Here is a 115343-nt window from a genome sequence, read left to right as displayed (position 1 = left end):
AAAAACCCTGCCGAAATGAAAGCTCGGCGGGGTTTTTTTATTCACGTTGAGAAAGGGATAAGGTTGCCAAAAAATCAGCAATCGCTGGCGTATTATGCCGACCAATGACAATGGTCAGTGAGCGAAGCTTTGGCAGATCTTCATCGGTTAAAATCAAATTAATGAGCTGTTCCTGGGTTAATTCATTGCCCCAATCAATATTAAATCGCTTATTCATTTGCTTCCCTTCTCTATAAGCATGAATACGGTAAAACGCTTTGTGAATATTATCATGGCGCTTAGGGGCAGGATATCGGGAGTCTGATTCAGGATGAATGAGCGGGCAGAACAACTACCCGCTGTGATGCAGATTCGGAAAATAGAGGCAATAATATCAGAAGAAATACTTCGCCCCGATACGAATCTGGTTTTGCTCTCTATGGTAGGGGCCCACGTTACGATCTAACCAGCGTAATTCAAAGTAGGGCAACCAGTGTTCATTGATACGATAACGGAAGGTATTAGTGATTTCCCAATGATGCTTCGTACCATTACTACTATTAAAATCATTAACGTTATAAAAATAGTGTGGTTCAAAGGTATAAGAAAATTTATCGGTAATGGTAAAATTCCAATAGTTACCGATTTCATAGCTGTCATTATTATCCAGTTCGCCATTCAAATCGGTTGAACTATAATTATTGTGATTATATCGGTTACGTACCGTAAGATTAAACCACGGGGTAAATTTATAGTTAACATCCAGATAGACGGCGCCGCCGGAACCAATGCTTTTGTCGTTTATTAACCCCCCTGGCTGAATGGTTAATTTATCTGTAGGTTTAAATAACGGATACCAGCCCTCAATCTCATTATAACCGTGCTTTAATTCATTATCACGCTGTAGCGTATAGGTATTGGTCAACATAATTCCGGCCCCCATATCGGAGTTATAGCCGACGCGCAGCATAAACTCCATTTGGTCAGACGCCAGGTTATAGGCCTCACGGTTTTCTACATAAGCGCCAGCAAAAACAGAGGTGGATATTACTGAAGTTAATATCACTAGAGTATTCAGAGATTTCATAATAAATCCATTTTTCAAATATAGGGAAGCCGCCATCCATCGGGATGGATAAAGCGGCAAGCGTCGTTTAATTATTTACAGTAGAAATACTTTGTTTATTATTAGTCGCGACAATTTGATTACCTGTTTTCTTTCGTTGGGCAATTTCCTCGATAATAAAAGCGAAACGTTGTTCATTGAGCTTATAAAAAAAGCCCATCGTTAGTGCTGCGATAATGGCAAGACCGCAAGGCCATAAAAAAATGAGCTGACGCAAACCAAGCAACGTGGTGTCACTTTGAGCTATGTTGGGGATATAACCGATTTGCGTCAGCATAATACCTGGCAAAAAGCCAGCAAGCGCAGCGGAAATTTTGCGGGAAAAGGTATAACCCGTATACACCGAGCCTTCAGCGCGAATACCCGTTTTCCATTCACCGTAGTCAACCGTATCCGGAACCAGCGCCCAGTTCAGGCTGTTGACGAAAGCGGTACCGAAGAAGGCGATACAAGAGAAAATAACAAACAGGAATGACGTTCCACCCCAGATAAAATTCAGGATATCGCCAACGGCCCACAATATCAGACCACCAAGATAAACCTGTTTTTTCCCGAAGCGTTTTACCGCAGCAGGTACTAATAAAACACCAATCAGGATACAGCCCATGCTGAAAAAACCCATCCATGACAACAAATGAATATCGTTCAGCACGTACTGAGTGTAATAAACCTGAATGGCCAGCTTGATATTAAAGGCGGCCAGCGTGCACAAATTGGCGACGCAGAGCACCAGCAGCGGCGGATTACGAAAAATCGCGCAGAAGGATTTCAATATGCTGGGTTTATGCGTGTCAGGCACGGTTTCGATATACCGTTCTTTCACCCCGCTAAAGCACCACCACATGCTGAACAGCCCGCAGACCGAAAAAATGACTGCTGCAATCAGATAACCCAGCGAAGGGGAACGGGTAAACAGCGCCTGAATGGGCATAAAACCTACGGTACAAAGAAGAAGGCCAATGGTAGCACCGCCTTGTCGCCATGCGGCGAGCTGGGCGCGCTCATGCGGATTTTTGGTAATAGCGGGTACCATCGCGCCGTATGAGCAGTTCATCAGGCTGTAGAACAGACCGAACAACATAAACAGCACCGTCGCGAAGGCTGTTTTAACGGGTAAAGTAAAGTGAGTGGCAAAGAATTGCGCAGTAGCAACCAGAGCGACCGGAAATGACGCATACAGAATAAAAGGCCGAAACTTTCCTTTTGCGCCAATATTACGGCGTGAGTCCAGCAATACGCCGGTGAGCATATCGGTAAAAGCGGTGAAGAATTTCGCCACCAGAAAGATAATTCCACCGTAATATGCAGGCATCCCGAGTTCATCGGTATAAAACTTCAGTAGATACAGCGTACCGATACACAGCATCAGATTTGAGCCGAAATCGCCCACGCCATAGGCGCATTTTTCCCGCAGGCTCAACTTTAGCGTTAGCGGATCATGATTAGACATAATCGCCTCTCAAAACGCCCCGCAGGGCGTTATATTTTATTGTTGTTAAACCGTATGTTTCCGGGCCTCAATCTCTTCCACAATTCGCACGTACATCTTTTCGTTGAGGTTGTAGAAACAGCCCATCGCAATAATGGTGATGACCGCCAGCACGCAAGGATAAATAAAGATCAACTGGCGTAGGCCTTCGACGGTGCCTGCCGATTGCACCACATTCGGGATATAACCGATTTGCGTCAGCATCCAGCCGGGGAAGAACCCTGCCAGCGCCTGGGAGACCTTACGGAAGAAGGTGAAGCCGGTGTAAACCGTCCCTTCCGAGCGGACGCCGGTGCGCCATTCACCGTACTCCACCGTGTCGGAAACCAGCGCCCAGTTCAGGCTGTTGACGAAGGCGGAACCGAAGAACGCCAGGCAGGAGAAGGCGACAAAACTGACCGAGCCGCCGCCAAAGAAGTAGTTGAGCAGATCGCCCGCCACCCATATTAACAGCCCGCCGATATAGACTTTCTTCTTGCCAAAACGCCTTACTGCGCCGGGCATCAAAAAGACGCCGATAAAAATACAGCCCATGCTAAAGAAGCCCATCCAGGAGAGGAGGATCGGGTCGTTAAGAACGTACTGTGTGTAATAAACCTGAATCGCCAGTTTGACGTTGAAGGCGCCGAGAGTACAAAGGTTGGCGATACACAGAATAAACAGCGGACGGTTACCGGCGATGGCGCGGAACGACTGCAATAATCCGGGCTTTTGCGCTTTATCGACAGGTTTCACTTCGACGTAGCGCTCTTTAACGCCGGCGTAGCACAGCCACATAAATAGCAGGCCAAACAATGAAAATAGCGTGGCGGCGAAAATATAGCTGAGTTGGGCATTGCCTTCGATCAGGTTCATGACCGGCACAAAGCCAACGGTACACAGCAGCAGGCCGAGAGTGGCGCCTCCCTGGCGCCAGGCAGCAAGCGAGGCGCGTTCATCCGGGTTCTTGGTAATCGCCGGCACCATCGCGCCATACGAGCAGTTCATCATGCTGAAAACCAGCCCGTACAGCATAAACAGTATCGTTGCGACGACGGTTTTTCCCGTCACCTCAAACGGTGTGCCGACAAAGTTAGCAATCGCCAGTAGCGTTACCGGAAATGCCGCGTAAAGCACGAACGGGCGGAATTTGCCCTTCGGACCAATTTTACGCCGCGAGTCGAGCATAATGCCGGTACCCATGTCGGTAAATGCGGTGAAAAATTTGGCGATCAGGAAAATGATCCCGCCGTAAGTCCCTGGTAAACCCAGCACATCGGTATAAAATTTGAGTAAATAGAGGGTCCCGATATCTAACAGGATATTGGAACCTAAATCCCCCAGTCCATAGGCAAGTTTTTCTTTAAACGGCAAGCGTAGGGTTGCCGGATTTGATGATGTTTGACTCATTATTCTTCTCCATCTGCCCGCAGGTTTCCCTGCGGGCGAGCCGTATTAGATATTCCGTAAAGAAGCAAAAAGTGAAGCCCACTCGCTCTTCGCGCGATAGAAGACCGGCGGCTTGCCAATGGGCGCATCCACGGTAATTTCACCGCCGTGGTGAGCTTCGCCGGTCCAGATATTCACCCAGTGATCTTCCGGCAGGTACAGCGTCCAGTCGCAACGCCCCTGCTCATGAACCGGCGCGACCAGCAGATCCTGACCGAGCAGATATTGATATTTCAGGGTGTAGGTTGCGGCATCGTTCTCGTAGTGCAGGAATAGCGGACGCATGACCGGCAGACCGGTAGCCGCGTTTTGCGCCACCGCCTGCTTGAGATACGGTTTCAGCGTGGTAAAGACGGTGGTCATGCGGGCAAAGTGGGCAATAGTTTCCGCGTCGCCGTCGAACTGCCAGTTATCGCCGGGGCGGTTGCCTTCATGGGTGCGCATCATCGGCGTAAAGGCGCTGAAATCGCACCAGCGCAGCAGCAACTCTTTGCTGCGTTTCATGTCAAACAGGGTGGTGTAGCCGCCGATATCGCTGTGATGCAGACCATGGCCGGTCATCGCCAGCGACAATGCCGCAGGCACGACAGAGGCCAGACCATCATCAAGGCTCCAGTCAACGTTCTGGTCGCCAGCCCACATCATGGTGGAATATTTCTGACTGCCGGTGTAACCCGCACGCATAAAGAACAGGATCTCGCCGAGCTTGCCGGTCTCCTGTAGCGCTTCGTAGTTACATTTCGCCCACAGCGCAGGCCAGGCGTTATGCATGATCTCGGCGCTGACGCCGTTGTGCAGATACGTGTCGGTCGGCAGATATTCGCCGAAATCCGCCATCCAGCCGCTGCAGCCGAGCGCGATCATGTTCTTTTTGATGACGTCTTTGAACCAGTCGTAAGCTTCAGGATTGGTCAGATCGACCACGCCGCCATAGAATTCGCCAAACTCGACCAGATAGTCGCCGCCCGTGGCGTCTTTCGCCAGATAGCCGTGTTTCGCTGCCTCGGCGCAGAGGTCTTTATCACTGGCGACGTATGGGTTGATATAAGAGAGGAACTGGACGCCTTCTTCTTTCCACTGTTTGATACGGCTATCCAGCTGTGGATAGTTGCCGCTATTCCACTTCCAGTTCCACATCACGCGCTTGCCAAAGGAGGTCATGCGGATACCAGACCAGTCCTGCGCCCAAATACCGTTCACTTTTACGCCTGCGTTGCGCATGGTATCCAGTTTTTGCTGGCAAACTTCCGTACCGCCCTGAATGCCTAGCGTGACGCCGTCGTAAACCCAGTCCGGCAGCTCCGGCTGGCGGCCTAACAGCGCAGTCAGTTTTTCCAGCAGGGCGATGTAGGTGTCGGCACACTCAAAACGTAGCGTAGTTTTATCTTCCCACAGCGCCAGTTCGTGATACTCGGGCGCGCTGAAGTCGAAATTCATATAACAGCTATTTTCAACGTGGCAGTAGTATTTTTGCGTGCTGACAAAGGTCGGTTGCGGGAAGAAGGTCCAGTAATAGTCGCCGCCGGCGTTCTCTTTACAGTCTGCCTGCCAGGTGACATAGCTGGTTTTATTACGGCCAACGCCCTGTTCGCTGGTCCACAGCGGGAACGGCTTGCCGCGCAAATCGAAATAAGAGAACTGTTCGCCGCAGCCGTAGATATGGTCGTCTGGATTAGCCGCGAGGCGTAACCAGATACGGTTATGGTGCAGGTCGTCGTTTTGCAGATCCAGCTTCAGGCGTCCCGCCTCATCGGCGGAGATGCGAAGGGTGGCGCTAATTGTTGCGCCACGGCTGAATTGTACCAGCCAGCCGTCGGGTAGCTCGCTGACCGTGGCCTCCGTTAATGCAATCTTCTCGTTAAGTTTGTCTTTGATGCTGAAGTTGCCGCGAAACATGTCAATGTCGGCAACGCCCGCGCCAATCCACAGACAGGGGGTTTCGGCGCTGTGGCGTAAAATCAGGCGCTGCTGCCAGCTAAGTGCAAAACCATCCTGTGATGTTGTCAGTTCAAAATCGGTTGACCGTTGTGGTAGAGAATTCATTGTAATCTCCGTGAATGTAGGGTAATTCGGTAATCCATTTGGGCTAGTCGCAGCCGATGGAAAAATGCAGTTGATGGATCGCTTTTGGGGCAAGATGAATCAGCGCGATCCCGGAATTAAATGCATCGGGCGGGCAGCTCATAGGCTCTACCGCGAGACCTTTTCGGCTGAGTTTTTCGCCGGTATAGATCTGTAGCCAGGGTTGATTGCTGCGTAAAAATGTAGACATGTTCTGCGTTGGGCTGGTAAGTCTGACCTCCCACTCAGCCGGGGTCGTCGCGGTCTTAACCGCATGATCAAGGCGCGTTTCGCCGAGCAGGCATGATGCGGAAAAATCCCTGCCTGCGGGCAATTCTTCGCTTGCAGGCAGTGTTAATACACAGCTATCGATGCTTTGCAAATTACAAGTCAAATAAGGATGTGCGCCCGCGCCATAAGGGGCTGATTCATCGCCAATGTTTTGCGTACGAATCAATACGCGCAGCCCACTGGCGGCATCTAACCGATAAATTACTTCCGATATCAACGCAAAGGGATAGCCGTAAGAGGGCGGCAGAAAAATCGTTAGCGACGCTTCCGTCGCCGACTGATAATTAATCTGCCAGTCTCGCCAGGCTAACAGACCGTGAATGGCGGTCTGCGAAACCGGGTCGTTAACGGCAAGCTGGAAAACCTTGCCGTTATAGGAGTAGCAGCCATTTGTCACGCGATTGGGCCAGGGAATCAATACTTTCCCCAGATGCGCCATGGGTATTTCTTCCGGTTTATGCGGGATGACCACATGGCGTCCATGATGGGTCAGTTCCGCCAGACCTGCGCCAACCGTGACGATTTTCGCCTGGTAATGGCCCGCATTAAGCTGAATAGTTTTTCCACCGCTGTGCATGGCTGCCATCCTCATGACCTATTTCGCGTTGATATCCAGGAGACCCGCCGCGACCGCTGGAGCCAGGCCTGGCGCCAGTGGCAGACGAGGAATGACCAGGCAGTGCAGCAGATGGTAAATATCTTGCTTGCCGTCCCACACTTTGGTGGTCACTTTGTTATCGGCGTCCAGCTCTTGCCACCAGGAACCATTTTCATAGTCCATCAGGTACTTAATGCAGTAGTCCCACCATTTCTGATACCACTCTTCATACTGGCTATCGCCCGTCAGGGTGTAGAGGGCGTAGGCCGTACCCATCGCTTCCACAATCGGCCAGCGCACGCGTTCACGTACGATAGGTTTACCGTCCCAGTCGACTGAGTAGACAAAGCCGTCTGCGCCATCTGGCGCCCAGGCGTCGCGGATAGTGGCATGGAACAGACCTTTCGCGTCTTCCAGCAGCCAGGCGGGTGGCGTTTCGAAGCGGGCCTCCAGCGCAGCATGGAGATGGAGCATCAGACGGCCCCACTCAATCCAGTGACCTGGCGTACCGCCGTAGGCGCGGAAACGGTGGGCAGGATTATCTTTGTTGTAGTCGCGGATAGGGTTCCACTGTGAATCGAAGTGTTCATTGACGCGGTAATCACCGTTGCGCGCCACATCATGAATAATTACCGACGCGATACGTAGCGCGCGATCCAGCCATTTTTTGTCATGGGTAACGTCATAAACAATCAGGAACGCTTCGACGGCGTGCATATTGGCGTTGCCGCCACGGTAGTCTTCGGTTTTGCTAAAGGCTTCATCCCAGGACTCCAGGCACATCTGCTCTTCTTCACTCCAGAAGTATTTCTCAATCACTTCTATGGTGTAATCCAGCAATTTCCTGGCTTCAGGATGCCCGGTCGTGACGGCGCTGGCCGCGCCCAGCAGGGCGAAGAAGTGTTGATAACCCTGCTTAGAGGCATCCACCACGCCCTGATCGTTAACGCAGGCATACCAGCCGCCGTATTTTTTATCGCGCAGCGCGCCGTTCATGGCTTTGATACCGTGATCGACCAGATCATAAGCGCCCGGTCGGCCCATCGACGCCGCCACGGAATAAACGTGCAACATACGCGCCGTGATCCAAAGATGGGTGCCCATCTCTTCTTTGATTTGCCCTTTATTTCCCAGCCAGCCGAAGCCTGTCGGCACCACGGCGTTTTTACCGAAATTAAAGATGCGGTCGGTTTCCTGCTCCAGCCAGCGGTTGTGGCTCAACGTGTTAAACCATTTCATTCTTTCATCCTCGTATTAACGACGTTTTGCCATCATTTCATCGACGATCTCGCCCAGACGTTGCAATTTAGGCGCGGAAACATCACGTAGCATCAGCTCGGTATCCGGTAAACCAATCACTGATGACCAGACCGCGCGTCCCGCCAGGAACCCGGATGCGCCAGCTTCCATGGCGACCCTGACCGCGCGAGGGAACAGTTTTTCGTCCACACCGGAAGAGAGGATGACCCACGGCATATTGATATGCCCATTCAGGCGTTGTGAGGCGGTAAGAAGATCGGAACGCGCGCCTTTGCCGTAGAGCGGCATTTCAACTTTGTAAAGATCGGCGCCGCTGTCGCCCAGCTCTTTGGCCGCATCGATAATCGCCTGCTCGCGATCGAACTTGTCGCCGCAGCGCGGCGGGCGTACAACCGGTTCGATAATGCTCAGCAAACCATTGGAGTGACATAATTCATTGAATTCTTTGACCATATCCAGACGCTGCTGCGCGTCTTCGTCGCTGCGCCACAGCACCAACAGTTTTAAGGCTTTCGCGCCATCCCGTTTTACCGCCTGCGCATTAATTTTTTTATCAATGACAACGTTATCAACGGGAATACCGTTGCCCGGGATGAAATCATCCGCCGCGACGATCATGGCGCAGCTTTTAGCGACCGCGTTTTGTTCTACGGCCTGGCGATAACAGAACTGCTGATCCAGCAGAACGGCAGAGGCATACGGGGAAAGAATTTTCGCCGCATTCACTTTGAAATCCGTCAGCACGCTATCGGCAACGGGTGTTTTCGCACCAGCAGCAGCAAACATTAAACGCATCGCCTCGCGCTGATCGACAGCCAGCATGGCAAACCCGCCGGACGCTCGCGTAATGTCTTTGATGGTGTAGTTGTTCATTCAATTTTCCTTTATACAGTCGTTACTTTTTTACGTTGGCGGTCAGCCCGGCGCTGATGCGCACCTGTTCCAGGATGGCGCTCCAGTCTTCCCGACCGCGGCCTGCGGCCCGCGCCAGGTTATAAACTTCCCGGGAGGCGGCACCGAGCGGCATCGGTACGTGCAGTTGATTGGCGACATCCAACGCGATGCCAAGATCTTTGTGCGCCAGATCGATCATGAAGGCGGGAGACAGATCCCCTTTCATCACTTTATTCGGCCAGGTGGTGGTGAAATGCCCTTTGCCTGCGGCAGTGCCGCTCATCACTTTTAAAGCCACGTCGAAGGAAAGCCCCAGCGCTTCACACAGCACGGCGGCTTCGGCGGAGAGCGCATTTAGCGCAATACTCATGTAGTTGTTGATCAGTTTTACGCGAATACCCATTCCCGGGCCGCCGGTGTTGACCAGCTCATTACCCATCGCCATCAGAACAGGGGTAGCGCGCTCTACTTGCTCCGCCGTACCGCCTGCCAGCAGCAACAATGTGCCGGTAATCGCGTTGTCGGATGTCCGGCCTACCGGCACGTCCATCATGCTGAACCCTTTGCTCTGCATGTCGGCAATCAGCTTATCGGTTTGCAACGGATGAATAGTGGACATATCAATGACCAGCGCTTCACGGGAAAGGGTTTCACAAACGCCTTGCTCGCCAAACAAAACGGAACGAACCAGATCGCCGTTCGGGAGCATGGTGATAACAAATTCAGCGCCGATGGTTGCCTGAGCCGGGCTGCTTGCAGGTTGCGCGCCTTTGTCTACCAGACGCTGTACGGCGTCGGGATTAACATCGAAGACGCTGAGTTGATGGCCCTGCTTTAGCAGATTGCTCGCCATAGGAGAGCCCATCTGTCCCAACCCGATAAATGCTATAACTGCCATATCGTTCTCCTGAACACGGTGGTGTCATTTTTTGTCATTAATGAGCCTTTTTCTGTCTGTTTGTGATCGTATTTGTAATTTATAGTCAAAAAATTGACAGCCGTCACTTTTTAAACATTTCGTGAAATTAAAATGAGCACATCGAAAATGCTTGAGGAATGACCATGGTTCGTATTGCTTGTGTAGGTATTACCGTGATGGATCGCATCTATTACGTGGAAGGATTACCGACAGAAGGGGGTAAATATGTGGCGAAGCGCTATACGGAAGTGGGCGGCGGGCCTGCGGCGACCGCTGCCGTGGCTGCGGCGAAATTGGGCGCGCAGGTGGACTTTATTGGCCGTGTGGGCGATGACGACACCGGAAACAGCCTGCTGGCGGAACTGGAATCCCTGGGGGTAAATACCCGCTATACCCGCCGCTACACGCAGGCCAGGTCGTCGCAGTCAGCGATTATGGTGGATGCCAAAGGAGAGCGGATTATCGTTAATTATCCCAGCCCGGATTTATTGCCTGACGCCGGCTGGCTTAACGACATCGATTTTTCGCAGTGGGATGTGGTGTTGGCGGATGTGCGCTGGCATGACGGCGCAAAACAGGCGTTTACGCTGGCGCGTCAGGCTGGCGTCATGACTGTTCTTGATGGCGATATTACGCCGCAGGATATTAGCGAGCTGGTGGCGTTAAGCGACCACGCCGCCTTCTCCGAGCCAGGGCTGGCACGCCTGACGGGGATGAGCGAAGCCATTGATGCGCTAAAAAAAGCACAAATGCTCACAAATGGACATGTCTATGTCACGCGAGGCAGTGAAGGCTGCAACTGGTTGGAAAAAGCGGCGGTACGCCACCAACCGGGTTTTACCGTGGAGGTGGTGGATACTACCGGCGCGGGCGATGTTTTTCATGGCGCACTGGCATTTGGCCTGGCAAGCGGATACGCCATCGAAGAGGCTGTCAGATTCGCCAGCGGCGTTGCCGCGCTGAAGTGTACGCGCCCAGGTGGCCGGGCGGGTATCCCTGATTGTGAGCAAACCCGATCTTTCTTGTCACTTTTTGTATAATATGAGCAGTAGGAAGCTTTTAGAGGAATGCTCATGAGTCTTACCGAACTGACCGGTAATCCGCGACACGATCGGCTGTTAATGCTAATTGATGAGCGCGGCTATATGAATATCGATGAGTTAGCCAGTTTGTTGGAGGTCTCTACCCAGACGGTTCGCCGCGATATTCGTAAATTAAGCGAGCAGGGGCTGATTACGCGTCATCACGGCGGCGCCGGCAGAGCGTCCAGTGTGGTCAATACCGCCTTTGAGCAGCGAGAGGTCTCCTGGACGCAAGAGAAAAAAGCCATTGCGGAAGCCGTGGCTGACTATATTCCGGATGGCTCCACGATATTTATCACGATTGGAACGACGGTTGAGCAGGTGGCGCGCGCGCTGCTCAACCATAATCATCTGCGCATTATCACCAATAGCCTGCGCGTCGCGCACATTCTTTATAATAACCCTCGCTTTGAAGTGATGGTGCCTGGCGGCACGCTGCGCCCGCATAATAGCGGCATTATCGGGCCATCCGCGGCGGCGTTTGTGGCGGGGTTCCGGGCTGACTATCTCGTCACCAGCGTAGGCGCGATAGAGAGCGATGGCGCGTTACTGGAGTTTGATGTCAACGAAGCCAGCGTAGTGAAAACCATGATGGCCCACTCGCGACATATTCTGCTGGCCGCCGATCATACGAAATACCATGCTTCTGCGGCGGTTGAGATCGGCAATGTGTCACAGATTACCGCTCTGTTTACGGACGAGTATCCCGGTCCGGCATTACAGAATTTACTTCAATCCCAGCAAATCGAAGTGGTTCAGGTGAGTCCTTCGCTGGACGACGCCGTTTCAGCGTGACAAGCGCCCTTGCGCCGGAGGGTCGCGTCAGCGCTTTATCCGGCCAATAAAACGGCGCTGTGATGCAGGCGATATTGGGCATCGTCTGCGTTTCTATTGTCTTTTTGTTAATTGATTTATAAAGGGATACATAGTCAAACTTCTCCTTTCCCGCTACAGTTATTCATCCCCGGTTAGCAAGGAGAATGACATGCTCTACATCTTTGATTTAGGTAATGTGATTGTCGACATCGACTTTAACCGCGTATTAGGTGTGTGGAGCGATCTGAGTCGAGTACCGCTGGCTTCGCTGAAGCAAAAATTTACGATGGGCGAGACTTTTCACCAACATGAACGCGGTGAGATAACGGACGAAGCGTTTGCTGAAGCTTTCTGTCATGAAATGGCGTTATCGCTCAGTTATGAACAATTTGCGCACGGCTGGCAGGCGGTATTTGTCGGATTACGGCCCGAAGTGATTGCTATCATGCATAAACTGCGCGAGCAGGGGCATCGCGTGGTGGTGCTATCCAATACTAACCGACTGCATACCCACTTCTGGCCGGAGGAATACCCGGAGGTGCGCGCTGCCGCCGACCATATCTATTTATCGCAGGATTTGGGAATGCGTAAGCCGGAAGCGCGTATTTATCAGCACGTCCTGCAGAAAGAAGGTTTTTCCGCTGCCGATGCGGTCTTTTTCGACGACAATGCCGATAATATAGAAGGGGCCAACCAGTTGGGGATCACCAGCATTCTGGTGAAGGATAAAGCCACCATCCCTGACTACTTCGCGAAGCTGTTATGCTAAAAACCGTTCACCAAAAAGCTGGACGCCATACGCGCCCTGTTCGGGCCTGGCTCAAGCTATTATGGCAGCGTATCGATGAGGATAATATGACGACTCTGGCGGGAAATCTCGCCTATGTCTCATTACTCTCCTTAGTACCGCTTATTGCCGTCGTTTTTGCCCTTTTCGCTGCTTTTCCGATGTTTTCTGATGTCAGCATTCAGTTACGCCATTTTATTTTTGCTAACTTTATGCCAGCCACCGGAGACGTGATTCAGCGCTATATTGAGCAGTTTGTCGCTAACTCCAACAAAATGACGGCGGTGGGCGCCTGTGGACTGATTGTGACGGCATTGCTGTTGATGTACGCCATTGATAGCGCCTTAAACACTATCTGGCGCAGCAAACGCACACGGCCAAAAGTGTACTCTTTTGCGGTGTACTGGATGATCCTCACGCTCGGCCCGCTTCTCGCTGGCGCCAGCCTGGCGATCAGCTCCTACCTGCTTTCTTTACGCTGGGCCAGCGATCTGAATACGGTCATCGACAATGTATTGCGCATCCTTCCGCTGCTGCTCTCGTGGATCTCATTCTGGTTACTTTACAGTATTGTCCCAACAACTCGCGTACCGAACCGTGACGCCCTTGTCGGCGCGTTTGTCGCAGCGTTGCTGTTCGAGGCCGGGAAGAAAGGTTTCGCGCTTTATATCACCATGTTCCCGTCATATCAGCTCATTTATGGCGTACTGGCAGTGATCCCTATCCTGTTTGTCTGGGTATACTGGACCTGGTGTATAGTCTTGCTTGGCGCAGAAATAACTGTCACTCTCGGGGAATACCGAAAACTCAAACAAGCCGCAGAACAAGAAGAAGCTGACCAACCATGATTGCATTAATTCAACGCGTAACCCGTGCCAGCGTCACCGTGGAGGACGAGGTGACGGGTGAAATCGGCCCAGGACTTTTGGTGTTATTGGGTGTCGAAAAAGAAGATGACGAACAAAAAGCGAATCGTCTGTGCGAGCGCGTGCTGGGATACCGTATCTTCAGCGATGCTGACGGCAAGATGAATCTGAATGTACAACAGGCTGGCGGCAGCGTGCTGGTGGTGTCGCAGTTTACGCTGGCGGCAGATACCGAGCGCGGTATGCGACCAAGCTTTTCCGGCGGGGCTGCGCCGGATCGCGCGCAGGCGCTTTATGAATATTTTGTCGAACGCTGCCGCCAGCAGGCGATAAACACGCAAACCGGACGCTTCGCTGCCGATATGCAGGTTGAGCTGGTTAATGACGGTCCCGTGACATTCTGGCTCCAGGTATGAGTCAGCTTCCGGCGTGGCCGCGGATAACAAGAGAGAGTACGGCTATGTATCACCTTCGAGTTCCGCAAACAGAAGAAGAATTAGAACGTTACTACCAGTTTCGCTGGGAGATGCTGCGTAAACCGCTGCACCAGCCGAAAGGGTCGGAACGGGATGGCTGGGATGCGTTGGCGCACCATCAAATGGTGGTGGACGAAGAAGGAAACTTAGTTGCAGTGGGCCGCCTGTATATCAATGCAGATAACGAGGCGTCTATTCGTTTTATGGCTGTACATCCCTCGGTACAGGATAAAGGGCTGGGGACATTAATGGCGATGACCCTGGAGTCTGTTGCCCGCCAGGAAGGCGTTAAGCGCGTCACCTGCAGCGCGCGCGAAGATGCGGTTGAGTTCTTTGCCAAACTCGGATTTGTCAATCAGGGGGAGATTACTACGCCCACAACCACGCCAATCCGCCATTTTCTGATGATTAAACCGGTAGCATCGCTGGATGATATCCTGCATCGCGGTGACTGGTGCGGGCAGCTTCAGCAGGCCTGGTATGAGCACATTCCATTGAGCGAAAAGATGGGGGTGCGCATTCAGCAGTACACCGGGCAAAAATTTATTACCACGATGCCGGAAACCGGTAATCAAAATCCGCATCACACGGTGTTTGCCGGCAGCCTGTTCTCCCTGGCGACGCTGACCGGATGGGGACTTATCTGGCTGATGCTCCGTGAACGCCACCTGGGCGGGACGATTATTCTTGCTGACGCCCATATTCGCTACAGTAAACCGATTAGCGGAAAGCCAAACGCCGTGGCTGATTTGGGCTCGCTAAGCGGTGATTTGGACAGGCTGGCGCGGGGTAAAAAAGCGCGAGTCCAGTTGCAGGTTGAACTGTTGGGCGGCGAGACCGCTGGGGCAATTTTCGAAGGCATTTATATCGTACTACCCGCGAAACCGTTCGGCCCGTATGAAGAGGGCGGCAACGAGGAGGAGTAGCTGGACATATCCAACTACTCGATGAAGGCATCCGCTGGTAGTTTAAAGCGTTGTGTAAGCGCTTTAATATGATTAACCGTTAGTGCTCTGCGGCCATTTAAGATGTTGCTGACGTTCGATTTAGAACCAAGTTCGTTGGCAAGATCTGCTGCTTTGAGACCGTATTGATCCATGAGCGTTCGCAATACTGAAACGCCAGGGGGCGTTTTCTCCAGGTGTTGGTTGAGTGCTTTGAATTCCGGCGCATGTTTTTCGTATTCACTGATTCGGGCACAGAGCAATTCAAATAGTGGGTTTTCAAGATCGTCGTGGTCGACCAGAAACTCCACTAGCGCTAGTGCCCTGCGATACTCATTGTCATTTCGGTCTTCCCCCATCAGTGGGACGGTTTTTACCGCATCGCTGAAGGTATCAACGATCTTTTTTGCGCTGGTTGCATCCATCTGACGATGAGTTCTCATTCTTTATTACCCCGATAATATGCGGTCAGTTTGTCATATTCGGCATGGGAAACGATATGTTTCACAAATATCTTATGTAACCTGAAATCTATGTAGGAAATGAGTCTCAGGCTGTTACCAGAAACATCAATCACCCACCATTTATCTCTGTACTTAAAATTATCCAGTGAAGGAATATACCGCTTCATCTCTTCAGGCTGAGTGAATGTTTTTTTCTCCAGAACATTCAGCAACTCAGTGAGAGCAAGCTCATGGTTTGGATACATGAGCATCGCTTCATTGAACGGTTTTCGGCTGATAACATGCACAATGTAGTTCCATTACAAAGTTTTCAACCTGAAAACAATTTAGCGCAACGTTATCCAGTTTTCAAGTTGAAAACAAAATTGAATTTTAGGTCATTTTGCCTGTTGATGGACTTACAACACGCCAGGCCACATCTCGCATGGCGCTTCGTGCCGCTTGGCTCACGCCTCCGAGCTGGAAAAACCCGTGGATAACGCCGAGATAGCGCTGGCAAGTACATTCCACACCCTGGTCGTTCAGACGGTGATATAGCGCTTCGCCTTCATCACGCAGTGGGTCGAACTCTGCGGTGAGGATATGCACCGGCGGTAAACCGGCAAAATCTTCACGCCATATCGGACTGGCTTCCGGGTGGCGGAGGTCGGTATCCTGGAGATACATTTCGAAACCCGATAACAGCGTATCGCGGGTGATGATGTAGTCTTGCCCGTTGCTGGCATAGCTGGGGAAACTGGCAGTAGCGTCAAGCATCGGGTAGATCAACAGCAGCTTCGCCGGAGACCAGTGGGCGGTGGATTTCAGGCGTAGCGCGCTGACCAATGCCAAGTGCCCGCCTGCGCTGTCGCTAGCAAGCGTGATACGTTCACGATCGATGCCTAACTGCTCCGCGTATTGATGGACGATATTGGCCCCGCGTTCAGCGTCGTCATGAGCCGCAGGGAAGGTGTGTTCTGGCGCAAGACGATACTGAATGGCAATCACCTTACAGCCGCTTTTCCAGGCCAGTTGCCGTAGCTGGGGGTCATGAGTCAGAAAGCCGCCGCTAACAAAACAGCCGCCGTGATAGTAGAGGATACAGGGTAGAGAACCGGATGCGTTTGGCGGCGAAACGACGCGAAATGTCATCCCTTCCAGCACGATATCTTCCGAACTCACCCGAATTTCTTTCTCACCCGCCAGCGACGTGCTGGCAATATAACCCGCTCTCCGGTCATCAATATTCTGCTCTCGTGAAGAGGGGCGGCCCGCAGCGATAAACCCGGCGACCAGTTCGGCAATTCCTTTTTCCAGTGGCATATAAGGCTCCTTAAGCTGTATGTATGTACAGTTTATAACCTGATTTGTTGGGGATGGAAAGTGGTGAAATGAGGGGATAATGATTCTGGATAGAGGTTCGCAAAAAATGGAATGCGGTTGGCGCTGGGTTTTTAATTTTTGTACTGTGAAACGATGATGCTATACGCCATTGACGTATAGATTATTTTCACTACTATAAGCCAATGGCGTATGGAATATGCAATTTATAGAAACGGAACTCTTTACTGAAGATGTTAAAAAACTGCTCGATGATGATGAATACCATAAGCTTCAGGTTTTTATGGCTCAGCATCCAGATTGTGGTGATGTCATTCAGGAAACGGGCGGCCTGAGAAAAATGCGCTGGGGATCGCGAGGCAAAGGAAAGCGTAGTGGCGTGCGAATTATCTATTTTCATCGTAGTCAACGGTATGAGGTTCGCTTGCTTCTGATTTATCAAAAAGGCATTAAAGATGATCTCACGCCGCAGGAAAAAGCGGTGCTTCGTATGCTGAATGAGAGGTGGTAGATGGATAAAGTGTTATTTGAGCGATTAACTCAAAGTATGTCTCAAATGAATGAAATCATTGAAGGGACCCGTGAGCCTTCTCGTACTTTTCATATTGATGCAATGAAGATTAAAGAAATACGGCAGGCATCTGGGTTGTCGCAATCTAAGTTTGCAGAACTGATTTCGGTCAACGTGGATACGCTGCGCAACTGGGAGCAAGGAAGACGTTCACCGACAGGGCCAGCCAAAGCGTTACTTCGCGCCATTGCCAACGACCCGAGAAACGTTATACAAGCATTGCGTTATTGAGCAATGATCCGGCTAACGTAGATTGCTAGCCGGTATACCAGAGAACTTATTCCCCTTCGCCAGGGAACAGGAACGGGTTGATGGAACTGCGGGCGAAGCCCTCCTGTTCCATGCGCGCGTCCAGCACCAGCGAGGCGAGGTCGTCGGCCACTGCTTCTACTTTCGGGTCTTTTTCCTGATACAGAATCTTCAGGTAAGTCCCGCAATCGCCGCAGCTTTCGGCTTTCACCGCAGCCTGCTCATTTTCCAGCGACCAGTAGTGTAAGTCGCGGCTCTGTTCGCAGTTACTGCATTTTACGCGCACGACATGCCATTCGGTTTCGCACAGGTTACAGTGCAGATAACGCAGCCCCTGCGTGGTGCCGATCTGCACCATGCTGGAGACCGGCATCGAACCGCACACCGGGCAATACTGGCGCGCTTCACCGTATTCCGCGCGGGCTTTGCCTGGAATCAAGCTGGCCATTTGCGCCCAGTAAAGGGAGAGCGCGGCCCAGATAAACGGGGCTTTATCGCTGCTGACGGAGGCAAAATCCGAGGCAAACAGCGCGCTGGCCATCTGCTCCAGCTCCTGCTCTGAGGCTTTCTCCAGGTTCTCGATCACTGCCAGCGCCGGGCCGCTCATCTCGGGTTTTAGCTCGGCAATTAACGAATGCAGCAGTTTTTGCCAGTGCTTATCACGCGGCAGCACGTGGATATCCAGCGGCGGCTTGCCCTGGTCGTTCGCTTCTTTAATACGTGCGGTCAGATCCATCTCCAGCGGATGGTCGTACAGCACCACTTCCTGCGCGTGCGCGATAAGCGCGGCAAAGCGCAGGTAATCGCCCAGCGGGTTATTTTCAGCCAGCTCGCGCAGACGTTCGGCGCGGCGGTTGTAGACGTTTTTGAGTCGGGGGAACAATAACGGCGGAATCATATCCGCCGTACGTTTCTCGCTCGACCCCAGCTCATCTTGCGGGATTATGCGAATACTCATTCAGTTTCTTTTTCCGTTGTCTTGCGGACTTCTCGGTACCAGCGCGGGTGATGTTTCTTCGCCCACGACCGGGTTACCCAGCCTTCCACCATCGCGGTAATGGTGCCTTTCACCCAAAGGGCGGCGTAGATATGCACCATGATAACCACAATTAACGCTACTGCGGCAAAAGAATGCAACATTAACGCGAATCGGATCACCGGGATTGAGAAAGCAGGCGCAAAGTACGGACGCCAGATAATTACCCCGCTCACCAGCAGCAGCACCAGGAAGATAATCGCCGCCCAGAATACGCATTTCTGACCGAAGTTATAACGCCCGGTGTCACCCACTTCCTCGTTGACGACGATCTTACGAATATTCTTCGCCCAAAAGATATCATCCCGATTGATTAGATTGTGGTGCCAATAACGGAAAAACATGATGATGAACGAGGCAAACATAACCACGCCCACAAACGGGTGCAGAATTCGCGCCAGTTGTGGGGTGCCCAGGATATGCATCAACCAGTTGAAGGATGGGAATAAAAAGCCCAGCCCACTCACCGCCGCCAGCACGAAGCAGAAGGCGACGATCCAGTGGTTGATGCGTTCCGGCGCCGTATAGCGCACGATGGTGTCACGTCGTTTCATTTGCGCACCTCGTCTTTCTCTTCATGCAGGTTGTCATCTTCCTCTTCCGCGCGGTTCGGACCGACGCCGACATAGTGGAAGACGCTGGCGGCAAAGGTCGCGGCAAAACCGAACGCGGCGAGCGGTTTCCAGACGCCTTTCCAGAACTTAACGGTTTCGCTGATTTCCGGGTTTTCCGGCAGACCGTGATACAGATTCGGCTTGTCGGCATGATGCAGCACGTACATGACATGCGTACCGCCTACGCCCGCCGGATCGTACAGACCCGCATTGTCATAACCACGGGTTTTTAGTTCCGCCACCCGCTCGCCCGCCAGCGTTTTCATATCCTCTTTCGAGCCAAAATGAATGGCGCCGGTTGGACAGGTCTTCACGCAGGCCGGCTCCTGGCCGACCACCACACGGTCAACGCACAGCGTACATTTATAGACGCGGTTGTCTTCCGGGTTGAGGCGCGGCACGTTGAACGGGCAGCCAGCGATACAGTAGCCGCAGCCGATACACTGCTCGGACTGGAAGTCGACAATACCGTTAGCGTACTGAATGATCGCCCCTTCCGCCGGACAGGCTTTCAGGCAGCCTGGATCGGCGCAGTGCATACAGCCATCCTTACGGATCAGCCACTCCAGTTTGTCGTTCTGTTCCACTTCCGAGAAGCGCATCACCGTCCAGGATTTCGCGGTTAAGTCCGCCGGGTTGTCATACACCCCGACGTTATTGCCCACTTCATCACGGATGTCGTTCCACTCGGAGCACGCCACCTGACACGCTTTACAGCCGATACAGGTGGTGACGTCGATGAGTTTCGCCACCTCTTCCTGGTGGTCCCGCGCCTGGGGCGCGTGGGTGAAACCGTTAGTGGCGGAACGACGAATGATGTCTTGCGATTGATAAGCCATAGGTCGTCTCCGTTACACCTTTTCCACGTTCACAAGGAAGGATTTAAACTCCGGCGTTTGCGTGTTCGCATCGCCGACGAAAGGCGTTAACGTATTGGCTATAAAACCTTTTTTCGCCACGCCTTCGTAGCCCCAGTGAATAGGAATACCGATGGTATCGATATCCTTGCCGTCCGCTTTCAGCGTGCGAATACGCTTGGTCACCACCGCTTTGGCTTTGATATAGCCGCGGTTCGAGGAGACCTTCACGGTATCGCCATGCGCGATGCCGAGCTTATTCGCCAGCTTCTCGCCAATTTCCACAAACTGTTCCGGCTGGGCGATAGCGTTAAGCAACGCGTGCTTGGTCCAGTAGTGGAAGTGCTCGGTCAGACGGTAAGTGGTTCCGACATACGGGAACTTATCCGCTTTACCCAGCGCGTCGGCATCGTCTTTAAAGATACGGGCGGCAGGGTTAGAGATAACGTTCGGGTGCAGCGGGTTAGTGCCCAGCGGCGTTTCAAACGGTTCGTAGTGTTCCGGGAACGGCCCTTCCGCCATCTTATCGATGGCAAACAGGCGACCCATCCCTTCCGGCTGCATGATAAACGGTCCGACGTCGCTGCCGGGCGCGGCGGCGCTGTAGTCCGGAATATCCCATCCGGCCCATTTTCCGCCTTCCCATTTCAGTAGCTGACGTTTCGGGTCCCAGGGGTTACCCTGCGGATCGGCGGAAGCGCGGTTATACAGAATACGGCGGTTAAGCGGCCATGCCCATGCCCAGCCCAGCGTGTTGCCGAGACCAGACGGGTCGGCGTTATCACGACGCGCCATCATGTTGCCTTCCGGCGTCCAGCTACCGGCGAAAATCCAGCAGCCGCTGGACGTCGTACCGTCATCGCGCAGTTGCGCGAACGAACTGAGCTGTTGACCTTTTTTCACCACCACCGCGCCGGTTGCCGGGTCGATAAGATCGGCCAGCGCTTTACCATTACTTTCCATCGCCACTTCTTCAGAGGCGGGTTCGTATGGTTTGGTGTAGTTCCAGGTCATATTCAGCACCTGTTCCGGGTTGGCGCCGCCCTGTTCAGAGTACATCTTACGCAGGCGTAAGAAGATACCGGCGAGGATTTCGCCGTCGGTCATGGCAATTCCCGGGGCGTCTGCGCCCTTCCAGTGCCACTGTAACCAACGACCGGAGTTAACGATGGAACCATTTTCCTCGGCAAAACAGGTGGAAGGCAGACGGAACACTTCGGTCTGGATTTTTGCGGGATCAACGTCGTTCGACTCACCGTGGTTTTGCCAGAAGGTGGACGTTTCGGTGTTGAGCGGATCGATAGTCACCAGGTACTTCAGTTTGGAAAGCGACGCGACCACTTTGTTTTTGTTAGGGAATGAGGCCACCGGGTTAAAGCCCTGGCAGATATAGCCGTTGACCTTGCCCTGTTTCATCATCTCGAAGTACTGCAGTACATCGTACCCTTTGTCCCACTTCGGTAGCCAGTCAAAGCCCCAGCTATTTTCCGCTGTCGCTTTATCACCAAAGAAGGCCTTCATCATCGAGACGAAGAATTTCGGATAGTTGCCCCAGTAGTTGACCTGATCCTTCAACAATGGCTTCGGCGTATTGGCAGCCAGATAGGTTTGCAGGTCGGTCTGTTTTTCGCTCGGCAGCGTCAGGTAGCCCGGCAGACTTTGCGACAGCAGTCCTAAGTCGGTCAGTCCCTGAATATTGGAGTGACCGCGCAGGGCGTTAACGCCGCCGCCCGCCATCCCCATGTTACCGAGCAGAAGCTGGATCATCGCCATAGTACGGATGTTCTGCGCGCCGATGGAATGCTGCGTCCAGCCCAGCGCGTACAGGAACGACGCGGTTTTATCTTTTGCGCTGGTTTCTGCAATGTACTCGCACACTTTCAGGAAGTCCGCTTTCGGCGTACCGCAGATATTTTCTACCACGTCCGGCGTATAGCGTGAGACATGCTGTTTCAACAGATTCCAGACACAGCGCGGGTGTTGCAGTGTCGTATCGCGTTTGGCAAAACCGTTTTCGTCCAGCTCATAGTGCCAACTGGTTTTATCGTACTGCCGCTTGTCTGCGTCGTAGCCGGTGAACAGACCATCATCGAAGCCAAAATCTTCACGCACGATCAGGCTGGCATTGGTATAGGCCTCGGTGTATTCACGGTTGTATTTTTCGTTGGTCAGCAGATACAGCATCACGCCTGACAAGAAGGCAATGTCAGTACCAGAGCGTATTGGCGCATAGAAATCGGCCACCGACGCGGTACGCGTGAAGCGCGGATCGATCACAATCAGCTTCGCGCCGTTGTGAATTTTGGCTTCCATCGCCCAGCGGAACCCGACCGGGTGAGCTTCTGCGGCGTTACCGCCCATCACCACGACGAGGTTGGCGTTCTTGATGTCGACCCAGTGGTTGGTCATCGCACCGCGACCAAATGTTGGAGCAAGACTTGCTACCGTTGGTCCGTGTCAGACACGCGCCTGGTTGTCGACCGCGAGCATACCCAGCGCGCGGGAGAATTTTTGCGTTAAATAACCCGTCTCGTTACTGGATGCGGAAGCGCACAGCATCCCGGTGGTGAGCCAGCGGTTAACGGTAACGCCTTCGGCGTTCTGCGCCTGATAGTTGGCGTCGCGATCTTCCTTCATCAGTTTAGCGATGCGGTCAAACGCTTCTTCCCAACTGATCTGTTGCCACTTATCTGAACCCGGCGCGCGGTATTGCGGGAATTTCAGGCGGCTTTCAGAGTGGATAAAGTCCACCAGACCGGCCCCTTTCGGGCACAGCGCGCCACGGCTTACCGGATGATCCGGGTCCCCTTCGATATGGAAAATAGATGCTTTGGCGTTTTTCGCACCGTCGCCGAGGCTGTACATCAACAGCCCGCAGCCAACGGAACAGTAGGTGCAGGTGTTACGGGTTTCGCGGGTGCGCAGCAGTTTATATTGCCGTGTTTCCGCTAGCGCTACGCCGGGCGCGAAGCCCAGTGCCGCCGCCGTGGTGCCTGCCATACCGCCAGCGCAGATCTTAAAGAACTGCCTTCTGCTGACCTGCATGGTTTGCTCCTTGTTTCGACATTGTCACTTCTCTTTCACATTTCTCTATCCGAAACGCTCAGGGAGTGGTTGTTATTTTTCTTTGCGGACGGGCCCGCAAAGGTTCAGAATTGGATAAATTTTCCTCCATCCGGGAGGAGTTGTAACAGAATACCATAATGTTGGTGTGTGTGTTCTTATATGGTTAAAAGAAAGTGAACAATATACTGTCTGAAGAAGTCCTAAATGTGACTGATTTCACAACCTCACGCCAGTTGACTCTCTGGAAACGCGAGGATTTGCAGTCCCCCCAACTTGATGATGTTGCCGAGGAAGTGCCTGTGGCACTGGTGTATAACGGTATTTCGCATGTCGTTATGATGGCCTCTCCAAAAGATCTGACGCATTTTGCAATGGGGTTTTCTCTGTCGGAAGGGATCATTGACAGCCCGCGTGAAATCTATGGCATGGACGTTGTACCGTCCTGTAACGGACTTGAAGTGCAGATTGATCTTTCCAGCCGTCGATTTATGGGGCTGAAAGCGCGTCGTCGCGCGCTGGCCGGACGCACCGGTTGCGGCGTGTGTGGCGTGGAACAGCTCAATGACATCGGTAAGCCGGTGCAACCCCTGCCGTTTAGCCAAACGTTTAATCTCGGTAACCTTGATCGCGCGTTAAAACATCTGAATGATTTTCAACCGACGGGTAAGCTGACGGGTTGTACGCACGCTGCGGCGTGGGTCTTGCCGTCGGGTGAACTGGCGGGGGGCCATGAAGATGTCGGACGCCACGTTGCGCTGGATAAACTGCTCGGCCGCCGCGCCACGGAGGGTGAGGAATGGCGGCAAGGCGCGGCGCTGGTTTCCAGTCGCGCGAGTTACGAAATGGTGCAGAAGTCGGCGATGTGCGGTGTGGAAATTTTGTTTGCGGTTTCTGCTGCCACCACGCTCGCGGTTGACGTCGCTGAACGGTGTAATCTTACGCTGGTGGGGTTCTGTAAGCCGGGTCGGGCGACGATTTATACCCATCCGCAGCGGTTAATCGCAGACTAAAATAGTACCCTCTACATTTGCGTAAAATATATATTATTAATTTAATATATATTTTATGTAGAATGATGGTGTATGAAATATATATTTTCTGGATTTTACAGCCTCTCTTAATAACGGAATGACGTATAGTGGCGAGGCCATATTTTCGTTAAAATAAGAGAACCCCAATGTAAATATACAAAAGGCAATTAAATGAAAAGGAATTTATTATCCTCAGCGATAATCATTGCGCTAATGACCCTGGGCGCAACAGGATGTGATGACAATAATGTTAAAACCGAGGCGACGCCGGCCGCCAGCAGTCAGCCTGCGACGCCAGCGCCTTCTCAGACGCCGGAAACGCAATCTGACGAAAGTCCAGCGCAGCCCTCAGCAGCGAAGCCAGAAACGGCAACTCAGCCCCCGGCGGCGAAGCCAGAAACGCCAGCTCAGCCGGAGGTTGACGCTGAAGAAGTTTATAGTGAAAAAATGGATGTCTATATCGATTGTTTTAATAAACTTCAATTGCCCGTTCAGCACAGTCTGGCGCGTTACGCGGATTGGGTGAAAGACTTTAAAAAAGGTCCGACAGGGAAAGAGAGCCTGGTTTATGGCATTTATGGTATTACGGAGTCTTACATAACGAATTGCCAGAAAGAGATGAAACAGGTGGCCGCCTTAACGCCATTGCTTGAGCCTATTGATGGCGTTGCCGTTAGCTATATTGATAGCGCCGCCGCGCTGGGTAATACCATTAACGAAATGGAAAAATATTATACCCAGGAAAACTATAAAGATGATGCCTTTGCTAAAGGTAAGGCGCTGCATCAGACATTACTGAAGAATATTGAGGATTTTAAACCCGTCTCGGAAAAATATCATGAGGCTATTCAGGAAATAAATGACAAACGGCAATTGACACAGTTGAAGAAAATAGAAGAATCGGAAGGTAAAACATTTAACTATTATTCTCTGGCTGTCATGATTTCGGCAAAGCAGATCAACAAGGTTATTTCTGCCGATACCTTTGATGCCGAAGCGATGATGAAAAAAGTCGCGGAACTGGAAACAATGATTGCGCAATTGAAACAGTCGGATACTGATGGACGGAATTTTCCTTTCGTTAATTCTGCGGCGGATTATCAGCTAAAAGCTAAAAAATATATTCGTCGCATCAGGGACAATGTTCAGTATTCTGATTTTGAAAAGAAACGGGTGCAGGACCCTGCAACAGGATGGATGGTTGCGGATTCTTATCCGGCGTCGTTGAGAAGTTATAACGAGATGGTGGATGATTATAATCGCCTGCGTTGAGTGACGGCACATTAACTGTGTGCAGGCTGGCGCAAGCGCCTATAAAATTACGCTATAACGCCAATAAAAAGCGCCGATCAGGCGCTTTTTTCGTTCATGTGTTCTTCGTCAGGCAATATCCGTAAAAATAGCTGACGTAACATTAACTAAGGAGAGTTATTAGGAAAACCAGTAATCTGAAGCTATCACAAGATGTTGACGTCACGCTGGAAGACACTGGTAGTGTAATTGAGGATCGGCATTTATATGGAAAGCATTTATCCCGCCTGATGCGAAAATTCTGGGCCTCTTCAGCATAGGGCGGCCCAGCCTTCATCACTTATAGGGTGTCACGCCCAACTGTTCTGTAAGACGTTAATTAATACCCGCCAGCCGCAGCAGTGCGGTCACCAGCGCGGCGGCGATAATCACCACAATAAGCGGCATTTTACGCCAGGCTAAAAATACGGCGAAGCCAACCCCAAGAACGCGCGCCATTCCGGCAAAATGTTCGCCTTCGTAAAAGGTGGTCGCCAGCGCGACGGAGAATAGCAGCACCGTTGCCGCATCCGAGAGCAGAGCCTGTGAGCGCTCAGACAGCGCCAGACGGCTGCCAAGTTTCGCGCCGCCGAGGCGCATCAAATAGGTTCCCGCAGATAAAAGAGCAATACCGATAATAAATAGCGTCATATTGCCCATTATTTTTTCCTCGCCAGTAGGCCAAGCAGCGAAAGCAACACCGGCAATCCGGCAGCCACAAAGGGAACGGCGGCAAGCGACAGCGCGGCGCCGCTGCAACCACGAATCAATGTGGTGCGGTTTTTAAACGCCGGGATCACCAGCGCCAGTAAGATTGCCGGGAATACGGCATCCAGACCAATGGTTTCTGGGGCCGGGAGCAGTTTGCCGACACCTGCGCCAATCAGTGTGCCAATCGGCCAGAATAGGGCGACGCCCAGACCGCATAGCCAGTAGGCGGCTTTACGTTGTTCGGGTGTTTTTTGCGACAGGCCGAACACCACGCTCTCATCATTCATGATATGGCAGCCGAAAAAGCTGGCGGCGCGGGTGCCAACCAAATCGCGCACCGTTACGCCAAACGGCACGTGGCGCGCATTCACCAGTAGTCCTGCCGCCGCCGCCGCTAACGGATTGCCGCCGCTGGCAACAATGCCGATAAACATAAATTCGGACGCGCCCGCCAGCACAAAAATAGAGAGGACAAACGGCACCCACAGTGGGAAACCGTAGGCCATCGCCAGTGAGCCATAGGACATGCCGACGACGCCCACGGCCAGGCACACTAAAAATATCGCTTTTATCGTGTCTCCCTTGAGACAGGAAAAATAGTGTTTCATCTTCTTTAGTCATATCGAACGAATTTTCATTATAATGAACGGAACAGATTTGCTTTACAAGACGAACATTTCGTTCGTTATAGTGAACGTTGGATGCTTTATGACACAACCTATTAGCGTCATTGCCAGAAGCCTGGTACGCGAACGCCAGCGAACCGGACTGTCGCTGGCGGAGATTGCGCGGCGCGCAGGCATCGCTAAATCTACGCTTTCACAACTGGAAGCAGGGAACGGCAACCCCAGCCTGGAGACGTTATGGTCGCTATGCGTCGCGCTCGACATTCCCTTTGCCAGGCTGCTGGAGCCGCAGGTACAAAAAACGCAGGTGATTCGCCGCGGAGAAGGAACCAAAGTCGTGGCGGAGCAGGCGCATTATCAGGCGATATTGCTGGCGGCGTGTCCGCCCGGCGCGCGGCGTGATATCTATCTGCTGTTGACGCAGCCGGGGGCCGACCGGATCTCTCACCCGCATCCGCCGGGGTCGGTGGAACATATTATTGTTACGCAGGGAAAAGCCCTCGTCGGCTTAACCGAGGCGCCGGAAGAGCTGGCGGAGGGCGATTACATTTGTTATCCCGGCGACCAGGCGCATATCTTTAAAGCGCTGGAACCGGATACTCAGGCTATCCTGGTAGCGGAGCAGAATTGAAATTGCCGGATGGCGGCGTAACCGCCTTATCCGGCCGACAAAAAATAAAACCGTAGGCCCGGTAAGCTTGCGCCACCGGGCACACGACTTACTGCAGATAGAACACCTCTTTTAGCTCTGCGCTGACCGGGCTGTTATCCGGATTCGCGGGCATAACGTCACGCATATGTTTCCACCAACGCTGGCAAACGTCGGTGCTGGCAACGGCGTTCCAGCGTTCCTCGGATTCAATCTCAACGGTGGCGAACAGCAGATTGCGCTCCTGATCGAGATAAATCGCGTAGTGATGCGCGCCGTGAGATTTTAATACGGCTTCCAGCTCCGGCCAGATTGGGTTATGACGACGCTGATACTCCTCGTGCGCGTCGGCATTTACCTGCATCACAAAGGCTTTGCGGATCATAACGCCTCCAGGTACAGCTCGCGAACTTCATCGCGGCTGGCGGTGCGCGGGTTACACGGCGCGCACGGGTCGGCGAGGGCTTTATCCAGCCAGCCTTCGATATCTTCTTTTGTGACGCCCAACGTGCTGAAACCGTCTGGAATGCCGACGCGTTTGCTCAGCGTACGGATAGCGTTAATCGCTTCCTGACTTGCGGCTTCGTCAGACATACCGCGCGTCTCCACGCCCATCGCCTGTGCGATGCGGGCAAAACGCGCGACGGCGTTCGGACGGTTAAAGTTCTCGACAATTGGCAGCAGGATAGCGTTGCAGACGCCGTGCGGCAGATTGTGGGTTGCGCCCGGCTGGTGCGCCAGCGCGTGAACCAGCCCCAAACCGGCGCTGTTGAACGCCATACCTGCCAGGTACTGGCCGAATGCCATTTGCTCACGGGCTTCGAGGTTATGGCCATCGTCAACCGCTTTCGGTAGCCACAAATTGATTAAGCGAATCGCTTCCAGCGCGTTAGCGTCGGTGAGCGGATGCGCGCCAACGGAGACATAGGCTTCCACCGCATGGGTCAGGGCATCCATGCCGGTTGCGGCGGTCACAGACGCCGGGATTTCCAGCATGACGCTGGCGTCATCCACGGCAATATCCGGGATGATATTCGGGTCGATGATCACCTCTTTGACCTTACGGGCAGAGTCGATAATCACCGCGTTGCTGGTCATCTCTGCCGCGGTACCTGCCGTAGTATTAATCGCTACCAGCGGTACGCCGGCGTTTTTCACTTTGCCGACGCCGGAGTAGGCGGTAGATGGACCTGGGTTGGCGGTCAGAATTTTCACCGCTTTAGCGGTATCGATCGGGCTGCCGCCGCCGAAGGCGATAATGTAGTCACATTCTGCGCTCTGATACGCCGCAAAACCTTTCTGCACCAGCTCTTCTGTCGGGTTTGGGAACACCTCATCAAACAGGTGGTAAGACATTTGATGTTCATCCAGTGCGCTAAACAGGCTATCCAGCAGGCCCAGCTTTACCAGTTGACCATCGGTAACGATCAGCGCTTTGCCCCATTGCTTATTCGCCACGAGGTTCACCATATCGGCAATCGCTCCAGCGCCATGCAGGCTAATTTTTGGCAGTGCCAACATAAAGCTCATCACTATTCTCCTTAAAAAGATTCCCTGTTGCCCGATGGCGCTACGCTTATCGGGCCTACGGTAAAATGCGCACCGACCTGTAGGCCGGATAAGGCAAGCTGCATCCGGCGTTGAGTTGGGAGGTATCAGTACAGCGCTACGGCGCTGGCCAGCGGTGTCACGCCAAAACGTTTGCCGAGTGCGACCAGTTCTTCGCGCGTGATGGTCTGCTTCATACCGCCCATCGAATAGATTTTGACTAATACCTCAGCGGATTTCTCTGCGGTATCTATCAAACCGAAGGTTTCATCCAGCGTAGGTCCGCTTCCGAACACGCCGTGGAACGGCCACAGTACCAGCGAATGTTTCTGCATTTCTTGCGCGGTGGCCTGGCCGATTTCATCGGTGCCTGGCACCATCCACGGCAGAATGCCGACACCGTCCGGGAATACCACCAGGCATTCGGTGCTGCCTTCCCACAGTTTGCGGGTGATCAGCGCAGTGTTGTTTTCCAGTACGTAGGTGAGGGCGATCAGGTTAGTCGCATGGCAATGCATAATGACGCGGTCTTTGCCGTGGGTGGCTTTGATGCGTTCGCAGTGGGAGAGGAAATGCGCCGGGAGTTCAGAGGTGGGGACCGCGTCGTGGGTTAAGCCCCACAGAATGTGGTAGCCTGCGCCGTCGCTGTCGATTTTGACCACGCCTAAATTAGCTGCCGGATCGAGCTGCACGTTGCGGAAGAATTTGCCGGAACCGGTAACGATAAACGGCGTATTCGCCAGCAGCGGCATGGGTTGACTTAGCGCGATATAGCGTGGTTTTTCGTGGAAATTAGCCGCAAAAGGCGCGATGTCTGCTTCATCCAGACGCAGCGTCAGGTTACCGCCATTACGTTCGTCCCACCCTTTCAGCCACGCATCAGAAGTGGCTTTAATCATGCCCTGGACAAACCAGGAATCGGTAATATTTTGCATGTTCGTGTTCCCATTCATTGCCCGAAGGTTATTCGGGTCTTACGTAGGCCGGATAAGCGCAGTGCCATCCGGCAATCGTGTTTCATTTATTGCCGGATGGTGACGCGGGCGTCTTATCCGGCCTACAGATCAGGTGTCGCTGTCAGCTACGTTTGCTCAGGATCTCTTTTTCATAGACGCGAACGCTGTCCAGCCACTGGCTGCCAGCCGGCGTGCCGTGACGCTGGCAATACATTTCCCAGACGGCCTGCCACGGCAGAGATTTCTGCTCTTCCAGCAGCGCCAGACGCGCGGTGTAATCGCCGCTGGCTTCAAGCTGACGCAGTTGATCTGTGGGTTCCAGCAGAGCGCGCAGCAGCGCTTTTTTCATGTTGCGGGTACCGATAACCCACGCGGCGACACGGTTGATAGAGGCGTCGAAGAAATCCAGGCCGATATGCACACGGTCGAACAGGTTATGACGGACGATCTCGCTGGCAATTGCCTGGGTTTCATCGTCCAGGAGCACCACGTGGTCGCTATCCCAGCGTACCGGGCGGCTGACGTGCAGCAGCAGCCGTGGCACGTAGAGCATGGCGGCGGAAATTTTGTCGGAAATCACTTCAGTGGGATGGAAGTGGCCCGCATCCAGGCACAGCGCGGTCTGACGGCTGGTGGCGTAGCCCATGTAGAACTCATTGGAGCCGACGGTGTAGCTTTCCGCGCCGATGCCAAACAGTTTGCTTTCGACGGCGTCGATGTGGTGCGCCGGGTCGAATTTCTCGCTAATGACCTCATCCAGCGCTTCCAGCAGGCGCTGGCGCGGGGCTAAACGGTCGACGGTAATGTCTTTCATGCCGTCCGGGATCCAGATGTTCATCACCGACGGCGTACCGAGCTGCTCACCAAAGTATGCCGAGACGCGGCGGCTGGCCTTGCAGTGATCGATCCAGAACTGGCGAATTTTCGCGTCTGGATGAGAGAGGGTAAAACCGTCAGCGCTCAGTGGATGAGAAAAACAGGTGGGGTTGAAATCCAGCCCCAGCCGGTTCGCTTTCGCCCACTCCACCCAGTTTTTAAAATGCTCCGGTTTGATCTGGTCGCGGGCAACCGGCGTATCCGACTCAAGGTAGATAGCGTGCAGGTTCAGCCGTTTTGGGCCTGGGATCAGGCGCAGCGCCTGTTCCAGATCGGCGCGCAGTTCGGTGGCGTTACGCGCTTTGCCCGGATAGTTGCCGGTTGACTGAATTCCGCCCGTCAGCGAACCTTCCGGGTTCTCGAATCCGGCAACATCGTCGCCCTGCCAGCAGTGCATGGAAACCGGCAGGCGATCGAGCTGGCGCAGCGCCTCCTCGACATCAATACCTACTGCGGCGAAACGTTGTTTTGCCAGTTCCCAGGCTTGTTCCAGTTGAGTGGTCATGCGCAAAGCTCCTTTGTCTGTCGTTTGGGTTGAAACTGCGCAACGTGGCGGGCAATTTCACTATCAGGATTAGGGATATAGGTTGTCAGGTCGTAGTTAGCGCTGACGACCTGACGGAAGTCATCGACGTTGTTTAATTCGTCGAGGGTCATAAGCTGAATACCAATATTGCCAAGGGTGGAGGCTTCAACCGGCCCGGCCATCACGCGAATACCACATGCATCGGCGCACAACTGGTTGAGTAGCGCGTTTTGGCATCCGCCGCCGACAATATGCAGTTGGGTAAATTTTTCGCCGCGCAGATTTGCCAGTTCGTGCAGAATGTCGGCATACAACAGCGCCAGACTGTCGAAAATGCAGCGCGCCAGTTCGGCATCGCTGACGGGAACGGGCTGGTCGGTCTCGCGACAGGCGGCCTGGATTTCAGCGCGCATATCGTCAGGATTGATAAAGCGATCGTCATTCGGGTTAATCAGGAAACGGCAGGCCGGCAGCGCTTCTGTTTGGGCGATAAGCGCAGGCAGATCGGTAATGCGCCGTTCTTTCAGCACACGCTGGAGCAGCCACAAACCCATAATGTTTTTCAGTACCCGATAACGCCCTTCCGCGCCGCCTTCGTTGGTGATATTGGCAGCCAGCGCGTTGTCGGTGGTGTAGGGCATTTTGCTTTCAAAACCCATCAACGACCAGGTGCCTGAAGACAGGTAAGCGCTATGTTTATTTGCCAGCGGAGAGGCAATAACGGCGCTGGCGGTATCGTGGCTGGCGACGGCTACCACCGGAATACGGTTGCCCTGCGGGCAAATCCAGTCGCCGATAACATTGCCAGGGTGCGAGGGGCGACCGAACCAGCCCTTTTTCGCGCCAGTCCACGCCAGCAGGGTATCGTCCCAGTCATCGGTATTGATATTGACCAATTGGGTGGTCGTGGCGTTGGTGTATTCCCAGTTCATTTCACCGGTCAGGCGGTAGCTGAAATAATCGGGCATCAGCAGCGCATGAGCGACCTGCGCCGTTAACTCAGGCTGTTGTTTCGTCAGCGCGCGTAGCTGATAGATGGTGTTAAACGGCAGAAACTGAATCCCGCTGCGGCGATAGATTTCGCTTTTGCCGATCTGGACCAGCGCTTGCGACATGATGCCCGTGGTACGGTTATCGCGGTAGGAGACCGGCAGGCCGACACGCTGACCTTGTTTATCCAGCAGGACATAATCGACGCCCCAGGTGTCGATGCCGATGCTGTCGATAAGAATGCCTTCATTGCAGACTTTCTTCAGACCAAGACGGATATCCTTTTCCAGACTGTCGATGTCCCAGGTGTCAAACCCGTCTGTTTTTTGTAGGCAGTTCACAAAACGGTGAATTTCACGTAGCGTCAGGGTACGGTGTTTGCTGTCGTAACGCGCCAGCATCACGCGCCCGCTGGATGCGCCGAGATCAACCGCGACACAATGGCGAAAAGTCATAATCAGGTCCTTCTTAGAGTCATTGCGCACAGTCTAAAAAAGCCCTCAAAGACCTACCTTCTCGTTACTGACAGGAAAATGAGCCGCTGGCAACAAGGCAAAGATGAACGTGATAGCGTTCACAGTTTCTACTAATAGGCCGGTGTGATGTCGTCCGCATTTCCCGCTTTTTCCCGCCTTTTCTTGAAAAAAAGACCATGTTTGCGCGCTTTAGCGTCAAAAATTTAAGGTGAGGCCGATAGCCCTTAATTACTATTCGGACATGTTGAATTCAGGAGGAAGCAACCATGACCGTACTGCATAGCGTGGATTTTTTTCCATCAGGTAAAGCGCCCGTGGCGATTGAACCCCGTCTGCCGCAAGCCGCTTTCCCTGAACATCATCATGATTTTCATGAAATCGTGATTGTGGAACACGGTACGGGCATTCATGTATTCAACGGGCAGCCGTATACCATCAGCGGCGGTACCGTGTGTTTTGTTCGCGATCACGACCGGCATTTATATGAACATACCGACAACCTATGCCTGACGAATGTACTGTGGCGTTCACCGGACGCCTTCCAGTTCCTAGCGGGGTTGGATCAATTGCTGCCGCAGGAGCAGGATGGTTACTATCCTTCGCACTGGCGGGTGAATCAGAGCGCGTTGCAGCAGGTGCGCCAGTTGGTCGGTCTGATGGAGCGCGCCGGAGACGGCATGGATGCGCCTGCCGTGGCGAATCGCGAAATTTTGTTTATGCAACTACTGGTGTTGTTACGCCGCAGTAGCCTGATGGAAGGCGCGACCAATAACGACGCCAAACTCAACCAACTGATGGCATGGCTGGAAGACCATTTTGCGGAGGAGGTCTGCTGGGAGGCGGTAGCTGAACAGTTTTCGCTGTCGCTACGCACGCTGCATCGTCAGCTTAAACAGCATACCGGGCTGACGCCGCAACGTTACCTTAATCGCCTGCGTTTGATCAAAGCCCGGCATTTATTACGCCATAGCGATCATAGCGTGACAGAAATCGCGTACCGCTGCGGTTTTGGCGACAGTAACCACTTTTCGACTCTGTTTCGCCGAGAATTTAACTGGTCGCCGCGGGATATCCGTCAGGGACGCGATGCGATAATCCAGTAACGCGAACGCTATCAACGTTTTCGTCGCCAATATGCTGATAATTATACCCTTTAATACCGGATGGCGTCTGCGCCTTACCTGGCCTACGGCGGCGAGCGGTAGACAGAATAAGCGTAGCGCCATCCGGCAAGCATTCAACATGAGGTGCTGCGGTGGCAAATCAGTTAATCCTTTTGAAAAAAGATTTTTTTACTGATGAGCAGCAGGCCGTTACGGTTGCCGATCGCTATCCACAGGATGTTTTTGCGGAACATACGCATGAGTTTTGTGAACTGGTGATGGTCTGGCGGGGCAATGGCCTACACGTTCTTAATGAGCGCCCATACAGAATTACCCGCGGCGATCTGTTTTACATTCGTGCTGAAGACAAACACTCCTATACCTCCGTTAACGATCTGGTGCTGCAAAATATCATTTACTGCCCGGAGCGTTTGAAACTCAATGTAAACTGGCAGGCGATGATTCCCGGCTTTCAGGGAGCGCAGTGGCATCCTCACTGGCGGCTGGGCAGTATGGGAATGAATCAGGCGCGGCAGGTCATTAACCAGCTTGAACATGAGAGTAATGGGCGCGATCCGCTGGCGAATGAGATGGCGGAATTGCTGTTTGGTCAACTGGTGATGACGTTAAAACGGCATCGCTACGCGACCGACGATCTTCCGGCAACCTCCAGAGAAACCCTGTTGGATAAATTAATTACCGCTTTGGCTAATAGCCTTGAGCGTCCCTTTGCGCTGGATGCGTTTTGCCAGCAGGAACAATGCAGCGAACGGGTGCTGCGGCAGCAGTTTCGCGCCCAAACCGGGATGACGATTAATCAATATTTACGCCAGGTCCGTATTTGCCACGCGCAGTATCTGCTTCAGCATAGCCCGCTGATGATTAGTGAGATTTCGATGCAGTGCGGTTTTGAAGATAGTAATTATTTTTCAGTGGTGTTCACGCGGGAAACCGGGATGACGCCGAGCCAATGGCGCCATCTCAGTAATCAAAGCGATTAACTGGCCATGCCTAAACCGACAATATTCGCCGCGATAATAATTACCACGCAGCCGAGGCTTAATACGGCAACGGGACGGCGGCCAGCATTTTTCCACTCTTTTAGCACCAGACCGACAAGCCCCCCGCACAGCACATAGAAGCTCATGTGCAGCATCCAGCTCATGTAGTCATATTGCGCTGGAATGCGCGCGTGACCCCAGGCATAGAAAAAGAACTGTAAATACCACATCAGACCGCCAAGCGCGGACAGCAGAATATTGCTGATAATCAACGGTCTTGCCAGCGAGAAGTCGGCTTTTATCGACAGATTTTGCACTTTTGCCAGGCGGATAAAACAGAAACCGAGGTTCACCAGCGCGCCGCCGCCCATAATCACCACGTAACTCGGCAGCGCGACATAGAGCGGGTCAACGCCAAGCGCGGCAGCAGCTTCATGCATCGGTTTCGCGGCGTTCATGGCAAAAGACATCCCTGCCGAGAAAATACCGCACATCACTGCCAGCAGAAGCCCTTTCTTCAGATTGAACTCCTCCGCTTTAATGCCCATTTTGCGTTCTTTTAACTGTCCGGCGCGCGTCACAATCCCGACGCCGATCAGCGCGACAAAAACGCCAAGTAGCGTCATGCGTCCCCCTTCGGTATGGATTAACACATCGAAGTTACCGTTGATGATAGGCGTCATCAGCGTGCCGACGATAAGCGTAATGCCGATAGCGATGCCGATACCCATCGACATCCCGAGATAACGCATGGTCAGACCGTAGTTAATATTGCCGATGCCCCACATGGCGCCGAACAGAAAAACCGGTAAAAGGGTGGAGAGGTTAAACTGTCCATAATAGGCCCAGAAATCAGGCAGTAACAGAGCGCTAATTGTCCACGGCAGAATAAGCCAGGAGACGATGCCGCCCACTGACCACATGGTTTCCCATGACCACTGTTTCACTTGCTTGAACGGAGCATAGAAGCAGGCTGCACTGGCCGCCCCTATCAAATGCCAGAAAATACCCATCGTAATCGCGTTACTCATGACATGTTCCTCATTATTTTTTATGGACGGGATACCCCTTCCGTTTGCATGAGTTTAAAAATTACGTAGCCTGGTAACCTTATAACGATTGCCGCCGTTGGGTGTATTCTGGCAATCAGCACGTTAATGAAGTGATTAACTTCACGTTTTAAAAAAGTCGGAGCGCATCATGACCGTCTGGATGTTATTTAAATCAGTGGGTAATATTGGTTTTCTAAAATACCTTCATCATAACGACACGAAACGACTTAGCTGGCAGCAATGCAAAGAAAACGCTGCGTGAGATCACATAATGGGAATAGTCTGACTTACCGTTTGATAAAAGGGTAGTTATACAGTAATTATTTAGTTGTTTTATTTGTATTTACAATTTAAATATATTGAAATTAACGTTAGGAATCAATGAAATATAAATATAGGGAAATCCCTATATTGGCTTTGTTGATGGTGTTTTGATTTTTATGTTATATGGCGAATATAAATTTCATTTATTTTATTTTGCTTTTTGAACATTATCCCAATTTTAAATTAAAGATCTTTGCCTATATTGTCGCCATTCACATTGCGTATTATGGTTGTAACGGCCTGACATAAAACAACGTTTTAATTTTAAATTAAATGGATTCTGTTATGAGAAAATCTCTTTTCTTACTATTACCTCTTGTTGTAACAAATGCGCATGCAGTATATGTCGATGTTCGTCATGAATATCTTGACGACAGTAAAGCTAACTATGACCGTGCGTATATTTCTCATCGGTTTGCGAATGGTTTTGGTTTTGCGATAGAAGCTATCTCAAAATCAGGCGGGGATGACACCAATAAAGCGTTTAATGACCTGGAAACACAGGGCAACGAATATACGATAAGCTACCAATTTAAAACCGGTGATGTCGCCTGGCAACCGGGTTTTGTGCTGGAAACCGGCAATGGTTACTCTACCTATAAGCCTTACTTCCGCGCGACGTGGACATTAAATGAAAGCTGGTGGGTTGGCGCGCGCTATCGTTTTGAATATGTACGCCGTTCTTCTGATATCCGTGATGATGATACCATCAATCGTATGGATGTCTGGGCGGGTTATAAATGGAACAATTTTGACTGGACAATCGAAGGAATTTATAAGAAAGCCGATAAATATGATCTTTACGATGGCGGCAAAGATAATTATGAATATAACTTCAGAACTGCCTATATTATTGACCAATGGTCGCCATTCGTTGAGGTAGGTAATGTTTCCGTCAATAGCAACAGCGATGAAAGACAAACCCGTTTCCGCGTGGGTATAGGCTACACATTCTAATCATTATCCCTGTTTATTATTTATTCCCTTTTCCGGCTACTTTATAGGTAGCCGGTTTTTTTTACCTGGTGATGACCTGCGGATAATTATTATCGTGCGTTGGCCGGATAAGACGCGAATCGCCATCCGGCAACGAGATGTGCAGGAAACTATGCGCTTACATGATGCCCAGTAGACGGGGTAAGAACAGTGTGATTTCCGGAATGTAGGTAATTAATAACAGAACGCCGATAATCGCGCCGTAAAAAGGCAGCAACGGTTTAATCACTTCCTCAACTTTGACCTTACCGACGCTCGCCCCGACATATAAACCACTGCCAACTGGCGGCGTAATAGTGCCAATCGCCAGGTTATAGATCATGATAATGCCGAAATGCACCGGATCGACGCCCAGTTTAGCCATGATCGGCAGCAGAATCGGGGTAAAAATCAGAATGGCCGGACCGATATCCATAAATGCGCCGATAATCAACAAAAAGACGGTAATGACTAACAGGATAACCAGTTTATTGGCGGAAATACCGAGGATCATATCGCTCAGCGCCGCAGGAATATTGGTGATCGACATCGAGAAGGACATCGCCGAAGAGGTTGCCAGCAGGAACATGATGACCCCGGTCATTACCACTGTCTGGAGCAAAATCGAAGGCAAATCCTTAATTTTCAGCGTGCGGTAAAACACCATCGTCAGCAATAACGTATACACCACAGCAATCGCGGAGGCTTCAATGGCGGTGAAAATCCCCTGCACAATGCCGCCGACAATAATCACGATCAGCAGCAGGCTGGGAATGGCCTCAACGGCAACTTTTAGCGCCATGCCTTTTTGGACGGTGAAGAAAACCCGATAATTTCGACGCTTAGCGACCACCAGCGTGACCAGCATACAGCCAACGCCCCACAGCACTCCCGCGACCAGACCGCCAGCGAACAGAGCGGCAATCGATGTTCCCCCGCTTGCCAGCGCATAAAGGATAAAAGCCGTGGTGGGTGGAATTAACATTCCCGTCGGCGCGGAGGCGATATTCACCGCGGCCGCAAAGCCGCGATCGTAACCTTCGCGCGCGCTCATCGGCACCATCACGCCGCCGATAGAGGTTGAGGCGGCAATTGCCGATCCAGAAATTGCACCGAACATCATATTGCCGACGATGTTGGTGTAAGAGAGCGAGCCGGGCAGTTTGCCAGTAAACAGTTTGGCAAAATTGACCAGTCGGGCGGCAATTCCCCCGCTATTCATGATCACCCCGGACAAAACGAAGAACGGCACGGCCAGCAAGGCAAAACTGTCCAGGCTGGAGAACATTTTTTGCGCGGTGGCGAACATCGAAATATCGAAAGGCAGTACCAGCATCATGGTGCTGAAAGAGGCGATAACGATGCAGATCCCGATAGGCGCGCCCATGGCCAGTAAAACAACAAAGACGGCAATTAGCGTACAGGACGCAAAAATAGGGTCAATCATGTGATTTCTCCAGAGTGTGCTCAGTGGTATCCGTGGCGGAATGGATAGCTTTCAGGGCGTCAACGATATTTAGCAGCCCATAGAGGATGATCAGTACGCCCGCGCAGGGGAGCGCGTAATAAATTTTCCCCATCGGAATGCCCAGCGCAGGGGAGATTTGCAGCATAGAAATCGCAGAAATCTTTAAGCCGCCGATAATCAATACCCAAATGGAAAATGCGATAAAAATGACCTGCAGGATAATATCCCACCAGCCGCGAATCGTCGGCGACACCTTATCCAGTAAGAGAGTCAGGCTAATATGCTGTTTCTGACCGGCGACAAAAGCCATGCCCAGCATTGATACCCACACCAGGAGAAATCGCAGCATCTCTTCGGTAAGGGTGCTGGGAACGCCCAGAATGTAGCGGCTCACCACCTGCCAGCAGGCGATGCCAACCATTATCGCCAGCACCAGGCAACAGATAGCGCCCAGCAATAAATCAAGTCCTTTTCTGAATGTGTTCATCTTAATTTCCTGATTAGATTAATTTTTTGCTGTCTGGATACGTTGATACAGCCCGTAAAGCCGCGGTTTGTTTTTCAGACCGTCGTAAATAGGCTGTACTGCCTTCTGGAAGGGTTTTTTGTCGATCTCGTAGAATTCAACGTTGAAATCTTTTACCGCCGCCAGCCTGGTTTTCTCTATTTCCTTGTCCCATGCGGCTTTCTCAAATTCGATCGACGCCTTGATGGCGGCTTCGACGATGCGCTGCTGTTCCGGCGTCAGCTTTTCCAGCGTGAGGGTACTCATTAGCAGGATATCGGGAATGCGGGTGTGCATATCGTAGGTGTAATAACGGGCGACTTCGCCGTGGCGGGCGATGGTGAGAGCGAACTCATTGTTTTCCGCGCCGTCGAGAATGCCTTGTTGTAACGAGGTATAGACCTCCGCCTGGCTCATGGCGATGGGCGAAGCGCCCAGCAGTTTGAGAGTTTGGATCGCCGTCTCACTCTGCATGACGCGGATCTTCTTCCCGCGTAAATCCTCAATGCGTTTAACCGGCGCTTTGCTCATATAAAAATTACGCGCGCCGGAATCATACCAGCCTACGCCGACAAACCCCTGTGCGGCGGTGGACTGATAAACAGGCTCCATCACCTGTGGGTTATCCATTACGCGGTAGTATTCATCGACGGTGGCAAACAGGTAGGGAAGTGAGAACACGCCGTACTCAGGCGAAAAACTCTCCATCAGCCCGGACGACACTTTAGTGATGTCGACGACGCCGACCTGCGTCAACTCCACCAGTTCGCGTTCGCCGCCAAGCTGTCCGTCCGGGAAGTACTGTACTTTGATATCGCCGCCCGTTTTCTCTTCAACTTGCTGCCCCAGGAAGTGCAACGCATCTTTTACCGGCTGGCTATTTTCAGCGTAGGCCAGGCGCAAAATGGTTTCGCCGTGGGAGAAGAAAGAGAGTGTGGAGAGTAAGGCCAACGTAGCCAGACGTATAAAACCAGGTTGCTTCATAATTCCCTCGCAATTGTAATAATTTACCGGGAATGTAATTGCATGGTGAAATTATAACCTTCTTGATTTTGCCACCGATGACAAAATTTGGCACCAAAAGAAAGATTTTGAAACCCTGTTTCACATTTCATGATTTCCAGGAATTCATCAACAGGCGGTTTCGGTTGGAGGCGTAAAAAACGGTTTTTTTCAGCGGATGCCGTAACGTTTATAACCCTGGAAAAAGTACGGCATTGATAATCATTTTCAATATCATTTAATTAACTATAATGAACCAACTGCTTACGCGGCGTTAACACTGTGCCGCTCGACAATAATGGAGATGATTATGAGTTATACACTGCCATCCCTGCCGTACGCTTATGATGCACTGGAACCGCACTTCGATAAGCAGACGATGGAGATTCACCACACCAAACACCATCAAACCTATGTCAACAACGCTAACGCGGCGCTGGAAAACCTGCCTGAGTTTGCTGACCTGCCGGTTGAAGAACTGATTACTAAACTGGACCAGGTGCCAGCGGACAAAAAAACCGTGCTGCGTAACAACGCCGGCGGCCACGCTAACCACAGCCTGTTCTGGAAAGGGCTGAAAAAAGGCACCACTCTGCAGGGCGACCTGAAAGCGGCTATCGAGCGTGACTTCGGTTCCGTTGACAACTTCAAAGCTGAATTCGAAAAAGCAGCAGCAACCCGTTTCGGCTCCGGCTGGGCGTGGCTGGTGCTGAAAGGCGACAAACTGGCTGTGGTTTCTACCGCAAACCAGGATTCCCCGCTGATGGGTGAAGCCATTTCCGGCGCTTCCGGCTTCCCGATCCTGGGTCTGGACGTGTGGGAACACGCTTACTATCTGAAATTCCAAAACCGCCGCCCGGACTACATCAAAGAGTTCTGGAACGTGGTGAACTGGGACGAAGCAGCAGCGCGTTTCGCCGCTAAAAAATAATTTGCATTGCTCGTCTGTAGAAGCGAGTCTGATGACTCGCTTTTTTTGTATCCGCGTAAGGAGCAGCAGATGCATTATCCGGTTGACGTGTTTATTGGCAAAATTCGTGACTATGACGGCAGCCGCCCGAGCGCTATCGCCAAGGTGCAAATCGACGGCGAACTTATGCTGACCGAGCTGGGTCTGGCAGGCGATCAGCAGGCCGAAAAGAAAATCCACGGCGGCCCCGACCGCGCGCTATGCCATTACCCCCGTGAACACTATGCTGATTGGATTCGCCAGTTCCCCGAGCAGGCGACGCTGTTTTGCGCCCCGGCGTTTGGCGAGAATCTGTCGACGGACGGAATGACCGAACACAACGTGTTTATTGGCGATATCTACCGCTGGGGCGAGGCGTTGATCCAGGTCACTCAGCCGCGCTCTCCATGCTTTAAACTTAATTTCCACTTTGCCATCAGCGACATGGCCCTCCTTATGCAGAGCAGCGGAAAAACCGGCTGGCTGTATCGGGTCATTGCGCCAGGTAAGGTCTCCAGCGATGCGCCGCTGGAACTGGCGTCGCGTCTGAGCGATGTCTCGGTTCATGAAGCGGGTGTTATCGCCTGGTCTATGCCGTTTGATGACGAACAATATCATCGGCTGCTGAGCGCCGCCGGGCTGTCGGCGAGCTGGAGCCGCACCATGCAGAAGCGTCGTTTGAGCGGCAAAATTGAAGATAGCGCCAGACGACTGTGGGGTGATAAAACTCCGCCAAAATGAAAGGAAGGGTTATGACTGAAGCTGAAAATGCGGTGGCGATCGTAAAAGAATTTTTGGTGGCCTCGATGATTCCCGATGCTGAACGCGCCGCAACGTATATGCACCCGGAGGTGAAAATTACCTTCACCGGAGGCCGGGTGATGGCGGGCGCGGCAGATATCGCGCAGTTTAACGGCGCTCGCTACAAGTGGGTGAAGAAGGCGCTGGGCGAGTTTGATGCGGTGCAGCATGATGATTACGTTGTGATTTATTCCAACGGTACGTTGTATGGCGAATGGCCCGACGGTCGCCCGTTTGCCGATAACCGCTTTATCGACCGCTTCGAAGTGCGCGATGGCAAAATTACCCGGATGGACGTGTGGAACGACAGCGCCGAGTGGATTTTAGCGCCGGAAATCTCCCGGTAAATCTTGACGGCGAGATAAAAAATCGGCCTGCATTCGCAGGCCGATGGTTTTTAGGTTCGCTTGTACAGCGGTAGCCACAGCGTGAGCCGCAACCCACCCAGCGGGCTATCGTCAGCCTTAACCCAGCCGCGGTGCTGCTGCATGGCGCTTTCGACAATCGCCAGACCCAGGCCAGTACCACCGGATTCACGGTCGCGCGCCTCATCAGTGCGATAGAACGGACGGAAGATCTGCTCGCGGTCTTCAGGGCTGACGCCCGGCCCGTCGTCATCGACCGTGATCGTAATACCGTCTTTATCCACCGAGAAGCCGACTTCAATCTTCGTATGTGAATAGCGCAGCGCATTACGAACAATATTTTCCAGCGCGCTTTCCAGCGCGTTTGGGTTGCCATAGAGCGGCCACGGCCCCGGCGGATAATTTACCGTTAGCGACTTGCCCATCTGTTCGGCTTCAAAGGCGGCGTTATCCAGCACTTCGCCCCATAGCTGATTGGCTTTCATCGTTTCGCTGACCAGCGCGTTTTTCTGTTGGTTACGCGACATCACCAGCAGGTCATTGATCATGCTGTCCAGACGCTGCGCTTCGGTTTCAATACGCTCCAGCTCTTTGCTTTCGCCGCCACGACGACGCAGCAGCGCGGTACCCAGTTGCAGGCGCGTAAGGGGCGTTCGCAGCTCATGGGAGATATCTGACAGCAAACGCTGCTGCGAGGTCATCATCCGTTCCAGCGCCGTCACCATCTGGTTAAAACTGGCGCCAGCGGCGAGGAACTCCTGCGGACCCGCCTCCAGCTCCGGATGCTGACGCAGGTTGCCTTGCGCCACTTCATCAGCCGCGTTTTTCAACTTACGCGCCGGTTTCGCCAGACTCCATGCCAGCCATAGCAAGAGCGGCGAACTGACCAGCATCGTGACAATGAGCAACAGGAGCGGGCGGTCAAACAGCAGATTAATAAAATCGGATTGCGAACTGCTGGCCGGTCGAATCAGGTAAAGCTGGTAATTATCCTCTCCGTCGCGAACGGAGAACGGCCCCACCATCTCTACGCGGCCATATTTTTTCTTCTGCGGATGATCGGCGTTATCCGCCTGACCAATGAAGTTACGAATGATCTGCATTTCGCTGCGTTCAGCGCCGATCACGCGTCCTTCAGAGGTCACCAGTAATAACCGCTGTCCAGGCGGCGCCCACTTATCGATCGCGCGGAACAGGCGACGCCACCACATCAGGTCGTTGGGTGGATCGTTCGCAAGTTCAGCTTCTACATGTTGCTCTATCATCAATCCCTGGCGCTGCTCGCTGTCCAGCAGCTCGGTCATCTGGCGTGAATCGAGCTTGGGCAACATCAGGACCAGCATTAGCACCAGCGCCAGCGTCAACCAGAAGATGGCGAAGATGCGCGCGGTTAAACTTCCTATCATGAAGCGGAAACCATCAGATAGCCGCGACCACGCAATGTTTTAAACCACGGGTGACCGTCTTTGCGTTCCGGCAGTTTGCGGCGCAGGTTAGAAATATGCATATCAATAGCGCGATCGAACGGCGTCAGGCGCTTGCCCAGCACTTCCTGACTTAAATGTTCACGGGAAACCACCTGGCCGAGGTGTTGCGCCAGCAAATAGAGCAGGGTGAACTCCGTACCGGTCAGCTCCAGCGTTTGGCCATCGAAACTGGCTTCCTGGCGGCCCGGATTAAGGCTTAGCGCATCGACTTCCAGCGTCGGCGAGCCGTTGTCGCTGCTCTGCTGCTGTTCGCTCCAGTGGGAACGGCGCAAAATAGCCCTGATGCGCGCTACCAGCTCGCGGTCGTTAAACGGTTTGGGCAAATAGTCGTCCGCGCCCAGCTCAAGGCCGAGAACGCGATCCAGCTCGCTGCCGCGCGCGGTCAGCATAATGACAGGCGTCTGGTGTGTCTGGCGAAGCGCTTTCAACGTATCGATACCGTTTTTCTTCGGCATCATGACGTCAAGCAAAAGTAAATCGATGCTGTCATCCAAAAGCTCAAGCGCCTGCTCGCCGTCGTGGGCCACCAGGACATTAAAACCTTCCATTTCGAGGAGCTCTTTTAACAGGGAAGTCAGCTCTCGGTCATCATCAACTAACAGGATTTTATTCATTGTTTACGTACCTCCGAGGCAGAAATTACGTCATCAGGCGTCGCTAATCCATGACTTTACGTTGTTTTACACCCCCTGACGCATGTTTGCAGCCCGAATCGTAAACTGTCTCTCGTTGAATCGCGACAGAAAAGATTTTGGGAGCAAGCGATGCGCAAAGTTACCGCTGCTGTTATGGCCTCAACGCTGGCATTCAGTTTTTTAAGCCACGCAGCTGAAGTTGTTACAAGCGATAACTGGCACCCCGGTGACGGGGCCACGCAGCGTAGCGCGCAAAATCATATGTTTGACGGCATAAGTTTAACCGAACATCAGCGTCAGCAGATGCGAGATCTTATGCAACAGGCAAGGCACGAACAGCCTCCTGTTAATGTTAGCGAAATGGAGACAATGCATCGGCTTGTCACCGCAGAAAAATTTGATGAAAGCGCTGTGCGCGCTCAGGCAGAAAAAATGGCGCAAGAGCAGGTCGCCCGCCAGGTCGAAATGGCCCGCGTGCGTAACCAGATGTATCGCCTGTTAACGCCGGAGCAGCAAGCGGTTTTGAATGAAAAGCATCAGCAACGAATGGAGCAACTGCGCGACGTGGCGCAATGGCAAAAAAGTTCATCGTTGAAATTATTGAGTAGTAGCAACTCACGTTCCCAGTAACAACCCTGTTTTCCTTGCCATAGACACCATCCCTGTCTTCCCCCACATGATGTGGGGGTTTTTTTTATCTCCAGTTTGTCATTCTGTTATTAGCTTACTGTTTTAAACCATCCGTTATACTACCGGCAGAAGATAGCGGGAGTATTTATGAATCAAACCTATGGACGGCTGGTTAGCCGGGCGGCTATCGCGGCAACAGCGATGGCATCAGTGTTACTTTTGATCAAAATTTTTGCGTGGTGGTATACGGGATCGGTGAGTATTCTGGCGGCGTTGGTGGACTCGCTGGTGGATATTGCCGCGTCATTGACGAATTTGTTGGTCGTGCGTTATTCGCTGCAACCCGCAGATGATGAACATACGTTTGGTCACGGTAAAGCGGAGTCGCTGGCGGCACTGGCGCAAAGTATGTTTATTTCCGGTTCGGCGTTGTTTCTGTTTTTGACCAGTATCCAGAATCTGATTAAGCCGACGCCAATGAACGACCCCGGCGTGGGGATTGGCGTTACCGTCATCGCTCTGATATGCACTATTATACTGGTCACGTTTCAGCGCTGGGTGGTACGCAAGACCCAAAGTCAGGCGGTACGGGCGGATATGCTTCATTATCAGTCTGATGTTATGATGAACGGAGCGATTCTTATCGCGCTTGGATTATCCTGGTACGGTTGGCATCGTGCGGATGCTCTGTTTGCGTTAGGTATCGGCATCTATATTTTGTATAGCGCGTTGCGTATGGGGTATGAGGCGGTGCAGTCATTATTGGATCGCGCGCTGCCCGATACGGAACGACAGGAAATTATTGATATCGTGACGTCATGGCCGGGAGTCAGCGGCGCGCACGATCTCCGCACGCGGCAGTCAGGGCCGACCCGCTTTATTCAGATTCATTTGGAAATGGAAGATAATCTGCCGCTCGTTCAGGCGCATTTAGTGGCTGAACAGGTAGAGCAGGCGATTTTGCGGCGTTTTCCGGGTTCAGATGTCATTATTCATCAGGATCCCTGTTCAGTCGTCCCCACGGAAGGCAAGAAGTTTGAGCTTGTATAATTGATTGTTAAAAAGTGAGCCAGGCCAGCATTTTGTGTATAAATTACCGCCATTTGGCCTGACCTGAATCAATTCAGCAGGAAGGGATTGTTATACTATCTGTATATTCGTTGGATCGTTTCGAAGTGCGAAATCGGCTTCCGGCAATAGATTTCATTTTGCATTCCAAAGTTCAGAGGTAGTCATGATTAAGAAAATCGGTGTGTTGACAAGCGGCGGTGATGCGCCGGGCATGAACGCGGCAATCCGCGGTGTTGTGCGCGCAGCGTTGACGGAAGGGCTGGAAGTCATGGGCATTTATGACGGCTATCTGGGCCTGTATGAAGATCGTATGGTTCAGCTTGACCGTTACAGCGTATCTGACATGATCAACCGTGGCGGTACTTTCCTCGGTTCCGCCCGTTTCCCGGAATTCCGTGACGAAAATATTCGCGCTGTCGCGATCGAAAACCTGAAAAAACGCGGTATCGATGCGCTGGTAGTTATTGGCGGCGACGGTTCTTATATGGGTGCAAAACGTCTGACTGAAATGGGCTTCCCGTGCATCGGTCTGCCAGGCACTATCGATAACGACATCAAAGGCACCGACTACACTATCGGCTACTTCACTGCTCTCGGCACTGTAGTGGAAGCGATTGACCGTCTGCGTGACACCTCCTCTTCTCACCAGCGTATCTCTATCGTTGAGGTGATGGGCCGTTATTGCGGCGACCTGACGTTGGCGGCGGCTATTGCTGGCGGCTGTGAGTTTATCGTGGTGCCGGAAGTTGAATTTAATCGCGAAGATCTGGTGGCGGAAATCAAAGCCGGGATCGCGAAAGGGAAAAAACACGCTATCGTCGCTATTACTGAGCATATGTGCGATGTTGACGAACTGGCGCACTTTATTGAAAAAGAAACGGGCCGTGAAACGCGTGCGACGGTGCTCGGCCACATTCAGCGCGGTGGTTCCCCGGTACCTTACGATCGCATTCTGGCTTCCCGTATGGGCGCGTATGCTATTGACCTGCTGCTGGAAGGCCATGGCGGTCGTTGTGTCGGTATCCAGAACGAGCAGCTTGTTCATCATGACATCATCGATGCGATTGAAAACATGAAGCGTCCGTTCAAAAGCGACTGGATGGAGTGCGCGAAAAAACTGTACTGATTGTTTTTGCGCGCCTGATGGCGCTACGCTTATCAGGCCTACAGGTTGCAGAAACGTGTAGGCCGGATTAGGCGCTAGCCGCCATCCGGCAATCCCTCAGATTTATTCCTCTAAGTTATAGCCAATCTTTTTTTATTCTTTAATGTTTGGATCTCTTTCTGGCACGCTTTGCTCATCACAACACAACATAAGCGAGTCGGGCGATGAAAAAGTGGGGCGTGGGGTTCACATTATTGCTGGCGTCAACCAGCATTCTGGCAAAGGATATTCAGCTACTTAACGTATCGTATGATCCAACGCGTGAGCTGTACGAGCAGTACAACAAAGCGTTTAGCGCGCACTGGAAGCAGGAAACCGGCGACAACGTCGTGATCCGTCAATCGCACGGCGGTTCGGGTAAACAGGCGACTTCCGTTATTAACGGCATTGAAGCCGATGTCGTGACGCTGGCGCTGGCTTACGATGTGGACGCTATTGCGGAACGTGGTCGTATCGATAAAAACTGGATTAAGCGTCTGCCGGATAACTCAGCACCTTACACCTCCACCATCGTTTTCCTGGTCCGTAAAGGCAATCCAAAACAAATTCATGACTGGAACGATCTGATTAAACCCGGTGTGTCGGTGATTACGCCAAACCCGAAAAGCTCTGGCGGCGCACGCTGGAACTATCTGGCGGCATGGGGCTACGCCCTGCACCATAACAATAACGATCAGGCCAAAGCTCAGGACTTTGTGAAAGCCCTGTTTAAAAACGTTGAAGTGCTGGACTCCGGTGCGCGTGGCTCAACCAATACTTTCGTTGAACGCGGTATCGGTGATGTGCTGATCGCCTGGGAAAATGAAGCGCTGCTGGCGACGAACGAACTGGGTAAAGATAAATTCGAGATAGTGACCCCGAGTGAATCTATTCTCGCAGAGCCGACCGTTTCCGTAGTCGACAAAGTGGTGGAAAAGAAAGACACCAAAGCGGTAGCGGAAGCCTATCTCAAGTATCTCTACTCGCCGGAAGGGCAGGAGATAGCAGCGAAAAACTTCTACCGTCCGCGCGATGCTGACGTGGCGAAAAAATACGGCGATGCGTTTCCGAAGCTGAAGCTGTTCACCATTGACGAGGTGTTTGGCGGCTGGGCGAAGGCGCAAAAAGATCACTTCGCTAATGGCGGTACGTTCGACCAAATCAGCAAACGCTAAACCGTTTATAAACCCGGTAACGTATTATGTTACCGGGTTTTTTCTTTGCCACAATTTTGCGTTACTCTTCCCCGTCTATGGGTCACAGGGAACGCATAACATGAAAAAAACAGGTTACTTTTTACTGGCGGTGATAGTGATTGTCGCCGCGGCGGGCGTCGGTTACTGGAAATTTTCCGGCAATCCTGATGCGTTACGGGAAATTGTGCTTGAACAATGCCTGCCCGATCAGTTACAGCATCAAAACCCAGCGCCTTGCGCGGAAGTCAAACCTCGCGCCGGCTATGTCGTCTTTAAAGATCGTCACGGTCCGTTGCAATATTTATTGATGCCCACCTACCGTATCAACGGTACAGAAAGCCCGCTATTGCTGGAACCCGCTACGCCCAACTTTTTCTGGCTGGCCTGGCAGGCTCGCGGCTATATGAGTAAAAAATACGGGCATGATATTCCGGATAGCGCGGTCTCGCTGGCGATTAATTCGCGGCTTGGTCGTTCACAGGACCATTTGCATATCCATATTTCTTGCATCCGTCCTGACGTTCGGGAACAACTGGATAACGATCTCACGCGCATCAGCACTCGCTGGCTTCCGCTACCGGGCGACCTGATGGGGCATGAATACCTGGCGCGCCGGGTAACCGAGAGCGAACTGGCGCAGCGTAGTCCGTTTATGATGTTGGCGGAAGAGGTGCCGGAAGCGCGCGATCATATGGGACGCTATGGGCTGGCGGTGGTACGCCAAAGCGATGGCTCTTTTGTCCTGCTGGCGACCGAGCGTAATTTACTGACCTTCAACCGCGCATCGGCGGAAGAGATTCAGGACCATAGTTGCGCCATTTTGTCTTCCCGCTGATTTTCGTTCCACCCCCTGCTCATTATCTTATTGATTCTTATCCCGGTTTAAAACTGGGGTAAGATCGTGTCTATAAAAATATGTGAAACCGATCAAAAGATATAAAGGTATACCTTTATATCTTTTTGTGGTTAGTTACACTCTCTTCATAGCCTCCATAGATTGTCTGGTGGATGGCTTATATAAAAACGTTTTTATTTCATGTAGTGACATCATTAATTGTTCACCAGATTTGCGCTGTTAAGCGTAAAGGAATATCAACATGAAACTTTCTATCGTGGAAAAAATCGGCTTCGGCGCGGGAGATATGGCGATAAACGTTGTGATTATCGCCATGCAGCTGCTCCTCGCCTATTTCTATACCGATATCTACGGCCTGAGCGCTGCTGATGTTGGCGTACTGTTTGTGGTTGTGCGGATGATTGATGCCATTATCGATCCGGCCATGGGGGTTCTGACCGATAAACTGAATACGCGCTGGGGACGTTACCGCCCGTGGCTGCTGTGGTTTGCCATTCCTTTTGGTTTCGCCGTGTATTTGATGTTTATTACGCCTGACATGGCTTATATGGCCAAGCTGGCGTGGGCCTATGGCACCTATATTCTTATGACCCTGGTCTATACCGCGATCACCATTCCCTATATTTCGATGATTGGCGTCATTACCAGCGATCCCGTCGAACGGTTAAGCGCCAACGGCTATCGCTTTGTGATGACCAAGATTGCCGCTTTCCTGGTGACTATCGTCGTACCGATGCTTGCCGTCTGGCTGGGGCAGGGCAACAAGGCGCTGGGTTACCAGTTTTCGATGGGGCTGATGGGGGCGATGGGCGCCTTGCTGTTTATCTTCTGTTTTCTTACCACGCGTGAACGCAGCGAGCCGGAAATTACCTCGCTATCGGTGGGGAAACAGTTTAAATATCTGTTACGTAACGATCAGTGGATTATTCTCGGCGTTGTTATTCTGCTGCTGATGTGCGGTTATGTTATTCGCGGTTCCGTTGCCGCTTATTACGCCAAGTATTATCTGAACGGCGGAGATAGCCTGATTTCACCCTTTCTGACTACCGGCGTTGTTGCCTCTATTTTAGCGATGATCGCCACCACCTGGATAACCAAGTTCTGGGACAAAATTAAGATGTTCCGCTACACCCAGATCATTACCTTTGTCCTGAGCGCGCTGATGTATTTCTCCGTCGGGCGTGAAAATCTTATCCTGGCCTTTGCGTTCTATTTTCTTATTAATTTCTTCTGCGATATGCAAATGCCGGTGTTCTGGTCCTCTATCGCCGAAGCGGTGGATTACGGAGAAAAGAAAACCGGTCTGCGCGTTTCCGGGTTGGCGTTTGGCGGCATCCTCTTCTTCCAGAAGTTTGGGATGGGGATCGCGGGCGGGATACTCGGATTCCTGCTGAGCCACTTTGGCTATCAGGCCGATGTTGAACAGAGCGCGCGTTCGCTCACCGGTATTGCGCTGATGATGACGCTCATTCCGGCGCTGTTCCACCTTGCGGTTGGGCTGCTTATGAAAAAGTATCTGATTAACAACGAATATTATCGTGATATTCAGCTTGCCCTGGCGCAGAAACAGGCATAAGGAGGCGCAAATGAAGGCCATGAATAAGGTTTGGGTTATCGGCGATGCTTCCGTTGATCTGGTGCCGGAAAAACAGAACAGCTATCTGAAATGCCCCGGCGGAGCGTCGGCGAACGTGGGGGTATGCGTTGCCAGGCTGGGCGGGGAGTGCGGTTTTATCGGTTGTCTTGGCGACGATGACGCCGGCCGCTTCCTGCGCCAGGTTTTCCAGGATAACGGCGTGGATGTCTCTTCGCTGCGGCTGGATGCGGACCTGACCAGCGCGGTGCTGATCGTCAACCTGACGGCTGATGGGGAGCGTAGTTTTACCTATCTGGTGCATCCTGGTGCCGATACCTACGTCTCGCCGCAGGACCTGCCGCCGTTCAGGCAGTACGAATGGTTTTACTTCAGCTCAATTGGCCTCACCGACAGTCCCGCTCGCGAGGCGTGCCTTGAGGGAGCGAGAAGAATGCGTGAAGCGGGTGGTTACGTACTGTTTGACGTCAACTTACGCAGCAAAATGTGGCGCAATACCGATGAAATCCCTGAGCTGATCGCCCGCTCCACCGCGCTGGCTTCTATCTGTAAAGTCTCGGCAGATGAGCTGTGCCAGCTCAGCGGCGCCAGCCACTGGCAGGATGCGCGTTATTACCTGCGCGATCTGGGCTGCGACACCACCATCATTTCGCTGGGGGCCGATGGCGCGCTGTTGATTACCGCCGAGGGGGAGCTCCATTTTCCCGCACCGCGCGTCGATGTCGTCGATACCACGGGAGCCGGCGATGCTTTTGTCGGCGGCCTGCTGTTCACCCTTTCCCGCGCAAATTGCTGGGATCATGCCCTGCTGGCGGAAGCCATCAGCAATGCCAATGCCTGCGGCGCTATGGCGGTGACGGCAAAAGGCGCAATGACCGCTCTGCCGTTTCCTGAGCAGCTCAACACTTTTCTGTCCAGCCATTCGCTGGCACAAGCCATGACCGTGAAATAAGGAGTCATCATGCACGTTGATCAAAACAAAATACTGGGATGCCTGGTTGGCGCCGCCGCCGCGGACGCGATGGGAGCCGCGACGGAAGTACGCACCCAGCAGCAGATAAAAGACTATTTTGGCGGCTGGGTGACGACCTTTCAAAAACCGCCTGCGGACACGTTTGGCCGCTGCAATGAAGCGGGTATGTGCACGGATGATTTTATTCAGGCTAAGTACATTATGGACGCGCTGCTGCGCCATCAGCGTGAAGTCAGCGACGAAGCGATGCGCGAAGCTTTCCAACAGTGGCTGGATTATCCTTTCTACGCCAACTTTACCGGTCCGACGACGCGGGCGGCAATGAAAGCGATATTTAATGATAATCGCGCCTCTTTGCAGGGCGAGCTGGAAGGCGAAAAACAATCGGTACAGATCATTAATAAGGGTAATGCCGAAGCCACCAACGGCGCGGCTATGAAGATTTGGCCGGCGGCGGTGCTGCATCCTGGCGATATCGACGCGGCGATTGACTGCGCGCTGCAGATTTGCCGTTTTACGCATAATAACGTGCTGGCGATGTCCGGCGCAGCGGCGATGGCGGCGGCAACCAGCGAGGCGTTAAGAGCGCAGACCAACGCAGACAGCATTATTGCCGCCGGTATTTACGGTGCGCAAAGGGGCTATCTGCTGGCGCAGGAGCAAGGTGCGATGATGGTGGCAGGTCCTTCCGTTGCCCGACGCATTGAGCTGGCCGTAGATATCGGTAAACGTCATCGCCATTGGGAAACGGCGGTGGTGGAACTTGCTGATATTATTGGCTCCGGGCTGCACGTGAGTGAAGCGGTGCCGGCGGCCTTTGGCCTGTTCGCGTGTTGTCCGAATTCTGCCGTAGATGCTATTATCTCCGGCGTTAATATCGGCAATGATACTGATACTGTCGCCACCATGGTCGGGGCGATTTCCGGCGCATTCCATGGCGTGGAGGCTTTTCCCGCCGATTATTTAACGACTTTGGATCGTATGAATCATTTCGATTTGGCAGAACTGGCCAGGCAAATCGCAGGGTAGCGAATTCACCCTGCCGGGGACGGTAAAACGTCCCCTGCTGGCGAAGACGTGAGGTGCGCAGCTTGCAGGTTGATAAAACGAGCTTTACTCCGCTTTATAAGCAACTATTTTTTATCATCTGTCAGCAGATCCAAAATGGATCCCTGCCTTTAGGTAGTCAACTGCCGACGCAAAAAGAGATCGCCAGAGCCTACAACGTCTCGCTGATTGTGGTTAAACAGGCCTGGAGCGAATTAATCAATGCGGGCATTATTTCGTCGCAGCGCGGGAGTGGTTCGGTGGTGTGCTCGGTGCCGGAAGGCGTGAGCTACGGGCACACGTTTCGCGGTATTACCCGCGATCTCCAGGACGCCAGCGTGGCGATTGAGAACCGTATTCTGGAAATCGCGCCGCGCCGCGCGCGCGACGCTCAGGCAGACGGCTTGAGCCTGCCCGCACAGCATCACTATCTCTATATTTCGCGTATTCGTTGCCTGAATAACCGTCCATTTAACCATGAGAAAATTTATCTCGATCTTAGCTTCTTTCCCGATCTGCAACTCACACCGCAGGCGCTGGAGCATACGTCGCTTTATTCGTTATTAAACGTCACAAGCGACTCGGCGATAGAAAAAGTTGAGGCGATTTTACCTTCCGCTGACCTGTGCGAAAAATTGCAAATCGCCGCCAATAAACCGCTGTTATCTGTCGCCAGACAGACGTTTCAGGCCGGGAAGGACAGCCCTTTTGAGTATTGCCGCTATTACGTGCTGTCTGAATACTTTGGTGAAATTCATTATCACTGATCTGTCCGCTTAATCCTGCGATAACCTCACTATATCTGGCGTTTACCTGCCTGACTGTCCGTCGTATTCTTGCTGAAAAAATCGACAGGAGACAGGTATGTCGCTCTGGTTGTCCCATCCTCTGCTCCTCCCTTCCATCATCGTTGGCGTTACTATCCTTCTGTGGGCGACTTCGCTACTGCCGGAGTTTATGACCGCACTGCTATTTTTTGCTGTGGCGATGGGACCAGGGAAAGTTCCTGCGCGGGCGGGGATGCTGTGATGTATCGCGCTGGCGGGGGTACGCCAAAGCGATGGCTCTTTTGTCCTGCTGGCGACCGAGCGTAATTTACTGACCTTCAATCGCGCTTCTGCCGAGGAAATTCAGGATCATCAGTGTGATATCTTGAACCAACAGGTCATCAAATGACAGCTTGATATTGCATTAACGAATGCCGTTTGGAGGCCGGACAAGGCTCTCGTGGCGCTATCCGGCAAAATCTGGCGATGGCGCGGGCGTTACCAGGCCGGTGGATCCGCGGGGTGGCTGTCATTTTCCAGATGCGGCGATTTAATAAACACGCCTTTCCAGGGTTTATCGCCGTTATTAATGAGATAATGCGCCTCCCCAGGTTCGCACTGTAAAACATCTCCAGTTTGCAGGATATGAGGTGTTCCTTCCAGATACAGGCACACTTCACCGCTTAGGGTATAAAAAATCTCACAAGCGGTATTATGGCGATGGTTAGGGAATGACTGCCCTGGTTGTAGTATGACGACGCCCATATCGCAGCCCGGCCCACGGATTAAGTATTTAGGGCCATTATCGCCAAAGCGGTATTCATGATTCTTCTCATTCGTTTTTTGCATGCTTATTCTCCTGTTACAGGCCTGGCGCTTTCCAGAGGGATGTCGTTAAGCCACCATCGACCAGCGCGCGTTGATCCTGATAAACGGCCTGCCATTTTTCTCTGGCCTGCTGATAGACAGCGAAATTTTCAGGATTAGGTTTATGCTCCCGATCCCAGCGCACTAGCTTTTCTCCCGTTTCCGCCAGCGACGGCCAGATACCCACGCCAACGCCTGCGGCAATAGCGCACCCTAACGCGGTAGCTTCTTTGACGACAGGTACGTGAACGGTGAGTCCCGTAACGTCGGCAAGGATTTGGCTCCATAATTTGCCTTTAGATCCTCCGCCGGCAAAAACCAGCGAGTCGGCCTGTACGCCGGAAAACGCGGCAATTTGCTGTAAATTGCAGGCGGAAACAATGGCGGCATTCTCTTCCAGCGCGCGAAATAGGGTCGCTTTATTACACTTTTCAGGATCGATAGACAGATTGATAAACGACGGCGCGGCGTGGTACCAGCGTTTAAAACGCATAACGTCAGAGAAGATGGGCATCACACCGTGCGCGCCGGGAGGCACCCGGCTGGCCATATCTTCCAGCAGGGAATACGCATCAATACCTAACCTTTCAGCGATTAGTTTTTCCTCGGCGCAAAAGGCGTCGCGGAACCAACGCATCGTTAACCCAGTAAAAAAGCTAATAGATTCGGTTTGTACCATACCGGGGATCACATGAGGATTGATGCGAACGTTCATGTTTGGGTCGGTGACCGGCGTGGGAAGATTGACTACCTGTTGCCAGAAGGTTCCGCCCAGCACGGCCGTTTGCGCCGGGCGTACGACGCCCAGCCCCAGACAGCCTAACTGCACATCGCCGCCGCCAACGATGACCGGCGTACCCGCTTGCAGGTCGCACTGTTCAGCCGCTTTCTGTGAAATGTGACCGAGCAGCGTCCCGGTTTCTTTTACCGGCGAGAGAATGTCAGAACGCAGGCCCGCCATCTGTAACAGGCTACGTTTCCAGTTGCGGGTCACCAGATCCAATAACCCCGTCGTGCCTGCGTTGGAGGGATCGACCGCCAGTTCGCCGCTGAGCATAAAGGCCATCCAGTCGCTGATCATAGTGACGGTTGACGCGCGATGATAAATATCCGGACGATGGTGGGCAAGCCAGAGCAGACGCGGAATAGCGCTGAGCGCCAGCGTTTGCCCGGAGCAACGATAAACTTCCTCCTCAAAGGTGTTATCGTGCAGCTCTTTTAATTCACTGACTTCGTGCGCCGCGCGGGCGTCAACATTAGCGCAGGCCCAAATTGGTTCGCCGTTACTGTCATAAATAACAATGCCTTCACGCATCGAACAGGCCGATACGGCAGCGATAGCCGTTGCAGGAATGGCGGCTTTCTGTAGTGCCTGACGAATACACTGGCAAGCCAGTTGCCAGTTTTTGGCAAGATCAAACTCCATCGAACCAGGCACATCCGGCACGGCCAGATGCTGCCATTCCGCTTGACCGACAGCTATTTGCTTTCCTTGTAGATCAAAAATTACTGCTCTGACGCTACCGGTACCGGCGTCAAGAGCCATCAGGTAATGTCCTGATTCAGTATGGGTACAGAGTCGAGCCATTTTTTTATCCTCGGCTATTTTTACATCGTTACATAAAATCCTGTCAGTTATTGTTTATTGAATTGAGGTAAGTGTTGTTTTATTTTTTATTTTTCAATAAGTTGAATTATTTTCCCTGCGGTTTTCTGATCGGTAACCAGCGCATTGATATAGTTACCGCGCATAGCGGCAATAATAGCTTCTGCTTTTTGTTCGCCGCCGGCGACGCCAATCACGGTTGGGATCGTGGAAAGTGAATTTAACTTCAGGCCAATTAATTCGTTATGGATTTTGATGTCTGGAATAATTTCGCCATGAGCATCAAAAAAATAGCCCAGAATATCGCCTACTGCGCCTTTGCGGCCAATCATGAGTTGTTCACCCTGAGTGATATAGCCGGATTTTAAGATACTGGCTTGATCTTTCTGGTTAATTGCCCCAATCCCCACGATGGCGGCATCGGCAGCTTGCGCTGTGAGCATCACATCCCGCACGCTATTTTCATTGCGCAGCGTGCAGGCAATTTCCTGCGATGATGCGCGCAGCGGCGCGGGCATAATACTTACGCTACAAGCGGCATCAAGCTGGCCTATTCCGGTCATATACGGCCCCACGCCGCCGGATAACGTGACCAGTCGGATTTGTTGCGCCGAGATAAATCCGCTGAGGCGTTTTAATGTGGTCATCGTGGCTTCGCCAAAGCCGACGGCCAGTAGTTGCTGTGGCCGCAGTGACTCCATCAACATATGGGCGGCGCCGATTCCTAAGCGCAGACCAATATCGGCATCGGGTAATGCCGGCAGCACGCGGATATTCTGCAATGCGAAGTGGTTACGCAAGGCATTTTCATACTCAAGACACCCTTCGAAACGGGAGTTGATTTGTACGCGAATAATACCGGACTGATGCCCTTTCTCCAGCAGACGAGAAACCTTTAGCCGGGTTAACCCCAGACGCTCGCTGATTTCACTCTGCGTCAATCCATCGTGATAGTAGAACCAGGCAATACGCGCCACCTGCTCTTCTTCGCACATTCCATAATCAGATACCAACGTATTATCGCTCATTGTCATAACCTGGCTTTACTTTGAACATTTCTAAATCATTAACACAATTGTTCAGTTATCACTCCGAAATAACCGTGATTAACGCCACAAAAACGCGTCAAATCTGAACATTTATCATCTAAAAATTCATTTATTCAGAAAACGTGATCTGGATGAGAGTTTTTTGACCAAATAACTACTACCGTTTTGAACAATTTCTTTTTCAAAAAACATTTGTTCAGTCCCGTCAGTCAACATTGAGGGAGCGGAGGCAACATGCAAATCAGTCACAATACTGCATCCCCTCTGATTTGTGTGCAGAACATTTATAAAAGTTATTCCGGCGTCGAAGTACTAAAGGGAATTGACTTTACTCTGCATGCGGGAGAGGTGCACGCATTGCTTGGCGGCAATGGTGCGGGTAAATCAACATTAATGAAGATTATTGCCGGTATAGTCCCGCCAGATGGAGGGACTATCGATATTGCTGGTGTGCGTTGCAGTCATTTAACGCCTCTGAAGGCGCACCAGTATGGCATTTACCTGGTTCCCCAGGAGCCTCTGTTATTTCCGAGTTTATCGGTGCGGGAAAATATCTTGTTTGGCTTGCAGGGACGTCAGGCCTCCACGGAAAAAATGCAGCAGCTATTAAAGGCGATGGGATGCCAACTCGATCCGGCGAGCGCTGCGGGTACGCTTGATGTTGCAGACCGCCAGATCGTTGAAATTATGCGCGGCTTGATGCGCGACTCGCGAATCTTAATTCTTGATGAGCCCACGGCGTCGTTAACGCCAGCCGAAACTGATCGGTTATTTACGCGTCTGCAAGAGTTGCTGAAAAAGGGTGTCGGAATTGTATTTATTTCTCATAAGCTACCAGAAATTAGACAGTTAGCTCACTGCGTTAGCGTGATGCGTGACGGTAAAATCGCATTATTCGGAAAAACGCATGACCTTTCTACCGACGAGATTATTCAAGCTATCACCCCGGCAACGCAGGGCGTCAGTCTTTCCGCGAATCAAAAGTTGTGGCTGGAATTGCCTGGCAGCCGCCCGCAGAACGAACGCGGCGCGACGGTATTAGCGCTGGAGTCGCTGACGGGCGAAGGTTTTATGAATATCAACCTTGAGGTGCGGGCAGGCGAAATACTTGGTCTGGCCGGGTTGGTCGGCGCGGGACGCACAGAACTGGCTGAAACGCTGTACGGTATTAGACCGGTCAATGCGGGGCGGATGCTGTTCAATGGTGAAGAAATTAACGCCCTGACAACCCAACAGCGGTTGCAGCTCGGCCTGGTCTATTTGCCGGAAGATCGGCAGTCATCCGGGCTGTATCTTGACGCTTCCCTGGCATGGAATGTCTGTTCGCTGACCCACAACCAAAAAGGATTTTGGATAAAGCCCCAGCGGGATAACGCCACTCTTGAACGTTACCACCGCGCGTTAAATATCAAACTCAATAATGCCGAACAGGCGGCGCGTACTTTATCCGGCGGTAACCAGCAAAAAGTATTGATTGCCAAATGCCTGGAGGCCTCTCCGCAATTACTGATTGTCGATGAACCGACCCGCGGTGTCGATGTCTCCGCCCGCAGCGATATTTATCAGCTGTTGCGCAGTATCGCGCAACAAAATGTCGCGGTGCTGTTTATTTCCTCCGATCTGGAAGAGATAGAGCAGATGGCCGATCGCGTATATGTCATGCACCAGGGGGAACTGGGGGGGCCTGCGTTATGCGGCGAGGAAATTAACGTTGATACCATCATGCACGTTGCGTTTGGCGAACATGGTGCGTCGGAGGCAACATGTTGAAATTCATCCAAAATAATCGGGAAGCGACGGCACTGCTGGCAATAGTCTGTTTATTCGTGTTTCCTGGCGCGCTGGATAGCCAGTATTTGAGCGTGCAAACGCTGACAATGGTTTTCAGTAGCGCGCAAATTTTGATGCTGTTGGCGATTGGCGCGACGATGGTAATGCTCACCCGCAATATTGATGTATCGGTGGGCTCGACGACAGGCATGTGCGCGGTATTGCTGGGAGTGATGTTAAACGCCGGCTATAGCCTGCCGGTCGCCTGCCTGGCCACACTAATATTAGGAATTGTCGCCGGATTTTTTAATGGCGTACTGGTTGCCTGGTTGAAGATACCCGCCATTGTCGCCACGCTGGGAACGCTGGGCTTGTATCGTGGGATCATGCTGCTATGGACAGGGGGAAAATGGATTGAAGGATTACCCGCAGGCTTAAAGCAACTCTCTGCTCCGGTGTTTCTGGGAATTTCCGCAATCGGCTGGTTTACCCTGGTGTTAGCGCTGCTTATGGCCTGGCTCCTGGCGAAAACCGCCTTTGGCCGCAATTTTTACGCCACCGGCGATAACCTGCAGGGCGCCCGGCAATTGGGTGTCCGTACCGAGATGGTACGCATCATGGCATTTTCACTTAATGGCGGTATGGCGGCATTGGCTGGAATCGTGTTTGCCTCGCAGATTGGCTTCATTCCCAATCAAACCGGCACGGGGCTGGAAATGAAAGCCATCGCGGCCTGCGTCTTGGGGGGAATTAGCCTGTTAGGCGGGTCAGGCACGGTCATCGGCGCTATTCTCGGCGCTTATTTTCTTACGCAAATCGATAGTGTGTTAGTGCTGCTGCGCATCCCCGCCTGGTGGAACGATTTTATTGCTGGTCTGGTATTGTTGGGCGTACTGGTATTCGATGGGCGGCTGCGTTGCGCATTACAACGCAATCTGCGCCGCCAGAAATATGCCCGTTTTATATCACCACCCACTCCACTACAGGCGGAAGCAAAAACGCACGCACAACAGAATAAAAACAAAGAGGTGGCATGATGAATCCATGGCGACGCTATAGCTGGGAAATTGCGCTGGCAGCCTTATTGATCTTTGAAATTCTGGCTTTCGGTCTGATTAATCCACGTTTATTAGATATTAATGTCTTACTTTTTAGCACTAGCGATTTTATTTGTATCGGTATTGTCGCTTTGCCGCTAACAATGGTTATTGTCAGCGGTGGCATGGATATTTCATTTGGTTCTACAATCGGGCTATGCGCGATTACCCTGGGTGTGCTGTTTCAGCTTGGTATGCCGCTACCTTTAGCGATTATTATTACCCTACTACTCGGCGCAATATGTGGGCTGATAAATGCCGGACTTATTATTTATACCGGCGTAAACCCGTTGGTGATTACCCTGGGAACCATGTATTTATTTGGTGGTAGCGCATTATTGTTATCTGGTATGGCTGGCGCCACGGGTTATGAAGGTATTGGTGGATTTCCCACAGCGTTCACTGACTTTGCCAATATTTCATTTCTTGGTATTCCTATGCCGCTTATTTTTTTTCTTGTGTGCTGTTTGTTTTTCTGGCTGCTCATGCATCGCACGCATATGGGACGCAACGTTTTCCTGATTGGCCAGAGCGCCCGTGTCGCGCAGTACAGCGCGATCCCGGTGAATCGCACGTTGTATACCGTGTATGCCATGACCGGATGCGCCTCCGCTATCGCCGCCGTATTACTGGTTTCTTACTTTGGCTCCGCACGTTCGGATCTGGGCGCCTCTTTCCTGATGCCGGCCATTACGGCGGTTGTGCTGGGAGGCGCCAATATTTATGGCGGCTCCGGGTCGATTATGGGGTCCGCGTTGGCGGCGCTGCTGGTGGGATTTTTACAGCAGGGGCTACAGATGGCCGGAGTGCCGAATCAAATTTCCAGCGCATTGTCCGGTGCGCTTCTCATTGTTGTTGTCGTTGGTCGTTCCGTCAGTTTGCATCGTCACCAAATCCTTGAATGGTACTCACGCCGTCGCAATGCGCATCAGGCATGATTTCCTTTTGAAATTTATGGAGAAAAAAATGGCAAGACACAGCATTAAAATGATCGCCTTACTCACTGCGTTTGGTCTGGCATCTGCGGTAATGACCGTGCAGGCGGCAGAGCGGATTGCTTTTATTCCCAAACTGGTTGGCGTGGGCTTTTTTACCAGCGGCGGTAATGGCGCGCAGGAAGCGGGAAAAGCGCTGGGCATTGACGTAACTTACGATGGCCCTACAGAGCCCAGCGTCTCAGGCCAGGTTCAACTGGTGAATAACTTTGTCAATCAGGGGTATGACGCCATTATCGTTTCTGCCGTTTCGCCTGATGGCCTGTGCCCGGCGTTGAAGCGGGCAATGCAAAGAGGCGTGAAAATATTAACCTGGGACTCCGATACCAAGCCGGAGTGCCGTTCTTACTATATCAATCAAGGGACGCCAAAACAGCTCGGCAGCATGCTGGTAGAGATGGCCGCTCATCAGGTGGACAAAGAGAAAGCGAAAGTCGCTTTCTTCTATTCCAGCCCAACGGTGACCGACCAGAACCAGTGGGTAAAAGAAGCTAAAGCCAAAATTAGCCAGGAACATCCGGGGTGGGAGATAGTCACTACCCAGTTTGGCTATAACGATGCCACGAAATCGCTCCAGACGGCGGAAGGTATCATCAAAGCGTATCCCGATCTGGATGCCATCATCGCGCCTGACGCTAACGCTTTACCTGCTGCGGCACAGGCGGCGGAGAACCTTAAACGCAATAATCTCGCGATTGTTGGTTTTAGTACGCCGAATGTAATGCGCCCTTATGTTCAGCGCGGCACTGTTAAAGAGTTTGGCCTGTGGGATGTCGTCCAACAGGGAAAAATTTCCGTATATGTCGCCAACGCGTTGCTGAAAAATATGCCAATGAATGTCGGTGACTCACTGGATATTCCCGGCATCGGCAAAGTCACCGTTTCACCTAATAGTGAGCAGGGATATCACTATGAGGCAAAAGGTAACGGCATTGTGTTATTGCCGGAGCGTGTCATTTTCAACAAAGACAATATCGACAAATATGATTTCTGATAACTGTTATGTATCGACGGAGTAAAGAATGGCTGATTTAGATGATATTAAAGATGGCAAAGATTTTCACACCGATAAACCACAAACTAACACTTTGTTCGCATTAAAAGGCTGTGGCGCGCTGGATTGGGGAATGCAGTCCAGACTGGCGAGGATTTTTAATCCCAAGACCAGAAAAACGGTCATGCTGGCCTTTGACCATGGATATTTCCAGGGGCCGACAACCGGACTTGAGCGTATTGATATCAATATTGCGCCGCTCTTTGAATATGCTGATGTCTTAATGTGTACTCGCGGCATATTACGCAGTGTGGTACCTCCGGCAATCAATAAACCAGTCGTTTTACGCGCGTCCGGGGCGAATTCTATTCTCACTGAATTAAGCAATGAGGCGGTTGCGGTGGCGATGGATGACGCTGTGCGGTTGAATAGCTGTGCTGCTGCCGCACAGGTTTATATTGGTAGTGAGCATGAACATCAGTCGATTAAAAATATTATTCAACTTATTGATGCCGGGTTACGCGTCGGGATGCCAATAATGGCAGTGACCGGAGTGGGTAAAGATATGGCTCGCGACCAGCGTTATTTTTCACTGGCAACGCGTATCGCTGCGGAAATGGGGGCGCAAATTATCAAAACGTATTATGTCGATAAAGGTTTTGAGCGTATTGCGGCAGGTTGTCCGGTGCCGATTGTCATCGCCGGCGGTAAAAAACTGCCTGAACGTGAAGCATTGGAAATGTGCTATCAGGCGATTGACCAGGGGGCTTCTGGCGTAGATATGGGGCGTAATATATTCCAGTCAGAAGATCCGGTAGCCATGATTAAAGCGGTACATGCTGTCGTTCATCATAACGAAACAGCAGAGCGTGCTTATGAGCTTTTTTTGAGTGAGAAAGGTTAAATGAGATCGCTTCCCCATCTTTTACCGATGCGAGGAGATGGGGATGACTGTTATTTTATTTGGAATAATCAGGGGGTTAATGATGCACGTTACGCTGGTTGAAATTAACGTTCATGATGACAAGGTTGAACAATTTATCGATGTTTTTCGGCAGAATCATCTGGGCTCAATTAAAGAGCCGGGTAACTTGCGTTTTGATGTTCTGCAGGATCCGCAGGTGCCTACGCGATTTTATATTTATGAAGCCTACGTTGATGAACAGGCCGTCGCTTTTCACAAGACAACGCCACACTACAAAACTTGCGTGGAGCAGCTTGAACCGTTGATGACCGGTCCGCGGACAAAAAAAGTTTTTATGGGTTTGATGCCTTAAGGAGCGCTCATGAACAGCCAGTTTGCCGGATTAACGCGCGAAGCATGTGTGGCATTGTTAGCGTCATATCCGCTTAGTGTGGGTATTCTGGCAGGGCAGTGGATTGCGTTGCATCGCTATCTGCAACAGTTGGAAGCGCTAAACCAGCCGCTGTTGCATTTGGATTTGATGGATGGTCAATTTTGCCCGCAGTTTACCGTTGGGCCATGGGCAGTTGGGCAACTGCCGCAAACCTTTATCAAAGATGTTCATTTGATGGTAGCGGATCAATGGGCGGCGGCGCAAGCCTGCGTGAAGGCGGGCGCACACTGCATCACGCTTCAGGCTGAAGGCGATATTCATCTGCATCATACGCTAAGCTGGCTTGGTCAGCAGACCGTGCCCGTTATTGGCGGTGAAATGCCGGTGATCCGGGGGATTAGTTTATGCCCGGCAACGCCTCTGGATGTCATTATCCCCATTCTGAGCGACGTTGAGGTTATTCAACTACTGGCAGTGAACCCTGGATACGGCAGTAAAATGCGCTCCAGTGATTTGCATGAGCGCGTGGCACAGCTTCTCTGTCTACTTGGTGATAAACGCGAAGGTAAAATTATCGTTATTGATGGGTCGTTAACGCAGGATCAGTTGCCTTCGCTGATTGCACAGGGCATCGATCGTGTTGTTTCTGGTAGTGCGTTATTTCGTGATGATCGGCTGGCTGAGAATACGCGGAGCTGGAGGGCGATGTTTAAGGTTGCCGGGGATACTACTTTCTTACCCTCCACAGCATAAATGCCGGATGGCGGCTTTACCTTATCAGGCCTACATAAGCACTCGGCTGGTAGGCCTGATAAGCACAGCGCCATCAGACATTGATCGGCAATTAAGCCTGTTTAGCAGCTTCTGCTGCTTTCACGATCACCGCGAAAGCGTCAGCTTTCAGAGAAGCACCGCCTACCAGTGCGCCGTCGATGTCCGGCTGCGCGAACAGTTCGGCTGCGTTGGAGGCATTAACAGAACCGCCGTACTGGATAATGACCTGTTCAGCGATTTTCGCGTCAGCTTTAGCAATGTGGTCACGGATGAATTTGTGAACCGCCTGCGCCTGCGCAGGAGTTGCAGATTTACCGGTACCGATCGCCCATACGGGTTCATAAGCGATAACCGCGCCTTCAAAGGCTGCCGCGCCCTGCGTTTTCAGTACCGCGTCGATCTGGCGTGCGCATACTTCTTCTGTTTTGCCCGCTTCGTTTTCCGCTTCGGTTTCACCGATGCACAGTACCGGCGTCAGACCTTGTTCTTTCAGTACGGCGAATTTTTTGGCGATCAGCTCGTCAGATTCTTTGTGATAAGTACGACGCTCGGAGTGGCCGATAATAATGTACTGCGCGCCGATATCCTTCAGCATTTCAGCCGAAGTTTCACCGGTGAATGCGCCAGACAGGTTCAGATCAACGTTCTGCGCGCCCAGCATAATGTGGCTACCGGCAGCAGCGCGTTTCGCCAGATCGATATACATTTCCGGCGGAGCGATTGCCACGTCGCAGCCTGCTACGCCCGCCAGTTCTTTACGCAGGTTAGCCACCAGTTCGTTTACCATGTGGCGGCTGCCGTTCAGTTTCCAGTTACCCATCACTAAAGGATGTCGCATTTCATTTCTCCACGCTTAGTCAGCGAATTAAGGAAGATGGCCGCTCGTCAGAGCAGCATGGTCTGTGAAACAGTATAGAGATTCATCCCCGGAAAGGCTTTGCTTTTTGTCATCAATTCGCCCCTTCCAGATTTTCAGATAATGCCAGCTTAATCGGTTCAACCGCGAAGGTCAGCCCCTTTTCGCCGTTATCTGCGACAACATAACGTACCGCGCCTTCTGTCTCGGCGTAATAGTGTTTACCTTTACCGGCGATAAGCATCTTTTGCAGTTTTTTCTGGCTTTGCTCTTTTGTCAGCAACGGGGCGACAGTACGAATAATGGCGGCCATATATTCCAGCGCTTTCGCTTTCGCCGCTTTCTGTTCCGGCCCCTGAATGGGCAGCCAGGTAATCTGCATACTTTTCACTTTGAGCGTACCGCGCTCCAGCGCCGTGGAGGCATACAGATTTTCGTTAATCTTACTGGCGGCGCGGGTCAGATTCGCCTTATCGCGGCTATTCTCAATGGCGCGAAATTCATTGAGCGGCAGATCGGGATTCTGACGGTTAAAGTTCTCACGAAACTGGCTAATAGAAAGATCAAAGGTTGGCGAGCCCGCCAGCAGATAGGGCGCCGTCGTGGTCGATGAAGAGAGCTGCGCGTGCGCCGTTATGCTGGCGGTGAGAGCAGAAAACAACAGTAAAAATAGAGTACATCCTGGCTTCATCAATCTTACCTTTCGTTAGGACTGCTCACGATTAAAACGATAACTGTCGGGCTTGTCAAAAGGGTAAACTGTAGCGGAAGGCAAAATATAAGGAACTTACATGACCATACAGCAATGGTTATTCTCATTTAAAGGGCGTATCGGACGCCGTGATTTCTGGATTTGGATCGGCCTCTGGTTCGCCGGGATGCTGGCGCTATTTTCGCTGGCGGGGAAAAATCTGCTTGATATCCAAACGGCGGCATTTTGCCTGGTGTGCCTGCTGTGGCCGACCGCCGCCGTCATGGTCAAACGTCTGCATGACCGGGGACGTTCCGGCGCGTGGGCGTTGCTAATGATTCTGGCGTGGATGCTGCTGGCCGGAAACTGGGTGATGCTGCCGGGGATGTGGCAGTGGGTCGTCGGGCGATTTATTCCGACGCTGATCCTGGTGATGATGCTTATCGATCTGGGCGCGTTTGTCGGTGTTCAGGGGGAAAATAAGTTTGGGAGAGCGACACAGGACGTGAAGTTTAAAGCAGAACCGTAAACGGGCGGTAAACCGTAATTTGCCCGGTGGCGCTGACGCTTACCGGGCCTACAGATTGGTGATGATTTGCAGGAGGCCGGATAAGCCCCAGCCGCCATTCGGTAAAACATCACCAGTAATGTTCAGCCGTCATATGCCCCGGTCGGCGGCGCAGATGTTTAGTCATCTGTCGGGTCTCTTTCAGCAGTTGCTGCGTATCGCGCACCATCTGCGGGTTCCCGCACAGCATGACGTGGCTGGTCTCTTTATCCATCGGTAATCCAACGGCTTTTTCCAGCTCGCCGTTTTCAATGAGCGCTGGCACGCGTCCGGTAAGCGAGCCTGGCACGCTCTCCCGGCTGACCACCGTTTGGATGCGCAGCTTGCCTTCATAACGCTGTTGTAGTTCCAGCATTAGCGGCAGATAGCTTAAATCGGCGGCGAAGCGTGCGGCGTGGACCAAGACCAGATTTTTAAAGCGCGCGACATCCTGGCCATATTGCAGAATAGACAAATACGGGCCAATAGCGGTTCCGGTCGCCAGCATCCATAGCGTCTCGCAGTCAGGCACTTCATCCAGTACAAAGAAACCCGACGCGTCGCTGACCACTTGCACCTCATCGCCAGGTTTTAGCGCTGCCAGCCGCGGGCTGAGCTTTCCTTGCGGAACCGTCACCAGATAAAACTCTAAATTCGGATTGTCAGGCGCATTCACATAGGAATACGCGCGCTGAACGCGCTCGCCATCGATCTCCAGTCCGAGTTTGGTAAATTGGCCTGCAGTAAAAGGATTAATGGGGGCGTGAACGGTCAGGCTGAACAGTGCGTCAGTCCAGTTTTGCACCTTAGTGACTTTACCTGTTACCCAATCGGCCATGGTTTTCTCCTGTTCTGAATCGCTAACCTTATCTTCGTTCGTCAGGAGAAAGATTTCCAGCCCCGCGAGGCTGGAAGGCTCTAACTAACAAATGCGCTAGAGGATATGCGCCTGTACATCCGGATCTTTACGATCAAGATAGTGGATCGACTGAATGCGGCGGATGGTGCGTGATTTGCCGCGGATCAGCAGTGTTTCCGTCGTGGCAATATGGCCTTTTCGGCTAATTCCTTCCAGCAGATCGCCTTTCGTGATGCCGGTCGCGGAGAAAATAACGTTATCGCTACGCGCCATATCGCCCAGGCATAACGCCTTGCCCGCTTCAATGCCCATTGCTTTGCAGCGCACCAGTTCCTGTTCGCCAATGCGGCGGTTTTCTTCGCTGTCGCCTTTCACGTCATGGCGCGCCAGCAGACGCCCCTGCATATCGCCGTCCAGCGCGCGGATCACCGCTGCGGATACCACGCCTTCTGGTGCGCCGCCAATCCCGTACAGCACGTCGACTTCGCTATCCGGCATACAGGTCAGAATTGAGGCCGCGACGTCGCCGTCAGGAATGGCAAACACGCGTACGCCCAGTTTGGCCATCTCTGCGATAACCTCGTCATGACGCGGTTTTGCCAGAATGGTCACGGTCAGATCGCCAAGCGGTTTACCCAGCGCATCCGCGATGTTGCGCAGGTTATCCGCCAGCGGCAGATTGAGATCGATCGCCCCTTTGGCGCCCGGACCGACAATCAGTTTTTCCATATACATATCGGGTGCATTCAGGAAACAGCCTTTATCGCCGACCGCCAGCACCGCCAGCGCGTTCGCCTGACCCATCGCCGTCATGCGCGTGCCCTCAATCGGATCGACGGCGATATCTACCGCATCGCCGTGGCCGGTACCGACTTTCTCGCCGATATAGAGCATCGGGGCCTCGTCGATTTCGCCTTCGCCAATCACGATGGTGCCGTCAATGTTGACCTGGTTGAGCATGATACGCATGGCGTTGACTGCCGCGCCGTCCGCGGTATTTTTATCGCCGCGTCCCAGCCATTTGTAGCCAGCCAGCGCCGCCGCTTCGGTCACACGGGAAAATTCGATGGCAAGTTCTCGTCTCATAACAAACTCGTAGCAAAAAGGAGTGGCGCGCAGTGTAGCACAGGGGAAGGAGGGAATAATTGATGTGTGTGCGGAGTTGCCCCCGCACAAAGATTTTGCCGGATGGCGACCTTACTTGTCGTGCTCTTCCCACGCCATTGCGCGTTTAACTGCTTTCTTCCAGCCGCTGTAACGGTAGTTACGCTCGGTGGTTTCAATGCCGGGGCGGAATTCTCGTTCAATGACGGCTTTTTCCTGCAACTCGTCCAGGTTCTGCCAGTAACCGACGGCCAGACCAGCCAGATAGGCGGCGCCCAGCGCGGTCACTTCGCGCACTTCCGGGCGTTCCACCCGCGTGCCGAGAATATCTGACTGGAACTGCATCAGGAAGTTGTTGGCCACTGCGCCGCCGTCCACACGCAAAGCATGCAGGCGGATACCGGAGTCGGCCTGCATCGCTTCCAGTACGTCGCGGGTCTGGTAAGCGATAGATTCGAGCGTCGCGCGGATAATGTGATTAGAGTTCACGCCGCGAGTCAGGCCAAAAATGGCGCCGCGGGCATACGGGTCCCAGTACGGCGCGCCCAGACCGGTGAAGGCCGGAACCACGTAGACGCCGTTGGTATCTTTCACTTTCGTGGCGAAATATTCGGAGTCGAACGCGTCGCTGATGAGCTTCATTTCATCACGCAGCCATTGAATGGACGCTCCCGCCATAAACACCGCGCCTTCCAGCGCATAGTTGACTTCGCCGCTTGGGCCGCAGGCGATGGTGGTCAGCAGGCCGTTTTCCGATTTTACCGCTTTCTCGCCGGTGTTCATCAGCATAAAGCAGCCGGTGCCGTAGGTGTTCTTTGCCATTCCTTCCTTTACGCACAGTTGGCCGAATAGCGCGGCCTGCTGATCCCCGGCAATCCCGGCGATAGGAATACGTGTACCGCCTTTACCGCCAATATTGGTCTGGCCGTAGACTTCGGAGGACTTACGTACCTGGGGCAGCATCGCGCGTGGGATATCCAGCACGTCCAGCATCTTATCGTCCCAGTCCAAATCATGGATGTTGAACAGCATGGTTCGTGAGGCGTTGGTGTAATCCGTAACGTGGACGCGGCCCTGCGTCATCTTCCAGATAAGCCAGGTATCCACCGTACCGAACAGCAGCTCGCCACGCTTCGCGCGTTCGCGCGAACCTTCCACATGGTCAAGGATCCATTTCACTTTAGTGCCAGAGAAGTACGGGTCGACGACCAGACCGGTATTGTCGCGGATGTAATCTTCCAGGCCGTCGCGTTTAAGCTGTTCGCAAATATCGGCGGTACGACGGCACTGCCAGACAATAGCGTTGTATATCGGTTTGCCGGTTTCACGTTCCCAGACGATCGCGGTTTCACGTTGGTTGGTGATACCGATAGCGGCAATCTGATCGGAACTGATATCGGCCTTAGCCAGCACTTCTACCAGCGTTGAGCTTTGGGACGCCCAAATTTCCATCGGGTCGTGTTCTACCCAGCCTGGCTTAGGATAAATTTGCTCAAATTCGCGCTGTGATACGCTGACGATATTCGCGTCATGATCCATAACGACCGCGCGGGAGCTGGTGGTGCCCTGGTCGAGCGCAACGATATATTTTTTTTCAGTCATAATTTTGTCCCGTAATCAGATTACAGCGAAGCATTTTGTTGTGTGGTCGCGGTGGAGTCCTTCTCTTCCACGACGCAGGTATCGCACGGCAAATGACGGCCAATAAATTTGCGATAAGCAAACGCGCCCAGAATGGCGCCGACGATGGGGCCAAACAGCGGCACCAGGAAGTAAGGAATGTCTCTACCGCCGGTAAATGCAATTTCACCCCAGCCGGCAAGCCCGGCGAACATTTTGGGGCCAAAGTCACGCGCCGGATTCATCGCAAATCCGGTCAACGGCCCCATAGAGGCACCGATAACGGCGATCAGTAAACCAATGAGCAGTGGCGCAAGCGGACCGCGAGGTACGCCGTTGCCGTCGTCGGTCAGCGCCAGAATCAGCCCCATCAGAATAGCGGTAATCACCATTTCAACCGCGAAGGCCTGCACAAAATTGATATGAGGATTCGGGTAAGTTGAGAAAATGCCTGCGAGATCGAGACTTTCAACGCTGCCACGGACGATATGGTGGGTTTGTTCGAAGTCCACAAAAAGATTGTAATAAAGCCCGTAAACTAACGCCGCTGCGCAAAAGGCGCCGGCAACTTGAGAAATAATAAAAGGAACAACTTTACGTTTGTCGAAACAGGCAAATAGCCAGAGTGCGATGGTCACTGCCGGGTTCAGGTGTGCGCCAGAAACACCTGCCGTCAGGTAGATAGCCATCGCCACCCCCAGACCCCAGATGACGCTGATTTCCCACTGTCCAAAAGTAGCTCCGGCAACTTTAAGCGCAGCGACACAACCCACACCGAAAAAAATCAACAACCCGGTACCGAGGAATTCAGCAATGCACTGGCCTTTTAAGGTTGATGTTTGACTCATAATCGGATCCTGAAGAGTATGTAATGATTATTGGTATGCGAGGAGGTCATGGACATCCACGATGCCCTGTAGGCACACTGTTAATTTATCGTTAACGAGCAAAAACGAGAAATATCGAAATCAAAATGTGTGTACTGCGTCAATAAAATGAGCGTTATCGCGCCATGAGGCGCATTTTGAGACAGCAGAAGAGAGTGAATTGAATCATTTCATTAACCAATATGTTAACACTTTTAAGTTATTGAATGAATGTTACCAGGAGATGGATGAAAATTGCTGCAAACCGCGATCTACGCGGTATGTCGCTGGACAGCGAGAGCGGGGCTTCATACAATCGACACTATATATTGTGCGCGTTTACGTGAAGCGTCGCCTTGCAATTCAGGAGAGGTAAGATCATGTCTTTAGAAGTGTTTGAGAAACTGGAAGCAAAAGTACAGCAGGCGATTGACACCATCACCCTGTTACAGATGGAAATTGAAGAGCTGAAAGAAAAGAACAACAGCCTGACGCAGGAAGTGCAGTCTGCACAGCATCAGCGTGAAGAACTCGAGCGTGAAAATAATTCTCTGAAGGAACAGCAGAGCGGCTGGCAGGAACGTTTGCAGGCGCTGCTTGGTCGTATGGAAGAAGTCTAATCCTCGTCATATTTCACGTTATGGCGGCGTTGGCTGCGTGCGTTCACCCCAGTCACATAGTGGCCTATGCTCCTGGGGATTCACTTACTTGCCGCCTTGCCCTGACGCGAAATCTATAGAGGATTTAGAATGCGGATATCGGTGGGCCGGATAAGGCGTAAGCTGCCATCCGGCAATCAGCGACAACGCATAAAAAAGGCGCCTTACGGCGCCTTTTTTGATCACTCGATATCAAGCGGGTCTTCGGAAAGGATAATCCCGGTGTTGTCGGCATAGAGATGATCGCCGGAGAAGAACGTCACGCCGCCGAAATTGACGCGCACATCGCTTTCCCCAATGCCTTCACCTGCGGCGCCAACCGGAATGGCGGCGATCGCCTGAATGCCGATATCCAGCTCTTCCAGATCGTCCACCTGACGCACCGCGCCATAGATAACCAGCCCTTCCCATTCATTTTGCGTAGCCAGACGCGCCAGCTCCGCATCGACTAATGCCCGACGGACAGAACCGCCGCCATCGACCAGCAGAACCCGACCACGGCCATTTTGTTCGAGCAGATCGTACAGCAACCCGTTGTCCTCGAAACATTTTACCGTGATGATTTGTCCGCCAAACGACGACCGTCCTCCAAAATTGGAGAACAGCGGTTCCACGACGTTGACATCTTCCTGATAGATGTCACAAAGCTCGGAAGTATCGTATTTCATAGGCTTAACGTTCAGTTGCTGCGAGAATTTTTAGTATATCGCGCTAAGTATACTGTTGGCAAAATCATCAATTGTTAATTGATATTTGTCAGTTAAACGGCCCACTGACTTAAGAGTATCCCAATCACAAATAACAGGTTGGTTAACAACGCGCCTTTAACGGTACGTTCAAGCATCGGGCGCATTGCCGCAGGCTCCCTTTCGCGCATTACGTAGCGCGCTTGTTTAATGAGCAATGGCGCGGCCAGAATAAACAACCATCCCCACGGACTGTGTAGCGAGAGCAGATTAAACAGCGCCAGACAGAGCAGCGCGCCTAGCAACAGGCAGGCGTGATAACGACGCGCGTTGACATCGCCGAGTCGTACCACAAGGGTGTTTTTGCCGTTCTCTCTGTCGCTATTAATATCGCGCAGGTTATTAATATTCAGCACCGCCGTCGCCAGTAAACCGCAGGCGGTGGCCGGGAGAATTAGCGCCGGAATCAACGTATGCGCCTGGAGGTACCAGCTCCCCATGACACTTAGCCAGCCAAAGAATACCAGGACAGAGATATCACCCAGCCCGATATAACCGTAGGGCCGATTACCCACGGTGTAGGTGATGGCGGCGATAATCGACAGCCCGCCCAAAATCAGGAAGCCGACAAAATCGGTTAACGTATGGCACGCGACCGCCACCAGCGCCAGTCCGGAGATACAGATCAGCACGACGGTAATGATTAACGCCCGCTTCATCTCCTGCCGGGTGATGACGCCTTTTTGCATCCCCCGCAGCGGCCCGATGCGATCCGGTTTATCACTGCCTTTGACAGCGTCGCCGTAATCGTTGGCGAGGTTGGATAAAATTTGCAGCAGCCCGGCGGTGATAAGGGCCAGCAGTGCGACCAGAGGATCGAAATAGCCTTGCCACCATGCCAGGGCCGTACCGACGATAATCGCCGCAAAGGCGAGGGGTAAGGTTTTGGGTCGTAAGCTTTCCAGCCAGGCCTGGGTGCGGCTAATTTGTTGTTGTTCAGTCATATTTAGCGCCAATAAAAATGGGGCTTTTCAGCCCCATCAACAGTGATGAAAATGCATTGGACGCGATTATAAGATAAAACGGCTTAGATCTTCATCTGCGACCAGCGCATCCAGATGTTTGCTCACATATTCCGCATCAATTGTGATGTTTTGGCCGTGCAGATCGCTGGCGTTATAGGAAATCTCTTCCATCAGACGCTCCAGTACGGTATGCAGACGGCGCGCGCCGATGTTTTCGGTGGTTTCGTTAACCTGCCAGGCGGCTTCGGCAATACGTTTAATACCGGAATCGGTGAACTCGATATTGACGCCTTCAGTTGCCATCAGCGCTTTATACTGCACGGTGACGGAGGCGTTTGGCTCGGTCAAAATGCGTTCGAAATCGCTGGTGGTCAGCGCCTGAAGTTCAACGCGAATCGGCAGACGGCCCTGCAGTTCCGGGATCAGATCAGACGGCTTCGCCACCTGGAACGCGCCAGAGGCGATAAACAGAATATGATCCGTTTTGACCATCCCGTGTTTGGTCGAAACCGTGCAGCCTTCTACCAGCGGCAGTAAGTCGCGCTGTACGCCTTCGCGTGAAACATCCGGGCCGGAGGTTTCGCCACGCTTACAAATTTTGTCAATTTCATCGATAAACACGATGCCGTGCTGTTCAACCGCGTCGATAGCGTCCTGTTTCAGCTCTTCCGGGTTGACCAGCTTAGCAGCCTCTTCTTCAACCAACAGTTTCATCGCGTCTTTAATTTTCAGCTTACGCGGTTTCTGTTTCTGACCGCCCAGGTTCTGGAACATAGACTGCAACTGGCTGGTCATCTCTTCCATGCCCGGAGGTGCCATAATCTCTACGCCCATCGGCGCGGCGGCGAGGTTAATCTCGATCTCTTTATCGTCGAGCTGGCCTTCGCGCAGTTTTTTGCGGAACGTTTGACGGGCGGCAGAAGGCTCCTGCTGCTGTTCGGCCTGGCCCCAGTTATTTTTTGCGGGTGGGATCAGTACGTCGAGAATACGTTCTTCCGCCAACTCTTCCGCACGATAGCGGTTTTTCTCGATAGCCTGTACGCGAACCATTTTCACAGCGGCATCGGTCAGATCGCGGATGATAGAGTCCACTTCTTTCCCGACATAGCCCACTTCGGTGAATTTGGTGGCTTCGACTTTAATGAACGGCGCGTTGGCGAGTTTTGCCAGACGACGGGCGATTTCGGTTTTACCGACGCCAGTCGGGCCAATCATCAGAATATTTTTCGGCGTTACTTCGTGGCGCAGCTCTTCATCAAGCTGCATACGACGCCAGCGGTTACGCAATGCAATCGCCACGGAACGCTTTGCGTTATCCTGGCCGATAATGTGTTTGTTCAGTTCGCTGACAATTTCGCGTGGGGTCATTTCAGACATGAGAGGTCCTTACGCTTTGGCGGTCAATTCTTCAATGGTGTGGAAATGGTTGGTGTAAATGCAGATATCGCCTGCAATATCCAACGCCTTTTCAGCAATTTCGCGCGCGCCGAGCTCGGTATTTTCTAACAGAGCGCGAGCGGCAGCCTGGGCATAAGGACCGCCGGATCCGATAGCAATTAAATCGTTTTCAGGTTGCACGACATCGCCGTTACCCGTGATGATGAGCGAGGCGGTTTCATCCGCGACGGCCAGCAACGCTTCCAGTTTGCGTAGCATACGGTCGGTACGCCAGTCTTTCGCCAGTTCAACGGCGGCTTTGACCAGGTGCCCCTGATGCATTTCCAGTTTACGTTCAAACAGCTCGAACAGCGTGAATGCATCCGCAGTACCGCCCGCAAAGCCCGCAATGACCTTGTCGTTGTAGAGGCGGCGGACTTTCTTCACGTTGCCTTTCATTACTGTGTTACCCAGTGTGGCCTGACCATCACCGGCGATTACCACGTGGCCGTTACGGCGTACGCTTACTATTGTTGTCACGAGCAGACCCCTTGGTTACTAATGCTGAATTGCGGCCCCGTACGGCGTACGGGGCATAATGCAAGTATAGATGGGGGAGATTTTGAGGGTTTCAACCCCCGGTGGCGAGTCGAATGCAGTTTGTATGGCCCGCCATCTTCAGACGGTTAATGGTGCTGTCGGCATTTTCTTTACCTTTCACCGGCCCGATAACCACGCGATTCCAGCCGTTATTGGTGGTAATTTTGGAGTCAAAGCCTTCAAACGCCAGCTGAGCGCGGACGCTTTCTGCCTGCTCGGCGCCTTTGAATGAACCACATTGCACCATCCAGCGACGCTCATCTTTTTTCTCTGCTGTCGCCTTCGGCGCTTCAGGCGCGCGCGTAATTGGCGCGGCTTTCGGCGCTGCCGCGCTGGTATGCGCCGGCGTTTGCAGCAAATCCTGATAAGGTTGCTGCGAGGCCGTCTGCTTCGGCGGCTGACTTTGGCGCGCGGGTTGCGCCGGGGCGGACTGTACCGTGCGTGTTTGCGGCTGCTCGTTTACCCGCGGCTGCGTACGTGGTTGCTGAACAGGCTGCGTTTGAGCCCACTGCTGCTGCTGCTGCTGCTGCGCCTGACGCTGGCGCTGTAGCGTTTGCTGGCGTTGTTCTGGCGTCTGCTCGTTCCACGGCACTTCGTTAAGTTGCGTCGGCTGCTGACGCATATCCGCCTGCATCTGCTCCAGGAGTTGACGCTGCTCGCTGGTGAGCTGATTCGGATTCATGACTTCGCCGCCGGCGGACGGTTCCGTTGGCGTACGCACGCCCGGCTGGCGACTTTCCAGCTCTTTGATGTAACGCCAGCGCTCTTCCGGTTTTGGCGGAAGCCCATTGCCGGTGACTTTCTGGTTTTGTAGCGTTTCGGACTCTTCTTTCTTATGGTGAGTAATGAAGTACAGACCGCCGATAAAGGTCACAAGGACGGCTGCCGCAATCGCGACCATTGCCGGCGAGACGGCAGGCATGTTGCTTTGCTTCTTCCGTGAGTTCCGTGAGGTGCTCTTTTTGCGCCGCGAAGGAGCCGGTTGGCCGCGACGTACATAATCTCGTTGTGCCACTATCGTTTCGCTGTATTTATTCGTTCGTCAGCCCGTCATGTTACTGAAGCGGCGGGCCTTTGACCAGACAGGTGAGTCTTAAAGCTATTTACTTTAGGGTAAAGCGCGCGTAGAACCGCGAATAATCAGCTCGCAATCCATTAAACGCGAGCCGCTGCTCACATTTTGCCCCTGCATCTGATCGAGCAACAGCAGCATCGCCTCGCGACCAATGTCAAAACGCGGCTGCGCCACGGTTGTCAACGGAGGGTCGCAAAACTCGGCCAGCGCGATATTGTCAAAGCCGATAATCGACAGATCGTCAGGCACTTTCAGACCCTGGCGCTTGGCCCAGGAGAGGGCGCCCAGCGCCATTACGTCGCTATGACAAAAGACGGCGGTAGGCGGCAACGGTTGCTCAAGCAACTGCTTTAATGCGTTTGCCCCGGCTTCAAAGGTAAAGTCGCCACGGGCGATGTAATGCGGATCGACCACAATGCCACTGCGTCTTAATGCCTGTACGTAACCTTGTAAGCGATAGTGACAGAGCGGCATATCTTCCGGCCCCGCAATACAACCAATCCGCTTGTGGCCCAAATCCAACAGGTAGTTCATGGCATTGAACGCGGCGGTGAGGTTATCGATATGTACCGTCGGCAGTTCAAGCTCCGGCGCAAACTCATTCGACATCACCATCGGAGGCAAATTGCGCTGCTCCTCAACGCTGGCGTCAAAGGGCAGTCGGGAACTGAGAAGTACCATGCCGTCGATCTGTTTGGTGATGATGAGATTAAGAAAGGTTTTTTCTTTCTGGTTTTGATGGGCGCAATCGCCAATCAGCACCAGATACCCCTGTTCTGCCGCGGTCACTTCGATACCACGGATAATTTCACTGAAGAAGGGATCGCAAATATCCGGGACAATCACCAAAATCGTACGGGATTCATTGCGTTTTACATTTCGCCCCATCGCCTGCGGGAAATAACCCACTTCAAGCGCGGCCTGTTCAACCCGGCTACGGGTCGACTGGGAGACTTTATCGGGGTTCATTAACGCGCGGGATACGGTTGCCGTAGAGACTTTCGCCTTCAACGCAACATCCTTCATCGTAGCGGCAGTAACCTGCTTGTTCGATTTCACTCTTTCTCCTCGCCTGGGAACTGCTGGCGCAGATCTATCCCTGGTAACACTCATCGAAAACATTTTTATCAGATAGTGCGTGGAAGCGGTTACAGAATTTTCATAAAAAGTGTGATGGATCTTTAATTTTACGATCCGCCTCGCATCGTGAGGACTATCCTTCAATCGGATCGACGTCCAGAACCCATTTAACTTTCCGCGCTTCAGGGAGCGTATTGATCAACGCCAGCGTGCCGCTGATGATGTGTTGCAGGCGAATCCGTGAAGGATGCTGAAGTAAAATTTGCCAGCGATAGCGGCCGCCGCGTTTTGGCGCGAGGGCCGGAACCGGACCTAAGATCCACAGCTTATCGTCTGATAGCGGGCTGGCCTGAATCAGATTACGCAACTGCTGGAGAAAGACGGGCGCCTGCTGATTGTTGTGATCCTCTGCGCGAATAATGACGTGGCTGGTCCACGGTGGAAGCTGGAGCGTTTGCCGTTCCGCCAGCGCCTGTTCCGCAAACGCATCATAGCCTTTATACAGTAACGTTTGCAGCAGGGGATGCTCAGGATGGTGCGTTTGGAGCACCACTTCGCCCTGTTTACCCGCGCGCCCGGCGCGGCCGGAAACCTGAGTGTAGAGCTGGGCGAAGCGTTCCGCCGAACGAAAATCTGCGGAAAAAAGCGCGCCATCGACGTCCAGCAACGCCACCAGCGTGACGTCCGGAAAGTGATGGCCTTTCGCCAGCATTTGTGTGCCTATCAGAATGCGCGCTCCGCCGCGGTGAACTTCCGCCAGATGCTGCTCCAGCTCGCCTTTACGACTGGTGGTATCACGGTCGATTCGTGAGATCGGCACGCCGGGGAAGAAGGGCGCCAGCACCTGCTCCAGTTGTTCCGTCCCTAACCCAACCGGTAGCATATGTGTGGAGCCGCAGGAGGGGCACTGACGCGGTACCGGACGCTGGCTGTCGCAGTGATGACAGCGTAAATGATGCTGCGCCTGGTGCAGCGTGTAGTAGTGATCGCAACGCGGGCACTCCGCAATCCAGCCGCAGTCGTGGCAAAGCAGCGCGGGCGCGAATCCCCGGCGGTTAAGAAATAAAATTACCTGATTGTCGGCCTGGAGATGTTGGCGCATACGGGCGATAAGGGCGGGCGCCAGTCCCGCCTGAAGACGCTGGCCTTTTAAATCCAGTACATGCTGCAGGGCTGGGCGGGCGTTGCCTGCGCGCCGCGTCAGACGCAGCATCCGGTATTTTTTCTGCCGCACGTTGCATAGCGTTTCCAGGGCTGGGGTGGCGGAGCCGAGAATAATCGGGATCTGTTCGCTATGGGCGCGATACACAGCCAAATCGCGGGCATGGTAGCGCCACCCTTCCTGCTGTTTATAAGAGCTGTCGTGCTCTTCGTCGATGACAATCACGCCAAGATTTTTAAACGGCGTAAACAGCGAGGAGCGCGTGCCGATGACAATCGCCGCTTCGCCGTTTTTCGCTTTCAGCCATGCCGAAAGACGCTCGCTGTCGTTTAGCCCGGAATGCAGCACTTCCACCGGCGCGTTAAAACGTTCGCGAAAACGGGCGATCGTTTGCGGCGTCAGGCCGATTTCCGGCACCATCACCAGCGCCTGTTTGCCCTGGGCGAGGACGTTTTCCAGTACGCTCAGATACACTTCGGTCTTGCCGGAACCGGTTACGCCTGCCAGCAACCAGGCGGAGAAACCGTCCGACGCGCTGTGAATCGCGCCGACTGCTGTCGCCTGTTCGGTATTCAGCCGCAGGCGCTCTCCTGTGACGGCATAATGCTCCCGCCAGTCGGTAAACGCGGGCGTTTCACTGGCAAGCTCACAAAGCCCCTTACGCCGCAGCGTTTGCAGCGTGGCGTCAGTAAAATCAAGCTCGGCTACCTGATAGCGCCAGATCTTTCCTTGCCGCAGCGCCGCCAACGCCTGTTGTTGTTTGGCGGAGCGTTTCAGGCTGTTGATGTCGACGGCTTGCCCCTCTTCGGTGGCGAACCAATACCATAGGGGCGCGTTGCTGGCTGGTTTTCCCTGACGCAATAAAACCGGCAGAGCGTGAAACAGAACGTCGCCGAGGGGATGGTGGTAGTAATCCGCCGCCCAGAGGAGTAAGCGCCAGATGGAGGGAGAAAAGATTGGCTCGTTATCCAGGATTTCAATGACCGATTTTAATTCATCGAGCGGCAATTCGCTGTGGTCGCTAACCGAGACGACAATGCCCACGCGCTCTTGCTGCTTGCCGAACGGCACGCGCACGCGGCACCCGGCTTTGGCGACCCCGCCTTCCGGCAGCAGGTAATCAAAGGTTCGGGGAAGCGGAACGGGCAAGGCAACGTGCGCGACGGACATAGCATCTTCCTGACTTGAAATTTCGTCGGGTAGTATACACATTACGATAAGGGAGCGCGGATCAGTTTGCATACGGTGGTCAAATTCTGTATGATTCGCCGCCTTTGGTGCGTGTTGTGAGCATCAAACCCTTTACTATTAACTTCGCGTGGTGTCTGGCGTTAGGGCTGGAAGAGCGACGCGGCCTTACACTGAGGTTCCCCATGAAAAAAGGTATTCACCCGAATTACGTAGAAATTACTGCAACCTGTTCTTGCGGTAATGTTATCAAAACCCACTCTACCGTGGGTCACGACCTGAACCTGGACGTGTGCGGCAAATGCCACCCGTTCTTCACTGGTAAGCAGCGTGTTGTTGATACCGGTGGTCGTGTTGAGCGCTTCAACAAGCGCTTCAGCATCCCTGGCAGCAAATAAGTTACCGCCAGAAAAAAAGCGCCGCAGGGCGCTTTTTTTGTTTTCTAGGGATAACAGTATTTGTTCAGACACATTCTGTGATCCGTAATCGCTTTCATTACGCTTCCTGCCGTGAGTTTTAACGAAGGATTTATAGTCAGTCCCGCGCTTTCCAGCCCCTTCGCTGTCCATTTATTGCAGGTATTGAGTATGCCGTAGCGGCCATTCGCGGCGTAAAACTGGCTATCGCCGTAAATTCCTTGTTTTAACGGAATCAGATTACCCTCTGCGTCACGCGCAAAGCTGCGGCCCAGATAACGCATCAGACTGTTACGCTGGTTTGTGTGCAGGAGCAGTGATTTTATCTCGCTACCGGCGAAATAGCGTTCTGGTTTACCGGAAAAGGCGACGATGTGCATAACCGCGCCGGATGACCAGAACATGGCCTGGAGCGTAAGCGCGGTGGTTATTTCTTGTGACTGATAAAAGCCCTTATCGCCCCAGCCGATTTCATACCACTGCGTCTCCTGAGCGAACCGTTTTTTAAGCTGTGGCAGAACGGTATTAACATCATGGGCCGGCGCAATAATTCCCGTGTGCCAGCCATGACTGACGATATAGATTTCCGTCGGGGAGGGATGTCCGCCTGTCGTAGGTTTTACGGCTTGTGGAAAGGTTGTGCAGCCATATAGCAGTAAACTTAACCAGGCGATAAAGAGATTTTTCATGACATATCACCAGCAAAGGCGCGGTATGTTGTGGCGTTTGTCTAATGACGCTGCGTTTATCGGGTCGGTGCCGGATTGGTAATTCATTGATATTTTTGCATTCCTCTTCGAGGGCAATAAGGCGAATGTCATAACTACAATACGTTTTAACCATTCAGGCGGAAGTTAGCTTCCGCCTGTTTTACTTTTACTATCTCGCTTTATTTTTTAAACATCTGCTCTGGATCGATAATCAGCGCCCGATAACCCAGCATACCGGCACGGTTACTGTGTACTTTTAGCTCCAGCATCACATCCTGAGTACCGTCTTTGACTTCATCCAGAACGGAAACGATCGGTTTTGTACCGCTCATTCCCGCTGTAGCCGAGTACATGAGCATCGTTTTGGTTTCCGGGCGATATTCCGTGACGGAAGTAATGGCGCTGTACCAGTCAAAACCGCGCTCTTTACCATATTCCCACATTTGGGAAACCGTCATATTTTTTTCGTCAATCTGATATTCCACGCCGCGGGAATATTTCATTGACGGCATGGCCGGTTGTTCCATGCCGCGCGCATCGCCGTTATCAAAGGCGGTCACGACGGTTTTACCTCCGGTGCTTTTGGATGGCACTAACCAACCGGTATGTTGTGTCCATGTCCAGTCAAATCCACCGTCGCAGTGGTGCGCTTCGCAGGTCAGCGGTTTACCGTTGCTGTCTACGGGTTTCAGCACTTTTTTCGCCAGTTCGCCTTTCCAGCCGGATGGATCGGAAAGTATCCATTTCACTTTTTTATCGCGACCAATTTTGATGATGGCAGACTGGTGGCGCGAGCTAATGATAATGCTGTCGTCGCGAGGATCGTAGCTGACGGAGTTGACATGCGCCCAGTTGCGGCCCGGGCCGGAACCCGCGATATCGCCGAAGGGTTGCTTTGCAAGCTGCTCTTTGGTCATGACCTGACCGGAATGTTCGGCATCGACGCTCAAACATACCGCTCCCTGATCCATCGCCAGAATAACGTCGTCACGATAGGGGTCGAGGATTTTTGGCAGATCCCAGTAATCGACGGTATCGCCGTTCTGGTCAACTTCAAGAATATGATCACGTACCGTATTGATGGTGTATTTACCATTTAATGGATAATTTTCTTTTGCGACACGCAGCAGGTAGGTGCCTTTCGGCGTTTCGGTAATGGCGTGCGAAAAATCAATAAATCCTTTTGGCAGTCGTTTATCGGAAATAACGCGGCCTAAGAAATCATATTTAAAGTAACGTTGACCCTGGCCAAAAATAAGATTGCCATCGTTAACCTGATGGAAGCTCATCATGGAACCAAAGCGCGTTATATCATCCTGGTTACGGAATTTATCAATATTCATATAGCCGCGAACATCGCCATTCGTATCGCTAATCCAGTTGATACCGGTATAATCCCAGTTTGCCGCGCCGCCTGCGACATGCATAATGTGGCCGGCTCTTGGCATCCCTGTTATATGGTTAAAAAGATATAAGCGATTTTTAAGCGAGCTATCGACTTTAACCGGTTCTACCGTAGGAAGAACGGCAGTTTGCCCGGTAGTAGAGGGTAATGATACCGGTGCGGCGTAAATGGACCACGTATAAGTTTGTTTTTTACCTTCTTCAGTCCAGTCAACTTTAACTTTATTGACATAATCTGGATACAAGCCAAATACAGGTATGCCGTCATGGGTATTTATAGCCTGCGGGCCGACATCATAACTGATCGGGATACCTTTTTCCCCTTTCCCTAAAACGGTAACCTTCACGTCCTGTACATTATGATTGGCTTTATTAATGATTGCTGTTAATGGGAAAACGCCGCCGTAGGGGGCGACATCGACCATACCTAATGGCCCTTCATGTACTGGAATGACATCTGCTGATGCGACCATTGGCCTGTTTGGGTCTAAAACGCCTGAGGCCAAAACGCTGCCGCTCAAACACAGGCAGCATAATACAGGTAAGACTTTCCTTGTAAATAACATATTTATTTCCCCATTCGATATTATCGATAAGTTGAATGTATATTAACTTTCTTATTTGTTGGAGATGAAAAAAACATTTAAAAAAGTAAAACAATCCGCGGAGGGGAATAATGATGTTGGTCACAAATATGAGGTGTCTATGGTCTTTTTAACAATACTCATCGTTATACTATTTGTTCAGTAAATATATGGTGGTGTATTATTATTCATGTGCGCTTTGCTACGTGAAACTTTAAATAAAGATTGGAAGTTTAAATATAATAAAATTATATCGGTTATGGCATGCCGGGAATTTTTTTCAGGAAAATAACGAAGAGAAACTTATCATGTCTGACAAATTTATCCACCGAGGGCTATTCGGGAAGATGAACATTTAGAAAAATGTCGGAGATAGCCGTGTACGGCGGGAATCGTTAAAAAAGCGCGGCCAGAGGCGTTCTGACCGCATGCTTTGCTATCAGTATTCCCACGTTTCCGGGTCAATCCCCATCTCACGCATGATCTCTTTTGCCGCTTCCGGGATTTCATCGCTGCGCTCTTTTCGCAGATCGGCATCATCCGGCAAGGGTTGCCCGGTAAAGGCGTGCAGAAATGCTTCACACAACAGCTCGCTGTTGGTGGCGTGGCGCAGGTTGTTCACCTGACGACGCGTACGTTCATCGGTGAGGATTTTTAACACCTTCAGAGGAATGGAAACCGTAATTTTTTTGACTTGCTCACTCTTCTTACCGTGCTCAGCGTATGGGCTGATATATTCGCCGCTCCATTCAGCCATGAGATACTTAATCCTCTTCGTCATTAATATTGAGGTCTGAACCTGAGCCCGGACCATAATCGCGCGTAGTTTACCGTAGTGGCGCGGCCCTGACACGAAGTTAGCGGTCGCAGATGTGCGCTAATGCATATAATTTTAACGGCTATTTGCGGTTTGCTCAATCTATACGCAAAGAAGTTTAGATGTCCAGATGTATTGACGTCTATTGTGGTAGTGGTTAATCTGTGGCCTGACTTTCACCGACTCAGCCAGGAATATCTTCATATGACGCGTAAACAGGCCACTATCGCAGTGCGTAGCGGATTAAACGACGACGAGCAATACGGCTGCGTTGTGCCGCCAATCCATCTCTCCAGTACCTATAACTTTACCGGTTTCAATGAGCCGCGCGCGCATGATTATTCCCGCCGCGGTAATCCCACGCGTGATGTGGTTCAGCGCGCATTAGCGGAACTGGAAGGCGGCGCGGGCGCGGTATTGACGAATACCGGCATGTCGGCGATTCATCTGGTCACCACCGTTTTCCTCAAGCCGGGCGATCTGCTGGTCGCGCCGCATGATTGCTATGGTGGCAGTTATCGTCTGTTTGACAGTCTGGCGACACGCGGCTGTTATCGTGTGCGGTTTGTCGATCAGGGCGATGAACGCGCCTTACAGGCGGCGCTGGAAGAAAAACCGAAGCTGGTGCTGGTAGAAAGTCCAAGTAATCCATTGTTACGCGTGGTGGATATTGCGAAAATCTGTCGGCTGGCGCGCGAGGCGGGCGCAGTGAGCGTCGTTGATAACACGTTTTTAAGCCCGGCGCTGCAAAATCCGCTGGCGTTGGGTGCCGATCTGGTGTTGCATTCATGCACGAAATATCTCAACGGTCATTCGGATGTCGTGGCCGGCGTGGTGATTGCTAAAGATCCGGAAATGGTCACTGAACTGGCGTGGTGGGCGAATAATATTGGCGTGACGGGCGGGGCGTTTGATAGTTATCTGCTGCTGCGTGGTTTGCGAACTCTGGTGCCGCGTATGGAGCTGGCGCAGCGCAACGCGCAGGCGATTGTGGATTACCTGCAAACCCAGCCGTTGGTGAAAAAACTGTATCACCCGTCGCTGCCGGAAAATCAGGGGCATGAAATTGCCGCGCGCCAGCAAAAAGGCTTTGGCGCAATGTTGAGTTTTGAACTGGATGGGGATGAGGAGACGCTGCGTCGTTTTCTGGGCGGGCTGTCGCTGTTTACGCTGGCGGAATCTTTAGGGGGAGTGGAAAGTTTGATCTCTCACGCCGCCACCATGACGCATGCCGGTATGTCGCCGCAGGCGCGTGCCGCCGCCGGGATCTCCGAAACGCTACTGCGTATCTCCACCGGTATTGAAGATGGCGAAGATTTAATTGCCGACCTGGAAAATGGCTTCCGGGCTGCAAACAAGGGGTAAACATGAGTGTGATTGCGCAGGCAGGGGCGAAAGGTCGTCAACTGCATAAATTTGGCGGCAGTAGTCTGGCGGATGTGAAGTGTTACCTGCGTGTCGCAGGCATTATGGCGGAGTATTCGCAGCCTGACGATATGATGGTAGTGTCCGCCGCAGGCAGTACCACCAACCAGTTGATTAGCTGGCTCAAGTTAAGCCAGACCGATCGCCTTTCTGCGCATCAGGTATTACAGACGTTACGCCGCTACCAGTGCGATCTGATTAGCGGGCTGCTTCCCGCCGACGCGGCAGATGACTTAACCAGCGCTTTTATCAGCGATCTGGAACGTCTTGCCGCCTTGCTCGACGGCGGCGTAACGGATGCCGTCTATGCCGAGATTGTCGGACACGGCGAAATTTGGTCGGCGAGATTGATGTCCGCCGTCCTGAATCAGCAGGGGCTGGATGCCGCCTGGCTGGACGCGCGCGCATTTTTACGCGCCGAACGCGCCGCACAGCCGCAGGTTGATGAAGGGCTATCTTATCCTTTATTGCAACAGCTACTGGCGCAGCATCCTGGCAAACGTCTGGTCGTGACCGGCTTTATCAGCCGCAATCATGACGGCGAAACGGTCCTGTTAGGCCGGAACGGTTCCGACTATTCCGCCACGCAAATCGGCGCGCTGGCGGGCGTTTCCCGCGTGACCATCTGGAGCGATGTCGCGGGCGTTTATAGTGCCGACCCGCGCAAAGTGAAAGATGCCTGCCTGCTGCCGTTGCTGCGTTTGGACGAAGCCAGCGAGCTGGCGCGTCTGGCGGCGCCTGTTCTGCACGCCCGCACGCTACAGCCAGTGTCCGGCAGCGATATCGATTTGCAGTTGCGCTGTAGCTACACGCCGGATCAAGGTTCAACCCGAATTGAACGGGTGCTGGCTTCCGGGACGGGCGCGCGTATCGTGACCAGTCACGATGATATCTGTCTGATTGAGTTTCAGGTGCCCGCCAGCCAGGATTTCAGGCTGGCGCATAAAGAGCTCGACCACATTTTAAAACGGGCGCAGGTGCGTCCGCTGGCGGTGGGCGTGCATCGCGATCGCCAGTTATTACAGTTCTGCTATACCGCCGAGGTAGCGGATAGCGTACTGAAACTCCTCGACGATGTCGGGCTGCCGGGCGAATTGCGCCTGCGGCAGGGGCTGGCGCTGGTGGCGATGGTCGGTGCGGGCGTCACTCGCAATCCGCTACACTGCCATCGCTTCTGGCAGCAGCTTAAAGGTCAGCCAGTGGAATTTACCTGGCAGTCGGAGGAGGGCATCAGTCTGGTGGCGGTGCTGCGTACCGGCCCGACTGAGAGCCTGATTCAGGGGCTGCATCAGTCGGTTTTCCGCGCCGAAAAACGCATCGGCCTGATGCTGTTCGGTAAGGGGAACATCGGTTCCCGTTGGCTGGAACTGTTTGCCCGTGAACAAAGCACGCTTTCCGCGCGTACTGGTTTTGAATTTGTGCTGGCGGGCGTGGTAGATAGCCGCCGTAGCCTGCTGAATTATGAAGGGCTGGACGCCAGCCGCGCGCTGGCATTCTTTGATGATGAAGCCGTTGAGCAGGACGAAGAGTCGCTATTCCTGTGGATGCGTGCGCATCCGTATGATGATTTAGTGGTGCTGGATGTGACAGCAAGCGAGCAACTGGCCGATCAGTACCTTGATTTCGCCAGCCACGGTTTTCATGTGATTAGCGCTAATAAACTGGCGGGCGCAAGCGCCAGCGATAAGTATCGCCAGATTCATGACGCGTTTGAAAAAACCGGGCGTTACTGGCTGTATAACGCCACCGTGGGCGCGGGATTGCCGATCAACCACACGGTGCGGGATCTGATTGACAGTGGCGATACGATTCTCTCGATCAGCGGGATCTTCTCCGGGACGCTATCCTGGCTGTTCCTGCAATTTGACGGCACGGTGCCGTTTACCGATCTGGTGGATCAGGCCTGGCAGCAGGGGCTGACCGAACCCGATCCGCGCGTCGATCTTTCCGGAAAAGATGTCATGCGTAAGCTGGTGATTCTGGCGCGCGAGGCGGGATACGACATCGAGCCGGATCAGGTGCGTGTAGAATCGTTGGTGCCGGCGCACTGTGAAGAAGGGTCTATCGATCACTTTTTCGAAAACGGCGACGCGCTGAATGAACAGATGGTGCAGCGTCTGGAGGCAGCCCGCGAACTGGGGCTGGTGTTGCGTTACGTGGCGCGTTTCGACGCCAATGGCAAAGCGCGCGTCGGCGTTGAAGCGGTGCGTCCGGAGCATCCGCTGGCGGCGCTGCTGCCGTGCGATAATGTCTTTGCTATTGAAAGCCGCTGGTATCGCGATAACCCGTTGGTGATCCGTGGGCCGGGCGCGGGTCGCGATGTGACCGCCGGGGCGATTCAGTCTGACATCAACCGCCTGGCGCAGCTATTGTAATACGCCTGCCTGCCGGATAGCGGCTTCGCCAGATCCGGCAGCGGGCAAACCGGGGTATCTGTTTATTCTTCGTCAGATGCGTTTTCTGCATTGGCGACGATAAATCGATTCATCTTCGCCTGAATAATGGCTATGCCGACAGGGGGGAACAGCAAGGCCCAAAATAGCGCCCAGCCGCTCTGTATCCCCGTATTTTCGTTTGCATTCGCCAGCAATGTTCGGATTTCGCCGCTAAGCGTCAGACACAATATTGCTGTGCTATGATAAGCCTGACTACGTCAGATGGGCCATTTATGCAAACGAGAATAACACCAATACGATCGGCTGGAATAGACAGTGATTTACTCCAAAAATAAACACCATACGACGATCCCAGCGAACTGATAAAAGAGAGCACCAAAAAGAAAAAAGTGATCCCCCAGAATCGATAGCTACTCAGGAGATCGGCGCAGGTCCATTTTTTATCTGACATTGACGGTAAAGTAATTTCCATATTTATCCCTTGTTTTCCATAGAAAATAAGAATGTATAGAACTATTTAAATTGATAATAAATATTGATTATGTGAATAACGTTTATAGCCGATTTTAACTTAAAACGAAGGGCCATTTTATCAAATAGTTCTATTCTTTTTCAGCGTATAAAAGCAGGATGTGAGGTGATTAAATCTATAGCGCCTTCTGAATGATAATCTGTGATTTTTTATGCGTGGCATTACATCATTGGGTTAAATGTGATTCCATTGTGAGTTATATTTTTCCGTCAGCAAATACAGAATTTGCGTGACGCGTTTGGCGGAATAGTGGGCGCTTTGCTGGAATTCAGGTTGTTGCCATAGCCAGGTAACAAAGCGGCGACTGGCCGCCAGATTAACGGCGACACCTTGTTCTAAGTGGGAACCAGTTAACGAACAGACCATTTTGCGGTTGTGACCTTGCCCCCAGAGTTGCCACTGATTTTGCCACCATCCCTGCCATGTTTTGCCTAACAGTTGCCACTCTGCGCGGCAATCGTCATCGTTTATCTCTTCCTCAACGAACCACAGCGAGGAGAGACGCTGGCGAAACCGCTCCGCCCATGCCGTAATGACCGCGCCGCGCAAAAAACACTCATGGGCAATGATGTGTGTCGTGACATCAGGAAAGCGGTTTTTCAGCACCCGAAAATGACCATGCGCCGTAATGACCGGGCGAAGTATTGTTCCTTGCGCGTTACGTTTAAGCGCCGCCGGGCCATACTGAATCTCATCGAACTGACTGCGCTGTAAAAATTGCCGTTCTTTAATGGCGATACGGTGGATAATATCGCCATCCTCACCCTCGGGCGGCGCAATTCCTTTCCAGTGGTAATGCAAACTCTTTCCGGCAGAAAGTAACGTGAAATTGCTGGAAAGGTGAAGAACATTGCCGCGAACAGCGTCAAAACTGAATAAAAAGTACAATTGCTGGAAGGCATTCGCTCCCTGAAACGGTACGAGCAGCGGAATACTGCAAATCTGTTCCGGCGTTTCGGCGACATTCAGCGCGTGCTGTTTTGGCGTCCAGACCTTCTTACAGTACTGGCACTGAAGTCGCTGCGTTCCGCCGGGATTACGTCCATAACGAATCCATGTTTTTTGATAGCAGTCGGGGCAAAAGTGACCATGCTCTTTGGCATATTGCGCGATATAAGCAGACGCCCAGCGGCGAAATTCCCCCTCGTTGAAGAGCGGTGGATAACTGCCGCAGGCTCGACAGTGCAATGCCGGATAACCCAGGCGATAGTCCGGCCACACATAATCCGGCGAGTCAGGCAGCCCAAGATTGCGACAACCAGCGCTTTTGCAGGCATTAATGGTGAACAGAGGCGGCATACATTTTACCAACGATTTTGGCAGGTCGTTGATTCTGCCTTCATAAAACGGTACGCGGATGTGAGGACTCTCACATAAAAAAACCTTTCAGAACGTAACGTAGCGAATCTTTATATGACTGAAAGGGACTTATTTATGAAAGTAAAACTGCTTGCTGCCGGTATTTTGTTCACGCTGCCGTTCTGGGCCTGCGCTAAAGATGTCACCATTATTTACACCAACGATCTACACGCCCATGTGGAGCCTTATAAAGTGCCGTGGATTGCTGACGGTAAACGCGATATTGGCGGTTGGGCCAATATCACCACGTTGGTGAAGCAGGAAAAAGCCAAAAATAAGGCGACGTGGTTTTTTGATGCCGGAGATTACTTTACCGGGCCGTATATCAGCAGCCTGACCAAGGGTAAAGCGATTATCGATATTTTGAATACCATGCAGTATGACGCTGCCACTATCGGTAATCATGAGTTCGATCATGGCTGGGACAATACATTGTTGCAACTGAGCCGGGCGAAATTCCCTATCGTACAGGGCAATATTTTTTATGAGGACAGCAGTAAATCCTTCTGGGATAAGCCGTACACCATTGTTGAAAAAGATGGCGTCAAGATTGGCGTAATCGGCTTACACGGTGTCTTTGCTTTTAATGATACGGTTTCTGCCGCGACGCGCGTAGGCATTGAGGCACGCGATGAAATTAAGTGGCTGCAACGTTACATTGATGAACTTAAAGGTAAAGTCGATCTGACCGTGGCGCTGATTCACGAAGGCACCCCGGCCCGCCAGTCCAGCATGGGGAATACCGATGTGCGACGCGCGCTGGATAAAGATATTCAGACCGCAAGTCAGGTAAAAGGGCTGGATATTTTGATTACCGGCCACGCGCATGTCGGTACGCCGGAACCGATTAAAGTCGGCAATACGCTGATCCTCTCAACGGACAGCGGCGGTATTGATGTGGGTAAACTGGTGCTGGATTACAAAGAGAAACCACACCACTTTACGGTGAAGAACTTCGAGCTGAAGACCATTTTTGCTGATGAGTGGAAGCCCGATCCGCAAACGAAACAGGTGATCGACGGCTGGAACAAAAAGCTCGATAAAGTCGTGCAGCAGACGGTGGCGCAGTCGCCGGTTGAGCTGACCCGCGCGTATGGCGAATCGTCGTCGCTGGGGAACCTGGCGGCGGATGCGCTGCTTTTTACGGCGGGGAAAGACACCCAGTTAGCGCTTACTAACTCTGGCGGTATCCGCAACGAAATCCCGGCTGGCGCGGTGACGATGGGGGCGGTAATCAGTACCTTCCCGTTCCCTAATGAACTGGTCACGATGGATTTAACCGGTAAACAATTGCGCAGCCTGATGGAGCATGGCGCTGGATTAAGCAACGGCGTATTGCAGGTGTCTAAAGGGCTGGAGATGAAGTATGACAGCAGCAAACCTCTCGGCCAGCGGGTTACCGTGCTGACGCTCAATGGCAAACCGATTGACGATGCGGCGGTTTATCACATCGCCACCAACAGCTTCCTTGCCGACGGCGGCGATGGTTTTGCGGCGTTCACGGAAGGCCAGGCGCGGAATACCTCCGGCGGCTACTATGTGTCGAATGCGATAGTTGATTACTTTAAGGCGGGCAACACCATCACGGATGAGCAGCTCAAAGGGATGCGCGTTGCGGATGTGAAGAAGTAATTTCCCCTGCCGCGGCGCGTTCAGTGTCGCGGCGTGACATGAAGAAAATTCAACTTTGCTGAATATTCCTCATTCTTTGGCGTGATTTTTCAGTTGACGTCCTTCTGCTTTTCCGTCATTTTTACATCTGGACGTCTAAACGGATAGATGTTTACAACACAACAAATAATAACATGCGATTGATGAGGTAAGGTATGAGCTTTTTTCACGCCAACCAGCGGGAAGCCCTGAATCAGAGCCTGGCGGAAGTACAGGGTCAGATTAACGTTTCGTTTGAATTTTTCCCGCCGCGCACCAGTGAAATGGAGCAAACCCTGTGGAACTCCATCGATCGCCTGAGCAGTCTGAAACCGAAGTTTGTTTCGGTAACGTATGGCGCCAACTCCGGGGAGCGCGACCGCACCCATAGCGTTATTAAAGGCATTAAAGAGCGTACTGGGCTTGAGGCCGCGCCGCACCTTACCTGTATTGACGCCACGCGCGATGAGCTGCGCACCATCGCCCGCGACTACTGGAATAACGGTATCCGCCACATTGTCGCTTTGCGCGGCGATTTGCCGCCGGGCAGCGGTAAGCCGGAGATGTACGCCGCCGATCTGGTTGGTTTGCTCAAAGAGGTGGCCGATTTCGATATTTCAGTAGCGGCCTATCCGGAGGTACATCCGGAAGCGAAAAGCGCGCAGGCCGATCTGCTTAATCTGAAGCGTAAAGTGGATGCTGGCGCTAACCGCGCGATAACCCAATTTTTCTTCGATGTGGAAAGCTATCTGCGTTTTCGTGACCGCTGTGTTTCCGCCGGTATCGACGTAGAAATTATTCCCGGCATTTTACCGGTGTCTAATTTTAAACAGGCGAAAAAATTTGCCGATATGACCAATGTCCGCATTCCGTCCTGGATGTCACTGATGTTTGAGGGGCTGGATGATGACGCAGAAACCCGCAAGCTGGTGGGCGCTAACATTGCGATGGACATGGTGAAAATTTTAAGCCGCGAAGGAGTGAAGGATTTCCACTTCTACACGTTGAATCGTGCGGAAATGAGTTATGCCATTTGCCACACGCTGGGCGTAAGACCCGGTTTATAATCTCCAGCTCCCTGCCGGGAGCTTTATTACACCTCATATTGATCTACATCTCTGTAACTAAAAATATAAAAGGTATTAGCTATCGAATCTGTGGATTAATTCAACTATATCTATTTGCTCCTGGTGTATATCGTAACGGTAACACTTTAAAAGGGAGCTGAGATATGAGCACGACCGACGATACCCATAACACGTTATCCACTGGAAAATGTCCTTTCCATCAGGGGGGGCATGACCGAAGCGCAGGCGCAGGGACAGCCAGCCGCGACTGGTGGCCGAACCAGCTTCGTGTGGATCTTTTGAATCAACATTCCAACCGTTCTAACCCGTTGGGTGAAGACTTTGACTACCGCAAAGAGTTTAGCAAGTTAGACTACTCCGCCCTGAAAGGGGATCTCAAGGCGCTGCTGACCGATTCACAACCGTGGTGGCCCGCCGACTGGGGCAGCTATGTCGGTTTGTTTATTCGTATGGCCTGGCATGGCGCTGGCACCTACCGTTCTATTGATGGTCGTGGCGGCGCGGGTCGTGGTCAACAGCGTTTTGCGCCGCTTAACTCCTGGCCGGATAACGTCAGCCTGGATAAGGCGCGTCGTTTGTTGTGGCCGATTAAGCAGAAATATGGCCAGAAAATTTCCTGGGCCGACCTGTTTATTCTGGCGGGTAACGTGGCGCTGGAAAACTCCGGCTTCCGTACCTTCGGTTTCGGCGCCGGGCGTGAAGATGTCTGGGAACCGGATCTGGATGTGAACTGGGGCGATGAAAAAGCCTGGTTGACTCACCGACACCCTGAAGCGCTGGCAAAAGCGCCGCTGGGCGCGACCGAGATGGGCCTTATCTACGTTAACCCGGAAGGGCCGGATCACAGCGGCGAACCACTTTCTGCCGCCGCCGCTATTCGCGCTACCTTTGGCAATATGGGGATGAACGACGAAGAGACCGTGGCGTTGATCGCTGGCGGGCATACCCTCGGTAAAACCCACGGCGCGGCAGCGGCATCCCATGTAGGGGCCGATCCGGAAGCCGCGCCGATTGAAGCGCAGGGCTTAGGTTGGGCCAGCAGCTATGGTAGCGGCGTTGGCGCGGATGCTATCACCTCCGGGCTGGAAGTGGTCTGGACGCAGACGCCGACCCAGTGGAGCAACTATTTCTTCGAGAACCTGTTCAAATATGAGTGGGTACAAACCCGTAGTCCGGCTGGCGCTATCCAGTTTGAAGCGGTAGACGCGCCGGACATCATCCCGGACCCGTTCGATCCGTCGAAAAAACGTAAGCCAACCATGCTGGTCACCGACCTGACGCTGCGTTTTGATCCGGAGTTCGAGAAGATTTCCCGTCGTTTCCTTAACGATCCGCAGGCCTTTAATGAAGCCTTTGCTCGTGCCTGGTTCAAACTGACGCACAGAGATATGGGACCAAAAGCGCGTTATATCGGACCGGAAGTGCCGAAAGAAGATCTGATCTGGCAGGACCCGTTGCCGCAACCGCTCTATCAGCCAACACAGGAAGACATTATCAACCTGAAAGCGGCGATCGCTGCATCCGGGCTTTCTATTAGCGAGATGGTTTCGGTTGCCTGGGCATCCGCGTCTACTTTCCGCGGCGGCGATAAGCGTGGCGGCGCTAACGGCGCGCGTCTGGCATTAGCGCCTCAGCGCGACTGGGAGGTCAACGCCGTTGCGGCTCGCGTTCTGCCGGTATTAGAAGAGATCCAGAAAACGACGAATAAAGCTTCGCTGGCCGATATTATTGTGCTGGCGGGCGTGGTCGGTATCGAGCAGGCGGCCGCTGCTGCGGGTGTCAGCATCAGCGTACCTTTTGCACCGGGCCGGGTGGATGCGCGTCAGGATCAGACCGACATCGAGATGTTCTCGCTGCTTGAACCGATTGCCGATGGATTCCGTAACTATCGTGCGCGTCTGGATGTGTCGACGACCGAATCGCTGTTGATTGATAAAGCGCAGCAGTTAACGTTGACCGCGCCGGAAATGACGGTACTGGTTGGCGGGATGCGTGTGCTGGGAACCAACTTTGACGGCAGCCAGAACGGTGTCTTTACCGACAGACCGGGCGTGCTCAGCACAGACTTCTTCGCTAATCTGCTGGATATGCGTTACGAGTGGAAACCGACCGACGAATCTAATGAGCTGTTCGAAGGCCGGGATCGTCTGACTGGCGAGGTGAAATACACGGCTACCCGCGCCGATCTGGTGTTTGGTTCCAACTCCGTACTGCGCGCGCTGGCGGAAGTTTACGCGTGTAGCGATGCGCACGAGAAGTTTGTGAAGGACTTCGTCGCGGCATGGGTGAAAGTGATGAACCTGGACCGTTTCGATCTGTTGTAAATCTTATGCCGGATGACGCTAACGCTTATCCGGCCTACCGTCTCATATGCCCACCGGGCAAAAAAATCCCCGCGCAATTGCGGGGATTTTTCATTGCAAGCCGACCTTATTCCCATTCCTGCAAGAAGCGTTGACCGTACTGGTCGGCGACCAGCAGCGCGGCGTACACTTCATCCGGCGTTGCGCCGCCAGGCATGTTATGAATAGTTTCACCTTCTGCGCAGGAGGCTTCCGCGACGGTGCGCATTTTGGCCGGGATATCCTGTTTAATATCCAGTTGCGCCAGCGTAATCGGCAGGCCAACGGAATGGCACAGCGCCGCAACGGTTTCGATTTCTTCGACCGGCGCGTTTTCCAGCACCAGTTGCGTCAGCGTACCGAAAGCGACCTTCTCACCGTGATAATAGTGGTGCGCATCCGGAATCGCCGTTAAACCGTTATGAATCGCGTGCGCTGCGGCCAGACCGCCGCTTTCAAAACCGACCCCGCTCAGGTAGGTGTTGGCTTCGATGACGCGCTCCAGCGCTGGCGTGACGACGTGCTGTTCGGCGGCCAACATGGCTTTTTCGCCTTCTTCGATCAGCGTGTTATAGCATAGCTCCGCCAGCGCCAGCGCGGCCTGTGTACACTTGCCGCCCGCCATTGTGGTGGCGCCGCTGCGTGAGCAGGCGCGCGCTTCAAACCAGGTCGCCAGTGCATCGCCGATACCGGCTGCCAGCAGACGCGCCGGCGCGCCCGCCACTATCTGCGTATCGACAATGACCATATTCGGGTTATGCGGCAGCAACAGATAACGGTCAAACTCACCGGCATCGGTATAAATAACCGAGAGCGCGCTGCACGGTGCGTCGGTAGAGGCGATGGTCGGCGCGATAGCGACCGGGACGTTCATAAAATGCGCCAGCGCTTTGGCGGTATCCAGCGTTTTACCGCCGCCGATACCCAGTACGGCGCCACACTGACTTTTTTCGGCGACGGCGCGCAGCCTGTCGATCTCATTTTGCGAACATTCGCCGCCAAACGGGGCGATTTCTACTGACAAACCGGCATCCGTCAGGCTTTTGCGCAGCGTCTCTTCGGCAAATCCCAGCACGAATTTATCGCCCACAACCAGCCAGTTGTTCGCCATTGGTTTTAAATAATCGCCAAGACGCGCGATGACGTTTGCACCCTGAATATACTTACCTGGTGACTGAATAATGCGATCCATACATTTCTCCCCTACAGGTTCAGATTACCAAAAGCGTTTTTCCAGTCTTGCTCAAACTTCTCTATTGCTGACTCTACCGCAGGCGTATTGAGCATTTGTTGCGCTACATCTAAAGGAAGGGTAATCGCCTGGCAACCTGCCAGTAAGCAATCCAGCGCCTGCCGCGGTGTTTTAAAGCTGGCCGCCAGCACCATGCTGTCGGGAGCGTGATGTTCCAGTAGCGTTTGCAGCTCCTGAACCATACGAATGCCATCGCCGCCCTGCGCATCAACGCGGTTGACGTAGGGAGCGACATATTTTGCGCCCGCCAGCGCCGCCAGCAGGCCCTGCGATGCGCTGTAGACGGCGGTGCCCAGCGTCACGATGCCTTCTTTTTTCAGCAATTTAATCGCTGCAAGACCTTCGGCGGTCACCGGAATTTTAACCACAATGCCGGGGATGGCGTTATTCAGCCGTTTGGCTTCTTCCACCATCCCTTTCGCGTCGCGGCTCATGGTCTGCGCAAATAAAGTGCCTTCTTCGCCGATGGCGTTTTGCAGCCTGGGCAGCACATCCCAGATAGATTCTTTGCTGGCTGCCACAATGCTTGGATTGGTGGTGACGCCGGCAATCGGGAAAATGCGCGCCAGACGTTCAACTTCCGCTACGTTAGCGGTATCCAGATAGAGTTCCATAGTCTTTCTCTTCGTGAGTTTTCGTTATGGACAGGATAAAGGAGCGTGTCCCGGATGCGCTATGTGACAAATCTGCCAAAAACTGGACAAATGTGATGCTCTTGGTAAAGTGTGATTTACTTCACAAGTTGGTGATGATTAACGTATAACGTGCTGTTGTATGCCATGTGGGGGAGTGAGGTTTTTGCATTGATATTACAATAATCCAGTAAATGCGCGTTTTATCTACTGTATTCTCTTTATTGGCGTGTGGATTATTTCTCCGTTAGCTGGCTGTGATACTGGCGGCGATACTCCGACGGCGAGCGTTCCGTATTTTTGCGAAACAGGCGGCAGAAATAGTTACTGTCGACAAAGCCGCAGCGGTGCGCCACCTCTTTCACTTTCAGGTCATAGCCCTTCAGCAACGTTTTGGCGTGTTCCAGTCGCGTATGGTTCAGGTATTCGTTAAAGCCGATGGCCCCCGTTTTCTGGAACAGGTGCGAGAGGTAATTTGGCGAGATATAAAACGCCTGTGCTACCGATTCGCGCGTCAACGGCGCGGCGTAGCGTTCATCAATATACTCCCGAATGGCTTCAAAAAGCGCGCGGCTGCGGGAGGCGGTCTGGATTTGGCTGCCGAGCAGATCGCGGCAATGGCTTAGTAGGCTGGCGACAATCAATCTGGCCGTTTGCTGCTCTTGCGGCTGCATCTGCATCTCATTAAGCGTTTGTAACAGGAACGAGCCTATACGCGGGCCGCGGCGCGCAACGTGCTGTTTCGTGAGGTTTTGATGCTGCTGACCATCCCAGTGGACTACGCTGAAACCTAACTGCTGTTTGCCAAACAGAATGCTCAGGGTGGTGACGGGCGTTTGCCACTGCGGGATGTTCCAGCCGCCAGCCGGAACGTAGAGAACATCGCAAGGAATGAGCGGGGCGGTAATGCTCATGTCAGTAAGCTCGCCCTCCAGCACAATCTCCAGCCGCGGAAAATCCACCTGGTACGCCAGTTCCGGCGCTGGGCCGCTGGCGCTGGCAAAATAAATCTGGCGCAGCGGCAGCGGACCGTTGATGAGACGGGAGAGAAGGTGGCTGACGTCGTGATACATGATAATCCCCTGCCGATCGCAAACAGAGGAAACAGTAACGTCGAAAACCGATGTCCTCAAGCGATTATTGCCGGATAGCGGCGCTTTGCGCCTTATCCGGACTACGGGAGAGAAGCACGCCAGGCCCGATAAGCGTTAGCGTTATCGGGCAGCATACAGGCTATTGATTACCGACCTGATCGCCATACGGCAACGTATCATAATCAATCAGCGCGTTTTTCTTATACGGGTTGCCAATCCAGCGCGTGGTCTCTTTGAACTGCGGGTTGGTGATGGAACGTGTCGGGTCGTAACCATCATAGGTCAGGCCCGCTAAGTCCGACCAGGTATGGATAAGCTCGGAACTGCTGTACTTACGATCGACATCCTGTGAGAAGTCGCGCGGATGCGCCGCCTGCCATTTCTCTGAGGTCCACAGCAGGAACGGCACCGTATACATATGACGGGTTGGCGAATCTTCGTTTCGTCCCTGCGTCTTATGCGGCGGCGTGTCATACACTTCTTCACCGTGATCGGAGAAGTAGAGCAGGAAACCGTTCGGATCGGTCGCTTTATAGTCCTTAATCAGGCTGGCGACAACATAGTCGTTATACAGATTCGCGTTGTCGTAATCGTTATACGACTCCAGTTCGTCGCTGCTTAATCCCGGCGGAACATGGTCGGTTTTACCATCAAACTTGCCCTGGTTTTCTGGATAGCGGAACTTGTATTTAATGTGCGTTCCCAGCAGATGCACAATAATGAATTTTTTCGGCGCCGGGTCGGCTAACACCGCTTTAAACGGCGCCAGCACGTTGCTGTCATATTCGCGTGCGCTTTGAGTGCGCTGCTGGTTCATATAGAACTGCTTATCAGTCTGCTTAGAGAACACGGTCAGCATGGTATTACGCGCCGTCATCGTCTGCTGGTTAGTGATCCAGAAGGTTTTATACCCGGCCTGTTTCATCATATTCATCAGCGATGGCTTCGTCAGATACCAGTCCGGGTTCTTTTCGTCCGCGAACGTTAGCGCCTGTTGCAGAATCTCAATGGTGTACGGTCGCGAAGTTACCACATTATTAAACACGGTCAGCCCGGGGTCGGTTTTATGCAGTGCGTCCAGTTCCGGCGTGGTTTCGCGCGGATAACCGTACAGACTCATACGGCCACGCTGGGTCGATTCGCCAATCACCAGTACCAGCGTGCGCGGCGCATCGCCGGAGTGGTCCTGGAAGTTAGCCAGCGGCGGCAGGGCATCGTTTTCATTCAGCAGTTTATTCAGCGAAGCGAGCTGTAAACGGTACTGATAGTAGCCAGTAATAAATTGCCACGGCGCGGCGGGCTCCATTCGTGACGCCAGGCTATCCAGCGTTTTCTCCATCGACTTATGCTTGATAAAGGTATTCATCGCGATGGGATGGAGGATCAGCCCGTACAGCAGGGCAAACGACACCAGATAGCGCCAGGGGGATGGAATATAAACCGGGCGCAGACGTGTCCACAGCAGAATCGCCGCTACCGTATAAGCCAGCGCGACAAGAACAATTTTCAGACTGAAATATTGGCTTAAATATTCGCTGGCTTCATTGGCGTTGGTTTCAAACATCACAAACAGCACGCTTTGCGAGAACTCCTGCCCGTAGATTACGTAATAGCTCAGCGCCGCCAGCGAGGCGGCCCAAAGTACGACGCCAATAACGGCAGCAATAACCCGGATGCGGCCTGGAAACAGAAAGACCGGGATCAGCCACAGTGAGCTGTACAGTAGCGAATCCCGCAGACCGTTTGTCCCACTGTATCCGGTGAGATAAATAATGGCCTGCAGGAGGGTGGAAAAGAACCAAAAGTAGAGCAGTGCCCAGCCCAGGGCTTTCCAGCTAAACGCGGGTTTAGTCTGGAGTAATGTGGATTGCATAATGAGAGCCTGTCTTTAATCGTAGCGCCAAACGTAACGCCTGAACCTTAAAAGAATCTGAAGCAAACCTGCTTTATGCCGCACGTTTTGCTAAGAAAGATTTACAAATGCATAAAATGCAGACAGGAATATATTGAAAAAATGACCAGGATGACAGCAGTATTTCATGCCGCCCCCACATAACTGCGTGAGGGCGGCTTTCTTTTGGCGTTAGCCGGTGTTGCGCATACCGGCGGCGACGCCCGCAATCGTGACCATCAATGCCTGTTCGACGCGAGGATCGGGCGATTTGCCCTGCTCTTCAGTCAGACGGGAACGATACAGCAATTCGGCCTGCAACACGTTTAATGGATCGGTATAAACGTTTCTTAACTGAATGGACTCCGCAATCCACGGTAAGTCGGCCATCAGGTGCGAATCGTTGGCAATCGCCAGCACCACTTTAATGTCTTCTTCCAGCAGGTCTCGTAGCTCTTTGCCCAGCGGCCAAAGCGTTTTCGCCACCAGGCGCTGATCGTAATAGTCGGCCAGCCACAGGTCGGCTTTTGAGAACACCATTTCCAGCATCCCAAGACGCGTGGAGAAGAACGGCCAGTCGCGGCACATGGCTTCCAGTTCGCTTTGTTTACCGTCTTCCACCACTTTTTGCAGCGCAGTACCCGCGCCCAGCCAGGCTGGCAGCATCAGGCGGTTTTGCGTCCAGGCGAAGATCCACGGAATCGCGCGCAGCGATTCGACGCCGCCAGTTGGACGACGTTTCGCCGGACGTGAGCCGAGCGGCAATTTGCCCAGCTCTTGCTCCGGCGTCGCGGAGCGGAAGTACGGTACAAAGTCTTTATTTTCGCGCACGTAGCCGCGGTAGGTTTCACAGGAGATGACGGAAAGCTCATCCATAATATGACGCCAGCTGTCTTTCGGTTCCGGCGGCGGCAGCAGGTTTGCTTCCAGAATTGCGCTGGTGTAGAGCGACAGGCTGCTGACGGTGACTTCCGGCAGGCCGTATTTGAAGCGGATCATCTCGCCCTGCTCGGTCACGCGCAGGCCGCCTTTCAGACTGCCTGGTGGTTGCGAAAGCAGCGCCGCGTGGGCTGGCGCGCCGCCACGGCCAATAGAGCCGCCGCGGCCGTGGAAGAGGGTGAGCTCGATGCCGGCTTTTTCACAAGTTTTGATCAGGGCGTCCTGCGCCTGATACTGCGCCCATGACGCGGCCATAACGCCGGCGTCTTTCGCCGAGTCGGAGTAGCCGATCATGACCATCTGCTTACCCTGAATCAGCCCGCGATACCAGTCGATATTCAACAACTGGGTCATCACGTCGTCGGCGTTGTTCAGGTCGTCGAGGGTTTCAAACAGCGGCGCGACCGGCATGGCAAAGCCGATACCTGCCTCTTTCAGCAGCAGATGCACAGCCAGCACATCAGACGGCGTTTTCGCCATTGAAATTACGTAGGCGGCGATCGACCCTTTTGGCGCTTCGGCAATAACCTTGCAGGTTTCAAGCACTTCGCGGGTATCGTTGCTCGGCTCCCAGTTACGCGGCAGCAGCGGACGTTTGGAGTTCAGCTCGCGGATCAGGAAGGCCTGCTTGTCGGCTTCCGACCAGCTTTCGTAGTCGCCAATACCAAGGTAGCGGGTAATTTCGCCCAGCGCTTCGGTATGGCGGGTGCTCTCCTGACGGATATCAATACGCACCAGCGGTACGCCGAAACACTTCACGCGGCGGAGCGTGTCGAGTAACTCGCCGTTGGCGATAATGCCCATGCCGCAGGCCTGTAACGACTGGTAGCAGGCGTACAGAGGTTCCCAGAGCTGCTCGTTTTGCGTCAGCAGGCCATCCGGTTTGGGCAGTTTCTCGCCTTTCAGACGCGCTTCCAGCCAGGACTGGGTCGCCATCAGACGGGCGCGCAATTTTTTCATCAGGTAGCGATACGGCTCAGACGCGCCTTCTTCGCCCACTAACGCCAGCAGCTCCGGCGTGGCGTCGACCATCGACAGTTCTGATACCAGAACATGAATGTCTTTCAGGAACAGATCGGTGGCTTTCCAGCGGCTTAACAAGAGCACGTGGCGGGTGATATCCGCCGTCACGTTCGGGTTGCCGTCACGGTCGCCGCCCATCCAGGAGGTAAAACGTACCGGCACAAAATCCACCGGCAATTTGTAGCCGAGATTTTCTTCCAGCTGTTCGTTCAGTTCACGCAGATAGTTAGGTACGCCCTGCCACAGGCTGTTCTCAACCACGGCGAAGCCCCATTTGGCTTCATCCACCGGGCTTGGGCGCTGCTTGCGGATCTCATCCGTATGCCAGGATTGGGCAATCAACTGGCGCAGGCGACGCATCACCTGGTGGCGTTCGTAGTCGGCGATATCGGTATTATCAAGCTGTTTCAGACAGTTATTGATTTCACCCATCTTGTGAATAAGCGTACGGCGGGTAATTTCTGTCGGGTGGGCGGTTAGCACCAACTCCAAAGACAGCGACTCTACCGCTTTTTTGATGGTTGCGTCGTTGAGGTCCGGTTGGTTTTTCAGTTTGCGCAGAGTACGGGCAATCACTTCCGGGTTGCTGGCGGCTTCGCCTTTTGGCGAAATGCTGTGGTATTGCTCGGCAGTATTGGCCAGGTTCAGGAACTGACTAAACGCGCGCGCAACTGGCAGTAGCTCGTCATTAGACAAATTTTGTAGCGTGGTGAGCAGCTCCTGGCGATTAGCTTCATTGCCGGCGCGTGAAGATTTGGATAGCTTACGGATTGTTTCTACGCGATCAAGAATGTGTTCTCCCAGCGCATCCTTGATGGTTTCTCCCAGCACCTTGCCGAGCATACTGACATTACTACGCAACGCGGAATATTGTTCGTTCATATGATCCCAGACACCCCATCTCTGTTGTAATTGTCCTGCATCTTTCACGCTGCGGCGGCGTTGGCTGCGCTCTCCCACCCAGGTCACTTACTTATGTAAGCTCCCTGGGATGTGCTCGTTTGCCGTCTTGCCGCAACGCGAAATCTTTCGGACCAAGCTTTTTCACATCACTTCTCATCTTTATAAAGCCACGTAAAACCCGTGGCGTCAATTACTGCGAAATCGGTTCAGCAAACGAAAAAATGGCGGTAATTTATTAAAGTTAATTCGCATCGTGCCAAATAAGAAATGCTTATGAACATGTGGCGTAGAGATGCCGGATGGCGCTGCGCTTATCCGGCCTACAAGACGGGGGAGGCCCGGTAAACATCGTGTCACCGGGCAATATGCATTAATGCCAGCAAAAATGATGTACTACCTGGGTAATCAATTCCCGGGTTGGCTTAATAAAACGCGTTTCGAGATATTCATCCGGCTGATGCGCCTGATTAATTGAGCCCGGACCAAGCACCAGCGTTGGGCATAATGTCTGCATAAACGGCGCTTCAGTACAGTAGTTCACCACGTCGGTTTTTGTTCCCAACAGTTTTTCTACTACTTCAACCAGTTGGTGGTCCGGTGGACACTCGTAACCTGGAATCGGTGGATGTAATTCTGCCACCGTCAGGCGGCCCGGCCAGCGTTCGCTTACCGGGGCCAGCGCGTCGTTAAGCAGTCCATTAAGGTCGTTTAACGTCATGCCCGGCAGTGGACGAATATCCATATGCAATTCGCAGCAGGCGCAGATACGGTTTGAGGCATCGCCGCCGTGGATATGGCCCAGATTCAGCGTTGGATACGGAACGGTAAACGCCTCGTAGTGATACCGCGCTTTCAGCGAGTCACGCAGTTGCATGATATGGCCAATCGCATCGTGCATCAGTTCAATGGCGTTAACCCCACGCGCCGGGTCGCTGGAATGACCGGACTGCCCCAGGACGCGAACGACATTAGAGATATGCCCTTTGTGCGCGCGTATCGGTTGCAACGACGTCGGTTCGCCAATGATCGCGCAGTCCGGACGTAATGCCGTGGTTTCGGAAAAATAACGCGCCCCCGCCATGCTGGTCTCTTCATCGGCGGTCGCCAGAATGTAGAGCGGCTTTTTCAACTTTGTGACGTCAACGTCACGTAGCGCGTCCAGAATAAAAGCGAAGAAGCCTTTCATATCCGCAGTGCCCAGACCATAGAGCTTATTGTCGTGCTCGGTCAGCGTGAACGGGTCGCGCGTCCAGCGTCCGTCATCAAAGGGAACCGTGTCGGTATGGCCGGTCAGCAGCAAACCGCCCGCGCCATGTCCGGTGCTGGCGAGCATATTGAATTTGTTTCGCGTTCCTGGAACCGGTTGAACCTCTACGTTGAAACCAAGATCGCTGAACCAGCCTGCAAGCAAAGTGATTAAAGACGCATTACTTTGATCCAGGGATTCTTCGGTTGCGCTTATCGACGGTGTGGCAATCAGAGCGCGGTAAATCTCGATAAATGGCGGTAAAACGTTTTTCATTGTTGACACACCTCAGGTCATGATAGTATCAATATTCATGCATTAATTATGAATAAAAATACATTAACGTTGAGCATAAAGGAACCCGATGTTGAATACGCTGATTGTAGGCGCTAGCGGTTATGCGGGCGCAGAGCTTGTAAGCTACGTAAATCGCCACCCACATATGACCATAACCGCTTTGACCGTCTCAGCGCAAAGCAATGATGCAGGAAAGTTAATTTCTGATTTACATCCGCAGTTAAAAGGGATTGTCGACCTGCCATTGCAACCGATGTCGGATGTACGTGATTTTAGTGCAGATGTTGATGTGGTGTTCCTGGCGACAGCGCATGAAGTGAGCCACGATCTGGCGCCGCAATTTTTACAGGCCGGATGCGTCGTATTCGATCTTTCCGGCGCGTTTCGGGTAAACGATCGCGCCTTCTATGAAAAGTACTACGGATTTACTAATCAGTATCCTGAGCTGCTGGAGCAGGCGGTGTACGGTCTGGCGGAGTGGAATGCCGATAAACTGAACACGGCGAATCTGATTGCGGTTCCTGGTTGCTATCCAACCGCAGCGCAGTTGTCGCTAAAACCGCTGATTGACGGCGGGCTTCTGGATCTGACACAGTGGCCGGTAATTAATGCCACCAGCGGGGTGAGCGGCGCGGGGCGCAAGGCGGCAATATCGAACAGTTTCTGTGAAGTGAGTTTGCAACCGTATGGCGTGTTTACGCATCGTCATCAGCCGGAAATCGCCGCCCATCTGGGCGCGGAGGTCATCTTCACCCCGCATCTGGGGAATTTCCCGCGCGGGATTCTGGAAACCATTACCTGCCGCCTGAAAGCGGGAGTAACCCATGCGCAGGTCGCCGACGTGTTGCAAAAAGCCTATGGCGACAAACCGCTGGTGCGCCTGTATGACAAAGGCGTTCCGGCGTTAAAGAACGTCGTCGGGCTGCCGTTCTGCGATATTGGTTTTGCCGTCCAGGGCGAACATCTGATTGTGGTGGCAACCGAAGACAACTTGTTGAAAGGCGCAGCGGCGCAGGCGGTGCAGTGCGCTAATATTCGTTTTGGCTTCGCTGAAACGCAGTCTCTTATTTAAGGGTGAAATGATGAATCCATTAATTATCAAGCTGGGTGGCGTATTACTGGATAGCGAAGAGGCTCTGGAACGTCTTTTTACCGCGCTGGTCAACTATCGTGAGTCCCATCAGCGTCCGCTGGTGATTGTTCACGGCGGCGGTTGCGTGGTGGATGAGCTGATGAAAGGGCTTAATTTGCCAGTGAAAAAGAAAGACGGCCTGCGCGTGACGCCTGCCGATCAGATTGGCATCATTACCGGCGCGCTGGCGGGAACCGCTAACAAAACTCTGCTGGCCTGGGCGAAGAAACACCATATCGCCTCTGTTGGTCTGTTTCTGGGCGATGGCGACAGCGTAAAAGTGACCCAACTCGATGAAGCTTTAGGCCACGTCGGGCTGGCACAGCCGGGGTCGCCGAAGCTGATTAACATGCTGCTGGAAAATGGCTTTCTGCCGGTGGTCAGCTCCATTGGCGTAACAGACGACGGCCAACTGATGAACGTCAACGCCGATCAGGCGGCAACCGCGCTGGCGGCGACGCTGGGGGCCGATCTGATCCTGCTTTCTGACGTGAGCGGTATTCTGGACGGCAAAGGCCAGCGTATCGCCGAAATGACGGCGTCCAAAGCCGAGCAGCTTATCGACCAGGGCATTATTACCGACGGGATGATTGTGAAAGTGAATGCGGCCCTCGATGCTGCGCGGGCGCTGGGTCGCCCTGTGGATATCGCTTCCTGGCGTCATGCGGAGCAACTGCCGGCGCTGTTTAACGGCACGCCGATTGGCACGCGTATTCTGGCTTAACTATTTGTTCGCCCGATGGCGGCTGCGCCTTATCGGGCCTACGTGAACAGAAATTATAGGCCGGATAAGCGTAGCGCCATCCGGCAGTGAAATTCGAAGAATTTAAGGAAGTCTATTATGGCACTTTGGGGTGGGCGTTTTACACAGGCGGCAGACCAGCGGTTTAAACAATTCAATGATTCGTTGCGCTTCGATTACCGTCTGGCGGAGCAGGATATTGTCGGTTCTGTGGCCTGGTCCAAAGCATTGGTCACGGTAGGCGTACTGACTGCCGATGAGCAACGACAGTTGGAAGAAGCGCTGAACGTGCTGCTGGAAGAGGTTCGCGCGAATCCGCAGCAAATCCTGCAAAGCGATGCGGAAGATATCCATAGCTGGGTGGAAGGTAAGCTCATCGACAAAGTGGGTCAGTTGGGTAAAAAGCTGCACACCGGACGCAGCCGTAACGATCAGGTGGCGACGGACCTGAAACTGTGGTGCAAAGAGACGGTGAGGGAACTGCTTACCGCTAACCGCCAGCTACAGAGCGCGCTGGTGGAAACCGCGCAGGCGAACCAGGACGCGGTAATGCCGGGATATACCCATCTGCAACGCGCGCAGCCGGTGACTTTCGCCCACTGGTGTCTCGCGTATGTCGAAATGCTGGCGCGCGATGAAAGCCGCCTGCAGGACACGCTTAAACGTCTGGACGTGAGTCCGCTAGGTTGCGGCGCGTTGGCGGGAACGGCCTATGAAATTGACCGTGAACAATTGGCAGGCTGGCTGGGCTTTACGTCTGCGACCCGCAACAGCCTGGACAGCGTGTCCGATCGTGACCACGTACTGGAACTGCTTTCTGATGCGGCTATCGGCATGGTGCATCTGTCACGCTTCGCGGAAGATCTGATTTTCTTTAATTCTGGTGAAGCGGGTTTTGTAGAGCTTTCTGACCGCGTGACTTCCGGTTCATCGTTAATGCCGCAGAAGAAAAACCCGGACGCGCTGGAGCTGATTCGCGGTAAGTGCGGTCGCGTACAAGGGGCACTAACCGGCATGATGATGACCTTAAAAGGTCTGCCGCTGGCGTATAACAAAGATATGCAGGAAGACAAAGAAGGGCTGTTCGATGCGCTCGATACCTGGCTTGACTGCCTGCATATGGCGGCGTTGGTGCTGGACGGTATTCAGGTGAAACGCTCACGTTGTCAGGACGCGGCGCAACAGGGGTATGCCAACGCCACGGAGCTGGCGGATTACCTGGTCGCGAAAGGCGTGCCGTTCCGCGAAGCGCACCATATTGTCGGCGAAGCGGTGGTAGAAGCTATTCGCCAGGGTAAGCCGCTGGAAGCGTTGCCGCTGGCCGATTTACAGAAATTCAGCCGCGTGATTGGCGACGATGTGTATCCGATATTGTCTTTGCAGTCGTGTCTGGATAAACGGGCGGCAAAAGGCGGTGTTTCTCCGCAGCAGGTGGCGCAGGCCATCGACGATGCCAGGGCGCACCTCGCGTTATAAGCCTTATAAGCGTAGCGCCATCAGGCAATACTGCCCGGCCGAGCATCAGCGACGCCGGGCTTTTTTACGCAAAAAAAAGCGGACCAGAGGTCCGCAAAAGTTCACGTTGGCTTTAGTTATTTCGGGTTCGAGAGATACCCTCTGAACGGGCGGTGTCTTCAAGGGTTAAACGAGAAACCGCTCCGTTCTGTGATGTATTATTAATCAGAAAGGTTGATAGGGATAATCGTTCATTGCTATGCTACCTATCGCCATGAACTATCGTGGCGACGGAGGATGAATAATGAATATTCGTGATCTTGAATATCTGGTGGCGTTAGCCGAACATCGCCATTTCCGGCGAGCGGCGGACTCCTGTCACGTCAGCCAGCCAACCCTTAGTGGGCAAATACGTAAGCTGGAAGATGAGCTGGGTGTTATGCTGCTGGAGCGTACGAGCCGTAAGGTGCTGTTTACCCAGGCGGGCCTACTGCTGGTGGATCAGGCGCGTACCGTACTGCGTGAGGTCAAGGTGCTCAAGGAGATGGCAAGCCAACAAGGCGAGACGATGTCCGGCCCGCTGCATATTGGTTTAATCCCAACGATTGGTCCCTATTTGCTGCCGCTTATCATTCCAATGTTGCACCAGACTTTCCCGAAGCTGGAAATGTATCTGCATGAGGCGCAAACGCATCAGTTGTTAGCGCAACTCGATAGCGGCAAGCTTGACTGCGCTATTCTGGCGCTGGTGAAAGAGAGCGAGGCGTTTATCGAAGTGCCGCTGTTTGATGAGCCCATGATGCTGGCTATTTATGAGGATCATCCGTGGGCGAATCGTGATCGCGTGCCGATGTCCGATCTGGCGGGCGAGAAATTGCTGATGCTGGAAGATGGCCACTGTCTGCGCGATCAGGCGATGGGGTTCTGTTTTGAAGCGGGAGCGGATGAAGATACCCATTTCCGGGCGACCAGTCTGGAAACGCTGCGCAACATGGTGGCGGCGGGCAGTGGTATTACACTACTCCCCGCGCTGGCCGTACCGCAGGAGCGTAAGCGCGACGGCGTGGTTTATCTGCCATGCATTAAGCCTGAGCCGCGTCGTACCGTGGGGCTGGTTTATCGCCCGGGATCGCCGCTGCGTAGCCGTTATGAGCAACTGGCAGAGGCCATCCGTGGCGCAATGGATGGCCATTTCGACAAGGCGTTAAAACAGGCGGTTTAAGCCGTTCAATGCCGCAACCCGATAAGCTTCCGCCATGGTTGGGTAGTTAAAGGTGGTGTTAACGAAGTATTCGATGGTGTTACCGCCACCTTTCTGCTCCATGATCGCCTGGCCGATATGAATAATTTCGGCGGCGCGTTCGCCAAAGCAGTGAATCCCCAGAATTTCTTTGGTTTCGCGGTGGAAGAGAATTTTTAGCGTGCCGACGTTCATGCCGACGATTTGCGCTCGCGCCAGATGCTTAAACTGCGCGCGGCCCACTTCGTAAGGCACTTTCATTGCCGTTAACTGCTGCTCGGTTTTGCCGACAGAACTGATTTCCGGAATGGTATAAATCCCGGTGGGGATATCTTCGATAAGATGCGCGGTCGCTTCGCCTTTCACCAGCGCCTGCGCTGCAATACGTCCCTGATCGTAGGCGGCGGAGGCCAGACTGGGATAGCCAATCACGTCGCCCACCGCATAGACGTGCGGCAGGGCGGTCTGGTACATACTGTTGACTTTGAGCTGTCCACGGCTGTCTGTTTCCAGACCAATATTCTCCAGCGCCAGCGAATCGGTGTTACCGGTACGGCCATTAGCATAGAGCAGGCAGTCAGCCTTCAGTTTTTTACCGGATTTCAGGTGCATGATGACGCCATCATCGCAGCCTTCGATTTTCTCATACTCTTCATTGTGGCGAATAACCACGCCGCTATTCCAGAAATGGTAAGAGAGAGAGTCGGACATCTCCTGATCGAGAAAGGCCAGCAGGCGATCGCGGGTGTTGATCAGATCCACTTTCACATCCATACCGCGGAAGATGGACGCATATTCGCAGCCGATAACGCCGGCGCCGTAAATAATAACGTGGCGCGGTTCATGGTGGAGACTCAGGATTGAGTCGCTGTCATAAATGCGTGGATGCGAGAAATCCACATCATTGGGATGGTAAGGACGCGAACCACAGGCAATAACAAATTTTTCTGCCGTCAGGGTTTCAACCGTGCCGTCATGGCATTCCAGCGCCAGGGTATGTTCGTCAATAAAATGGGCGTTGCCCTGCAAGATTTCACAGTGGTTACGCTCATAAAACCCCTGACGCATACGCGTTTGTTGATTAATCACGTTATCGGCATGATTAAGGATATCGGCGAATGAAGAACGAAGAAGACGGGAGTGGTCGCTATAGAGCGGGTTTTGATTAAATTCAATAATGCGGCTGACGGCGTGGCGAAGGGCTTTGGATGGAATGGTGCCCCAGTGGGTACATCCGCCGCCAACGTTATGATAACGCTCAATCACCGCGACGCGTGCTCCTTGCTTAACCAGACCCATTGCAGCGCCTTCACCGCCGGGGCCTGACCCTATGACGACTGCATCATAATCCCAGGAATGTGGCATGGTATTACTCACCTGTTTTTATACATAAAATAAACACGATGATAACATTTGCCCAGCTTTAACCCAATTATCGTTGTGCTTTTTTGCGAAGCCGGAGCACAAACTGTCTGTAAACAATCATTCACAATCCAGTGTGAACCCGTTACTTTTATTCTCTGGTATAGTGCCGAATAAGGCATATGGAAGGATTCAGACATTGTGATGGGTGTTAGAGCGCAACAAAAAGAAAAAACCCGGCGTTCGCTGGTGGAAGCCGCATTCAGCCAACTGAGCGCTGAGCGGAGTTTTGCCAGCCTGAGTTTGCGTGAGGTGGCGCGTGAAGCGGGCATTGCGCCAACGTCGTTTTACCGTCATTTTCGCGATGTCGATGAACTCGGTCTGACGATGGTGGATGAAAGCGGTCTGATGCTGCGTCAGTTGATGCGTCAGGCGCGGCAGCGCATCGCGAAAGGCGGCAGCGTCATTCGCACGTCGGTCTCCACATTTATGGAGTTTATCGGCAACAATCCCAACGCCTTCCGTCTGTTGTTGCGCGAACGTTCCGGCACTTCAGCGGCGTTTCGTGCCGCCGTCGCGCGGGAGATTCAGCATTTTATTGCGGAACTTGCCGACTATCTGGAACTCGAAAACCATATGCCGCGCGCGTTTACTGAAGCCCAGGCCGAAGCGATGGTGACTATTGTCTTTAGCGCGGGCGCAGAGGCGTTGGACATCGGCGCTGAACAGCGTCGGCAATTAGAAGAGCGGCTGGTATTGCAACTGCGCATGATTGCGAAAGGGGCGTATTACTGGTATCGCCGTGAGCAAGAGAAAATAGCACATCATTCCGAATAACGTGAAGGACGAGTAATGAAACAGTCAGGTCAAGATAAAGGTACGCTGTTGCTGGCGCTCATCGCTGGCTTATCGATTAACGGCACATTCGCGGCGCTGTTTAGCGCTATTGTGCCGTTCTCCGTATTCCCGGTTATCTCGCTGGTGCTGACGGTATATTGCCTGCATCAGCGCTACCAAAATCGTACTATGCCGGTAGGTTTGCCGGGGTTGGCCGCCGCCTGTTTCATTCTTGGCGTTTTACTGTATAGCACCGTCGTGCGTGCAGAATATCCGGATATTGGCTCTAATTTCTTCCCGGCGGTGCTGTCGGTGATTCTGGTATTCTGGATTGGCTTTAAGCTGCGTAACCGCAAGCAGGACACCGCGGAATAGCGTGCGAATGCCGGATGGCGGTATAACCGGCCATCCGACGTACATTTTACCTTGCGGTGAGTAATACCCCGCATTCCATATGATGTGTATACGGGAACTGATCGAATAGCGCCAGGCGAGACACCGTGTGCGTCTGGCTTAACGTTTCCAGGTTTTTGCACAACGTTTCCGGATTGCAGGAAATGTACAGAATACGTGGATAAGCCTGCACCATTTTTTCCGTTTCGCTGTCCAGACCGCTGCGCGGCGGATCGACAAAAATGGTTTCGCACTGATAGCGCTTCAGGTCGATCCCCTGCAGGCGGTTAAACTCACGAACGCCATTCATCGCCTGGGTAAACTCTTCCGCCGCCATGCGAATAATTTGTACATTATCAATATGATTAGCGGCAATATTGTACTGTGCGGCAGCGACGGACGGTTTGGCGATTTCGGTTGCCAGCACGCGGTCAAAATTGCGCGCCAGCGCTAAAGAAAAATTGCCGTTGCCGCAATACAACTCAAGCAGATCGCCTTTTGAGTCTTTCGTCACCTCCAGCGCCCACTCTAACATCTGAATATTCATGGCGGCGTTTGGCTGCGTAAAGCTGTTTTCGACCTGGCGGTAGATCATCTCTTTACCTGCCACAGGCAGACGCTCATCAATATAATCCTGATCCAATTCGATTTTAGTTTTAGTGGCCCGGCCAATCAGGTGTACGTTCAGACCTTGCGCGCGTAAAGCATCGCGTAACGCAGTGGCGGCTTCACGCCACTCTTCGTCCAGCTTCTTATGGTACAGCAACGACACTACCGCCTGGTTGCTCAAGGTCGTGAGATAATCGATCTGGAACAGCTTATGCCGCAGTGCATGATTATCGCGCACGCCGGCAATCATCGCCTTCATTAAGGTATTAATCAGTTGGCTGGCCGCCGGGAAGGTGTCAACGCGAATGCGGCTTTTGGTCTGCTGATCAAACATAATGTGGTACAGGTCATCGCCGTCATGCCACAGGCGAAATTCCGCACGCATACGATAGTGACTGACCGGCGAGCGAAATACTTCCGGAACCAGGTCAGAAAACGGCGCCATCATACTCTGCAAGCGCGCCACTTTTTCGGCCAGCTGCGCCTCATACTGTTCTGTCGGAAGATGTTCGGGGGTCATATCGCATCCTGAATAATAAAAGTACGCGGGGATTGTAGGGATTGCTCAGTGGATGTCCAGCTATTGATGATTTCTGATTTGTGATGCGCGGTCTGGACAGGGTGTTGTGACAGACGGTAGCATCCGTGGGCCGGTCCTGTGAGTTAATAGGGAATCCAGTGAAAATCTGGAGCTGACGCGCAGCGGTAAGGAAAGGTGAGATGAGAGCGTAAGCAGACACTGCCTCCGGCGGGAAGTCATCATTTCTGCTATCCAGCCAACGGATAACCCTCCAAGCCCGAAGACCTGCCGGCTAACGTCGCATCTGGTTTTTCATCATCGCGTACTATCGATGAAGCCTGCGGCATCCTTCTTATATTGTGGATGCTTTACAATGATTAAAAAAGCTACGCTGCTGACGGCGTTCTCCGTCACGGCCTTTTCCGCTTGGGCGCAGGACACTAGCCCGGATACCCTGGTTGTCACCGCCAACCGTTTTCAGCAGCCGCGCAGCGCGGTTCTGGCGCCCGTTACCATCGTGACGCGTCAGGATATTGAACGCTGGCAATCGACCTCCGTAAATGATGTTCTGCGCCGTTTGCCTGGCGTCGATATTGCGCAGAGCGGCGGCGCCGGACAAAACTCCTCCATTTTCATTCGCGGCACCAACTCCAGCCATGTACTGGTATTGATTGACGGCGTGCGTCTGAATTTAGCAGGCGTGAGCGGGTCCGCCGATCTCAGCCAGTTCCCGGTGTCGCTGGTACAGCGCATTGAATATATTCGTGGTCCGCGCTCCGCTATTTATGGTTCCGATGCTATCGGCGGCGTAGTGAATATCATTACGACGCGCGATAACCCAGGCACAGAATTAACCGCTGGATGGGGAAGCAATAGCTACCAGAATTACGACATCTCGACGCAACAGCAACTTGGCGAAAACACGCGGGCGACGTTGATCGGCGATTACGAATACACCAAAGGGTTTGACGTGGTAGCGAAAGGCGGTACCGGGATGCAGGCGCAGCCTGACCGGGACGGCTTTTTGAGTAAAACGCTTTATGGCGCGTTAGAGCATACCTTTTCTGATCGCTGGAGCGGATTCGTGCGTGGTTATGGCTACGATAACCGTACCGATTACGACGCCTATTACTCGCCGGGCTCGCCGCTGATTGATACACGCAAACTTTATAGCCAAAGCTGGGACGCCGGGCTGCGCTTTAATGGCGAACGTATTCAGTCTCAGCTGGTTTCAAGCTATAGCCACAGTAAAGATTACAACTATGATCCGCACTATGGCCGGTATGATACCTCCGCCACGCTGGATGAGATGAAACAGTACAATGTTCAATGGACCAACAGTGTGGTCGTGGGGCACGGTAATGTTGGGGCGGGCGTAGACTGGCAGAAACAGACTACCACGCCAGGTACCGGCTATGTGCCCGAGGGATATGACCAGCGTAATACCGGGGTTTACCTGACAGGATTACAACAGTTGGGTGACTTCACTCTGGAAGCGGCGGCGCGCAGTGATGACAACTCCCAGTTTGGTCGTCATGGTACATGGCAAACCAGCGCGGGATGGGAGTTTATAGAAGGTTATCGCTTTATTGCCTCCTATGGAACCTCCTACAAAGCGCCTAATTTGGGCCAACTGTATGGTTATTACGGTAATCCGAACCTGAATCCTGAAAAGAGTAAACAGTGGGAAGGCGCATTTGAAGGGCTAACCGCTGGCGTCAGCTGGCGTATTTCAGGTTATCGTAACGATATTAATGACATGATCGATTATGACGATCATCTGCAAAAATATTACAACGAAGGTAAGGCGCGCATTAAAGGTATTGAGGCGACGGCGAATTTCGATACCGGACCGTTAACGCATACGGTCAGTTACGATTACGTTGATGCGCGTAATGCGATTACCGATACGCCATTACCCCGGCGTTCCAAACAGATGGCAAAATATCAACTTGACTGGGACGTTTACGATTTTGACTGGGGGGTGACATATCAATACCTTGGTTCCCGCTATGATTCGGACTACTCCGCTTACCCATACCGGACGGTAAAAATGGGCGGCGTCAGTTTATGGGATCTTACGGTTGCATATCCGGTCACCTCACACCTTACAGTTCGTGGTAAAATAGCCAACCTGTTCGACAAAGATTACGAGACAGTTTATGGCTACCAAACTGCAGGACGAGAATACACCTTGTCTGGCAGCTACACCTTCTGAACCACGTCCCACCGTGCTGGTATTTGATTCCGGCGTCGGTGGATTGTCGGTCTATGATGAGATTCGGCGGCTCCTGCCGGATCTCCACTATATATATACTTTCGATAACGTGGCTTTCCCCTACGGGGAAAAGAGCGAAACGTTTATCGTCGAGCGCGTTGTCGAGATTGTGACTGCGGTACAGCAGCGCTATCCCCTTTCACTGGCGGTGATTGCCTGCAATACCGCCAGTACGGTCTCACTTCCCGCATTACGTGAAAAGTTTGCCTTCCCGGTAGTGGGCGTTGTGCCTGCGATTAAACCAGCGGCGCGGCTGACCGCCAATGGCGTCGTCGGGCTACTGGCGACGAGAGCGACGGTCAAACGTCCTTATACTCACGAGCTGATTGCGCGCTTCGCCAATGAATGTCAGATAGCGATGTTGGGGTCGGCAGAACTGGTGGAACTGGCGGAAGCTAAATTACATGGCGATTCGGTATCGCTGGAAGAGCTGCGCCGCATATTACGCCCATGGCTACGAATGCCGGAGCCGCCTGACACGGTCGTTCTGGGGTGTACGCATTTCCCTCTATTACGGGACGAGCTTTTGCAAGTCCTGCCCGAAGGGACGCGGTTAGTGGATTCCGGCGCGGCGATAGCGCGTCGTACAGCCTGGCTGTTGGAACATGAAGCGCCGGATGCGAAATCAACCGATGCCAATATTGCTTATTGCATGGCAATGACGCCAGGAGCTGAACAATTATTACCCGTTTTACAGCGTTATGGCTTTGAAACGCTCGAAAAACTGGCGGTTTAATGGCGTTTTGGGTAAATACCAGGCACTTGAGAAATTATTTTAAATTTCCTCTTGTCAGGCAGAAATAACTCCCTATAATGCGCCACCACTGACACGGAACAACGGCACACAGGCCGCCGGGTCAGCGGGGTTCAGACCAGAACCTCACGGAGAAAAGCGAAAATAAACGCTTGACTCTGAAGCGGGAAAGCGTAATATGCACACCCCGCGCCGCTGAGAAAAAGCGAAGCGGCACTGCTCTTTAACAATTTATCAGACAATCTGTGTGGGCACTCGAAGATACGGATTCTTAACGTCCTAGGACGAAAAATGAATACCAAGTCTCAAGAGTGAACACGTAATTCATTACGAAGTTTAATTCTTTGAGCATCAAACTT

General features: G+C 52.8%; 105 protein-coding genes, 5 pseudogenes and 1 riboswitch. Of the genes and pseudogenes, 51 read left to right on the top strand and 59 right to left on the bottom strand.

What is annotated here, in order from left to right; all coding sequences use genetic code 11:
• Positions 1 to 37: 37 nt before the first annotated feature.
• The 10 genes and pseudogenes from NA389_RS19510 to yihU all read right to left on the bottom strand — a co-directional run.
• A pseudogene (locus NA389_RS19510) lies at positions 38 to 109 on the bottom strand (hypothetical protein); the annotation flags it as partial.
• Positions 110 to 217: pseudogene (locus NA389_RS19505) on the bottom strand (STM4015 family protein); the annotation flags it as partial.
• A 156-nt stretch (positions 218 to 373) separates the two neighbouring features.
• Entirely contained in the window at positions 374 to 1066 is a 693-nt protein-coding gene (gene ompL, locus NA389_RS19500; RefSeq protein ID WP_000838832.1) for a porin OmpL, read from the bottom strand.
• Between the two features lie 67 nt (positions 1067 to 1133).
• Entirely contained in the window at positions 1134 to 2555 is a 1422-nt protein-coding gene (locus tag NA389_RS19495; protein WP_000064888.1) for an MFS transporter, read from the bottom strand.
• Positions 2556 to 2600: 45 nt separating this feature from the next.
• A complete protein-coding gene (locus tag NA389_RS19490; protein ID WP_023217553.1) occupies positions 2601 to 3983 on the bottom strand; it encodes an MFS transporter in 1383 nt (460 codons plus the stop codon).
• Between the two features lie 45 nt (positions 3984 to 4028).
• Positions 4029 to 6065: an alpha-glucosidase gene (locus NA389_RS19485; RefSeq protein WP_001087032.1), complete on the bottom strand. Its 2037-nt coding sequence runs from the start codon at positions 6063 to 6065 to the stop codon at positions 4029 to 4031.
• A 43-nt stretch (positions 6066 to 6108) separates the two neighbouring features.
• Positions 6109 to 6966 carry an aldose-1-epimerase gene (locus tag NA389_RS19480; RefSeq protein ID WP_015406200.1) on the bottom strand — a complete coding sequence of 286 codons (858 nt, stop codon included), beginning with the start codon at positions 6964 to 6966 and terminating at the stop codon, positions 6109 to 6111.
• Between the two features lie 3 nt (positions 6967 to 6969).
• Positions 6970 to 8211 (bottom strand): sulfoquinovose isomerase, encoded by a 1242-nt coding sequence (gene yihS, locus NA389_RS19475; protein WP_000870942.1) that lies wholly within the window; start codon positions 8209 to 8211, stop codon positions 6970 to 6972.
• Positions 8212 to 8226: 15 nt separating this feature from the next.
• Positions 8227 to 9105 carry a sulfofructosephosphate aldolase gene (gene yihT, locus NA389_RS19470; RefSeq protein ID WP_001067413.1) on the bottom strand — a complete coding sequence of 293 codons (879 nt, stop codon included), beginning with the start codon at positions 9103 to 9105 and terminating at the stop codon, positions 8227 to 8229.
• 22 nt (positions 9106 to 9127) lie between these two features.
• Entirely contained in the window at positions 9128 to 10024 is an 897-nt protein-coding gene (yihU, locus tag NA389_RS19465) for a sulfolactaldehyde 3-reductase (RefSeq protein ID WP_000268248.1), read from the bottom strand.
• Positions 10025 to 10188: 164 nt separating this feature from the next.
• Between yihU and NA389_RS19460 the strand changes: the two genes are divergently transcribed.
• The 6 genes from NA389_RS19460 to fabY all read left to right on the top strand — a co-directional run bounded on the left by NA389_RS19460 (position 10189) and on the right by fabY (position 14998).
• Complete coding sequence (locus tag NA389_RS19460; protein ID WP_001636271.1) at positions 10189 to 11085, top strand: sugar kinase; 897 nt, start codon at positions 10189 to 10191, stop codon at positions 11083 to 11085.
• A 33-nt stretch (positions 11086 to 11118) separates the two neighbouring features.
• Positions 11119 to 11922 (top strand): DeoR/GlpR family DNA-binding transcription regulator, encoded by an 804-nt coding sequence (locus tag NA389_RS19455; protein WP_000059693.1) that lies wholly within the window; start codon positions 11119 to 11121, stop codon positions 11920 to 11922.
• Between the two features lie 190 nt (positions 11923 to 12112).
• A complete protein-coding gene (yihX, locus tag NA389_RS19450) occupies positions 12113 to 12712 on the top strand; it encodes a glucose-1-phosphatase (RefSeq protein ID WP_000965695.1) in 600 nt (199 codons plus the stop codon).
• Positions 12706 to 13578 carry a virulence factor BrkB family protein gene (locus NA389_RS19445; RefSeq protein WP_000921423.1) on the top strand — a complete coding sequence of 291 codons (873 nt, stop codon included), beginning with the start codon at positions 12706 to 12708 and terminating at the stop codon, positions 13576 to 13578. The genes yihX and NA389_RS19445 overlap by 7 nt, the downstream gene beginning before the upstream one ends.
• Positions 13575 to 14012: a D-aminoacyl-tRNA deacylase gene (dtd, locus tag NA389_RS19440; RefSeq protein ID WP_000560969.1), complete on the top strand. Its 438-nt coding sequence runs from the start codon at positions 13575 to 13577 to the stop codon at positions 14010 to 14012. Before NA389_RS19445 ends, dtd begins: the two co-directional genes overlap by 4 nt.
• Before the next feature lie 44 nt (positions 14013 to 14056).
• Positions 14057 to 14998, top strand: coding sequence for a fatty acid biosynthesis protein FabY (fabY, locus tag NA389_RS19435; protein WP_001518251.1), 942 nt, complete (start codon positions 14057 to 14059; stop codon positions 14996 to 14998).
• A gap of 14 nt (positions 14999 to 15012) precedes the next feature.
• On the opposite strand, the gene NA389_RS19430 is transcribed toward fabY, so the two are convergent.
• The 3 genes from NA389_RS19430 to NA389_RS19420 all read right to left on the bottom strand — a co-directional run bounded on the left by NA389_RS19430 (position 15013) and on the right by NA389_RS19420 (position 16782).
• Positions 15013 to 15459, bottom strand: coding sequence for a helix-turn-helix domain-containing protein (locus NA389_RS19430; protein WP_001259011.1), 447 nt, complete (start codon positions 15457 to 15459; stop codon positions 15013 to 15015).
• Positions 15456 to 15767 (bottom strand): type II toxin-antitoxin system HigB family toxin, encoded by a 312-nt coding sequence (locus NA389_RS19425; RefSeq protein WP_000558166.1) that lies wholly within the window; start codon positions 15765 to 15767, stop codon positions 15456 to 15458. The genes NA389_RS19430 and NA389_RS19425 overlap by 4 nt, the downstream gene beginning before the upstream one ends.
• Before the next feature lie 85 nt (positions 15768 to 15852).
• The gene (locus NA389_RS19420; protein ID WP_079917110.1) at positions 15853 to 16782 is read right to left on the bottom strand and encodes an alpha/beta hydrolase; all 930 of its coding nucleotides are present in this window, start codon (positions 16780 to 16782) and stop codon (positions 15853 to 15855) included.
• Between the two features lie 217 nt (positions 16783 to 16999).
• Here NA389_RS19420 and NA389_RS19415 point away from each other — a divergent pair, with 217 nt between their 5' ends.
• Positions 17000 to 17311 (top strand): cytotoxic translational repressor of toxin-antitoxin stability system, encoded by a 312-nt coding sequence (locus NA389_RS19415; RefSeq protein ID WP_001159633.1) that lies wholly within the window; start codon positions 17000 to 17002, stop codon positions 17309 to 17311.
• On the top strand, positions 17312 to 17602 hold the full coding sequence (locus tag NA389_RS19410; RefSeq protein ID WP_000362050.1) for a helix-turn-helix domain-containing protein: 291 nt from the start codon (positions 17312 to 17314) through the stop codon (positions 17600 to 17602).
• Between the two features lie 46 nt (positions 17603 to 17648).
• Here NA389_RS19410 and fdhE read toward each other — a convergent pair whose 3' ends face one another.
• Genes fdhE through fdnG form a run of 4 tightly spaced genes read right to left on the bottom strand, consistent with a single transcriptional unit; the run spans position 17649 to position 23172 of the window.
• On the bottom strand, positions 17649 to 18578 hold the full coding sequence (gene fdhE / locus NA389_RS19405; RefSeq protein WP_000027730.1) for a formate dehydrogenase accessory protein FdhE: 930 nt from the start codon (positions 18576 to 18578) through the stop codon (positions 17649 to 17651).
• The gene (gene fdoI, locus NA389_RS19400; RefSeq protein WP_000829025.1) at positions 18575 to 19210 is read right to left on the bottom strand and encodes a formate dehydrogenase cytochrome b556 subunit; all 636 of its coding nucleotides are present in this window, start codon (positions 19208 to 19210) and stop codon (positions 18575 to 18577) included. The genes fdhE and fdoI overlap by 4 nt, the downstream gene beginning before the upstream one ends.
• The gene (gene fdxH / locus NA389_RS19395; RefSeq protein ID WP_079917109.1) at positions 19207 to 20109 is read right to left on the bottom strand and encodes a formate dehydrogenase subunit beta; all 903 of its coding nucleotides are present in this window, start codon (positions 20107 to 20109) and stop codon (positions 19207 to 19209) included. Before fdxH ends, fdoI begins: the two co-directional genes overlap by 4 nt.
• A 12-nt stretch (positions 20110 to 20121) precedes the next feature.
• Positions 20122 to 23172 carry a formate dehydrogenase-N subunit alpha gene (fdnG, locus tag NA389_RS19390; RefSeq protein ID WP_077248424.1) on the bottom strand — a complete coding sequence of 1017 codons (3051 nt, stop codon included), beginning with the start codon at positions 23170 to 23172 and terminating at the stop codon, positions 20122 to 20124.
• A 194-nt stretch (positions 23173 to 23366) separates the two neighbouring features.
• Between fdnG and fdhD the strand changes: the two genes are divergently transcribed.
• Positions 23367 to 24203, top strand: coding sequence for a formate dehydrogenase accessory sulfurtransferase FdhD (gene fdhD / locus NA389_RS19385; RefSeq protein ID WP_001059742.1), 837 nt, complete (start codon positions 23367 to 23369; stop codon positions 24201 to 24203).
• Positions 24204 to 24395: 192 nt separating this feature from the next.
• Positions 24396 to 25496, top strand: coding sequence for a YiiG family protein (locus tag NA389_RS19380; RefSeq protein ID WP_000828036.1), 1101 nt, complete (start codon positions 24396 to 24398; stop codon positions 25494 to 25496).
• Between the two features lie 354 nt (positions 25497 to 25850).
• On the opposite strand, the gene NA389_RS19375 is transcribed toward NA389_RS19380, so the two are convergent.
• The gene (locus NA389_RS19375; protein ID WP_000527675.1) at positions 25851 to 26174 is read right to left on the bottom strand and encodes an AzlD domain-containing protein; all 324 of its coding nucleotides are present in this window, start codon (positions 26172 to 26174) and stop codon (positions 25851 to 25853) included.
• Entirely contained in the window at positions 26174 to 26833 is a 660-nt protein-coding gene (locus NA389_RS19370; RefSeq protein ID WP_000683586.1) for an AzlC family ABC transporter permease, read from the bottom strand. The genes NA389_RS19375 and NA389_RS19370 overlap by 1 nt, the downstream gene beginning before the upstream one ends.
• A gap of 100 nt (positions 26834 to 26933) precedes the next feature.
• On the opposite strand from NA389_RS19370, the gene NA389_RS19365 reads away from it, so the two are divergent.
• A complete protein-coding gene (locus NA389_RS19365; RefSeq protein ID WP_001517951.1) occupies positions 26934 to 27482 on the top strand; it encodes a helix-turn-helix domain-containing protein in 549 nt (182 codons plus the stop codon).
• An 88-nt stretch (positions 27483 to 27570) separates the two neighbouring features.
• Here NA389_RS19365 and rhaM read toward each other — a convergent pair whose 3' ends face one another.
• The 5 genes from rhaM to rhaB all read right to left on the bottom strand — a co-directional run bounded on the left by rhaM (position 27571) and on the right by rhaB (position 32851).
• Complete coding sequence (rhaM, locus tag NA389_RS19360) at positions 27571 to 27885, bottom strand: L-rhamnose mutarotase (protein ID WP_000619478.1); 315 nt, start codon at positions 27883 to 27885, stop codon at positions 27571 to 27573.
• Positions 27882 to 29030, bottom strand: a complete 1149-nt coding sequence (fucO, locus tag NA389_RS19355) for a lactaldehyde reductase (protein ID WP_000009247.1) — start codon at positions 29028 to 29030, stop codon at positions 27882 to 27884. Before fucO ends, rhaM begins: the two co-directional genes overlap by 4 nt.
• A 125-nt stretch (positions 29031 to 29155) precedes the next feature.
• A complete protein-coding gene (gene rhaD / locus NA389_RS19350; RefSeq protein ID WP_001179685.1) occupies positions 29156 to 29983 on the bottom strand; it encodes a rhamnulose-1-phosphate aldolase in 828 nt (275 codons plus the stop codon).
• A 142-nt stretch (positions 29984 to 30125) separates the two neighbouring features.
• Positions 30126 to 31385, bottom strand: coding sequence for an L-rhamnose isomerase (rhaA, locus tag NA389_RS19345; protein WP_000211474.1), 1260 nt, complete (start codon positions 31383 to 31385; stop codon positions 30126 to 30128).
• Positions 31382 to 32851 carry a rhamnulokinase gene (gene rhaB / locus NA389_RS19340; RefSeq protein ID WP_000143974.1) on the bottom strand — a complete coding sequence of 490 codons (1470 nt, stop codon included), beginning with the start codon at positions 32849 to 32851 and terminating at the stop codon, positions 31382 to 31384. The genes rhaA and rhaB overlap by 4 nt, the downstream gene beginning before the upstream one ends.
• Positions 32852 to 33138: 287 nt before the next feature.
• On the opposite strand from rhaB, the gene rhaS reads away from it, so the two are divergent.
• Together rhaS and rhaR are read left to right on the top strand one after the other, a co-directional pair.
• Positions 33139 to 33975: an HTH-type transcriptional activator RhaS gene (rhaS, locus tag NA389_RS19335; protein ID WP_000217108.1), complete on the top strand. Its 837-nt coding sequence runs from the start codon at positions 33139 to 33141 to the stop codon at positions 33973 to 33975.
• Between the two features lie 152 nt (positions 33976 to 34127).
• Complete coding sequence (gene rhaR / locus NA389_RS19330; RefSeq protein WP_000013292.1) at positions 34128 to 34976, top strand: HTH-type transcriptional activator RhaR; 849 nt, start codon at positions 34128 to 34130, stop codon at positions 34974 to 34976.
• On the opposite strand, the gene rhaT is transcribed toward rhaR, so the two are convergent.
• On the bottom strand, positions 34973 to 36007 hold the full coding sequence (gene rhaT / locus NA389_RS19325; protein WP_000063541.1) for an L-rhamnose/proton symporter RhaT: 1035 nt from the start codon (positions 36005 to 36007) through the stop codon (positions 34973 to 34975). The genes rhaR and rhaT overlap by 4 nt on opposite strands.
• Positions 36008 to 36625: 618 nt before the next feature.
• Here rhaT and NA389_RS19320 point away from each other — a divergent pair.
• Positions 36626 to 37309 carry an oligogalacturonate-specific porin KdgM family protein gene (locus tag NA389_RS19320; RefSeq protein ID WP_000378716.1) on the top strand — a complete coding sequence of 228 codons (684 nt, stop codon included), beginning with the start codon at positions 36626 to 36628 and terminating at the stop codon, positions 37307 to 37309.
• Between the two features lie 157 nt (positions 37310 to 37466).
• Here NA389_RS19320 and NA389_RS19315 read toward each other — a convergent pair whose 3' ends face one another.
• Genes NA389_RS19315 through NA389_RS19305 form a run of 3 tightly spaced genes read right to left on the bottom strand, consistent with a single transcriptional unit; the run spans position 37467 to position 40284 of the window.
• On the bottom strand, positions 37467 to 38774 hold the full coding sequence (locus NA389_RS19315; protein ID WP_000566800.1) for a TRAP transporter large permease: 1308 nt from the start codon (positions 38772 to 38774) through the stop codon (positions 37467 to 37469).
• Positions 38767 to 39282: a TRAP transporter small permease gene (locus NA389_RS19310; protein ID WP_001091413.1), complete on the bottom strand. Its 516-nt coding sequence runs from the start codon at positions 39280 to 39282 to the stop codon at positions 38767 to 38769. The genes NA389_RS19315 and NA389_RS19310 overlap by 8 nt, the downstream gene beginning before the upstream one ends.
• A gap of 18 nt (positions 39283 to 39300) precedes the next feature.
• On the bottom strand, positions 39301 to 40284 hold the full coding sequence (locus NA389_RS19305) for a TRAP transporter substrate-binding protein (protein WP_000812816.1): 984 nt from the start codon (positions 40282 to 40284) through the stop codon (positions 39301 to 39303).
• Between the two features lie 328 nt (positions 40285 to 40612).
• On the opposite strand from NA389_RS19305, the gene sodA reads away from it, so the two are divergent.
• The 3 genes from sodA (at position 40613) to NA389_RS19290 (ending at position 42399) form a co-directional block, all read left to right on the top strand.
• Entirely contained in the window at positions 40613 to 41233 is a 621-nt protein-coding gene (sodA, locus tag NA389_RS19300; protein WP_000122632.1) for a superoxide dismutase [Mn], read from the top strand.
• A 69-nt stretch (positions 41234 to 41302) separates the two neighbouring features.
• A complete protein-coding gene (gene yiiM, locus NA389_RS19295; RefSeq protein ID WP_000559226.1) occupies positions 41303 to 41992 on the top strand; it encodes a 6-hydroxyaminopurine reductase in 690 nt (229 codons plus the stop codon).
• Positions 41993 to 42003: 11 nt separating this feature from the next.
• Entirely contained in the window at positions 42004 to 42399 is a 396-nt protein-coding gene (locus NA389_RS19290) for a nuclear transport factor 2 family protein (RefSeq protein WP_000133447.1), read from the top strand.
• A 50-nt stretch (positions 42400 to 42449) separates the two neighbouring features.
• Here NA389_RS19290 and cpxA read toward each other — a convergent pair whose 3' ends face one another.
• Both cpxA and cpxR read right to left on the bottom strand, forming a co-directional pair.
• Positions 42450 to 43823, bottom strand: a complete 1374-nt coding sequence (gene cpxA, locus NA389_RS19285; protein WP_000580402.1) for an envelope stress sensor histidine kinase CpxA — start codon at positions 43821 to 43823, stop codon at positions 42450 to 42452.
• The gene (gene cpxR, locus NA389_RS19280; protein ID WP_001033731.1) at positions 43820 to 44518 is read right to left on the bottom strand and encodes an envelope stress response regulator transcription factor CpxR; all 699 of its coding nucleotides are present in this window, start codon (positions 44516 to 44518) and stop codon (positions 43820 to 43822) included. The genes cpxA and cpxR overlap by 4 nt, the downstream gene beginning before the upstream one ends.
• A gap of 150 nt (positions 44519 to 44668) precedes the next feature.
• On the opposite strand from cpxR, the gene cpxP reads away from it, so the two are divergent.
• The 11 genes and pseudogenes from cpxP to NA389_RS19225 form a co-directional block, all read left to right on the top strand.
• The gene (cpxP, locus tag NA389_RS19275; RefSeq protein ID WP_001233463.1) at positions 44669 to 45169 is read left to right on the top strand and encodes a cell-envelope stress modulator CpxP; all 501 of its coding nucleotides are present in this window, start codon (positions 44669 to 44671) and stop codon (positions 45167 to 45169) included.
• 147 nt (positions 45170 to 45316) lie between these two features.
• Positions 45317 to 46219, top strand: coding sequence for a CDF family cation-efflux transporter FieF (gene fieF / locus NA389_RS19270; protein WP_001077326.1), 903 nt, complete (start codon positions 45317 to 45319; stop codon positions 46217 to 46219).
• Positions 46220 to 46403: 184 nt separating this feature from the next.
• On the top strand, positions 46404 to 47366 hold the full coding sequence (gene pfkA / locus NA389_RS19265; RefSeq protein ID WP_000591793.1) for a 6-phosphofructokinase: 963 nt from the start codon (positions 46404 to 46406) through the stop codon (positions 47364 to 47366).
• A gap of 203 nt (positions 47367 to 47569) precedes the next feature.
• Positions 47570 to 48559 carry a sulfate ABC transporter substrate-binding protein gene (locus tag NA389_RS19260; RefSeq protein ID WP_000758712.1) on the top strand — a complete coding sequence of 330 codons (990 nt, stop codon included), beginning with the start codon at positions 47570 to 47572 and terminating at the stop codon, positions 48557 to 48559.
• Between the two features lie 100 nt (positions 48560 to 48659).
• A complete protein-coding gene (locus tag NA389_RS19255) occupies positions 48660 to 49415 on the top strand; it encodes a CDP-diacylglycerol diphosphatase (protein ID WP_000750757.1) in 756 nt (251 codons plus the stop codon).
• Between the two features lie 262 nt (positions 49416 to 49677).
• Positions 49678 to 51012 carry an MFS transporter gene (locus NA389_RS19250; protein WP_000777322.1) on the top strand — a complete coding sequence of 445 codons (1335 nt, stop codon included), beginning with the start codon at positions 49678 to 49680 and terminating at the stop codon, positions 51010 to 51012.
• Between the two features lie 10 nt (positions 51013 to 51022).
• A complete protein-coding gene (locus tag NA389_RS19245; protein ID WP_000646495.1) occupies positions 51023 to 51982 on the top strand; it encodes an aminoimidazole riboside kinase in 960 nt (319 codons plus the stop codon).
• A 9-nt stretch (positions 51983 to 51991) separates the two neighbouring features.
• The gene (locus NA389_RS19240; RefSeq protein ID WP_000557875.1) at positions 51992 to 53032 is read left to right on the top strand and encodes an ADP-ribosylglycohydrolase family protein; all 1041 of its coding nucleotides are present in this window, start codon (positions 51992 to 51994) and stop codon (positions 53030 to 53032) included.
• A gap of 62 nt (positions 53033 to 53094) precedes the next feature.
• The gene (locus tag NA389_RS19235) at positions 53095 to 53817 is read left to right on the top strand and encodes a GntR family transcriptional regulator (protein WP_001535809.1); all 723 of its coding nucleotides are present in this window, start codon (positions 53095 to 53097) and stop codon (positions 53815 to 53817) included.
• Positions 53818 to 53914: 97 nt separating this feature from the next.
• Positions 53915 to 54040: pseudogene (locus NA389_RS19230) on the top strand (hypothetical protein); the annotation flags it as partial.
• 45 nt (positions 54041 to 54085) lie between these two features.
• Positions 54086 to 54226: pseudogene (locus NA389_RS19225) on the top strand (CDP-diacylglycerol diphosphatase); the annotation flags it as partial.
• A gap of 89 nt (positions 54227 to 54315) precedes the next feature.
• On the opposite strand, the gene NA389_RS19220 reads toward NA389_RS19225, so the two are convergent.
• The 3 genes from NA389_RS19220 to lsrR all read right to left on the bottom strand — a co-directional run bounded on the left by NA389_RS19220 (position 54316) and on the right by lsrR (position 57318).
• Entirely contained in the window at positions 54316 to 54666 is a 351-nt protein-coding gene (locus tag NA389_RS19220; protein ID WP_001173080.1) for a cupin domain-containing protein, read from the bottom strand.
• Positions 54667 to 54679: 13 nt separating this feature from the next.
• The gene (gene lsrK / locus NA389_RS19215; protein WP_000113088.1) at positions 54680 to 56272 is read right to left on the bottom strand and encodes an autoinducer-2 kinase; all 1593 of its coding nucleotides are present in this window, start codon (positions 56270 to 56272) and stop codon (positions 54680 to 54682) included.
• A gap of 86 nt (positions 56273 to 56358) precedes the next feature.
• Positions 56359 to 57318 (bottom strand): transcriptional regulator LsrR, encoded by a 960-nt coding sequence (lsrR, locus tag NA389_RS19210; protein WP_001283049.1) that lies wholly within the window; start codon positions 57316 to 57318, stop codon positions 56359 to 56361.
• A gap of 255 nt (positions 57319 to 57573) precedes the next feature.
• On the opposite strand from lsrR, the gene lsrA reads away from it, so the two are divergent.
• The 7 genes from lsrA to NA389_RS19175 all read left to right on the top strand — a co-directional run bounded on the left by lsrA (position 57574) and on the right by NA389_RS19175 (position 64246).
• Complete coding sequence (lsrA, locus tag NA389_RS19205) at positions 57574 to 59109, top strand: autoinducer 2 ABC transporter ATP-binding protein LsrA (protein ID WP_001167248.1); 1536 nt, start codon at positions 57574 to 57576, stop codon at positions 59107 to 59109.
• Positions 59103 to 60146 carry an autoinducer 2 ABC transporter permease LsrC gene (lsrC, locus tag NA389_RS19200; protein ID WP_000911133.1) on the top strand — a complete coding sequence of 348 codons (1044 nt, stop codon included), beginning with the start codon at positions 59103 to 59105 and terminating at the stop codon, positions 60144 to 60146. The genes lsrA and lsrC overlap by 7 nt, the downstream gene beginning before the upstream one ends.
• On the top strand, positions 60143 to 61144 hold the full coding sequence (lsrD, locus tag NA389_RS19195) for an autoinducer 2 ABC transporter permease LsrD (protein WP_000981826.1): 1002 nt from the start codon (positions 60143 to 60145) through the stop codon (positions 61142 to 61144). The genes lsrC and lsrD overlap by 4 nt, the downstream gene beginning before the upstream one ends.
• 28 nt (positions 61145 to 61172) lie before the next feature.
• Entirely contained in the window at positions 61173 to 62195 is a 1023-nt protein-coding gene (gene lsrB, locus NA389_RS19190; protein ID WP_000090739.1) for an autoinducer 2 ABC transporter substrate-binding protein LsrB, read from the top strand.
• Positions 62196 to 62223: 28 nt separating this feature from the next.
• Positions 62224 to 63099 (top strand): 3-hydroxy-5-phosphonooxypentane-2,4-dione thiolase LsrF, encoded by an 876-nt coding sequence (lsrF, locus tag NA389_RS19185; protein ID WP_000774146.1) that lies wholly within the window; start codon positions 62224 to 62226, stop codon positions 63097 to 63099.
• An 82-nt stretch (positions 63100 to 63181) separates the two neighbouring features.
• Complete coding sequence (lsrG, locus tag NA389_RS19180; RefSeq protein WP_001543603.1) at positions 63182 to 63472, top strand: (4S)-4-hydroxy-5-phosphonooxypentane-2,3-dione isomerase; 291 nt, start codon at positions 63182 to 63184, stop codon at positions 63470 to 63472.
• A gap of 9 nt (positions 63473 to 63481) precedes the next feature.
• Positions 63482 to 64246 (top strand): epimerase, encoded by a 765-nt coding sequence (locus tag NA389_RS19175; RefSeq protein ID WP_001088045.1) that lies wholly within the window; start codon positions 63482 to 63484, stop codon positions 64244 to 64246.
• Between the two features lie 91 nt (positions 64247 to 64337).
• Here the strand turns inward: NA389_RS19175 and tpiA are convergent, their stop codons facing one another.
• Both tpiA and NA389_RS19165 read right to left on the bottom strand, forming a co-directional pair.
• Positions 64338 to 65105, bottom strand: coding sequence for a triose-phosphate isomerase (gene tpiA, locus NA389_RS19170; RefSeq protein WP_001216335.1), 768 nt, complete (start codon positions 65103 to 65105; stop codon positions 64338 to 64340).
• 112 nt (positions 65106 to 65217) lie between these two features.
• Entirely contained in the window at positions 65218 to 65814 is a 597-nt protein-coding gene (locus NA389_RS19165) for a YiiQ family protein (protein ID WP_000802241.1), read from the bottom strand.
• Positions 65815 to 65914: 100 nt separating this feature from the next.
• On the opposite strand from NA389_RS19165, the gene NA389_RS19160 reads away from it, so the two are divergent.
• Positions 65915 to 66343: a DUF805 domain-containing protein gene (locus tag NA389_RS19160; protein ID WP_000155241.1), complete on the top strand. Its 429-nt coding sequence runs from the start codon at positions 65915 to 65917 to the stop codon at positions 66341 to 66343.
• Between the two features lie 109 nt (positions 66344 to 66452).
• On the opposite strand, the gene fpr is transcribed toward NA389_RS19160, so the two are convergent.
• From fpr to NA389_RS19140, 4 genes are all read right to left on the bottom strand, one after another.
• A complete protein-coding gene (fpr, locus tag NA389_RS19155; protein ID WP_000796303.1) occupies positions 66453 to 67199 on the bottom strand; it encodes a ferredoxin--NADP(+) reductase in 747 nt (248 codons plus the stop codon).
• 96 nt (positions 67200 to 67295) lie between these two features.
• Entirely contained in the window at positions 67296 to 68306 is a 1011-nt protein-coding gene (gene glpX, locus NA389_RS19150) for a class II fructose-bisphosphatase (RefSeq protein WP_079920689.1), read from the bottom strand.
• A 111-nt stretch (positions 68307 to 68417) separates the two neighbouring features.
• On the bottom strand, positions 68418 to 69926 hold the full coding sequence (gene glpK / locus NA389_RS19145) for a glycerol kinase GlpK (protein ID WP_000136809.1): 1509 nt from the start codon (positions 69924 to 69926) through the stop codon (positions 68418 to 68420).
• 20 nt (positions 69927 to 69946) lie between these two features.
• Complete coding sequence (locus tag NA389_RS19140) at positions 69947 to 70792, bottom strand: MIP/aquaporin family protein (RefSeq protein ID WP_000084285.1); 846 nt, start codon at positions 70790 to 70792, stop codon at positions 69947 to 69949.
• Between the two features lie 398 nt (positions 70793 to 71190).
• Here NA389_RS19140 and zapB point away from each other — a divergent pair, with 398 nt between their 5' ends.
• The gene (gene zapB, locus NA389_RS19135) at positions 71191 to 71430 is read left to right on the top strand and encodes a septal ring assembly protein ZapB (protein WP_000051370.1); all 240 of its coding nucleotides are present in this window, start codon (positions 71191 to 71193) and stop codon (positions 71428 to 71430) included.
• A 221-nt stretch (positions 71431 to 71651) separates the two neighbouring features.
• Here the strand turns inward: zapB and rraA are convergent, their stop codons facing one another.
• From rraA to priA, 7 genes are all read right to left on the bottom strand, one after another.
• Positions 71652 to 72137: a ribonuclease E activity regulator RraA gene (gene rraA, locus NA389_RS19130; protein ID WP_000872918.1), complete on the bottom strand. Its 486-nt coding sequence runs from the start codon at positions 72135 to 72137 to the stop codon at positions 71652 to 71654.
• 92 nt (positions 72138 to 72229) lie between these two features.
• On the bottom strand, positions 72230 to 73159 hold the full coding sequence (menA, locus tag NA389_RS19125; RefSeq protein ID WP_000139639.1) for a 1,4-dihydroxy-2-naphthoate polyprenyltransferase: 930 nt from the start codon (positions 73157 to 73159) through the stop codon (positions 72230 to 72232).
• A 66-nt stretch (positions 73160 to 73225) separates the two neighbouring features.
• Entirely contained in the window at positions 73226 to 74557 is a 1332-nt protein-coding gene (gene hslU, locus NA389_RS19120) for an HslU--HslV peptidase ATPase subunit (protein ID WP_001293360.1), read from the bottom strand.
• 9 nt (positions 74558 to 74566) lie between these two features.
• Entirely contained in the window at positions 74567 to 75097 is a 531-nt protein-coding gene (hslV, locus tag NA389_RS19115) for an ATP-dependent protease subunit HslV (RefSeq protein WP_000208240.1), read from the bottom strand.
• 91 nt (positions 75098 to 75188) lie between these two features.
• Positions 75189 to 76172 carry a cell division protein FtsN gene (ftsN, locus tag NA389_RS19110; RefSeq protein WP_000068805.1) on the bottom strand — a complete coding sequence of 328 codons (984 nt, stop codon included), beginning with the start codon at positions 76170 to 76172 and terminating at the stop codon, positions 75189 to 75191.
• Between the two features lie 93 nt (positions 76173 to 76265).
• Positions 76266 to 77291: a DNA-binding transcriptional regulator CytR gene (gene cytR / locus NA389_RS19105; RefSeq protein ID WP_000841328.1), complete on the bottom strand. Its 1026-nt coding sequence runs from the start codon at positions 77289 to 77291 to the stop codon at positions 76266 to 76268.
• A gap of 154 nt (positions 77292 to 77445) precedes the next feature.
• Positions 77446 to 79644 (bottom strand): primosomal protein N', encoded by a 2199-nt coding sequence (gene priA, locus NA389_RS19100; protein ID WP_000109395.1) that lies wholly within the window; start codon positions 79642 to 79644, stop codon positions 77446 to 77448.
• A 203-nt stretch (positions 79645 to 79847) separates the two neighbouring features.
• On the opposite strand from priA, the gene rpmE reads away from it, so the two are divergent.
• Positions 79848 to 80060, top strand: a complete 213-nt coding sequence (gene rpmE, locus NA389_RS19095) for a 50S ribosomal protein L31 (RefSeq protein ID WP_000715284.1) — start codon at positions 79848 to 79850, stop codon at positions 80058 to 80060.
• Positions 80061 to 80104: 44 nt separating this feature from the next.
• On the opposite strand, the gene NA389_RS19090 is transcribed toward rpmE, so the two are convergent.
• From NA389_RS19090 to metJ, 3 genes are all read right to left on the bottom strand, one after another.
• A complete protein-coding gene (locus NA389_RS19090) occupies positions 80105 to 80767 on the bottom strand; it encodes a TIGR02117 family protein (protein WP_000792791.1) in 663 nt (220 codons plus the stop codon).
• Positions 80768 to 80967: 200 nt separating this feature from the next.
• Positions 80968 to 82758 carry an aryl-sulfate sulfotransferase gene (locus NA389_RS19085; protein WP_000899640.1) on the bottom strand — a complete coding sequence of 597 codons (1791 nt, stop codon included), beginning with the start codon at positions 82756 to 82758 and terminating at the stop codon, positions 80968 to 80970.
• Positions 82759 to 83215: 457 nt separating this feature from the next.
• On the bottom strand, positions 83216 to 83533 hold the full coding sequence (metJ, locus tag NA389_RS19080; RefSeq protein WP_000852811.1) for a met regulon transcriptional regulator MetJ: 318 nt from the start codon (positions 83531 to 83533) through the stop codon (positions 83216 to 83218).
• 264 nt (positions 83534 to 83797) lie between these two features.
• On the opposite strand from metJ, the gene metB reads away from it, so the two are divergent.
• Together metB and metL are read left to right on the top strand one after the other, a co-directional pair.
• Positions 83798 to 84958, top strand: a complete 1161-nt coding sequence (gene metB, locus NA389_RS19075) for a cystathionine gamma-synthase (protein ID WP_000197211.1) — start codon at positions 83798 to 83800, stop codon at positions 84956 to 84958.
• A gap of 2 nt (positions 84959 to 84960) precedes the next feature.
• Positions 84961 to 87393, top strand: coding sequence for a bifunctional aspartate kinase/homoserine dehydrogenase II (gene metL, locus NA389_RS19070; protein WP_000110807.1), 2433 nt, complete (start codon positions 84961 to 84963; stop codon positions 87391 to 87393).
• 62 nt (positions 87394 to 87455) lie between these two features.
• Here the strand turns inward: metL and NA389_RS19065 are convergent.
• Together NA389_RS19065 and NA389_RS19060 are read right to left on the bottom strand one after the other, a co-directional pair.
• A pseudogene (locus tag NA389_RS19065) lies at positions 87456 to 87886 on the bottom strand (hypothetical protein).
• Between the two features lie 234 nt (positions 87887 to 88120).
• On the bottom strand, positions 88121 to 89245 hold the full coding sequence (locus NA389_RS19060; RefSeq protein WP_001134815.1) for a hypothetical protein: 1125 nt from the start codon (positions 89243 to 89245) through the stop codon (positions 88121 to 88123).
• 135 nt (positions 89246 to 89380) lie between these two features.
• On the opposite strand from NA389_RS19060, the gene NA389_RS19055 reads away from it, so the two are divergent.
• The 3 genes from NA389_RS19055 (at position 89381) to katG (ending at position 94367) form a co-directional block, all read left to right on the top strand.
• On the top strand, positions 89381 to 90937 hold the full coding sequence (locus tag NA389_RS19055) for a bifunctional metallophosphatase/5'-nucleotidase (protein ID WP_000865250.1): 1557 nt from the start codon (positions 89381 to 89383) through the stop codon (positions 90935 to 90937).
• Between the two features lie 194 nt (positions 90938 to 91131).
• Positions 91132 to 92022, top strand: a complete 891-nt coding sequence (gene metF / locus NA389_RS19050; RefSeq protein ID WP_000007507.1) for a methylenetetrahydrofolate reductase — start codon at positions 91132 to 91134, stop codon at positions 92020 to 92022.
• 164 nt (positions 92023 to 92186) lie between these two features.
• Entirely contained in the window at positions 92187 to 94367 is a 2181-nt protein-coding gene (gene katG / locus NA389_RS19045; RefSeq protein WP_000108117.1) for a catalase/peroxidase HPI, read from the top strand.
• A 106-nt stretch (positions 94368 to 94473) separates the two neighbouring features.
• Here katG and gldA read toward each other — a convergent pair whose 3' ends face one another.
• The 6 genes from gldA to argE form a co-directional block, all read right to left on the bottom strand.
• Positions 94474 to 95577 carry a bifunctional L-1,2-propanediol dehydrogenase/glycerol dehydrogenase gene (gldA, locus tag NA389_RS19040; protein WP_000374031.1) on the bottom strand — a complete coding sequence of 368 codons (1104 nt, stop codon included), beginning with the start codon at positions 95575 to 95577 and terminating at the stop codon, positions 94474 to 94476.
• A gap of 11 nt (positions 95578 to 95588) precedes the next feature.
• Positions 95589 to 96251 (bottom strand): fructose-6-phosphate aldolase, encoded by a 663-nt coding sequence (fsa, locus tag NA389_RS19035; protein WP_000424866.1) that lies wholly within the window; start codon positions 96249 to 96251, stop codon positions 95589 to 95591.
• 254 nt (positions 96252 to 96505) lie between these two features.
• The gene (locus tag NA389_RS19030; RefSeq protein ID WP_000274595.1) at positions 96506 to 97342 is read right to left on the bottom strand and encodes a helix-turn-helix transcriptional regulator; all 837 of its coding nucleotides are present in this window, start codon (positions 97340 to 97342) and stop codon (positions 96506 to 96508) included.
• Between the two features lie 160 nt (positions 97343 to 97502).
• Positions 97503 to 99236, bottom strand: coding sequence for a phosphoethanolamine transferase CptA (locus NA389_RS19025; protein ID WP_001192092.1), 1734 nt, complete (start codon positions 99234 to 99236; stop codon positions 97503 to 97505).
• 210 nt (positions 99237 to 99446) lie between these two features.
• Positions 99447 to 102098: a phosphoenolpyruvate carboxylase gene (gene ppc / locus NA389_RS19020; protein ID WP_001005549.1), complete on the bottom strand. Its 2652-nt coding sequence runs from the start codon at positions 102096 to 102098 to the stop codon at positions 99447 to 99449.
• Positions 102099 to 102489: 391 nt separating this feature from the next.
• Complete coding sequence (gene argE, locus NA389_RS19015; RefSeq protein WP_000800208.1) at positions 102490 to 103641, bottom strand: acetylornithine deacetylase; 1152 nt, start codon at positions 103639 to 103641, stop codon at positions 102490 to 102492.
• Between the two features lie 88 nt (positions 103642 to 103729).
• Between argE and argC the strand changes: the two genes are divergently transcribed.
• The 4 genes from argC to oxyR all read left to right on the top strand — a co-directional run bounded on the left by argC (position 103730) and on the right by oxyR (position 108213).
• Entirely contained in the window at positions 103730 to 104734 is a 1005-nt protein-coding gene (gene argC / locus NA389_RS19010) for an N-acetyl-gamma-glutamyl-phosphate reductase (RefSeq protein ID WP_000935343.1), read from the top strand.
• A gap of 7 nt (positions 104735 to 104741) precedes the next feature.
• Positions 104742 to 105518, top strand: a complete 777-nt coding sequence (gene argB / locus NA389_RS19005) for an acetylglutamate kinase (protein ID WP_086776771.1) — start codon at positions 104742 to 104744, stop codon at positions 105516 to 105518.
• A gap of 117 nt (positions 105519 to 105635) precedes the next feature.
• Positions 105636 to 107012, top strand: coding sequence for an argininosuccinate lyase (argH, locus tag NA389_RS19000; protein WP_001230056.1), 1377 nt, complete (start codon positions 105636 to 105638; stop codon positions 107010 to 107012).
• Between the two features lie 283 nt (positions 107013 to 107295).
• Positions 107296 to 108213 carry a DNA-binding transcriptional regulator OxyR gene (gene oxyR, locus NA389_RS18995; RefSeq protein ID WP_001025919.1) on the top strand — a complete coding sequence of 306 codons (918 nt, stop codon included), beginning with the start codon at positions 107296 to 107298 and terminating at the stop codon, positions 108211 to 108213.
• On the opposite strand, the gene sthA is transcribed toward oxyR, so the two are convergent.
• A complete protein-coding gene (gene sthA / locus NA389_RS18990; RefSeq protein WP_001120789.1) occupies positions 108196 to 109596 on the bottom strand; it encodes a Si-specific NAD(P)(+) transhydrogenase in 1401 nt (466 codons plus the stop codon). The two genes, oxyR and sthA, sit on opposite strands and share 18 nt — an antisense overlap.
• Positions 109597 to 109794: 198 nt before the next feature.
• Between sthA and fabR the strand changes: the two genes are divergently transcribed.
• Both fabR and NA389_RS18980 read left to right on the top strand, forming a co-directional pair.
• On the top strand, positions 109795 to 110430 hold the full coding sequence (gene fabR, locus NA389_RS18985) for an HTH-type transcriptional repressor FabR (protein ID WP_000971958.1): 636 nt from the start codon (positions 109795 to 109797) through the stop codon (positions 110428 to 110430).
• A 15-nt stretch (positions 110431 to 110445) separates the two neighbouring features.
• Complete coding sequence (locus NA389_RS18980; protein ID WP_000813838.1) at positions 110446 to 110805, top strand: YijD family membrane protein; 360 nt, start codon at positions 110446 to 110448, stop codon at positions 110803 to 110805.
• Between the two features lie 46 nt (positions 110806 to 110851).
• On the opposite strand, the gene trmA is transcribed toward NA389_RS18980, so the two are convergent.
• On the bottom strand, positions 110852 to 111952 hold the full coding sequence (gene trmA, locus NA389_RS18975) for a tRNA (uridine(54)-C5)-methyltransferase TrmA (protein WP_000186966.1): 1101 nt from the start codon (positions 111950 to 111952) through the stop codon (positions 110852 to 110854).
• Between the two features lie 114 nt (positions 111953 to 112066).
• A riboswitch (cobalamin riboswitch) is annotated at positions 112067 to 112259 on the top strand.
• A 66-nt stretch (positions 112260 to 112325) separates the two neighbouring features.
• Between trmA and btuB the strand changes: the two genes are divergently transcribed.
• A complete protein-coding gene (btuB, locus tag NA389_RS18970; protein ID WP_000591403.1) occupies positions 112326 to 114170 on the top strand; it encodes a TonB-dependent vitamin B12 receptor BtuB in 1845 nt (614 codons plus the stop codon).
• On the top strand, positions 114115 to 114966 hold the full coding sequence (murI, locus tag NA389_RS18965) for a glutamate racemase (RefSeq protein ID WP_000201811.1): 852 nt from the start codon (positions 114115 to 114117) through the stop codon (positions 114964 to 114966). The genes btuB and murI overlap by 56 nt, the downstream gene beginning before the upstream one ends.
• Positions 114967 to 115343: the final 377 nt, after the last annotated feature.

This window comes from Salmonella sp. NW645, assembly GCF_051703725.1.
In the GTDB taxonomy this organism is placed as follows: domain Bacteria; phylum Pseudomonadota; class Gammaproteobacteria; order Enterobacterales; family Enterobacteriaceae; genus Salmonella; species Salmonella enterica.
Note: the sequence above shows the minus strand (reverse complement) of the source record. Positions and strands in the feature narration are given on the sequence as shown.

Excerpts from the sequence above, each read along its gene's own strand:
- ompL (WP_000838832.1), bottom strand. The coding sequence starts at position 1,066 with ATGAAATCTCTGAATACTCTAGTGATATTAACTTCAGTAATATCCACC.
- NA389_RS19495 (WP_000064888.1), bottom strand. The coding sequence starts at position 2,555 with ATGTCTAATCATGATCCGCTAACGCTAAAGTTGAGCCTGCGGGAAAAA.
- NA389_RS19490 (WP_023217553.1), bottom strand. The coding sequence starts at position 3,983 with ATGAGTCAAACATCATCAAATCCGGCAACCCTACGCTTGCCGTTTAAA.
- NA389_RS19485 (WP_001087032.1), bottom strand. The coding sequence starts at position 6,065 with ATGAATTCTCTACCACAACGGTCAACCGATTTTGAACTGACAACATCA.
- NA389_RS19480 (WP_015406200.1), bottom strand. The coding sequence starts at position 6,966 with ATGAGGATGGCAGCCATGCACAGCGGTGGAAAAACTATTCAGCTTAAT.
- yihS (WP_000870942.1), bottom strand. The coding sequence starts at position 8,211 with ATGAAATGGTTTAACACGTTGAGCCACAACCGCTGGCTGGAGCAGGAA.
- yihT (WP_001067413.1), bottom strand. The coding sequence starts at position 9,105 with ATGAACAACTACACCATCAAAGACATTACGCGAGCGTCCGGCGGGTTT.
- yihU (WP_000268248.1), bottom strand. The coding sequence starts at position 10,024 with ATGGCAGTTATAGCATTTATCGGGTTGGGACAGATGGGCTCTCCTATG.
- NA389_RS19460 (WP_001636271.1), top strand. The coding sequence starts at position 10,189 with ATGGTTCGTATTGCTTGTGTAGGTATTACCGTGATGGATCGCATCTAT.
- NA389_RS19455 (WP_000059693.1), top strand. The coding sequence starts at position 11,119 with ATGAGTCTTACCGAACTGACCGGTAATCCGCGACACGATCGGCTGTTA.
- yihX (WP_000965695.1), top strand. The coding sequence starts at position 12,113 with ATGCTCTACATCTTTGATTTAGGTAATGTGATTGTCGACATCGACTTT.
- NA389_RS19445 (WP_000921423.1), top strand. The coding sequence starts at position 12,706 with ATGCTAAAAACCGTTCACCAAAAAGCTGGACGCCATACGCGCCCTGTT.
- dtd (WP_000560969.1), top strand. The coding sequence starts at position 13,575 with ATGATTGCATTAATTCAACGCGTAACCCGTGCCAGCGTCACCGTGGAG.
- fabY (WP_001518251.1), top strand. The coding sequence starts at position 14,057 with ATGTATCACCTTCGAGTTCCGCAAACAGAAGAAGAATTAGAACGTTAC.
- NA389_RS19430 (WP_001259011.1), bottom strand. The coding sequence starts at position 15,459 with ATGAGAACTCATCGTCAGATGGATGCAACCAGCGCAAAAAAGATCGTT.
- NA389_RS19420 (WP_079917110.1), bottom strand. The coding sequence starts at position 16,782 with ATGCCACTGGAAAAAGGAATTGCCGAACTGGTCGCCGGGTTTATCGCT.
- NA389_RS19415 (WP_001159633.1), top strand. The coding sequence starts at position 17,000 with ATGCAATTTATAGAAACGGAACTCTTTACTGAAGATGTTAAAAAACTG.
- NA389_RS19410 (WP_000362050.1), top strand. The coding sequence starts at position 17,312 with ATGGATAAAGTGTTATTTGAGCGATTAACTCAAAGTATGTCTCAAATG.
- fdhE (WP_000027730.1), bottom strand. The coding sequence starts at position 18,578 with ATGAGTATTCGCATAATCCCGCAAGATGAGCTGGGGTCGAGCGAGAAA.
- fdoI (WP_000829025.1), bottom strand. The coding sequence starts at position 19,210 with ATGAAACGACGTGACACCATCGTGCGCTATACGGCGCCGGAACGCATC.
- fdxH (WP_079917109.1), bottom strand. The coding sequence starts at position 20,109 with ATGGCTTATCAATCGCAAGACATCATTCGTCGTTCCGCCACTAACGGT.
- NA389_RS19380 (WP_000828036.1), top strand. The coding sequence starts at position 24,396 with ATGAAAAGGAATTTATTATCCTCAGCGATAATCATTGCGCTAATGACC.
- NA389_RS19375 (WP_000527675.1), bottom strand. The coding sequence starts at position 26,174 with ATGGGCAATATGACGCTATTTATTATCGGTATTGCTCTTTTATCTGCG.
- NA389_RS19370 (WP_000683586.1), bottom strand. The coding sequence starts at position 26,833 with ATGAAACACTATTTTTCCTGTCTCAAGGGAGACACGATAAAAGCGATA.
- NA389_RS19365 (WP_001517951.1), top strand. The coding sequence starts at position 26,934 with ATGACACAACCTATTAGCGTCATTGCCAGAAGCCTGGTACGCGAACGC.
- rhaM (WP_000619478.1), bottom strand. The coding sequence starts at position 27,885 with ATGATCCGCAAAGCCTTTGTGATGCAGGTAAATGCCGACGCGCACGAG.
- fucO (WP_000009247.1), bottom strand. The coding sequence starts at position 29,030 with ATGAGCTTTATGTTGGCACTGCCAAAAATTAGCCTGCATGGCGCTGGA.
- rhaD (WP_001179685.1), bottom strand. The coding sequence starts at position 29,983 with ATGCAAAATATTACCGATTCCTGGTTTGTCCAGGGCATGATTAAAGCC.
- rhaA (WP_000211474.1), bottom strand. The coding sequence starts at position 31,385 with ATGACCACTCAACTGGAACAAGCCTGGGAACTGGCAAAACAACGTTTC.
- rhaB (WP_000143974.1), bottom strand. The coding sequence starts at position 32,851 with ATGACTTTTCGCCATTGTGTCGCGGTTGATCTCGGCGCATCCAGCGGG.
- rhaS (WP_000217108.1), top strand. The coding sequence starts at position 33,139 with ATGACCGTACTGCATAGCGTGGATTTTTTTCCATCAGGTAAAGCGCCC.
- rhaT (WP_000063541.1), bottom strand. The coding sequence starts at position 36,007 with ATGAGTAACGCGATTACGATGGGTATTTTCTGGCATTTGATAGGGGCG.
- NA389_RS19320 (WP_000378716.1), top strand. The coding sequence starts at position 36,626 with ATGGATTCTGTTATGAGAAAATCTCTTTTCTTACTATTACCTCTTGTT.
- NA389_RS19315 (WP_000566800.1), bottom strand. The coding sequence starts at position 38,774 with ATGATTGACCCTATTTTTGCGTCCTGTACGCTAATTGCCGTCTTTGTT.
- NA389_RS19310 (WP_001091413.1), bottom strand. The coding sequence starts at position 39,282 with ATGAACACATTCAGAAAAGGACTTGATTTATTGCTGGGCGCTATCTGT.
- NA389_RS19305 (WP_000812816.1), bottom strand. The coding sequence starts at position 40,284 with ATGAAGCAACCTGGTTTTATACGTCTGGCTACGTTGGCCTTACTCTCC.
- sodA (WP_000122632.1), top strand. The coding sequence starts at position 40,613 with ATGAGTTATACACTGCCATCCCTGCCGTACGCTTATGATGCACTGGAA.
- yiiM (WP_000559226.1), top strand. The coding sequence starts at position 41,303 with ATGCATTATCCGGTTGACGTGTTTATTGGCAAAATTCGTGACTATGAC.
- NA389_RS19290 (WP_000133447.1), top strand. The coding sequence starts at position 42,004 with ATGACTGAAGCTGAAAATGCGGTGGCGATCGTAAAAGAATTTTTGGTG.
- cpxA (WP_000580402.1), bottom strand. The coding sequence starts at position 43,823 with ATGATAGGAAGTTTAACCGCGCGCATCTTCGCCATCTTCTGGTTGACG.
- cpxR (WP_001033731.1), bottom strand. The coding sequence starts at position 44,518 with ATGAATAAAATCCTGTTAGTTGATGATGACCGAGAGCTGACTTCCCTG.
- cpxP (WP_001233463.1), top strand. The coding sequence starts at position 44,669 with ATGCGCAAAGTTACCGCTGCTGTTATGGCCTCAACGCTGGCATTCAGT.
- fieF (WP_001077326.1), top strand. The coding sequence starts at position 45,317 with ATGAATCAAACCTATGGACGGCTGGTTAGCCGGGCGGCTATCGCGGCA.
- pfkA (WP_000591793.1), top strand. The coding sequence starts at position 46,404 with ATGATTAAGAAAATCGGTGTGTTGACAAGCGGCGGTGATGCGCCGGGC.
- NA389_RS19260 (WP_000758712.1), top strand. The coding sequence starts at position 47,570 with ATGAAAAAGTGGGGCGTGGGGTTCACATTATTGCTGGCGTCAACCAGC.
- NA389_RS19255 (WP_000750757.1), top strand. The coding sequence starts at position 48,660 with ATGAAAAAAACAGGTTACTTTTTACTGGCGGTGATAGTGATTGTCGCC.
- NA389_RS19250 (WP_000777322.1), top strand. The coding sequence starts at position 49,678 with ATGAAACTTTCTATCGTGGAAAAAATCGGCTTCGGCGCGGGAGATATG.
- NA389_RS19245 (WP_000646495.1), top strand. The coding sequence starts at position 51,023 with ATGAAGGCCATGAATAAGGTTTGGGTTATCGGCGATGCTTCCGTTGAT.
- NA389_RS19240 (WP_000557875.1), top strand. The coding sequence starts at position 51,992 with ATGCACGTTGATCAAAACAAAATACTGGGATGCCTGGTTGGCGCCGCC.
- NA389_RS19220 (WP_001173080.1), bottom strand. The coding sequence starts at position 54,666 with ATGCAAAAAACGAATGAGAAGAATCATGAATACCGCTTTGGCGATAAT.
- lsrK (WP_000113088.1), bottom strand. The coding sequence starts at position 56,272 with ATGGCTCGACTCTGTACCCATACTGAATCAGGACATTACCTGATGGCT.
- lsrR (WP_001283049.1), bottom strand. The coding sequence starts at position 57,318 with ATGAGCGATAATACGTTGGTATCTGATTATGGAATGTGCGAAGAAGAG.
- lsrA (WP_001167248.1), top strand. The coding sequence starts at position 57,574 with ATGCAAATCAGTCACAATACTGCATCCCCTCTGATTTGTGTGCAGAAC.
- lsrC (WP_000911133.1), top strand. The coding sequence starts at position 59,103 with ATGTTGAAATTCATCCAAAATAATCGGGAAGCGACGGCACTGCTGGCA.
- lsrD (WP_000981826.1), top strand. The coding sequence starts at position 60,143 with ATGATGAATCCATGGCGACGCTATAGCTGGGAAATTGCGCTGGCAGCC.
- lsrB (WP_000090739.1), top strand. The coding sequence starts at position 61,173 with ATGGCAAGACACAGCATTAAAATGATCGCCTTACTCACTGCGTTTGGT.
- lsrF (WP_000774146.1), top strand. The coding sequence starts at position 62,224 with ATGGCTGATTTAGATGATATTAAAGATGGCAAAGATTTTCACACCGAT.
- lsrG (WP_001543603.1), top strand. The coding sequence starts at position 63,182 with ATGCACGTTACGCTGGTTGAAATTAACGTTCATGATGACAAGGTTGAA.
- NA389_RS19175 (WP_001088045.1), top strand. The coding sequence starts at position 63,482 with ATGAACAGCCAGTTTGCCGGATTAACGCGCGAAGCATGTGTGGCATTG.
- tpiA (WP_001216335.1), bottom strand. The coding sequence starts at position 65,105 with ATGCGACATCCTTTAGTGATGGGTAACTGGAAACTGAACGGCAGCCGC.
- NA389_RS19165 (WP_000802241.1), bottom strand. The coding sequence starts at position 65,814 with ATGAAGCCAGGATGTACTCTATTTTTACTGTTGTTTTCTGCTCTCACC.
- NA389_RS19160 (WP_000155241.1), top strand. The coding sequence starts at position 65,915 with ATGACCATACAGCAATGGTTATTCTCATTTAAAGGGCGTATCGGACGC.
- fpr (WP_000796303.1), bottom strand. The coding sequence starts at position 67,199 with ATGGCCGATTGGGTAACAGGTAAAGTCACTAAGGTGCAAAACTGGACT.
- glpX (WP_079920689.1), bottom strand. The coding sequence starts at position 68,306 with ATGAGACGAGAACTTGCCATCGAATTTTCCCGTGTGACCGAAGCGGCG.
- glpK (WP_000136809.1), bottom strand. The coding sequence starts at position 69,926 with ATGACTGAAAAAAAATATATCGTTGCGCTCGACCAGGGCACCACCAGC.
- NA389_RS19140 (WP_000084285.1), bottom strand. The coding sequence starts at position 70,792 with ATGAGTCAAACATCAACCTTAAAAGGCCAGTGCATTGCTGAATTCCTC.
- zapB (WP_000051370.1), top strand. The coding sequence starts at position 71,191 with ATGTCTTTAGAAGTGTTTGAGAAACTGGAAGCAAAAGTACAGCAGGCG.
- rraA (WP_000872918.1), bottom strand. The coding sequence starts at position 72,137 with ATGAAATACGATACTTCCGAGCTTTGTGACATCTATCAGGAAGATGTC.
- menA (WP_000139639.1), bottom strand. The coding sequence starts at position 73,159 with ATGACTGAACAACAACAAATTAGCCGCACCCAGGCCTGGCTGGAAAGC.
- hslU (WP_001293360.1), bottom strand. The coding sequence starts at position 74,557 with ATGTCTGAAATGACCCCACGCGAAATTGTCAGCGAACTGAACAAACAC.
- priA (WP_000109395.1), bottom strand. The coding sequence starts at position 79,644 with ATGTCCGTCGCGCACGTTGCCTTGCCCGTTCCGCTTCCCCGAACCTTT.
- rpmE (WP_000715284.1), top strand. The coding sequence starts at position 79,848 with ATGAAAAAAGGTATTCACCCGAATTACGTAGAAATTACTGCAACCTGT.
- NA389_RS19090 (WP_000792791.1), bottom strand. The coding sequence starts at position 80,767 with ATGAAAAATCTCTTTATCGCCTGGTTAAGTTTACTGCTATATGGCTGC.
- NA389_RS19085 (WP_000899640.1), bottom strand. The coding sequence starts at position 82,758 with ATGTTATTTACAAGGAAAGTCTTACCTGTATTATGCTGCCTGTGTTTG.
- metJ (WP_000852811.1), bottom strand. The coding sequence starts at position 83,533 with ATGGCTGAATGGAGCGGCGAATATATCAGCCCATACGCTGAGCACGGT.
- metB (WP_000197211.1), top strand. The coding sequence starts at position 83,798 with ATGACGCGTAAACAGGCCACTATCGCAGTGCGTAGCGGATTAAACGAC.
- metL (WP_000110807.1), top strand. The coding sequence starts at position 84,961 with ATGAGTGTGATTGCGCAGGCAGGGGCGAAAGGTCGTCAACTGCATAAA.
- NA389_RS19060 (WP_001134815.1), bottom strand. The coding sequence starts at position 89,245 with ATGCCGCCTCTGTTCACCATTAATGCCTGCAAAAGCGCTGGTTGTCGC.
- NA389_RS19055 (WP_000865250.1), top strand. The coding sequence starts at position 89,381 with ATGAAAGTAAAACTGCTTGCTGCCGGTATTTTGTTCACGCTGCCGTTC.
- metF (WP_000007507.1), top strand. The coding sequence starts at position 91,132 with ATGAGCTTTTTTCACGCCAACCAGCGGGAAGCCCTGAATCAGAGCCTG.
- katG (WP_000108117.1), top strand. The coding sequence starts at position 92,187 with ATGAGCACGACCGACGATACCCATAACACGTTATCCACTGGAAAATGT.
- gldA (WP_000374031.1), bottom strand. The coding sequence starts at position 95,577 with ATGGATCGCATTATTCAGTCACCAGGTAAGTATATTCAGGGTGCAAAC.
- fsa (WP_000424866.1), bottom strand. The coding sequence starts at position 96,251 with ATGGAACTCTATCTGGATACCGCTAACGTAGCGGAAGTTGAACGTCTG.
- NA389_RS19030 (WP_000274595.1), bottom strand. The coding sequence starts at position 97,342 with ATGTATCACGACGTCAGCCACCTTCTCTCCCGTCTCATCAACGGTCCG.
- NA389_RS19025 (WP_001192092.1), bottom strand. The coding sequence starts at position 99,236 with ATGCAATCCACATTACTCCAGACTAAACCCGCGTTTAGCTGGAAAGCC.
- ppc (WP_001005549.1), bottom strand. The coding sequence starts at position 102,098 with ATGAACGAACAATATTCCGCGTTGCGTAGTAATGTCAGTATGCTCGGC.
- argE (WP_000800208.1), bottom strand. The coding sequence starts at position 103,641 with ATGAAAAACGTTTTACCGCCATTTATCGAGATTTACCGCGCTCTGATT.
- argC (WP_000935343.1), top strand. The coding sequence starts at position 103,730 with ATGTTGAATACGCTGATTGTAGGCGCTAGCGGTTATGCGGGCGCAGAG.
- argB (WP_086776771.1), top strand. The coding sequence starts at position 104,742 with ATGATGAATCCATTAATTATCAAGCTGGGTGGCGTATTACTGGATAGC.
- argH (WP_001230056.1), top strand. The coding sequence starts at position 105,636 with ATGGCACTTTGGGGTGGGCGTTTTACACAGGCGGCAGACCAGCGGTTT.
- oxyR (WP_001025919.1), top strand. The coding sequence starts at position 107,296 with ATGAATATTCGTGATCTTGAATATCTGGTGGCGTTAGCCGAACATCGC.
- sthA (WP_001120789.1), bottom strand. The coding sequence starts at position 109,596 with ATGCCACATTCCTGGGATTATGATGCAGTCGTCATAGGGTCAGGCCCC.
- NA389_RS18980 (WP_000813838.1), top strand. The coding sequence starts at position 110,446 with ATGAAACAGTCAGGTCAAGATAAAGGTACGCTGTTGCTGGCGCTCATC.
- trmA (WP_000186966.1), bottom strand. The coding sequence starts at position 111,952 with ATGACCCCCGAACATCTTCCGACAGAACAGTATGAGGCGCAGCTGGCC.
- btuB (WP_000591403.1), top strand. The coding sequence starts at position 112,326 with ATGATTAAAAAAGCTACGCTGCTGACGGCGTTCTCCGTCACGGCCTTT.
- murI (WP_000201811.1), top strand. The coding sequence starts at position 114,115 with ATGGCTACCAAACTGCAGGACGAGAATACACCTTGTCTGGCAGCTACA.